The organism is Paenibacillus sp. PK4536, from assembly GCF_028594455.2.
Classification (GTDB): Bacteria; Bacillota; Bacilli; order Paenibacillales; family Paenibacillaceae; genus Saccharibacillus; species Saccharibacillus nuruki.
In genome coordinates this window covers 4,938,574-5,045,338 of record NZ_CP126313.1, presented here as the reverse complement: position 1 = coordinate 5,045,338, position 106,765 = coordinate 4,938,574, and the positions used below count along the sequence as shown (strand labels likewise).

At 40.0% G+C, this 106,765-nt stretch carries 87 protein-coding genes and 2 riboswitches (1 of these 89 cut by a window edge); of the genes, 71 read left to right on the top strand and 16 right to left on the bottom strand.

What is annotated here, in order from left to right; translation table 11 throughout:
• Positions 1 to 348 precede the first annotated feature (348 nt).
• The 13 genes from PO903_RS22275 to PO903_RS22215 all read left to right on the top strand — a co-directional run bounded on the left by PO903_RS22275 (position 349) and on the right by PO903_RS22215 (position 15,527).
• A complete protein-coding gene (locus tag PO903_RS22275; protein ID WP_273594600.1) occupies positions 349 to 2,454 on the top strand; it encodes a SpoIID/LytB domain-containing protein in 2,106 nt (701 codons plus the stop codon).
• Between the two features lie 8 nt (positions 2,455 to 2,462).
• A complete protein-coding gene (queA, locus tag PO903_RS22270; protein ID WP_273594599.1) occupies positions 2,463 to 3,491 on the top strand; it encodes a tRNA preQ1(34) S-adenosylmethionine ribosyltransferase-isomerase QueA in 1,029 nt (342 codons plus the stop codon).
• A gap of 153 nt (positions 3,492 to 3,644) precedes the next feature.
• On the top strand, positions 3,645 to 4,784 hold the full coding sequence (gene tgt, locus PO903_RS22265) for a tRNA guanosine(34) transglycosylase Tgt (protein WP_069329158.1): 1,140 nt from the start codon (positions 3,645 to 3,647) through the stop codon (positions 4,782 to 4,784).
• An 86-nt stretch (positions 4,785 to 4,870) separates the two neighbouring features.
• Positions 4,871 to 5,185, top strand: coding sequence for a preprotein translocase subunit YajC (yajC, locus tag PO903_RS22260; RefSeq protein ID WP_069329159.1), 315 nt, complete (start codon positions 4,871 to 4,873; stop codon positions 5,183 to 5,185).
• A 129-nt stretch (positions 5,186 to 5,314) separates the two neighbouring features.
• A complete protein-coding gene (locus tag PO903_RS22255) occupies positions 5,315 to 6,637 on the top strand; it encodes an ArsB/NhaD family transporter (RefSeq protein WP_273594598.1) in 1,323 nt (440 codons plus the stop codon).
• 103 nt (positions 6,638 to 6,740) lie between these two features.
• Positions 6,741 to 7,025, top strand: coding sequence for a post-transcriptional regulator (locus tag PO903_RS22250; protein WP_069329161.1), 285 nt, complete (start codon positions 6,741 to 6,743; stop codon positions 7,023 to 7,025).
• Between the two features lie 152 nt (positions 7,026 to 7,177).
• Entirely contained in the window at positions 7,178 to 8,650 is a 1,473-nt protein-coding gene (gene secD, locus PO903_RS22245; RefSeq protein WP_069329162.1) for a protein translocase subunit SecD, read from the top strand.
• Positions 8,640 to 9,548: a protein translocase subunit SecF gene (gene secF / locus PO903_RS22240; protein WP_069329163.1), complete on the top strand. Its 909-nt coding sequence runs from the start codon at positions 8,640 to 8,642 to the stop codon at positions 9,546 to 9,548. Before secD ends, secF begins: the two co-directional genes overlap by 11 nt.
• Positions 9,549 to 9,621: 73 nt before the next feature.
• Positions 9,622 to 10,605: a cation diffusion facilitator family transporter gene (locus PO903_RS22235; RefSeq protein ID WP_069329164.1), complete on the top strand. Its 984-nt coding sequence runs from the start codon at positions 9,622 to 9,624 to the stop codon at positions 10,603 to 10,605.
• Between the two features lie 11 nt (positions 10,606 to 10,616).
• A complete protein-coding gene (gene recJ / locus PO903_RS22230; RefSeq protein WP_273594597.1) occupies positions 10,617 to 13,022 on the top strand; it encodes a single-stranded-DNA-specific exonuclease RecJ in 2,406 nt (801 codons plus the stop codon).
• Positions 13,023 to 13,070: 48 nt separating this feature from the next.
• Positions 13,071 to 13,589, top strand: coding sequence for an adenine phosphoribosyltransferase (locus tag PO903_RS22225; RefSeq protein WP_069329166.1), 519 nt, complete (start codon positions 13,071 to 13,073; stop codon positions 13,587 to 13,589).
• 245 nt (positions 13,590 to 13,834) lie between these two features.
• The gene (locus PO903_RS22220) at positions 13,835 to 14,332 is read left to right on the top strand and encodes a cation:proton antiporter regulatory subunit (RefSeq protein WP_069329167.1); all 498 of its coding nucleotides are present in this window, start codon (positions 13,835 to 13,837) and stop codon (positions 14,330 to 14,332) included.
• A gap of 1 nt (position 14,333) precedes the next feature.
• On the top strand, positions 14,334 to 15,527 hold the full coding sequence (locus PO903_RS22215) for a cation:proton antiporter (protein ID WP_069329168.1): 1,194 nt from the start codon (positions 14,334 to 14,336) through the stop codon (positions 15,525 to 15,527).
• Positions 15,528 to 15,823: 296 nt separating this feature from the next.
• Here the strand turns inward: PO903_RS22215 and uraA are convergent, their stop codons facing one another.
• Positions 15,824 to 17,143, bottom strand: a complete 1,320-nt coding sequence (gene uraA, locus PO903_RS22210; protein WP_273594596.1) for a uracil permease — start codon at positions 17,141 to 17,143, stop codon at positions 15,824 to 15,826.
• Between the two features lie 375 nt (positions 17,144 to 17,518).
• Here uraA and PO903_RS22205 point away from each other — a divergent pair, with 375 nt between their 5' ends.
• The 8 genes from PO903_RS22205 to PO903_RS22170 all read left to right on the top strand — a co-directional run bounded on the left by PO903_RS22205 (position 17,519) and on the right by PO903_RS22170 (position 29,013).
• Positions 17,519 to 19,693, top strand: a complete 2,175-nt coding sequence (locus PO903_RS22205; protein WP_069329170.1) for a RelA/SpoT family protein — start codon at positions 17,519 to 17,521, stop codon at positions 19,691 to 19,693.
• Positions 19,694 to 19,787: 94 nt separating this feature from the next.
• Positions 19,788 to 20,240, top strand: a complete 453-nt coding sequence (dtd, locus tag PO903_RS22200; RefSeq protein WP_273594595.1) for a D-aminoacyl-tRNA deacylase — start codon at positions 19,788 to 19,790, stop codon at positions 20,238 to 20,240.
• Between the two features lie 198 nt (positions 20,241 to 20,438).
• Positions 20,439 to 20,945 carry a type 1 glutamine amidotransferase domain-containing protein gene (locus tag PO903_RS22195; RefSeq protein ID WP_069329172.1) on the top strand — a complete coding sequence of 169 codons (507 nt, stop codon included), beginning with the start codon at positions 20,439 to 20,441 and terminating at the stop codon, positions 20,943 to 20,945.
• A gap of 84 nt (positions 20,946 to 21,029) precedes the next feature.
• Positions 21,030 to 21,476: a hypothetical protein gene (locus tag PO903_RS22190; RefSeq protein ID WP_137223278.1), complete on the top strand. Its 447-nt coding sequence runs from the start codon at positions 21,030 to 21,032 to the stop codon at positions 21,474 to 21,476.
• Positions 21,477 to 22,311: 835 nt separating this feature from the next.
• Positions 22,312 to 23,556, top strand: a complete 1,245-nt coding sequence (gene hisS, locus PO903_RS22185) for a histidine--tRNA ligase (RefSeq protein WP_069329174.1) — start codon at positions 22,312 to 22,314, stop codon at positions 23,554 to 23,556.
• A 66-nt stretch (positions 23,557 to 23,622) separates the two neighbouring features.
• Positions 23,623 to 25,413 (top strand): aspartate--tRNA ligase, encoded by a 1,791-nt coding sequence (gene aspS / locus PO903_RS22180; protein WP_273594594.1) that lies wholly within the window; start codon positions 23,623 to 23,625, stop codon positions 25,411 to 25,413.
• A gap of 154 nt (positions 25,414 to 25,567) precedes the next feature.
• On the top strand, positions 25,568 to 26,323 hold the full coding sequence (locus tag PO903_RS22175; RefSeq protein ID WP_069329176.1) for a tRNA threonylcarbamoyladenosine dehydratase: 756 nt from the start codon (positions 25,568 to 25,570) through the stop codon (positions 26,321 to 26,323).
• A gap of 557 nt (positions 26,324 to 26,880) precedes the next feature.
• Positions 26,881 to 29,013, top strand: a complete 2,133-nt coding sequence (locus PO903_RS22170) for a HelD family protein (RefSeq protein ID WP_273594593.1) — start codon at positions 26,881 to 26,883, stop codon at positions 29,011 to 29,013.
• Positions 29,014 to 29,172: 159 nt separating this feature from the next.
• On the opposite strand, the gene PO903_RS22165 is transcribed toward PO903_RS22170, so the two are convergent.
• A complete protein-coding gene (locus tag PO903_RS22165) occupies positions 29,173 to 29,466 on the bottom strand; it encodes a cupin domain-containing protein (RefSeq protein WP_083243621.1) in 294 nt (97 codons plus the stop codon).
• A 153-nt stretch (positions 29,467 to 29,619) separates the two neighbouring features.
• On the opposite strand from PO903_RS22165, the gene PO903_RS22160 reads away from it, so the two are divergent.
• From PO903_RS22160 to crcB (PO903_RS22150), 3 genes are all read left to right on the top strand, one after another.
• Positions 29,620 to 30,939, top strand: coding sequence for a replication-associated recombination protein A (locus tag PO903_RS22160; protein ID WP_069329179.1), 1,320 nt, complete (start codon positions 29,620 to 29,622; stop codon positions 30,937 to 30,939).
• Between the two features lie 45 nt (positions 30,940 to 30,984).
• Positions 30,985 to 31,047, top strand: a riboswitch (Fluoride riboswitch).
• A gap of 68 nt (positions 31,048 to 31,115) precedes the next feature.
• Positions 31,116 to 31,508: a fluoride efflux transporter CrcB gene (gene crcB / locus PO903_RS22155; protein WP_273594592.1), complete on the top strand. Its 393-nt coding sequence runs from the start codon at positions 31,116 to 31,118 to the stop codon at positions 31,506 to 31,508.
• A complete protein-coding gene (gene crcB, locus PO903_RS22150; RefSeq protein ID WP_069329181.1) occupies positions 31,498 to 31,863 on the top strand; it encodes a fluoride efflux transporter CrcB in 366 nt (121 codons plus the stop codon). Before crcB (PO903_RS22155) ends, crcB (PO903_RS22150) begins: the two co-directional genes overlap by 11 nt.
• 100 nt (positions 31,864 to 31,963) lie before the next feature.
• On the opposite strand, the gene mnmA is transcribed toward crcB (PO903_RS22150), so the two are convergent.
• Entirely contained in the window at positions 31,964 to 33,088 is a 1,125-nt protein-coding gene (mnmA, locus tag PO903_RS22145; RefSeq protein ID WP_137223288.1) for a tRNA 2-thiouridine(34) synthase MnmA, read from the bottom strand.
• A gap of 332 nt (positions 33,089 to 33,420) precedes the next feature.
• On the opposite strand from mnmA, the gene cymR reads away from it, so the two are divergent.
• From cymR to PO903_RS22080, 13 genes are all read left to right on the top strand, one after another.
• On the top strand, positions 33,421 to 33,840 hold the full coding sequence (cymR, locus tag PO903_RS22140; protein WP_069329183.1) for a cysteine metabolism transcriptional regulator CymR: 420 nt from the start codon (positions 33,421 to 33,423) through the stop codon (positions 33,838 to 33,840).
• Between the two features lie 114 nt (positions 33,841 to 33,954).
• Entirely contained in the window at positions 33,955 to 35,106 is a 1,152-nt protein-coding gene (locus PO903_RS22135; RefSeq protein WP_273594591.1) for a cysteine desulfurase family protein, read from the top strand.
• Positions 35,107 to 35,225: 119 nt separating this feature from the next.
• Entirely contained in the window at positions 35,226 to 35,732 is a 507-nt protein-coding gene (locus PO903_RS22130; RefSeq protein WP_137223292.1) for a PRC-barrel domain-containing protein, read from the top strand.
• Positions 35,733 to 35,760: 28 nt separating this feature from the next.
• Complete coding sequence (locus PO903_RS22125; protein WP_069329186.1) at positions 35,761 to 35,955, top strand: YrzR-like zinc ribbon domain; 195 nt, start codon at positions 35,761 to 35,763, stop codon at positions 35,953 to 35,955.
• A gap of 554 nt (positions 35,956 to 36,509) precedes the next feature.
• Positions 36,510 to 39,137, top strand: a complete 2,628-nt coding sequence (gene alaS / locus PO903_RS22120; RefSeq protein WP_273594590.1) for an alanine--tRNA ligase — start codon at positions 36,510 to 36,512, stop codon at positions 39,135 to 39,137.
• Between the two features lie 221 nt (positions 39,138 to 39,358).
• The gene (locus PO903_RS22115) at positions 39,359 to 39,619 is read left to right on the top strand and encodes an IreB family regulatory phosphoprotein (RefSeq protein WP_069329188.1); all 261 of its coding nucleotides are present in this window, start codon (positions 39,359 to 39,361) and stop codon (positions 39,617 to 39,619) included.
• A gap of 18 nt (positions 39,620 to 39,637) precedes the next feature.
• The gene (gene ruvX / locus PO903_RS22110) at positions 39,638 to 40,054 is read left to right on the top strand and encodes a Holliday junction resolvase RuvX (RefSeq protein ID WP_069329189.1); all 417 of its coding nucleotides are present in this window, start codon (positions 39,638 to 39,640) and stop codon (positions 40,052 to 40,054) included.
• Positions 40,055 to 40,065: 11 nt separating this feature from the next.
• The gene (locus PO903_RS22105) at positions 40,066 to 40,362 is read left to right on the top strand and encodes a DUF1292 domain-containing protein (protein WP_069329190.1); all 297 of its coding nucleotides are present in this window, start codon (positions 40,066 to 40,068) and stop codon (positions 40,360 to 40,362) included.
• A gap of 4 nt (positions 40,363 to 40,366) precedes the next feature.
• Positions 40,367 to 40,675: a DUF1292 domain-containing protein gene (locus PO903_RS22100; RefSeq protein ID WP_069329191.1), complete on the top strand. Its 309-nt coding sequence runs from the start codon at positions 40,367 to 40,369 to the stop codon at positions 40,673 to 40,675.
• Positions 40,676 to 40,766: 91 nt separating this feature from the next.
• Positions 40,767 to 41,816: an endolytic transglycosylase MltG gene (gene mltG / locus PO903_RS22095; protein WP_273594589.1), complete on the top strand. Its 1,050-nt coding sequence runs from the start codon at positions 40,767 to 40,769 to the stop codon at positions 41,814 to 41,816.
• Positions 41,817 to 41,840: 24 nt separating this feature from the next.
• The gene (locus PO903_RS22090) at positions 41,841 to 42,773 is read left to right on the top strand and encodes a peptidase U32 family protein (RefSeq protein ID WP_273594588.1); all 933 of its coding nucleotides are present in this window, start codon (positions 41,841 to 41,843) and stop codon (positions 42,771 to 42,773) included.
• Positions 42,774 to 42,813: 40 nt separating this feature from the next.
• Positions 42,814 to 44,184 carry a peptidase U32 family protein gene (locus PO903_RS22085; protein WP_273594587.1) on the top strand — a complete coding sequence of 457 codons (1,371 nt, stop codon included), beginning with the start codon at positions 42,814 to 42,816 and terminating at the stop codon, positions 44,182 to 44,184.
• A 252-nt stretch (positions 44,185 to 44,436) separates the two neighbouring features.
• Entirely contained in the window at positions 44,437 to 46,962 is a 2,526-nt protein-coding gene (locus tag PO903_RS22080; protein ID WP_273594586.1) for a methyl-accepting chemotaxis protein, read from the top strand.
• Positions 46,963 to 47,043: 81 nt separating this feature from the next.
• On the opposite strand, the gene PO903_RS22075 is transcribed toward PO903_RS22080, so the two are convergent.
• From PO903_RS22075 to PO903_RS22060, 4 genes are all read right to left on the bottom strand, one after another.
• Positions 47,044 to 48,168 (bottom strand): AI-2E family transporter, encoded by a 1,125-nt coding sequence (locus PO903_RS22075; RefSeq protein WP_273594585.1) that lies wholly within the window; start codon positions 48,166 to 48,168, stop codon positions 47,044 to 47,046.
• A 147-nt stretch (positions 48,169 to 48,315) separates the two neighbouring features.
• Positions 48,316 to 49,986, bottom strand: a complete 1,671-nt coding sequence (ilvD, locus tag PO903_RS22070) for a dihydroxy-acid dehydratase (RefSeq protein WP_204824905.1) — start codon at positions 49,984 to 49,986, stop codon at positions 48,316 to 48,318.
• 288 nt (positions 49,987 to 50,274) lie between these two features.
• On the bottom strand, positions 50,275 to 50,526 hold the full coding sequence (locus PO903_RS22065) for a KGG domain-containing protein (RefSeq protein WP_137223524.1): 252 nt from the start codon (positions 50,524 to 50,526) through the stop codon (positions 50,275 to 50,277).
• A gap of 195 nt (positions 50,527 to 50,721) precedes the next feature.
• Positions 50,722 to 51,792, bottom strand: a complete 1,071-nt coding sequence (locus PO903_RS22060) for an acyltransferase family protein (protein ID WP_273594584.1) — start codon at positions 51,790 to 51,792, stop codon at positions 50,722 to 50,724.
• Between the two features lie 273 nt (positions 51,793 to 52,065).
• Here PO903_RS22060 and PO903_RS22055 point away from each other — a divergent pair, with 273 nt between their 5' ends.
• The 6 genes from PO903_RS22055 (at position 52,066) to mgrA (ending at position 57,546) form a co-directional block, all read left to right on the top strand.
• Positions 52,066 to 53,028 (top strand): sugar kinase, encoded by a 963-nt coding sequence (locus PO903_RS22055; RefSeq protein WP_273594583.1) that lies wholly within the window; start codon positions 52,066 to 52,068, stop codon positions 53,026 to 53,028.
• A gap of 27 nt (positions 53,029 to 53,055) precedes the next feature.
• Positions 53,056 to 53,721: a bifunctional 2-keto-4-hydroxyglutarate aldolase/2-keto-3-deoxy-6-phosphogluconate aldolase gene (locus PO903_RS22050; RefSeq protein WP_069329200.1), complete on the top strand. Its 666-nt coding sequence runs from the start codon at positions 53,056 to 53,058 to the stop codon at positions 53,719 to 53,721.
• 248 nt (positions 53,722 to 53,969) lie between these two features.
• Positions 53,970 to 54,791 (top strand): alpha/beta fold hydrolase, encoded by an 822-nt coding sequence (locus tag PO903_RS22045; RefSeq protein ID WP_273594582.1) that lies wholly within the window; start codon positions 53,970 to 53,972, stop codon positions 54,789 to 54,791.
• 79 nt (positions 54,792 to 54,870) lie between these two features.
• A complete protein-coding gene (locus tag PO903_RS22040) occupies positions 54,871 to 55,641 on the top strand; it encodes an HAD family hydrolase (protein WP_273594581.1) in 771 nt (256 codons plus the stop codon).
• A gap of 60 nt (positions 55,642 to 55,701) precedes the next feature.
• The gene (locus PO903_RS22035) at positions 55,702 to 56,436 is read left to right on the top strand and encodes an NAD-dependent protein deacylase (protein ID WP_137223310.1); all 735 of its coding nucleotides are present in this window, start codon (positions 55,702 to 55,704) and stop codon (positions 56,434 to 56,436) included.
• A 105-nt stretch (positions 56,437 to 56,541) separates the two neighbouring features.
• Entirely contained in the window at positions 56,542 to 57,546 is a 1,005-nt protein-coding gene (gene mgrA / locus PO903_RS22030) for an L-glyceraldehyde 3-phosphate reductase (protein WP_273594580.1), read from the top strand.
• Between the two features lie 65 nt (positions 57,547 to 57,611).
• Here the strand turns inward: mgrA and PO903_RS22025 are convergent, their stop codons facing one another.
• The 3 genes from PO903_RS22025 to PO903_RS22015 form a co-directional block, all read right to left on the bottom strand.
• Positions 57,612 to 58,865: an MFS transporter gene (locus PO903_RS22025; RefSeq protein ID WP_273594579.1), complete on the bottom strand. Its 1,254-nt coding sequence runs from the start codon at positions 58,863 to 58,865 to the stop codon at positions 57,612 to 57,614.
• A 161-nt stretch (positions 58,866 to 59,026) separates the two neighbouring features.
• On the bottom strand, positions 59,027 to 59,500 hold the full coding sequence (locus PO903_RS22020; protein WP_273594578.1) for a MarR family transcriptional regulator: 474 nt from the start codon (positions 59,498 to 59,500) through the stop codon (positions 59,027 to 59,029).
• 50 nt (positions 59,501 to 59,550) lie between these two features.
• Entirely contained in the window at positions 59,551 to 60,417 is an 867-nt protein-coding gene (locus tag PO903_RS22015) for an AraC family transcriptional regulator (protein WP_273594577.1), read from the bottom strand.
• A 386-nt stretch (positions 60,418 to 60,803) separates the two neighbouring features.
• Between PO903_RS22015 and galE the strand changes: the two genes are divergently transcribed.
• From galE to PO903_RS21965, 10 genes are all read left to right on the top strand, one after another.
• The gene (galE, locus tag PO903_RS22010; RefSeq protein WP_273594576.1) at positions 60,804 to 61,796 is read left to right on the top strand and encodes a UDP-glucose 4-epimerase GalE; all 993 of its coding nucleotides are present in this window, start codon (positions 60,804 to 60,806) and stop codon (positions 61,794 to 61,796) included.
• Positions 61,789 to 63,396 (top strand): UDP-glucose--hexose-1-phosphate uridylyltransferase, encoded by a 1,608-nt coding sequence (locus PO903_RS22005; protein WP_273594575.1) that lies wholly within the window; start codon positions 61,789 to 61,791, stop codon positions 63,394 to 63,396. Before galE ends, PO903_RS22005 begins: the two co-directional genes overlap by 8 nt.
• A 290-nt stretch (positions 63,397 to 63,686) precedes the next feature.
• Positions 63,687 to 64,850, top strand: a complete 1,164-nt coding sequence (locus tag PO903_RS22000) for an iron-containing alcohol dehydrogenase (RefSeq protein ID WP_069329210.1) — start codon at positions 63,687 to 63,689, stop codon at positions 64,848 to 64,850.
• Between the two features lie 210 nt (positions 64,851 to 65,060).
• Positions 65,061 to 65,582 carry an NfeD family membrane protein gene (locus PO903_RS21995; RefSeq protein WP_273594574.1) on the top strand — a complete coding sequence of 174 codons (522 nt, stop codon included), beginning with the start codon at positions 65,061 to 65,063 and terminating at the stop codon, positions 65,580 to 65,582.
• A gap of 74 nt (positions 65,583 to 65,656) precedes the next feature.
• Complete coding sequence (gene floT / locus PO903_RS21990) at positions 65,657 to 67,294, top strand: flotillin lipid rafts scaffold protein FloT (RefSeq protein ID WP_273594573.1); 1,638 nt, start codon at positions 65,657 to 65,659, stop codon at positions 67,292 to 67,294.
• A gap of 190 nt (positions 67,295 to 67,484) precedes the next feature.
• Positions 67,485 to 68,351 carry a glucose PTS transporter transcription antiterminator GlcT gene (gene glcT, locus PO903_RS21985; RefSeq protein WP_069329276.1) on the top strand — a complete coding sequence of 289 codons (867 nt, stop codon included), beginning with the start codon at positions 67,485 to 67,487 and terminating at the stop codon, positions 68,349 to 68,351.
• A gap of 304 nt (positions 68,352 to 68,655) precedes the next feature.
• Positions 68,656 to 70,713 (top strand): glucose-specific PTS transporter subunit IIBC, encoded by a 2,058-nt coding sequence (gene ptsG / locus PO903_RS21980; protein ID WP_273594572.1) that lies wholly within the window; start codon positions 68,656 to 68,658, stop codon positions 70,711 to 70,713.
• Between the two features lie 399 nt (positions 70,714 to 71,112).
• On the top strand, positions 71,113 to 71,388 hold the full coding sequence (locus tag PO903_RS21975; protein ID WP_069329214.1) for an HPr family phosphocarrier protein: 276 nt from the start codon (positions 71,113 to 71,115) through the stop codon (positions 71,386 to 71,388).
• Positions 71,381 to 73,093 (top strand): phosphoenolpyruvate--protein phosphotransferase, encoded by a 1,713-nt coding sequence (gene ptsP / locus PO903_RS21970; RefSeq protein ID WP_069329215.1) that lies wholly within the window; start codon positions 71,381 to 71,383, stop codon positions 73,091 to 73,093. The genes PO903_RS21975 and ptsP overlap by 8 nt, the downstream gene beginning before the upstream one ends.
• A 226-nt stretch (positions 73,094 to 73,319) precedes the next feature.
• Positions 73,320 to 74,957 carry a methyl-accepting chemotaxis protein gene (locus tag PO903_RS21965; protein ID WP_273594571.1) on the top strand — a complete coding sequence of 546 codons (1,638 nt, stop codon included), beginning with the start codon at positions 73,320 to 73,322 and terminating at the stop codon, positions 74,955 to 74,957.
• Between the two features lie 160 nt (positions 74,958 to 75,117).
• Here the strand turns inward: PO903_RS21965 and gcvPB are convergent, their stop codons facing one another.
• From gcvPB to gcvT, 3 genes are read right to left on the bottom strand one after another with little or no spacing between them, the layout of a single operon-like run.
• Positions 75,118 to 76,626: an aminomethyl-transferring glycine dehydrogenase subunit GcvPB gene (gene gcvPB / locus PO903_RS21960; protein ID WP_069329217.1), complete on the bottom strand. Its 1,509-nt coding sequence runs from the start codon at positions 76,624 to 76,626 to the stop codon at positions 75,118 to 75,120.
• Entirely contained in the window at positions 76,623 to 77,978 is a 1,356-nt protein-coding gene (gcvPA, locus tag PO903_RS21955; protein ID WP_273594570.1) for an aminomethyl-transferring glycine dehydrogenase subunit GcvPA, read from the bottom strand. Before gcvPA ends, gcvPB begins: the two co-directional genes overlap by 4 nt.
• Positions 77,979 to 78,022: 44 nt before the next feature.
• The gene (gene gcvT / locus PO903_RS21950; RefSeq protein WP_069329219.1) at positions 78,023 to 79,141 is read right to left on the bottom strand and encodes a glycine cleavage system aminomethyltransferase GcvT; all 1,119 of its coding nucleotides are present in this window, start codon (positions 79,139 to 79,141) and stop codon (positions 78,023 to 78,025) included.
• A 280-nt stretch (positions 79,142 to 79,421) separates the two neighbouring features.
• A riboswitch (glycine riboswitch) is annotated at positions 79,422 to 79,519 on the bottom strand.
• A gap of 178 nt (positions 79,520 to 79,697) precedes the next feature.
• Here gcvT and gcvH point away from each other — a divergent pair.
• The 16 genes from gcvH to PO903_RS21870 all read left to right on the top strand — a co-directional run bounded on the left by gcvH (position 79,698) and on the right by PO903_RS21870 (position 101,878).
• Entirely contained in the window at positions 79,698 to 80,090 is a 393-nt protein-coding gene (gene gcvH / locus PO903_RS21945) for a glycine cleavage system protein GcvH (protein ID WP_273594569.1), read from the top strand.
• 307 nt (positions 80,091 to 80,397) lie between these two features.
• Positions 80,398 to 82,830, top strand: a complete 2,433-nt coding sequence (locus PO903_RS21940) for a helix-turn-helix domain-containing protein (RefSeq protein WP_273594568.1) — start codon at positions 80,398 to 80,400, stop codon at positions 82,828 to 82,830.
• A gap of 259 nt (positions 82,831 to 83,089) precedes the next feature.
• Positions 83,090 to 83,989, top strand: coding sequence for an ABC transporter permease (locus tag PO903_RS21935; RefSeq protein ID WP_241669368.1), 900 nt, complete (start codon positions 83,090 to 83,092; stop codon positions 83,987 to 83,989).
• A gap of 30 nt (positions 83,990 to 84,019) precedes the next feature.
• Entirely contained in the window at positions 84,020 to 84,892 is an 873-nt protein-coding gene (locus PO903_RS21930) for a carbohydrate ABC transporter permease (protein WP_069329223.1), read from the top strand.
• A 476-nt stretch (positions 84,893 to 85,368) separates the two neighbouring features.
• A complete protein-coding gene (locus PO903_RS21925) occupies positions 85,369 to 86,862 on the top strand; it encodes an extracellular solute-binding protein (RefSeq protein ID WP_273594567.1) in 1,494 nt (497 codons plus the stop codon).
• A gap of 45 nt (positions 86,863 to 86,907) precedes the next feature.
• Positions 86,908 to 88,407 carry an extracellular solute-binding protein gene (locus tag PO903_RS21920; RefSeq protein WP_273594566.1) on the top strand — a complete coding sequence of 500 codons (1,500 nt, stop codon included), beginning with the start codon at positions 86,908 to 86,910 and terminating at the stop codon, positions 88,405 to 88,407.
• A gap of 245 nt (positions 88,408 to 88,652) precedes the next feature.
• On the top strand, positions 88,653 to 89,504 hold the full coding sequence (locus tag PO903_RS21915) for an SDR family oxidoreductase (protein ID WP_273594565.1): 852 nt from the start codon (positions 88,653 to 88,655) through the stop codon (positions 89,502 to 89,504).
• A gap of 132 nt (positions 89,505 to 89,636) precedes the next feature.
• Positions 89,637 to 90,209: a DUF2569 family protein gene (locus tag PO903_RS21910; RefSeq protein WP_273594564.1), complete on the top strand. Its 573-nt coding sequence runs from the start codon at positions 89,637 to 89,639 to the stop codon at positions 90,207 to 90,209.
• A 59-nt stretch (positions 90,210 to 90,268) separates the two neighbouring features.
• Positions 90,269 to 90,787 carry a GNAT family N-acetyltransferase gene (locus PO903_RS21905; protein ID WP_069329228.1) on the top strand — a complete coding sequence of 173 codons (519 nt, stop codon included), beginning with the start codon at positions 90,269 to 90,271 and terminating at the stop codon, positions 90,785 to 90,787.
• A 238-nt stretch (positions 90,788 to 91,025) separates the two neighbouring features.
• Positions 91,026 to 91,772, top strand: a complete 747-nt coding sequence (map, locus tag PO903_RS21900; RefSeq protein ID WP_069329229.1) for a type I methionyl aminopeptidase — start codon at positions 91,026 to 91,028, stop codon at positions 91,770 to 91,772.
• A gap of 468 nt (positions 91,773 to 92,240) precedes the next feature.
• Positions 92,241 to 95,135, top strand: coding sequence for a type I pullulanase (gene pulA / locus PO903_RS21895; protein WP_273594563.1), 2,895 nt, complete (start codon positions 92,241 to 92,243; stop codon positions 95,133 to 95,135).
• A gap of 258 nt (positions 95,136 to 95,393) precedes the next feature.
• Complete coding sequence (locus PO903_RS21890; RefSeq protein WP_137223344.1) at positions 95,394 to 96,353, top strand: Ppx/GppA phosphatase family protein; 960 nt, start codon at positions 95,394 to 95,396, stop codon at positions 96,351 to 96,353.
• Positions 96,354 to 96,601: 248 nt separating this feature from the next.
• Entirely contained in the window at positions 96,602 to 97,978 is a 1,377-nt protein-coding gene (locus PO903_RS21885) for a GntP family permease (RefSeq protein ID WP_069329232.1), read from the top strand.
• 45 nt (positions 97,979 to 98,023) lie between these two features.
• Complete coding sequence (gntK, locus tag PO903_RS21880; RefSeq protein ID WP_069329233.1) at positions 98,024 to 99,607, top strand: gluconokinase; 1,584 nt, start codon at positions 98,024 to 98,026, stop codon at positions 99,605 to 99,607.
• Positions 99,608 to 99,827: 220 nt separating this feature from the next.
• Positions 99,828 to 101,405, top strand: a complete 1,578-nt coding sequence (locus PO903_RS21875; protein WP_069329234.1) for a PTS sugar transporter — start codon at positions 99,828 to 99,830, stop codon at positions 101,403 to 101,405.
• Positions 101,402 to 101,878, top strand: coding sequence for a GNAT family N-acetyltransferase (locus tag PO903_RS21870; RefSeq protein WP_273594562.1), 477 nt, complete (start codon positions 101,402 to 101,404; stop codon positions 101,876 to 101,878). The genes PO903_RS21875 and PO903_RS21870 overlap by 4 nt, the downstream gene beginning before the upstream one ends.
• Before the next feature lie 160 nt (positions 101,879 to 102,038).
• On the opposite strand, the gene PO903_RS21865 is transcribed toward PO903_RS21870, so the two are convergent.
• Positions 102,039 to 103,763: a glycoside hydrolase family 13 protein gene (locus tag PO903_RS21865; RefSeq protein ID WP_273594561.1), complete on the bottom strand. Its 1,725-nt coding sequence runs from the start codon at positions 103,761 to 103,763 to the stop codon at positions 102,039 to 102,041.
• Positions 103,764 to 103,867: 104 nt separating this feature from the next.
• Positions 103,868 to 104,419 carry a GNAT family N-acetyltransferase gene (locus PO903_RS21860; protein ID WP_273594560.1) on the bottom strand — a complete coding sequence of 184 codons (552 nt, stop codon included), beginning with the start codon at positions 104,417 to 104,419 and terminating at the stop codon, positions 103,868 to 103,870.
• Between the two features lie 256 nt (positions 104,420 to 104,675).
• On the opposite strand from PO903_RS21860, the gene PO903_RS21855 reads away from it, so the two are divergent.
• The gene (locus PO903_RS21855; protein ID WP_273594698.1) at positions 104,676 to 105,875 is read left to right on the top strand and encodes an acyltransferase family protein; all 1,200 of its coding nucleotides are present in this window, start codon (positions 104,676 to 104,678) and stop codon (positions 105,873 to 105,875) included.
• On the opposite strand, the gene PO903_RS21850 is transcribed toward PO903_RS21855, so the two are convergent.
• Positions 105,791 to 106,678, bottom strand: a complete 888-nt coding sequence (locus PO903_RS21850) for a LysR family transcriptional regulator (RefSeq protein ID WP_273594559.1) — start codon at positions 106,676 to 106,678, stop codon at positions 105,791 to 105,793. The two genes, PO903_RS21855 and PO903_RS21850, sit on opposite strands and share 85 nt — an antisense overlap.
• Before the next feature lie 48 nt (positions 106,679 to 106,726).
• Between PO903_RS21850 and mdcA the strand changes: the two genes are divergently transcribed.
• Positions 106,727 to 106,765 carry the 5' portion of a malonate decarboxylase subunit alpha gene (gene mdcA, locus PO903_RS21845; protein WP_273594558.1) on the top strand. It continues 1,629 nt past the right edge of the window, so only the first 39 of its 1,668 coding nucleotides appear in the window; its start codon is at positions 106,727 to 106,729; its stop codon lies beyond the right edge, outside the window.

The window sequence follows — 106,765 nt, the reverse complement described above, 5'->3', positions numbered from 1 at the left end:
CAGGTTTGAGTAGAAATAGTGGCAATGCACAGTGAATACATTCAGCGACGGTAAGACCGCCTGGCTTGGTAATCACACAGTCGCTCATCAATGATGAGTGATGAGTGATGAGTGATAGATTATTATATTTGTAAACTTTATTATTGTAAGTATATAGCTCGCTATCAATGATTAATAAGAAAGTGATTTTAGATTTTAAAATATTTTGGCTAATGAGATTAATGTAATAAGTCTTAATGGTTTTAGGACAATTTCTGTGTAAACCAAGTCATTTGGACCACTTATGCGTATAATGGATAAGAGTGTAGCTGTACAAGTATGGATGAAGAAAGGAATAAGTGAATAAAGATGAGTACAAATGTAAATACAACCTTAAAAAAGTGGAAGAAAAAATTATGGCTTTTGCCTGTAGTGATACTGTTAGCGGGAACACTGCCTCAATCTTCTTATGGAGCAACATCGTCTGTGGATAATGAAAAAGTGCGTGTAGGATTATTTTTGGACGTGGGGAGTACATATTCTTCAACGGTTCCTTTTGTGAATGTGAAATCAGCAGGTAGTCTAAGTATTGGACAATCCAATAATGGTGTTGTTGATTCATGGGTATCTATCGGTAATCAAGCAAGCTTCGGAATTGATGGCTACCGGGTTAAAGTATTGGAGACGACGGATTTTGCTACAGCGGCTACAGGTATTAAATTGTTACAATCGACCAGTGATAAACCGATCGTATTTTCAGCTTCCAAAAATGGAGGTACAGTATACCAATTGTATACAGGCATGTATTCTTCTAAAGCAGCTGCTGCCACTGGAGCTTCTCGCACTGCTTCTGCGGTACGATCTATTTTGAACGGTCAGACTCCTGCTGTAAAAGGAGGCTTCCATCTATCTGCTGGAAGTTATGCAACGGAAGCGCAAGCTAATGCTGGACTTGCTGCTGTAGGTGCAGCCGGATTAGATGGATTTATCGCTATGACCAAAAGTGGTGGAGCTCTTTCTTATAATGTATGGGTGGGCGAAGAAGCAGATGCGTCTTCTTTGGCAAGTATCAAGTCACTCGCAGCAACATCGCTACCTGATGTAGCCTTGACTACGGTAAGCAGTACACAAGCAGCAATGATTAAGCGTACCAATGTGACTTCAAGTATCACAAGTCCTTCACCTGTAGATCATTATATGGTGAGTGGAACCGATGCCAAAATGATGTTACAAGGTAATGATTCTGGAACTCAAGTCACCGAACGGTCAGCTCGAACGTATCGTGGCGATTTCGAAATGAGTAATTATAATGGTCAACTGGCATGGATCAATGTTTTGCCGATGGAAGAGTATTTGTACTCGGTAGTAGGTGGAGAAGTGTCTGCTTCATGGCCAGCTGAAGCGTTGAAAGCTCAAGCAGTAGCTGCACGCAGTTATGCAAGATTTCAAGAACAAGGTTCTAAATTTAAAATAGCAGATGTAGTCGATACTACACTGAGTCAAGCATATAACGGTGTAAGTGCAGAAGACAAACGAATTATTGCGGCTGTCGATGCTACAGCAGGTGAGATCGTCACCAAAAATAATAAAGTGATTGAAGCCATCTTTTCTGCTAATAGTGGTGGAGCTTCGGCAGATCCTTCCGAAGTATGGAATGGCGGTGGAGATGTCTTTGTCAGTGTAGTCTCCAAAGAAGATGCTGCTTCACAAGCTGCACTTAAAAATTGGTATCATGTATTATTGGATAATGGAAAGTCTGGTTATGTGCGTGAAGATAATGTAAAATTATCAGGCAAGAAAACATCGGCTGGATTAGACTATATGACGGTTACTGCTAAAAATACAAATGTACGTCCTTTACCAGTTGTACAAAGCAGTGTAGCGATGGTGGGCCAAATGAATCCAGGCGATCAAGCTACTGTGTTGGAATTATTACCTGAGTCTAATAGTTATGAGTGGATACGTGGTCCGTTTACCTCTGCGCAACTTCTAGCTACTTTAAAAGGTAAAACGACATCAAGCTTACCATCAACGATTACTTCTATTCAGGTATCTCAACGTGGACCTTCAGGTCGTGTTACTGAAATTAAAGTCAATGGTGCTGTTGTGAAAGTTAAATATCCAGATGTATTCCGTTCTGCACTTAATAGTCTACCAAGTACATTATTCGATGTGGTCAATACTGCCAATTATGTAGTAATCGGTTCGAATAATGATCAAAATGAAATGCCAGCTGCTGGAACTGTTATTTTGGGATCGTCCGGACAAGGAACAGGTTCAAGTTCAACTGTTATTTTAAATGGTGATGGTGTAGCTAGAGTGACTGAAGCTGGTGGATTTTTATTTACAGGTAACGGAAATGGTCATGGATTAGGTATGTCTCAATGGGGCGCTAAAGGAATGGCAGATAAAGGCTCCAATTATAAACAAATCTTGCAACATTATTATAACAATGTGCAAATTACGAAGGGGTAAGTAGAACCATGAAAGTAGATGTATATGATTTTGAATTACCAGAGCATTTGATAGCTCAAGTTCCATTACAAGATCGAACCGCTTCACGATTACTCACATTAAACAAAAAAACAGGCGAAGTAAGACATCAACACTTCGGTGAGATTTTAGATTATTTACATGAAGGCGATACACTGATTTTGAACGATACGCGTGTTATTCCTGCTCGTCTATTCGGTATCAAACGAGATACAGGGGCTAAAGCAGAAGTACTGTTATTAACTCAACTTGAAGGTGATCGTTGGGAAGCATTAGTGAAACCCGGCAAAAAGTTGAAAAAAGGCGCTGTTATTGATTTCGGCGGTGAGCTTGAAGCCGTGATCGAAGAAGAATCGGATATGGGGATGCGTGTATTGTCTTTCCGATATGAAGGGATATTCCAAGAGATTCTAGATCGATTGGGTGAAATGCCACTTCCTCCTTATATTAAAGAAAAGTTAGATGATCGTGAGCGTTATCAGACGGTATATGCCAAACACGAAGGTTCCGCAGCTGCACCTACTGCCGGACTTCATTTTACAACAGAATTATTAGAACAAATTGCAGCTAAAGGTGTACAAGTAGGCTTTGTGACTCTGCATGTAGGATTAGGTACATTCCGTCCGATGTCAGTTGAAACTATCGAAGAACATGTGATGCATGAAGAATTTTATTCACTGTCTGCGGAGACGGCTCAATTATTAAATGAAACGAAAGCGCGCGGCGGTCGTATTATTGCTGTAGGCACCACTTCTGCCCGTACACTGGAAACTGTAGCTCGTGAAGCAAAAGGCTCATTGATCGAAGCTTCTAGTGGTTGGACACAAATTTTTATTTATCCAGGACATGAATTTGGTCTGGTTGATGCGATGGTGACAAATTTTCATTTGCCTAAATCTACATTGGTGATGTTGGTCAGTGCATTAGCAGGTCGAGATCATATTATGAATTCTTATCAGCAAGCTGTAGCCGAAGAGTATCGCTTTTTCAGCTTTGGCGATGCGATGTTTATTTATTAGAAAATGATTGTATTTCACAGGGGTGCTCCCGTATAATTAACTGTTGATGAACGTTGTTGTAAGCTATGTCTATAGTGACGTTAACAGGATAAGTTAACTTATTGATAAGTCTGACTATCCTATTTTATAAGCAGAAGGATGAGAACCAATACTATGGCTGGACCTATTACGTACGAACATATCAAAACTTGTAAGCAATCAGGAGCACGTCTTGGACGTGTTCATACTCCGCATGGAGTTATTGAAACACCTGCTTTTATGCCTGTAGGTACACAAGCAACAGTTAAAACAATGAGTCCAGAAGAACTTAAACAAATGGATGCGCATATTATTTTGAGTAACACGTATCATTTGTTTCTTCGTCCAGGTCACGATCTGATTCGTGATGCAGGTGGATTACACAAATTTATGAACTGGGATCGCCCTATTTTGACAGACAGCGGTGGGTTCCAAGTATTTAGTCTGAGTGATATGCGTAAAATTAGTGAAGAAGGCGTACACTTTAAATCGCATCTAAATGGCGATAAGTTATTCCTATCTCCTGAAATTGCGATGGATATTCAAAACTCATTAGGTTCGGATATTATGATGGCATTTGATGAATGTCCTCCTTATCCTGCTGAATATGAGTATGTGAAAAAGTCACTTGAACGTACATCTCGCTGGGCAGAACGTTGCCTTGAAAGTCATGGTCGTCCACAAGATCAAGGACTGTTTGCAATCGTTCAAGGTGGGATGCATGAAGATCTACGTAAACAAAGTGCACTTGATTTGACTTCGATGGATTTCCCGGGGTATGCTATTGGTGGACTGAGTGTAGGTGAGCCTAAGGACTTGATGTATCAAGCTTTGGATTTCACGATACCGTTTCTTCCGCACAATAAGCCACGTTATCTTATGGGTGTAGGTTCGCCTGATGCTCTGATCGAAGGATCGATTCGTGGAGTAGATATGTTCGATTGTGTGTTGCCAACACGGATTGCACGCAATGGTACAACCATGACTAGTGAAGGACGTGTAGTGGTACGTAATGCGAAATATGCGCGTGACTTTGGACCACTTGATCCGAACTGTGATTGTTATACGTGTCGGAATTATTCCCGTGCCTATCTGCGTCATCTCATCAAAGCAGACGAAACATTTGGTCTACGATTGACCACGTATCACAATCTGCATTTCTTATTGAATCTGATGAAAAATGTACGTCAAGCGATTATGGATGATCGTCTTCTCGACTTTAAAGAAGAGTTCTTCACGCAATATGGACTACATGATAATGATAAAGGGTTCTAAACAAACGGTATGTACATGACATCCATCGAAAAACAGTATGATATTGCTTTTTGATTAATGGTTGATAAGAAAAAGGGGGAAATAACATGTTTGAAACAGCAGCAGCTGCAGGTGGAACAGGCGGTATCTGGGGAGCAGTACTTCCATTTGTATTTATGTTCGTTATTTTTTACTTCTTACTGATTCGTCCGCAACAAAAGAAACAAAAGCAACGCAAAATGATGTTAAATACTTTATCTAAAGGTGATAAAGTTGTTACAATCGGTGGATTACACGGTACGATTGCTGAAATCACAGACGATATGGTTGTTTTGCGCGTAAATGATGTAACGAAATTAACATTTGATCGTGCTTCTATCAGTCATGCAACAGGCGAAAAAGCACCTGTTTTGACTAAATAATAAACGTTTATTAATCATTATAATGATGCTTACATCGAAGCGGGCCTGGTTAACAGGTCCGTTTTTTGCTTGAAGATGACCTCTTGTTATCAGTATGATAGATATAAAGGATGAATAAGGAGGTGCAATATGCAACCGACAGCGTTGATGAGTTCATGGCAGCCTGTGGCAGCGATTGTGATCTTTTTGATCATATATGCAGTATGGATGACAGATCGAATAAGCAAAGCACTTGTTGCGTTAACAGGAGCCCTTATTTTTCTAGTCATTGGTATTGTCGATTGGCAAGATGCGTATAGAATGCATATAGAGTGGAATACAGTCTTCTTGTGGATAGGTATGATGTTAATAGCTGCCGTCATGAATCGGAGTGGCTTAATACCTTATGCAGCCATCTATAGTCTTAAATGGACCAAAGGCGGCCCTGTACGAGTAATGCTCTTACTAACAGCATTTACAGCAATAGGGTCGGCATTATTAGATAGTGTCACGATGGTGCTATTGATCGTGCCTGTAACGATTGTGATGACTCGCAAATTAGAGCTCAATCCTGTTCCTTTTTTAATTGCTGAAATTGTGGTGAGTAACTTGGGTGGTGCGGCTACCATGATTGGACATCCGGTCAATATTTGGATTGGGTCAGCTAACCCTCAATTGACGTTCGATTTATTCTTGAAAGTCATGGGCCCTATCGTACTTATCTTATTAGTCGTAAATATTGGTCTGTTGTTGCTATTTTATCGCAAGTCTTTTCGGCGACAGGAACGTACCACTTCATTGCAACATTTGGAGGAAGAAGCACGTTCTTATATTCAGAGCCCACGTCGTTCTATGATTATATTTATCATCTTTATCTTGACGTTGTTGGCTTTTATATGCCAAAAATGGATAGGTCTCGAAGCTCCTGTGATTGCTCTGAGTGGAGCGGTATTGATGTTGTTAGTCAGTTCTCCTTCACAATGGCGTACAGGGGAAATATGGCGTGAGATCGAATGGGGAACCGTTCTATTTTTTATCGGACTCTTTATATTGGTTGGTGGTCTGGTAGATACGGGCTGGATAAGCTTAGGAGCGATGCATCTTATCGAATTAACCAATGGCAATCTTGGATTTGCGGCGATGATTATATTATGGATTACAGGTGTTGTATCTGCAGCCATTGATAATATTCCGTGGGTAGCGACAATGATTCCTTTAATTCAAGAAGCAGGCGTGCAGATGAATGCCAATACTCCTGCTGTGCTGAATCCGCTCTGGTGGGCTTTGTCATTAGGTGCTTGCATTGGTGGAAATGGTACGTTAATTGGTGCTTCTTCCAATATGTTAGTCGCTGCTATGGCTCATCGTGAGAAACATCATTTTAGCTATATGGAATTTTTGAAAGTAGGATTACCTTTAACATTGATTTCTTTGATCATTGCCTCACTTTATCTTTATTTTATTATCTTGTGAATTTAGCAGGAGATTCCAGTTGGATGAAGAATTAGTTAATGTTGAGCATGGACAAATAAAAAAATAGACAGGGTTATCAAGTGCAGGAAGGAAAGGTGCTCCAATGGCGATGGAAGAATTAACCAATGCCGAGCTTACTGAAGTGATTGAGACATTATGCGAAAGCAAAGCAGAAGAATTTCGACTGCTAGGCTATGAAAATGTAACTTCAGATGAGATATGGGATTGTCTTGGTCATAAATATGATCAGCAGGGAATGCCCAAACTTCATGAGTTGGTTAGTGATATTTTGTCAATGAGGGTAAATCAGTTTATGAATTATGTAACTATGTCATCTTATAAAAGCGCACCAGATACTTGGAACCAGGCACCGTTGGATCAATCATAAACTGTTGAATAACAGCATGAACCAATGATAAGCTGGAGTCGGTAGTTTATCGACATCAGCTTGTTTATTTTGCAGACCAGTGGTAAATTGACTGTAATTTGTGCCATCGCTATAATAGGAATATTGAGAATGAAAGGGGAACCACATACGGGATGAAAAGAATCATCAGCTTCGTAGTCGTTATGCTCGTCGTTGCTGGAGTTATTGGCGCAACGACACCGTTATTTAAGGATGTTCGTCTAGGACTTGACCTTAAAGGCGGTTTTGAGATTTTGTATCAGGCTACGCCAACCACGCAGGGGGAACAAGTCACCAGGGAATCACTATTGCAAACAGCAAAAAGTTTGGAACAACGTGCGAATGCTTTGGGAACCAGTGAACCAGAAATTACAACAGAGGGTACAGATCGTATTCGTCTGAAAATTGCTGGAGTTACTGACGAAGCAACGGTTCGCCAAACGATGAAAGAACCAGCGGAATTGACTTTCCGTAGTGCAGATGGCTGTACAACAGATTCTTCTGCCAAAAAAGACGAAGCTACAAGTAAAACAGCAACTGAATCTAAAAAATCAGATGCTACTAGCAAGTCTACTTCCAAAGACAGCAATGAAGTATCGGCTCAATCGGCAGGAGCAACACAAGAAATTAATGTTGATCCTACAACCGGAGAAGCTACAACTGCCCCTGGAGATACATACAATGGCGCAGCAGAGCAGGATCCAGCAGCACAAGATCCGCTTAAAGTATATTGTAAAGTAGAATTGACAGGTAATGATTTCACAGAAAATGGAGCATCGATTTCATACACTCAACTGAATGAGCCACAAATTGCTATTAAGTTGAAAGATGCAAGTAAATTTGCTGAGATCACCAAACGTTTGACAGGTAAAAACTTAGCTATTTTCCTAAATGATCAATTGCTGTCTGCTCCTACAGTACAAGGTGAGCTTTCAGATGGAACAGCGGTTATTACAGGTACGTATACGCAAGAAGAAGCACAACAACTGAAAGACCAAATCAACTTGGGTGCATTGCCACTTAAATTGACAGAAGTGTATTCTCAAAGTGTTGGCGCAACATTGGGTCAACAATCATTGAAAGATACATTACTAGCAGGTGTGATTGGTTCGATCTTGATCCTGTTATTCATGGCTCTTATTTATCGTGTTCCTGGTCTTATTGCAGGATTCTGTATTATTGTTCATACCTGGTTATTGGTTATGATCTTTATTGCAGGCGACTTTACATTAACCTTGCCAGGTATTGCAGCCTTTATTCTCGGGGTTGGTATGGGTGTCGATGCGAATATTATTACCTACGAACGGATCAAAGATGAACTTCGTAGCGGTAAGAGCTTATTGTCTGCATTTAAAGCAGGTGGACGCAATTCATTCGGAACGATTATGGATGCAAATATAACCACTATTATTGCCGGTGCTGTAATGTTCGCATTGGGTACAGGCGCAGTAAAAGGTTTTGCATTAGTATTGATTCTTAATATTGTAGTGAGTATTTTGACGAATGTGTTCTTCTCTCGCTTCTTGCTATCTTTGCTTCTTAAAGGAAAGATTATTACCAAAGCGAAGTCGTTCGGTGTAAAGGAGAGTGAACGCAGTGCGCTTTAAGTGGAATTATGATTTTATCAAAATCAGTAAATACTTCTATACGTTCTCGATCATTTTGATCGTACTTGGTATTTTGAGTCTAGCAATCTTCAAATTGAATTATGGTGTTGATTTCCGTTCAGGTTCTAATGTGGATGTGACATTGACCAAACCTATTACAGAAGCGCAAGCTCAACCTGTGGTTGAAGCATTAAAACTGAGTGATGATCCTAGTATTACGATCGGTGACGGACGGATGAATGTTCGTTTTGAAAAAGTACTAACCGATACGCAGGAAAATCAATTCAAACAAGCATTTAACAAACAGTTGGATAGTGGAGCTTCTTTTGAAGTCAACACCGTTGATCCAGCGATTGCAAAAGAATTAGAACGTAACGCTTTGTGGGCAGTATTAGCAGCAAGTTTGGGTATTATTATCTACATTACGATTCGTTTTGAATGGCGCTTTGCGGTTGCAGCAGTTGTAGCCATGCTCCATGATGCGTTTATCGTTATTGCGATCTTCTCTATCTTCCGCCTAGAGGTGGATCTTACCTTTATTACAGCGATCTTAACGATTATTGGTTACTCGCTGAATGATACCGTCGTTATCTTTGACCGTATCAGGGAAAATCTACGTTTCTCTAAACAGAAGAAAAGTGGAGATATTAAAACCATCGTTAACAACAGTATTTCTCAGACGATGACTCGTTCACTAAATACAGTATTAACTGTATTTATCGCCTGCGTATGTTTGTTCATATTCGGTAGTGAATCGATTCGTATGTTCTCATTAGCAATGATTCTTGGTCTTGTCTTTGGTGCTTATTCTTCTGTATTTATTGCAAGCCCATTGTGGTTGTTGCTTAAAAACAGACAAAAACCAAAAGCGAAAACACCGTCTAAAACGACGGCGTAACATTGCAAGTCCAACATGTTGAAGCCGCGTCCTGTTACAGACGCGGCTTTATGTTGTTTTAGGAGGGAAACTCGTGAAGAACCAAGATATCCATCAAGGGGAAAAGGTGTTTTGGACATCGGTTATTACCGGACTTGGCTTAGCTATTGTCAAAGGGGTTACCGGCTATATTGCAAACAATAAAGCATTAATGGGAGATGCATTATATACAGCTTCTACAGCGGCAAGTAGTCTTGTCGATCGTTTATCGAATAATGGTACAACCGCAAAAAGTCATACACGTCAAAATGGGCGTACAGGTACCACTGCTCCACCTGCTAAAACAGGGGCTCCTTTTGCAAATTTAATGATTACTGTGCTGTTATTGTTAGGTGGATTAGAAATTGGTATTTCAGCTGTGCGTGATCTGATGTCTTCAGCGACTCCTGATCCGAAGCCATATGCGATTATTCCTGTATTTCTATCTATTGCTATCAATGAAGCCGTATTCCGTTATCGCTATCGTTATGCGAAAAAACAAAAAAATGCTCGGTTAGCTGATGATGTTGATAATCATCGTTACTCGTTATACTCTTCAATTCTGGTACTTGCAGGGATGTTAAGTACGATTGCTGCTTTGGAACTGAATATTGATCAACTGTATTATATCGAACCGATTTCTGCGATTCTGGTGGCTGGAATTGTATGGCGACAAGGATATCGTATTGCCAAGCACTCTATTTATGGATCACTTGTACAAGAATTAGATCAACAGGATGCTGTCGATTTTATGGATACTGTACAACGTGTACAGGGTGTTATTACAGTTGAAGAATTGAAAGCACAAGAAGTAGGAGATAGTGTCAAAATCGATCTCAAAATCAGTGTGAATCCACAAATTACTGTTCGAGAAGCAGCAGAAATTTCAGAGTATGCCAAAAATTTATTACTGAGTCGGTTTGCACATGTCAGTAGTGTACAAGTACAGGTGGTTCCTTATAACGGGGGATATCCTTACAAATCAAATTATGAACTGACACAAAGTAGAGATACATCTGGAAATGGTATGCTTCAATAAGGAGGAACCCCATGATTCATTCACAATATCATTGGAATATTCGTCGTCCTGATCAGACGATTTCACAGTCTCTTGCTAATCAGTTAGGCATATCTTCATTGATGTCTACCCTTTTGGCGAGTAGAGGCTATACAGAGGAACAAAAAGCTCTAGATTTTCTTCATGGAAGTCGGGAAGATATTCATGACCCGTACTTGCTCGCAGGTATGACAGAAGCTGTAGCACGTATTCGTCAAGCTCTGGATCAACATGAGAAAATATGGATCTATGGAGATTACGATGCAGATGGTGTATCCAGTACAACGTTAATGATCTATCTGTTACGTCATTTGAAGGCTGATTTCGATACGTATATTCCTCATCGCTCCAAAGAAGGATACGGGCTACATCAACATGCAATTGATCAAGCTCATGCTCAAGGTGTGACATTGATTATTACAGTAGATACGGGTATTAGTGCAGTAGAACAAATAGCACATGCTTCACAATATGGCATAGATGTGATTGTAACCGATCATCATGAACCGCCTGCTGTATTGCCACAAGCCTATGCTCTGGTGAATCCCAAGTTACCTTACTGTCCTTATCCGTTCAAAGGGTTAGCAGGAGTTGGAGTTGCTTTTAAGCTTGCGCATGCGCTAATAGGTTCTATGCCTGAACAATGGTTAGAAATCGTCGCTATCGGTACGGTAGCTGATCTGATGCCACTTGAAGGCGAGAACCGTATGATGGTACGTGCAGGTGTAGAAAAAATGAAAAACAGTTCTTTTGTAGGCATCAAAGCTTTAATGGATGTAGCAGGGATTGAACATGAGCAAGTATCGGCTACTCATATTGCTTTTGCCATGGCTCCTCGTATTAATGCGAGTGGACGAATGGAACATGCAATGCGAGCAGTTGAGTTGTTAACAGCTACAGATACAGAACAAGCAAATTATATTTCTCATGAATTGGATCAATTGAATAAATCTCGTCAGGAGCTAGTCAACACGATTACTCAAGAAGCTCATCTAATGGTTGAACAAGGATATGAAGGACAGACCAAAGCTATTCCAGATGTGATTGTCGTAGCTGGAGAAGGTTGGAATCCGGGTGTAGTCGGTATTGTAGCTTCTAAATTATTAGATCGTTATTACCGTCCGACTATTGTTCTTGGAATCGATCCCGTCACAGGGATGTGTAAAGGATCTGCTCGTTCTATTGATGGGTATGATATTTATCAAGCATTATTGAACTGTTCAGACTTAATGGATCATTTTGGAGGACATCCAGCAGCGGCAGGAATGAGCCTACATCGAGATCAATTGGCTGCTTTTCGCCAAGCTTTGAATGAGCGAGCAGCAACGATTTTGACTGAAACTGAGTTGGTTCCACAAACGCAGGCTGATTGTGAATGTGAATTAAAAGAATTGTCTTTATCAGCGATTGAGGAATTAGATCAATTGGCTCCCTTTGGAATGTCTAATCCATTACCTCGGATTGTGTTACGTGGAGTTACAGTCATTCAAGCCAAAACGATCGGTAAAACAGGTACTCATCTTCGCTTGGTGGTCGAGCAAGGAGATACGATGATCGAAGGTGTGGCTTTTGGCAAAGGAGAACTTGCGAGTCTACTAAAAGAAGGAGATCATATTGATCTGCTTGCCGAAACGAGTATTAATGAATGGCGTGGTAATCGTAAGCCCCAATTGATGGTGCAAGATATTGCTGTTCCGGGTCTACAGATCTGGGATCGACGGGATTGCCAAGCGATGGATAGCGAATTAACTCAGGTTCGGCAACAATTTGGGCGTTATATGGCGACTGAACAAGGACAATGGGCGATCTTAAGTGAAGAAGATGAACATTTATCAAAAAGCCAATTGTGTGATGTATCCCTTTGGGGTTATGATAGAAAGGCTGGCATTGTCGCTAGTAATACTATTTCTATGCAATATGGTGCAGAGGCTGTACGCACATTATGTGTATTGTCTTTACCAGCGCATACAGGGCAGTTGGATATGATTTTTGCCCAGTTCACTTCTCTTGAAAATATCATTCTTCTCCATGATAAGCGGCAACAGCAGGAACTTCTGCAAATACCTGATCGAGATCAATTTAAATTGATCTATGGATGGCTTGTCAAAAGCAATCAGCAATTTGTTCGTGAAGATGAGCTTATTCCTTACCTGAGTCAGAAAACATCCAGTTCGATAAGAATGGTACAGCTTATGCTGGAAGTATTCGAGGAACTGGAATTTATTATTCGGGAACAAGGGAAGGTTACAGTCAATACTTCTCCTTCCAAACGTCCTCTGGATAGTTCGAAGCGGTATCAGGAACTTAGCGAGCTGGCTGAAATGGAATATATGTTATGTGAAAGTGATCTGCCGCAGTTAACATCATGGATGATTTCCCGCATGCAAGGCGCGTCATAAAAAGAAGTATAAGGTTGCAGAGGTTTTTATTTTGAGGAGGAGATTTTTTTGGATTTTAAAGATTATATTCGTGTGATTCCTGATTTCCCGCAAGAAGGAATCAGTTTTAAAGATATCACCACTTTGATGCAAAATGGACCTGTTTATCAACAGTCTATCAATGAACTAAAAAAAATGGTAGAGCATTTGCAAATTGATGTGATTGCTGGGCCAGAAGCACGTGGTTTTGTTGTAGGTGCTCCACTTGCTTATGCATTAGGTGTTGCTTTTGTACCTATTCGTAAAGCAGGTAAACTTCCTTACAAAACGATTCAAGCAGATTATGCTCTTGAGTATGGTCAAGATAGCCTAGCTATGCATGCAGATGCAATCACCGAAGGACAAAATGTTCTGATTGCTGATGATCTGCTAGCAACAGGTGGTACTATTGCTACATCGATCCACTTGATTCGTCAATTGGGCGGCAATGTAGTAGGTACAGCATTTATGATCGAGTTACAAGACTTGAATGGTCGTGCTAAATTACCGGACGTTGATGTGTTCACATTGACACAATATCCGTTCTAAAACGGAGCATTTCCCGGGAAATAAAAAGTTGCATATATAAAAAGTGTTGTAATAACACCCGATTGCCAATAACTATTATTGGTAAATCGGGTTTTTTGGCGTTTTTTGAGCTAAATTGGTCTAAAATGAGATTTTTATGAAACCTAAGGGATAGAAGCACGTATAACATTGTAGAAGCATACGGTATGTACAGTTATTTCTGTATAGATTAGTCATGCTATTTTACAGATAAAGGAGGGGGAAGTATGGCTAACATTCGTGAGACGGACTTACCCGGTATTGGCAGGAAATTTTCAGTAGAAACTGATGAGAGTGAGAAAATATCGATCATTGTGCATGAAGATGGGAAGCGCGAGATTTTTCACAATCCACCGGACAGCCCGGAAGACTATGAGTTGGTGGTTACACTTGGAGATGTAGAAGCTCGCCAGATTGCAAGCATTATTGGTGGGATGAGCTATCGACCTAGTGGACTAGAACAAGCAGAATTATCATTGTCTCAATTAAGTATCGAATGGTACAAATTGAAAAGAAATATGGATTGCTTGGGTAAAACGATAGGCGATCTGGCTGTTCGTGAAAGTACAGGTACTGTGATCATAGCGAGTATCGAATCAAGTCGTAAGCAGAAGATCAGTCCAGGACCCGAATATGTACTACAAGAAGGATATACTCTTGTCGTTGCTGGTGAGCGTAGCGGTATTCAGATTCTTAAGCAATTGCTTGAGAGGGGGTCTGGATAATATGGACTATATTGTTTTTGAGATTGGGATTGCTGTTCTGTTAGTCGCTCTAGCAGGATTACTAGCATCCAAACTGAAGTTCTCGGTAGTTCCGTTTTATATTTTAGCGGGAATGGCTGTAGGACCTCATGCACCAGTATTCGGCATTTTGGATTTTCGATTTATTCAAAGTGCTGAATTGATTGAATTTATGGGAAAGATCGGCGTCATTTTCTTACTGTTCTATCTGGGACTCGAATTCTCGGTAGGTCGGTTGGTCAAAGCTGGTAAATCGATAGCGATTGGCGGAACGATCTATATTGGAATTAACTTTACACTGGGATTGCTGTTCGGTTTTGCTACCGGATTTGGCATCAAAGAAACATTGGTGATTGCAGGGATTACAACAATCTCTTCCAGCGCTATTGTAGCTAAAGTGTTAGTTGATCTGAAGCGTACTGCTAATCCAGAAACAGAAATGATCCTCGGGATTATTATGTTTGAAGATGTATTTTTAGCTGTATATCTGTCGGTGCTCTCCGGTCTCTTGTTAAGTGGAGCAACTTCAATTGGTGGTATTCTCCTTTCTGCTGCTCTGGCACTTGGATATATGTTATTGATCCTGGTTGTTGGACGCAAAGCTGTACCACTATTAAATAAAGTACTCAATATTCCTTCGAATGAAATTTTTATGTGTACTGTATTTGCTGCTTTATTTTTAATTGCTGGATTTTCCGAAACGATTCATGTCGCAGAAGCAATCGGCGCTTTATTAGTAGGTCTTGTTCTTGCTGAAACTTCGCATATGCATCGGATCGAAAAAATTATTTTACCTTTCCGCGATTTCTTTGGCGCACTGTTCTTCTTTAGCTTTGGACTGACGATTGATCCATTGTCCTTAGGTGGAAATGCAGTATGGTTGGCGATAGGTGCTGTGATCTTGACGATGATTGGTAACTACTCAGCAGGGATGTTAGCAGGAAAAACGGCTAATTTATCACCTAAATCTTCATCGAATGTAGGACTAACGATTATGTCACGTGGTGAGTTTTCAATTATTGTAGCCAATCTAGGCGCAGCAGGTGGACTTGCTGCTATCTTACAACCTTTTGCTGCTATCTATGTTTTGATCTTGGCGATTTTAGGCCCATTGATGACGAAAGAATCGAAATGGATTCATAACGGAATCGCACGTATTTTCAGACTCAAAAAATAAGCAAATTATTTTCCTATAACACGTCGAGCGAACAGATGTGAGCGTTAATCAGATACCATATATTCAGTATGGTAAATGACTCGTATTATAAGAAAATGACTTGCTTGGGATGGTCATAACGACCGTATATCTCGAACAGAAAATACAAAGTAGGCTGTATCTACAAAGAAAAAAGTAATACTATTCAATAAAAAAGACTACCTTTGTACAAGTATTCTGTACGTTAAAGGTAGTCTTTTTATTAATAATTTTTATTTGATTTAGGGGAATAGGAATCAGACAAATAGATCAATAGATCAATCTGGATTTTTGGCAGGCATAGATGGATCATCTTTATCGTTGGATAATCCTGTCACATGTAGTATACGGAAAAATAGACTGAGTAGAATACCGACAATCGTCGCAAGCGCCATCCCTTTTAACTCAACAGAACCGAATTTTAAAGTCGCTCCGCTTAGACCTGTGATCAGTACCATTGTGGTAAGTAGCATATTCTGTGCTTTAGAGTAATCGACTTTTTGTTCGACCAGAATCCGAAGACCTGACGCGGCAATTACTCCGAATAAAAGAAGAGATACACCGCCCATAACAGGTTGAGGAATCGCAGAGATCGCTCCTGTAAATGTACCTGAGAACGAAAGGACGATAGCAAATAAAGCAGCTCCTGCAATCACATAGATAGAATACACTTTCGTTAATGCCATAACACCGATATTTTCACCGTATGTTGTATTCGGTGTGGAACCGACAAAGCCAGACAATATCGTTGAAATACCGTTTCCTAATAGAGAGCGATGAAGCCCAGGATCTTTGGATAAGTTTTTGCCTACAATATTACTTGTTACAAGCAAGTGACCTACGTGTTCAACAATAACGACCAAAGCGACAGGAATAATCGTCAAAATGACAGACCAGTTAAAAGAAGGCGTAACGACCTGTGGCAGTTGAATAAAGCTTGCTTCCTGAATTTTGGTTGTATCGACTAGACCCATTGGAAAAGCAAGTCCATAGCCGACTGCAATACCAATCAGAATATGTATGATTTTGGGGAATCCACGAAAAGTCACAGCACCGAGTAGCGTGACACCAAGCGTGATTAACGATAGCGTAATGACTTTCATATCAGGAGCCCATGTACTTGCATCTGCACCTGAAGGAGCGATAAATCCAGCCATCTGTGCAGCGACAGGAATCAGTTCAAGTCCGATCAGAGCGACAATAGCACCCATCGCTGCTGGAGGGAAGACGATATCTAACCAACCTGTACCTGCATATTTTACAATAAGAGCCACGAGAGCGAAGATAACACCTGTTACAATAAAAGCACCTAACGCAAGTGAGTAACCATTCTCATCAAAACCGTATTTGGTTAATACAAGCGTTACCGGTGCGATAAATGCAAAGCTAGAACCAAGGTACGCAGGAATTTTGCCCCGACAAATCAAGATATAAAGCAGGGTACCTATACCATTCATCAACAAAATCATACCTGGATCGACATGGAACAGATTAGGAACAAGTACTGTACTTCCGAACATAGCAAAAAGATGCTGTAAGCTTAACAGCAATCCTTGAAATAAAGGCAGTTTCTCATTCACTTGAATTTCACGCTGCACGTTATTCACTCCTTCTGATCAAATAGTATTCTCTACATTAACAACAATTGTCTTCTGCAACGATCAAACGCATATCTTTAATAGCTTAATGAGTTTGCATGTTTTTTTCAATAACGTTTTTCAGAAAAGCATGATAATCTTCATAAACCATTCATCCAGAATGGTTGACGCGGATACGTGCAAGAGGCATAATTATAGGAAATCCCCTTTTCGGAACCTGATGCCACACAGATATGGGCAGGTTCCATTTTGATATGTATTTTTGGTAAATACTGAAAACTTAAAAAAAGATGTGAAAACAGGTGATATTCTTTCGTTTCTCAAAAAGGATTCACAATGTTTATTTATAAATAGAAAGGATACGACAACGATTCTATGGGCATAGAGCGATTACTTGAAAAGGCGTCCGCCTACATTAAAGAAAAGGATCTTCACCGCATACGGGAAGCCTATGAGTTTGCTGATCAAGCCCATCACGGCCAGGTGCGGAAGTCAGGAGAACCTTATATTTTGCATCCTTTGGCGGTTGCAGATATTGTTGTTGGTATGGAAATGGATACCATTTCCATTATTGCTGCACTTCTGCATGATGTTGTTGAAGATACCACCGTATCCCTTGATGAAATTCGCACCCGGTTTGGCGATAATTGTGCCATGCTGGTTGATGGTCTAACCAAGTTAGAACGAATTAAATTCCGTTCCAAAGAAGAACAACAAAATGAGAATTATCGCAAAATGTTTATTGCGATGGCGCAAGATATTCGCGTCATTGTGATCAAGCTAGCTGATCGTCTGCATAATATGCGGACACTGAAATACCAGTCTGAAGAAAGTCAGCGCCGTATTGCTTATGAAACACTTGAAATTTTCTGTCCTGTAGCTCATCGTCTCGGTATATCGGCGATTAAATGGGAAATGGAAGATATTGCTCTTCGTTATTTGAATCCGCAACAGTATTATCGTATTGCGAATTTGATGCACAAAAAGCGTGCAGAACGTGAACAATATATTGATAATGTGATTGGACGTATCAATGAAAAGCTATCTGAAATGGGCGTAGAAGCTGATCTTTCAGGTAGACCTAAGCATATCTATAGTGTGTATCAAAAAATGACGATGAAAAACAAGCAATTTAATGAAATTTACGATCTATTAGCGATTCGTATTATTGTAGATAATATCAAAGATTGTTATGCCACTTTGGGTATTATTCATACGTTATGGAAACCGATGCCAGGTCGATTCAAAGATTATATTGCAATGCCTAAAACGAATATGTATCAGTCTTTGCATACGACAGTGGTAGGTCCAAATGGCGAACCAACAGAAGTACAGATTCGTACATGGGATATGCACCGCACTGCTGAATTTGGTATCGCGGCTCACTGGGCGTATAAAGAAGGTACAACCGGAACGATCGAAAATAAAGTTCCTTTTTTCAAAGAGATTCTGGAATTGCAGCATGAAGCTAAAGATGCTTCTGAATTTGTAGAATCACTCAAAATGGACTTTTTCTCTGATTTGGTATTTGTTTTCACACCAAAAGGAGAAGTTATTGAATTACCTATCGGATCTGTACCGCTTGATTTTGCTTATCGTATTCATACAGAAGTGGGTAACCGGACGATTGGTGCTAAAGTAAATGGTCGTATTGTACCACTGGATCATCGTTTGAAAACAGGCGATATTATTGAGATTTTGACTTCTAAACATTCCTATGGTCCAAGTCAAGATTGGCTCAAAATTGCTCAATCTTCGCATGCACGTAGTAAAATTAAGCAGTGGTTCAAAAAAGAAAAACGTGAAGAGAATGTGGAAAAAGGTCGTGAAGCTTTAGAACGTGAAATCAAACGTCTAAATCTGGAACCTTCAGTCTGGTTAACAGATGATAAATTAGTCGAAGTCGGTAAAAAGTTTGCTTTTCACGACAGCGAAGATATGTTATCTGCTATTGGATTTGGAGGCATTACAGCGGCTCAAGTCTGTACACGTTTAACCGAAAAATTGCGTAAAGAACAAGAAGAATCGGCGATTATTGAACTGAGTGAACAGGTAAAAGAAGTCAAAACAGCGCCAGAAGAAAAACGCCCACGTCCAACTAATGGCGTAAGCGTCAAAGGAATCGATAATCTATTAGTACGGTTTGCTCGTTGTTGTAATCCTGTACCGGGTGATGATATTGTCGGTTATGTGACACGCGGACGCGGTGTATCGATTCATCGTAGCGATTGTACCAATGTGCCTGATGTGAGTGACAACAGTGAAGCCGCTCGTATTATTGAAGTGGGCTGGGAAAATGCTGTTGAATCTAACTATAGTGTGGATATTGAGATTACAGGACATGATCGTCGTGGACTGCTCAATGAAGTATTGCAGACTGTCGCAGAAAGCAAAACGAATATTTCAGCGGTATCTGGACGTTCCGATAAAAACAAAATGGCTATGATTCATATGACAATTTTGATTCGGAATACAGATCATTTGCAATCGGTAGTCGATAAGATCAAACGTATTCAAGATGTATATACCGTTCATCGGATTATGCAATAATATAAATTAATCGTAATACCAATTGAAAAGAAGCTAATCTCCTTCACCGGAATCGTTAGCTTCTTTTCTTTATAGAAAGGCAGGATTTAGACTTATGAGAGTGATTGTTCAGCGTTGTAAACAAGCTTCAGTTACCGTAAATGAAGAAATTGTCGGGCAAATTGGCAAAGGATTAATGGTATTAGTGGGAGTTACTCATCAGGATACGGTTGAAGATGCCAAGTATCTTGCAGGTAAAGTAGCAGGAATTCGTATTTTCGAAGATGAGAATGGAAAGATGAATCTAGGTTTACAGGAGATCGGTGGTCAGGTACTGTCAGTATCCCAGTTTACCTTGTATGGAGATTGTCGCAAAGGTAAGCGTCCGGGATTCAGCGATGCTGCTCGTCCTGAAGTGGCTACACCTGTATATGAAGCATTTAATCATGCTTTGCGGGAGTTAGGGCTTGTGGTTGAAACAGGAATCTTCGGCGCAGATATGGATGTGTCTCTGACGAACTGGGGACCTGTCACACTGATTATTGATAGCCCCACTAAAAACAATTAATGGATACACAAACCGTATAGGTGATGAATAAAAGGGCATTCTTTTGTAAAGAAGAATGCTCTTTTTGTTATTTATTTATCAATTAGATGATGGATTGTGGTAGAAGAGCAAAAGAAAAGGGTAATAAGAAAGCGAGAACAATTACAGTATTCTACTGTATAGACAACTAGATAGCATCACGAAAGGAGAACTATTCCCATGAGTAAAGTAGCATTCTTATTAGCAGACCAATTTGAAGATTCCGAAATGCAGGTGCCTTATGACGAGCTGAAAAAAGCGGGTCATGATGTTGATATCATCGGTCTCCAAAAAGGAGAAACGGTGAAAGGTAAAAACGGCAAAGAAGAATACACGATCGAAAAAGCAATCAGTGAAGTTAACGCTGCTGATTATGATGGAGTCGTGATCCCTGGTGGTTCTTCACCGGAAGGTTTACGTTTGGATCAAGATATTCTGAAATTTGTAACGGAAGTGAATACAGCGAAAAAACCAATTGCTGCGATTTGCCATGGTCCACAAATTTTAGCAAGTGCTAATTTGCTTCAAGGACGTACCATTACTTCATTCCCTCCTCTCAAAGACGATATGGTCAATGCAGGAGCAACTTTTGAAGATGGCGAAGCGATTGTAGATGGTAATTTTATTACTTCTCGTACACCTAAAGATGAGCCCGCCTTTGTACGTGAAATTTTAAAAGCATTGTAAGTAGAACGTACCACGAAAAGATTTCTTTTCTTAAAATAGTATGTCCGTACCATGTATTTAAAATACAGCAAGGAGGTAATGATAATGACTAAACATATTCAAGCTTATTTTCAAACAGAAGATCAAGCAGAGGGTGCTAGAACAAGTCTGCAAACGTTCAATGTAAAACAACTTGAGGTGGGACGTTTACCTCACCAAATTAGTCAAAGTGGTAAAGTATTAGTACCGCTCGTTCCGATTGCTACAAATACAGGCGGCGCTGTAGGTACAGCAGGGGCTCCATCTGGAGCAGGTCCAGGAGGCATTGTCGCTCCAACAGCTATTATTGAGAATCGTGAAGATCGTGAAGATGTTGATCGCGAAGATTCACCTCGTAGTGATGACGATGCAGCTTACAGTGCAAGCAATGCTACAGACAAAGATTATGATGATCTGAAATATGTATTGTCTGCTTCTGTCATGGAAGCTGATGTAGAACAAGTTGTTCAAGCATTGCGTACAAACAATGCGTTTGTAGAAATTTTAGATTAATATTTATTTTTAAAGTAGATATATAGTTTAAAAGGTGTTACAGGTGAAGAATGTTCATCTGTAGCACTTTTTTTATGGAATATAATGATCAAAGTTTACCTATTGTAATGAAACTGTAATATAGGAAACATCTTCTCTTAACAATCACCATCTATAATGTACCTATGACCCCCTTTTTAACATACTATGTTGGCCTACAGCCCGTTGCTGTAGGTTATTTTTTTGTCTATAACGATAGAGTCTTTTTGCAAAGGATATTTTTATTAAGTTAAAGTGTTGACTTTAGTGCAGTGGTTCATTACAATCGTTAAATATAACATGATTCTGACTATAAGCTTTGTAGATGACAGTTGGAACGATAGAATATAAGATTATGAGATCAACGTAATCTTTAAATATACGAATTTGTAGACGGGAAAAGTAACTTAGATCGATACAGTATCGATGATCGATAAAGAGAGGAATTCCATGGCTGGAAGAATTCCCTGTATTCCTTTGTGAAAAGACCTCCCCGAGAACATGATGTGAAAGATAGAAAAGTGAGAACGTGTAGCTGTAAATTGATATTTACAGTATAACTAATCCTTTTGGAATCCAAGTAACTTCATGCGTAGTCAGCGGGCGTTAACCGCTAATGAAGCGAGTGCAATGGTTGTATTCTAAATAAAGCGGTTATCGTTTGATTTAGAACGTTGTATTCGAAATGTGGGTGGTACCACGGGTGAATGGAATAATCCAATCCCTCGTCCCTGTTTTTAATAAACAGAGGCGTGGGATTTTTTTGTGTCATTTAGCAAGAGAATAGAGAATGATTCGAATCAAGGAGGAATACGAAATGGCTTTTCAAAAACCGACAGGTACACAAGATTTTTTACCTGGTAAAGTAGAAAAATGGCAATATGTTGAACAACAAGCACGCGATCTATGTAGACGTTACAACTATCGCGAGATACGTACACCATTATTTGAATCGACAGAATTGTTCCAACGTGGTGTAGGAGAAACAACGGATGTTGTACAAAAGGAAATGTACACGTTTGAAGATAAAGGTGGCAGAAGTATGACGCTACGTCCTGAAGGGACAGCTGGTGTTGTACGTGCATATGCTGAAAATAAATTGTATGGCGAGCCTGATGTCAGCAAATTATATTATATGGGTCCTATGTTCCGTTATGAACGTCCGCAAGCAGGACGTTATCGTCAATTTCATCAGTTCGGTATCGAAGCTTTCGGTTCGATTGATCCAGCAATTGATGCAGAAGTGATTGCACTCGGCTTAGAATTTTTTAGAGAATTAGGATTAAAAGGGGTTACTGTTGAAGTGAACTCTGTTGGTACCGCAGAGACAAGAGCGAACTACAATGAGACTTTGCTTGGATTCTTACGTCCTATGCGAGATACGTTGTGCAAAGATTGTCAAAATCGAATGGAACGTAATCCGATGCGTGTCTTGGATTGCAAAATCGATCATGACAAATTCGTCGATGCACCTTCAATTCTAGATAGCTTGGATGAAGAAAGTACCGCTTATTTTGCCAAAGTAAAAGAGTATTTGGAAATTATGGATGTAGCCTATACGATCAATCCTCGTCTTGTACGTGGTCTGGATTATTACGCACATACTGCTTTTGAATACAAAGCTCAAGGTATTGGAGCGATTGATACTGTTGGTGGCGGAGGACGTTATACCAAGTTAGTCTCTGAAGTCGGTGGACCGGATCAACCAGGAATCGGCTTTGGTATTGGGATGGAACGTCTGCAATTGTTATTGGAAGATCAAGAAGTCGATATTCCAGCGATTCAGCCACTCGATGTATATTTGCTAGCACTCGGTGAAGCGGCAGAAGTAGAAGTCGTGAAGCAATTATTCAAATTACGTAAATTAGGTTTCTCCGCAGAACGAGATTATCTAGGACGTAAAATGAAAGCTCAGATGAAATCAGCTGATCGCTTTAAAGCACGGTATACAGCGATTCTCGGTGAAGATGAATTGCTACGTGGTGAAATTGCTCTAAAACGTATGGATACTGGTGAACAGCAAACTGTCAAAATGGACGAGTTAGCAGATCACTTGAAATAAATATAGTTTTACTTGTGCAATACAAGGTTAGACCATCAACTCAATTTGAAGGAGAATGAATAATTTATGTTAAGGACTCATAACTGTGGACAACTAACAACTGCCAATATTGGCGAAACGATCACTTTGAATGGCTGGGTACAGACTCGTCGTGACTTGGGTGGCGTACTATTTATCGATCTACGTGACCGTACAGGGATTGTACAAGTTGTATTCAACCCTGCATACTCTGGCGATGCTCTACAAATCGCAGATCGTGTTCGTAGTGAATATGTATTAGCTGTTAAAGGCGAAGTGGTATTACGTGAAGATGAGACGATCAACAAAAACTTGCCAACAGGTGAGATTGAAGTACGCATTACTGAAATTGAAGTATTGAATGCAGCCAAAACGCCTCCATTCTTTATCGAAGATGGGATCGAAGTCGACGAATCCGTTCGTTTGAAATATCGTTACTTGGACTTGCGTCGTCCTGAAATGCAAAAAACATTGATGTTGCGTTCTAAAGCAGCTAAAATTTTCCGTGATTTCTTAGATGGTGAAGGCTTTATTGATGTAGAAACACCAATTTTGACAAAGAGTTCACCAGAAGGTGCACGTGATTATCTTGTACCTAGCCGTGTCCATGCAGGCGAATTTTTCGCATTGCCACAATCACCACAGATTTACAAACAATTATTGATGGTGAGTGGATTGGAACGTTATTACCAGATCGCTCGTTGTTTCCGTGATGAAGATTTGCGTTCAGACCGTCAACCGGAATTTACACAGGTCGATATTGAGACTTCTTTCTTAACACAGGACAACTTGCTTGATATGATGGAACAATTAATGGTGAAATTATTTAAAGAAACGGTCAATGTAGATATCCCTACTCCATTCCAACGCATTACACATGCTGATGCCATGGATAAATACGGTTCAGATAAACCAGATCTTCGCTTTGGATTAGAATTGGTTAATGTGAGTGATATTGTAGCTGCAAGTGGTGTTAAAGTATTTGCTTCTGTGATTGAAAAAGGCGGAGAAGTGAAGTGCTTAAACGCTAAAGGTTGTGGCACATGGACTCGTAAAGAAATCGATAGCTTAGAGCCATATGCAGCACGTTATGGCGCTAAAGGTCTAGCTTGGATTCAAGTGAAAGAAGGCGAGCTTAAAGGACCTATCGTTAAATTCTTCAATGAGCAAGAATTAGAGCAAATTAAAGCAGCTGTAGGCGCAGAAGAGGGCGACTTGTTGTTATTCTCTGCGGATACTAAAAAAGTCGTTGCTGATGTATTGGGTGCATTGCGTCTGAAAATCGGAAGCGATCTAGGTCTGATTGATGAGAAAGCATTCAAATTTGTATGGGTAGTAGACTTCCCATTACTTGGTTACGATGAAGATGCGAAACGTTATGTTGCAGAACATCATCCGTTCACACGTCCTCGTGAAGAAGATGTACATTTGTTCGATACAGATCCAGGTCAAATTCGTGCTCAAGCCTACGATATCGTATTGAATGGTTATGAAGTCGGTGGCGGTTCAATGCGTATTTACAAACGTGATGTACAGGAAAAAATGTTCGCAGCATTGGGTCTTCCAGAAGAAGAATCTCGTGATAAATTTGGTTACTTGATGGATGCATTCGAATACGGAACACCTCCACACGGCGGTATTGCATTTGGATTTGACCGTCTAGTGATGTTGCTAGCAGGACGTACAAACTTGCGTGAAACGATCGCATTCCCGAAAACAGCCAATGCTACAGATCTATTGATGAATGCACCATCTGAAGTCGATACTTCTCAACTTCAACAATTGCATATCAAATTGGCTAAAAAACCGGGCGATGACAAAAAACAAGAAAATAAATAAAATCATTTAAAATATTCTGGGCAATGTGATATAAGGGTATTTTAAATATGCTTGCTCAGAATACTTTTGTTATATAGCTCTTAGAACGTACAATACATTAGAGCTATTTATATGAAGTTCAGTCTTCCACTCATGAAGAAAGGAGTGAATATTGATGTTAAACCAATTTTCACGTACAGAACTTGCTTTTGGCTCAGAAGGTATGGAAGTAATGAAAAATAGTACTGTTGCTGTGTTAGGTATTGGTGGAGTCGGCGGAATTGCTGTTGAAGCCCTCGCACGTACAGGTATCGGACGTATTATTTTGATCGACAAAGATACGGTTGATATTACTAACATCAATCGCCAAATTCATGCGCTAACAACTACGGTTGGACAAAAGAAAGCGGATCTAATGGTGGATCGTGTCAAATTGATCAATCCTGAATGTGACGCAATCGCACTAAACATGTTCTATACCGAAGAAACGTATGAAGAATTGTTTAAATATGATCTCGATTATGTAATCGATGCTTCAGACACGATCATTTATAAAATCCATTTGATCAAACAATGCCTAGAACGCAAAATCCCTGTCATTTCGAGTATGGGTGCAGCTAACAAAATGGACCCGAGTCAATTTCAGGTAGCCGATATTTCGCAGACCAAAATGGACCCGATTGCACGTATCGTTCGTACCAAATTACGTCAAGAAGGCATCAAAAAAGGCGTGAAAGTCGTATTTTCTACCGAAAAACCGATGAAACCACGTCAGGATATTACGGACAAAATCGTGCCTGAAAATGCACCGGAAATCCGTAAAGCCAAACAACCACCAGCAAGTAACGCTTTCGTACCCCCTGTAGCAGGACTCATCATGGTCAGCGTCACTGTCCGCGATCTGCTTGAAAAGAATGGTATCGAACTCTAAAATACAATGCTAAGTAAGTTTTCATAAGAAAGAGCATGCTATCTTCCAAAGATACATGCTCTTTTCTTATCATTCTTTTCAAAGATAATCGGTATAAGCTCATAATCATTTACGATGTTGCTATTGCTAACGTAAAATAATCTTCATTCCAACGTAGCGTAAGAAATGGATATGTTCTGAAAGTCGCCTTTGAAGTGGAATCCCGACTGCTATGCAGTCTAATCAAAGGATTCCATTTCACCAGCGACGGCAAGAACAAAGCCTTTTCTGAAGCGAATGATGCCCACAGCGAGCATTTAAAAACAAATCAATCCATAGATTTCCGCCAAAAAGAACTAGTTTTTTCAAAATGCTTGTGGTATATTAAAAATCCTTTGTTAATGGCAAAACTATAAACATAAGCGCAGACTGACCTGAAAATAGTACACATGCTACCGTATTCGCTTTGCAAAAAGTGATCATGAGAAGTGTACCTTTTTACTGTTACGTCTGCGTTTTGTTTTTTTTGCGTGCTTAACAAAGAGATCATAAGTAGATTTCTTAGGAGGTAACTGAAATTGGAGGACAACTTTCAAAGTGCCTATCAAGAAGAGCAAGACAAGTTGCAACAAACGGTTGTTGAGATCGATGAACAACTCGAGCGTTTAAGCCAGATTCCTGTCTATACCGGTCATGATTTTACCGAGCAGATTTTGGAATCAGGTCGTGAACAGCAACGTCAATCTCTTTCGAAAAGCGCACAAGCACCGTATTTTGGTCGACTCGATTTTGCAGAAGGAGAAGAAGGAGCGCGTCAACCGCTGTATATTGGCAAGATTGGCGTAGGTAAGTCTGAAGTGGATGATCAGCCATTAGTGATTGATTGGCGAGCACCGGTTGCCAGTTTGTTTTACTCATTTACAGGCGGAGATGAAGCAGCAGTCTATGAAGCTCCAGAAGGATTCATTCAAGGATTAGTCTATTTGAAACGCAATATTGTGATTCATCAACGGATGTTAGAACGTCTAGCAGATACGTATGATCGTGAAAGTACAGAACCTGCGGTCACTGATGAATTTCTGGTGTATCGTCTGGGCGAAAATAAAGATAATAAATTGCGTGATATTGTATCTACGATTCAAGCCGAGCAAGATCGGATTATCCGTGCCGCTAAAAATACAGCACTGGTGATTCAAGGAGTAGCCGGTAGTGGGAAAACAACCGTTGCTCTGCATCGCTTAGCTTTTTTACTGTATCAATATCAAGAGCAAGTATCTGCCGATAAAATGATTATTTTTGCACCTAACCATATGTTTTTAGACTACATTTCAGAAGTGTTACCTGAACTGGGTGTAGGTGATATTCAGCAAAGTACATTCAGTGACTGGGCGCAACAGATTCTTAAAAGTGATATCCGTCTCGTTCCTCAATCAGAGACGTATGATTACTGGTTTGAAAATACCGATCGTCCAGCTGTAACCGATCATACCCCTTCTCGTTATAAAGGATCGCTTGTATTTATGCAGTTGATTCGTCAGTATATCGAAGTGCTTGAGCAGACAGCAGTTCCTGATATGGACTTTAATCCATGGGACGGAGCAATTTTGCCACAAGATGAGATATTGGAATGGTTCAATAATGAATACAAACACTATCCACTAGCGAAGCGTAAAGAGCGAGTGATGGCACGTGTTCACCGCTGGGTAGAAATGCAGTTAAAAATAGCGCCTTCCGAAGCTATCCGTAAAGAGCGTAAGAAAAAAGCAGCTCAACGGGAAAAAGCATACTTAAATAAATGGCCGAAATACGAGCCGTTAACATTATATAAACAACTATTTAAAGCAATTAAAAGTAATAGTCTCACTGAAAATCTGCAACCGATCTGGGAACAGATTCCGACTGATGTTATCAAAATTGTTTCTAGTGAATTGAAAAAAGATCGTATTCGTGAAGATGATCTGCCAGCGCTGGTATATATCCATACGTTACTTCATGAGATGGAAGCCGAACATCGCTTTGACCATGTGGTGATGGATGAAGCGCAAGACTTTTCGCCTTTCCATGTGTCTTTATTAGATCATTATGTACGAGGTAGTTCATTTACGATACTGGGCGATTTGTCGCAGGGGATTCATGCGTATCGAGGTGTACACCAATGGGAAGAAATAAGCAGTCTATTTGCTTCGGAGCAGACCGATTACTTCCCTCTAACTCGAAGTTATCGTTCAACGATGGAAATTATCGAATTTGCAAATATTATTTTGAATAAAGGTGTACAAAATGGTATCACCGCTGTACCTGTATTCCGTAGTGGTGATCCGGTACAGATGATTCCTTGTCTTCCGGATTCACGTGTAGAGACGATTAAGTCACACTGGCAACAATTGCAAGCTAAAGAGTACCGCACAACTGCTATTCTGACACGTACTCTGCATGAAGCGATAGCGCTACATCAACAACTGACTGAACAAGGGATAGACATCCATTTAATTGATGGAGGCAAAGCTGCTTATCAAGGTGGACATTCGATTCTACCTGTGTATTTGTCTAAAGGGTTAGAATTTGATGCAGTGATCGTCACTGATGTAGATACGGATCATTATCGTAATGATGATTGGGATGCCAAATTATTGTATGTTGGATGTACGCGTGCATTGCACGAATTGTGGATTATGCATGGTCAACAAGTACCTGATTATATTAGTAGATAACAATAATTAAAATGTAGAGTGGAGTAAGGATACTCATTCTATACAATCAAGTCAAAATGCTAAAAAGAGAGTACCGTATACAGTGAATCTGTATATGGACTCTCTTTCTGCTTTTTGTGCAAAATAATGTTAAAATAAAGAGACGTTCTTTCGCCCAATTTAGGATTTGATAACTAAAATAGAGGTATCTTCAAGGGCTTTGAGAGAATGAAATTCATCAGGTTCCATAATCAAAACTTCATGAGGAGAAAGTATAATTTCTTGATCTGATACGGTAAAAGCTACTTTTCCACTTTTGACCACAATGAACACATGCTTAGGGCTTTTGTGAGTAGGAATTTCTTGATTCGCACTTAATTGTAAATGAACAATCTGACGTGCTTCGGTATTGTAGATCGAAGTTAGTTTTTTATCCTGTTGTGGTATTACTGTATCTAATAAAATGGTTTGCATACTATCGTCTCCTTCAAGTGTTTAGCATAAGGCAATTATTAGGGTTGTTGTTAACCTGCTTTTACTATAGATCGAAATCAGAATCATCTAGGTGATTACAGTCACTACAAATGTGACAGTATAAATGAGTCAGTATAGATAGGATGTGAACGTATGGATTTATTTTCTTATGAAGACAGTGGCAATGGTTCTGGATCAGAGAGTATGGGTGTACTGGCAGATCGGATGCGTCCACAGTCGCTCGATGAATATATAGGGCAAGAACAGATTGTCGGTCAAGGTAAATTACTACGACGTGCGATTGAAGCAGATCAAGTATCATCGATCTTATTATACGGCCCACCAGGGTGTGGCAAAACGACATTAGCACACATTATTTCAAAGCATACACAAGCTGAATTTGTACGACTAAATGCTGTAGAAGCCACAGTTAAAGAAGTGCGTGAAGTGATCGAACGGGCACAGACGAATAAGTCGTTATACGGTACCAAAACGATTCTTTTTCTAGATGAAGTCCATCGGTTTAACAGCTCTCGTCAAGATGCACTATTACCTGCTGTAGAAAAAGGAACGATTATTTTTATAGGCGCTACCACTGAAAATCCTTTTCATTATGTGAATGGCGCTTTGATGAGTCGCTCGACTCTTTTTCAATTAGAGTCATTGAATCAAGAACATTCGATGATTGCAATGAAGCGTGCATTGAGCGATTCACAGCGTGGACTTGGATTTATGCAATTACAAGTGGATGAAGAAGCATTACAACATATCGCTTCTATGGCTAATGGAGATATTCGGCGAGCACTTAATGCGCTGGAACTGGCTGCTGTGACTACACCACCAGACAGTGAAGGCAATATTCATGTCACTCTAGAAGTAGCAGAAGAATCGATTCGTCGTCCGATTGTAAGGGCAGATGAGTCGACTCAATATGATGTATTGTCTGCTTTTCACAAAAGTATACGGGGCTCTAGTGATGCCGCTCTATTCTGGTTCTTATATGCAGTTGAAAAGTTAGGGATGGACCCGATGACTTTCCTAAGACGCTTAATCGCTGCCAGTAGTGAAGATATCGGACTGGCTAACCCACAAGCGATGATTCAATCACTAGGCGCATTAGATGCGTATCGTACAAATGGATGGCCTGAGGCGAAGCTCAATATTGCGCAAGCGATTCTATTTGCTGTCGAAAGTCCGAAGTCTAATGCTGTCTATACTGCCATCTCTAGTGCAATGTCGGCTATTGATGAGATCAAGTCTGCTGAAGTTCCTTTGCATTTACGAGATACTCATTACAAAGGATCAGCACAGTTAGGGCATGAAGGATATAAGTATCCGCATAACTTCCCGAATCATTTTGTCAAACAAGAGTATTTGCCGAAAGGGATTTCTCGTAAAGTGTTTTATCAAGCGACAGAACAGGGCAATGAATCGAAGATTAAGCTCAATCAAGAACGCAGACGAGGATTATAATATGCCATTCTTTACAAACTAATAGGCATACGTTATATTAAAATCAATAAAATCGGCGATGGAGTTCGCCATTGACTGCTGATTTCAGCTAATGACTCCTACTTGTTTAAGCACAGGATTGCTGTGTCTTGATCGAGTAGGAGTTATTTTTATGTACAGGAAAGGGGATCATAAATATGTATTATGTCTGGGTAGCTCTATTTGGCGTATTGGGAGCACTATGTCGTTATCTAATAGGAGTATGGATTGTAAGCCCGGGATTTCCGCTGGCAACATTAATCATTAATATTGCTGGCTGTTTTCTGTTAGCGATAGTGATGAAATACTTAGCTGAACTTCCTTATATCTCAAAAGTAATGATTACCGCGCTGGGCACAGGCTTTGTAGGTTCATTTACTACCTTTTCAACATTTAGTGTGGAAAGTATAGAGCTGATCGAAAAACACTGGTACGGTACAGCAATACTTTATATCGGAGCCAGTCTTATCGGTGGATTGTTATCTTCGCGCTTCGGATTCTATGTGAGCGAACAATGGTTGAATAGAAGGAGGAATCGTCATGCTCATTAATATGCTGTTGGTATCAGTAGGAGCGGTATTTGGCGTGTTGACTCGCTTATTATTATCCAACTGGATGAAAACCAAGTGGCCGATGCAATTTCCTTTAGCGACGCTATGTATTAATATCAGCGGTTCTTTTTTGTTAGGATTATTATTCGCTTCAGGGTTAAATAGTCATTTTCAATTGTTGATTGGTACTGGTTTTATGGGCAGTTATACTACGTTCTCAACATTTAAGTTAGAAAATATTGAATTACATTTGAAAAAAAAGTATCGTATCTTCTGGAGCTATATCGGTGCTTCCTATGTACTGGGCATAGGATTTGCTGCATTGGGGCTATGGATAGGAAATACGTATTTATAAGTTTGTGATTAAGAAGTATGAGAAACAGCAAAGAGTTACTGATAACGATCATCAGTAACTCTTTGCTGTTATTACATATTTAACTTAGTTTCTATAACAATTACACAACGGCTTCGTAAGCTACTTTTTCAACGACATCAATCGTACCGCCACCTAGACAAAGTTCTCCATCATAGAAAACAACTGCTTGTCCTGGGGTGATTGCTTTTTGTGGCTCATCAAATTGCACATGGACATTGCCATCAGCTTGCCATGTCAACGTCACACCTTGATCCGGTTGACGGTAACGGAACTTCGCTACGCAATGAAGAGTTGAACCCACTGCATGTTCAGAACCATCAATCCAGTTCATTACAGATGCTACAAGACCCGTCGAATACAGACTTGGATGTTGATCACCTTGTACAACATACAAAATGTTTTGATCCAAATCTTTGTCAGCGACAAACCACGGATTACCATTTCCTGAACCGCCAATTCCCAATCCTTGACGTTGCCCAAGAGTGTAATACATCAATCCATCATGATCGCCTTTGACTTCACCTGTTGCAATATCAATCATTTTGCCCGATTTGGCAGGTAAGTATCCACTTAGAAATTCACGGAAATTACGTTCACCGATAAAGCATACGCCAGTGCTATCTTTTTTCTTCGCTGTATATAGACCTGCTTCTTCTGCAATACGGCGAACTTCTGGTTTAGGTAAATGACCGATCGGGAACATCGTTTTAGATAATTGTTTTTGATTCAACGCATTCAGGAAATACGTTTGATCTTTGCCATTATCAATACCACGTAGCAACTGGAATACACCATCTTTTTCAATAACACGTGCATAATGACCTGTAGCGACATAATCAGCACCTAGATCCATCGCTTTGTTCAAAAACTCACCGAACTTGATTTCACGGTTACACATCACGTCTGGATTCGGTGTGCGTCCACGTTTGTATTCGTCTAAGAAATACGTAAATACTTTATCAAAGTATTCTTTTTCAAAATTCACTGTATAGTAAGGAATACCGATCTGTTCACAGACCCGGCGCACATCCTCTGAATCTTCTTCTGCTGTACAATGACCGAATTCATCGGTATCATCCCAGTTTTTCATAAAAATTCCGATCACATCATAACCTTGTTGTTTGAGTAGCAACGCGGTCACTGAGGAATCGACTCCGCCGGACATACCGACAACGACACGAGTGTCTGCTTTTGCTTTTTCCATTTGTACTCACCACTTTATATAAGATGAGATGATTCTGTATTATTTGCTAAATGGATCATATTCTGTACCCAATAATAAGAATTCATCTGTAAAAGGTATATCTAACCGACAGCAATAATTCATTGTACCATTTTCTTGCAAGATCGCGTGGAGAAAAGCACGAATAATTTCCCATAAAGCCTGTATATATGTTACGATAGGTCACAAGAATGATCGGAATACAGTGAATTATCGAAATTTTACGATACGTGCAACTATTAATAATAATTGAGGTTGTTCAATAAATCAACGATTTATCATTGTTTTTGCCAAATTTAAGTGAGGTGCCCTATATGAAGATATCAACTAAAGGACGTTACGGTCTAACAATCATGATGGAATTGTCTTCCCGCTTTGGTGAAGGCCCTACATCACTCAAAAGTATTGCTGAAAAAAATCAACTATCTGAACACTATTTGGAGCAGTTAATCGCTCCACTTCGTAATGCCGGATTAGTAAAAAGTATCCGCGGGGCTTATGGCGGTTATATTTTATCACGTGAACCGGAGACGATTACAGCAGGCGAAGTTATTCGTGTACTCGAAGGTCCCATTTCCGTTGTTGATTTTACCGATGAAGATGTAGCTGCTAAGCGTCATCTATGGATGCAGATTCGTGATGCCATCGCTCAAGTCATTGATTCAACGACACTTAAAGATCTGATCACGTACCGTGAGCAAGGTCAAGAAGACAATTATATGTTTTATATCTAAATTCGATATAGACAACAAGACGGAGGGGAATCCGCAGGTATATGGCTGCTCCCTTCCGTTTTTTGCTGTCTTTGTACGTATATTTTATTTTCCGATACAGAAAGGTGAATTGATATGAACGCTATTTATTTAGACCATGCAGCTTCTACTCCGATCCATCCACAAGTGGCTGAACGTATGTTACAGGTAATGACCCATACCCACGGTAATGCTTCAAGTGTGCATGCTTTCGGACGCTCTGCCAAAAAAGTAGTCAGTGGAGCTAGAGACCAAATCGCTAAAGATCTAGGTTGTCGTCCGGATGAATTGGTATTTACCGCAGGAGGAACCGAAAGTGATAATCTCGCTTTATTTGGGATTGCTGAATCCTTAAGTCATAAAGGCAAACATATCATCACATCACAGATTGAACACCATGCGGTACTTCATGCTTGTGAAGCGTTAGAACAGCGTGGTTATGAAGTAACTTATTTGCCTGTTAATGCTCATGGATTAGTTTCTATAGAAGAAGTAGAAGCGGCTATTCGCCCGGATACGATATTGATCAGTATTATGTTTGGTAACAATGAAGTAGGAACCATTCAGCCGATTACAGAGATTGGACAATTAGCACGTGCCAAAAATATTATTTTTCATACCGATGCTGTTCAAGCACTAGGTGCTATTCCTTTGAACTGTCATGAGTTACCTGTAGATTTAATTAGCTTTTCTTCTCACAAAATCAATGGTCCACAAGGGATCGGTGCACTATATATACGTCATGGAGTCAAAGTAGAACCTGTATTGTACGGCGGTCTACAAGAACGCAAGCGTCGTGCAGGAACGGAGAATTTAGCGGGTATTGCAGGCTTTGCACAAGCGGTAGAACTTGCTGTACAAGGACTATCTGAGCGCATCAACCATCTGGAATCATTACGTGCATACATGTTAGAAGAATTAGAACAACAAGTCGGTACCGAAGGGTATGTTGTCAATACACCTATCGATCAATCGCTACCTCATATTCTGAATATTAGCTTTCCCGGCGTGAAAAGTGAAACGATGTTAATGAATCTCGATATGGAAAATATTGCAGCTGCCAGTGGATCAGCATGTACTTCAGGTTCACTCGAATTGTCACATGTTCTTCAAGCAATGAAAATTCCTGAAAATCTCTTGAATTCGGCGATTCGCTTTAGCTTTGGGATGGGTAATACTAGGGAAGAAATAGCATATGCTACACAAAAGATTGCAACTATTTTAAAGCGTATACGTAGTAGAAATTAGGGCTCCCCTGTGTGGTGAATAATAAGGGAGGGAAGATGATCATATGACGCCAACAGCCGGGCAAGAAAGAAATGATTTTCTTCCTGCGCAATCTATGCGATGAGGAGGTCCTGAGCGTTATGAAGATGCAGGGAATGATTGGACTTGCTGTATTTGATATTGAAGATGGCAAGCAACTTGGTAAAATTCATGACTTTATATTAAGCGAAGACTGGTCGGTTCAGGGTTTTGAACTGGAAGGTAAAAGCTTTTTCTCATTACAAGTGCGTACCATACTATGGGAAGATATTGTGTCTTATGGAGAAGACGCTATTATGATTCGCAATCAACAGGCAGTCCGCCAGATCGCGGCTGACGATATTAAACATACATTTTTGATCGGTCAAAACAAAATTAAAGATATGCCTCTGCTTACCAGTGATGGAGCAATGTTAGGCTATGTGTCTGATGTTTATTTTGATCATGAGTTGGGTAAAAGCATTACCGGGATTGAAATCAGTGATGGCTTTATCTCGGATATGATAGGCGGAAGAAAGTGGCTTCCAGTAAGTGGACAAGTTGCTTTTGGTGAAAGCGCGATTATGGTGCCGATTGAAAGTAATGAACGCCTACAGGAATGTCATTAAACTTGGAGACGGATAGGGTGAGCGCTGAATGAAATGTCCAAATTGTAGTTCAAAAGATATTGGTAAAATTGGTTCCCATCAATTTTATTGCTGGGGTTGCTTTATTGAGTTAACTGTTAATGGCGGTAAAATGTCTGTGTATCAAGTCGAAGAAGACGGCACACTGAGTTCATTAGACGATTTGTTTGTCGAAGAACCTGTAGCTATGTATACACAAGCTTGAGCCTTTTTAGAAACGTGAACGATGTATAGAGTGGCGAATATCGGCTGTTCCGACAGCGCGATACAATTCTTATCTTATACATACTACGTGTATCAGCGCTATTTTAAAAACCCCGTCTTGTATTGCACATCTGTAGAGGTGGCGATAGAAGTCGGGGCTTTTAAGCATGATGGATGCGATTGACAGACGTATGGGCGCTAGATATACTGATATAGTTGTTAAAGAACCGTGAAATTTCGGAACATGAACGTTAGGTGAGCCGAAATAAAGGAGATCCAGGCATACATCTTTTGTTACACAGGTAATTGAAGTGATGACCGAACCCTACATAGTGTTAATCGGATGTATTCAGCGGTTAAGAGTCACTTATTCAAGAGACCTATATACAATAAAAGAGCGGTTGCAGGGAATATTGTTAGATATACACCAGAACACCGCCCCTGATTTTGCGCAGGGCGCTTTTTTTTTACCGACTTGTCAAGCGATACAGGTTGGATAGATTACTGGATCACCAAGAAATTGATGTTTAACTATTCTGAGGAGGCTCATTACTTATGAAAGCAAGTGAAATTCGTTCCAAATGGCTCGCTTTTTTCGAAAGCAAAGGACACAATGTTGAGCCAAGCGCTCCGTTAGTTCCTCATAATGATCCATCTCTATTGTGGATTAATGCAGGGATGGCTCCACTCAAAGCTTATTTTGATGGACGCGAAAAACCTGAAAATCCACGTATTACGAATTCGCAGAAATGTATTCGTACCAATGATATTGAAAATGTAGGAAAAACACGTCGTCACCATACGTTTTTTGAAATGCTAGGAAACTTCTCGATCGGTGACTATTTCAAAGAAGAAGCGATCACATGGGCTTGGGAATTTTTGACGGGCAAAGAGTGGATTGGATTTGATCCAGAACGTTTATCTGTAACGGTATATCCAGAAGACGAAGAAGCTTTCAAATTGTGGAACGAGAAAATCGGCCTACCTGCTGAACGTATTATTCGTTTGGAAGAAAATTTCTGGGATATCGGTGAAGGCCCTTGTGGACCTTGTAGTGAGATCTTCTATGATCGTGGAGATGCTTATGGCGCTCTTGATCCGAATGATCCTGAGATGTATCCAGGTGGAGAAAATGAACGTTTCCTGGAAGTATGGAACCTTGTATTCTCTCAATTTAATCATAACAAAGATGGTAGCTACACACCGCTACCGAACAAAAACATAGATACAGGTGCAGGGTTAGAGCGTTTTGCTTCGATTTTGCAAGAAGTGGATTCTAATTTTGATACCGACTTGTTCCAACCGATTATTCAACAAGCCGCTCAAATTGCGGGTGTAACGTATAAACAAAATGAAGAAACCGATGTAGCGTTGAAAGTCATTGCTGACCATATTCGTACGGTTGCTTTTGCAGCAGCAGATGGCGTATTGCCTTCGAACGAAGGACGCGGTTATGTTATCCGTCGATTGTTACGTCGTGCAGTGCGTTATGGTAAAGTGATCGGTCTGGATAAACCGTTCTTGTTCAGCTTAACCGGTATTGTAGGCGAGATTATGGGCGTCTATTATCCAGAAGTAGTATCCAAGCGTGAATTTATCGAGAAAATTATTCGTACAGAAGAAGAGCGTTTCCATGAGACGTTATCCGATGGTTTGAATATTTTGGCTGATCTGAGTACACAAGCGAAGCAAAATGGACAAACAGCGATCAGTGGCGCAGAAGCGTTTAAATTGTATGATACGTATGGTTTCCCATTTGATTTGACAGAAGACTATGCAGCTGAAAATGGATTGACTGTAGATCGTGCAGGCTTCGATACAGCAATGCAAGAGCAACGTGATCGTGCTCGTGCAGCTCGTCAAGATAGTGGTAGTATGAAAGTACAAGGTGGCGTATTGTCTGATTTTGAAGGCAAAAGTGAATTTATCGGTTATGAGCAGTTAACCGTACAAGCTACTGTAGTCGCATTGATTCAAGAAGAAGCTTCGGTCGACCGTGTCGGTGAAGGTCAACAGTGTCAGGTGATTCTAGATGTGACTCCTTTCTATGCTGAAAGTGGTGGTCAGATCAGTGACGTAGGACGTTTGAGCAACGATACTGTAGAAGCTTCTGTTGAAGGATTGTTCAAAGCTCCACGCGGACAATTTGTGCATATCGTAACGGTAAGTTCGGGTGAACTTCATATCGGTGATGTGGTTACAGCAGAAGTAGATGCACCAAATCGTAACGATATTATCAAAAACCATACCGCGACTCATTTACTTCATCAAGCACTTAAAGATGTATTGGGTACACATGTTAATCAGGCAGGTTCACTGGTTGAAGCAGAGCGTTTACGTTTTGACTTTTCTCACTTCGGTAGTATCACACCGGAAGAACTGGCAGATATCGAACGTCGTGTGAATCAGGAAATCTGGAAAGGTCTTGATGTCGAGATCGAGTACAAAGGTATTGACGAAGCGAAAGCGATGGGTGCTATGGCACTATTCGGCGAGAAATATGGCGATATCGTACGTGTTGTACAGATTGGCGATTACAGTATTGAGCTATGTGGTGGTTGTCATGTCGATAACACAGCACGTATTGGATTGTTCAAATTAGTATCTGAAAGTGGTATTGGTTCGGGTGTACGCCGTATCGAAGCTGTTACAGGACGCCTAGCTTACATGTTCTTGGATAGCCAATTGGATATTCTAAAGCAAGCTGCGGTACAATTGAAATCAAATGTACATGATGTGCCTAAACGCATCGAGTCATTGAACCAACAACTTCGCGATCTAGGTCGTGACAATGAATCTCTACAAAGTAAATTAAGCTTGATCGAAGCAGGTCAATTAACAGACAAAGTAGAAATGATTGGTTCTACACCATTGTTGGCTGTATCTGTCCATGTTCCAAGTATGGATGCTTTACGTGGTCTAGCAGACGAATTGAAAGGCAAATTGCCTGAAGCAGTGCTTGTATTAGGAGCTGCTCAAGACGATAAAGTAAACTTTGTAGTCGTTGTTCCGAAATCAGGTATTGAGCGTGGACTTCATGCTGGTAAATTGGTTAAAGAAGTCGCTGCTATCTGTGGTGGTGGCGGTGGTGGTCGTCCAGATATGGCACAAGCCGGTGGTAAAGATGCTTCCAAATTAGCTGAAGCTCTTGAAGCAGCCAAACAACATGTAGCATCCATCTAAGTGATATTAGTATCAGATAATGGGTACAAAATAGAAGGAATAGCGTGTTAGATTCAAAAAGTTGAAACAATTTTGTAACTTTTTGAATAGTTTTAACGTAAATATTCCTTGTATATCCCTTGTTGTGTTATGATGAAAAAGAATCAGCATGAACAGCAAGGGATTCCATTTTGAGGAAGTGTACAAGTATACACTTTTTCCAAAAAGCGAGGTGTCAGCGAGTGGACTCCATGGATAAAACAGTTAAATTTAATGTGAAGGGTGACGAGCACGAAACCTCTTCTCAGGAAATACTTCTCACTGTATACGATGCACTGGTTGAGAAGGAATACAACCCGATCAATCAAATGGTCGGATATTTGATCTCAGGGGACCCCGCTTACATTCCCCGGCATAAGAATGCTCGAAGTTTGATCGGCAAAAAAGAGCGGGATGAATTAATAGAAGAACTGGTCCGATCCTACCTGGCCAGTCATCGGTAGAGACGGAGCGTACAAGAAATGAGAATATTAGGTTTGGATTATGGGGATCGAAAAATTGGCGTTGCGATAAGCGATGCTTTTGGCTGGACCGCTCAAGGGGTAGAAGTTATTGATCGTAAACGTACCAAAGATGTCGGTGCACGGATCGTAGAGCTTGTACAGGAACTTGAAGTGACCGAGATTGTTGTTGGACTACCCAAGAATATGAACGGAAGCGTCGGTCCCCGTGGTCAACTAAGTATGGAATTCGCTGAAAGTCTCAAAGAATCTGTGCAGCTACCTGTTCACCTATGGGATGAAAGGCTTACAACCGTGTCAGCTGAGCGTACGCTTATCGAGGCAGATGTAAGTCGCAAGAAACGCAAGCTAGTGGTTGATAAAATGGCTGCAAGCTTGATTTTACAAAATTACTTGGATGCCAAAAGTAAAAGGTGAGGGTGGTAAATATGGCTAAAGATCAAAATTTGCTTGAGGAAGAACCAGAAATTATTTATATTCCTGATGATGAAGGTAATGAAGAAGAGTTTGAAGTCATCATGAAATTCGAGGTTGATGGTTCGGACGCCAAATATATGATGGTCGTGCCTATGGAATCCACAGAGGACGATACCGACGAAGTATATGCGTTTCGCTATGAAGAAGATAACGATGATCTCAAACTTTTCATTATCGAAAATGAAGAGGAATGGCAGATCGTTGAAGAAACATTCAATACTTTAGTTGCTGAATTGGATGGTGAATAAGCCCATGACGGATCTTTCTGCGAGTAACGTCAAGTTTACGTCAAGATTGCTAGAAGCTTATGGTCTGTTGATTGAACTAACGGATGAACAGAACGAAGTCACTGTTTATCGTATTGTCAGTGAGTTTCAGATAGACACAGGAACTTATGCAGTCTTGCAAAAAGATACGGTTATTCCTGAAGACAACGTCGAGATTTTAAAAATCATTGATGATGCAGATGGACAACCTGAACTTGTGACTATTGATGATGATGATGAATGGGAAGATGTAGCCGAGCTATATGACGAACTGACATTACCGTTTGAAGATTAATCACGGATGCAGTACAATATGCACAATTATCTTCCAAAAAGAGCGGGATCTATTCCGCTCTTTTTGGCTGTAAAAGGAGCTGTTATATTCATTGCGCAGACGAGGTAGGGCAGGGATATGGATAATATTGATTGTTCTTATTGTGATTGCAGCAGGTATTGGCTACGGTTGGAATGCCATGCAACCTACAGCAACATCAGATCAAGTCGTTCCATATACATTAAAATCAGGAACAAGCAAATCAACCGTAGCTGAAGAATTAGCTCAAAATGGATTGATCAAAAATGCGTTGGCTTTTAAAGTCTATTTGAAATTAAATAGTGAAGGTAGCGAATTCAAAGCAGGTGATTATGAGTTCACGCCAGGTCTAACATATGCTCAAATCATTACGAAGCTGAATAACGCAGATGTTGTGGTGCCCAAAACGATGAAATTTACGATTCCTGAAGGTTATACCGTGACACAGATTGCGGATAAGTTAAGTGAAGCGGGATTTGTAGATCGTGATGCTTTTATGAAATTGGTTGATGATCCTTCATCCATGAAGCTTGCTCAAGAATTGAAAGTTCCTACTGGAGACGGCATTCTTCATCCACTGGAAGGGTATTTGTTCCCGGCAACCTATGATTTACCGATAGAAAGTACAGAATCCGATATTATCGCTAATATGTTGTTAGCCACACGCACCAAGCTGCGTTCAATTGATAATCTAGATGCTCAGCTCAAAGAACGCAATTTGACGGTGCATCAGCTGTTAACAGAGGCCTCTCTTGTTGAACGTGAAGTTGTCGTTCCAGAAGAAAGAGCTCAGGTTGCAGGGGTAATCGATAATCGTCTGAAGCAAAATATGAAGCTCCAAATTGATGCAACTGTGCAATATGCCCTAGGCAAGCAAAAAGTCCGACTGTTATACTCAGATCTTAAAATAGATAGTCCTTACAACACTTACTTACATGAAGGGTTACCACCAGGTCCGATCGCGAATCCGGGTCTAGATGCGATCAAAGCAACACTGGCACCTGAAGCTTCAAAATATTTATATTATGTGACCAAAAAAGACGGTACAGGCGGGCATTTATTCGCTCAAACGTATCAAGAACATCTCAAAAATATCGAAACAAGCAAGAGTACAGCCAAGTAAGGCTGTGTGGGAGGCGGCTTCAAGATGAATACAAAACCTGAATTGTTGGTTACAGCATCTTCGCTGGAAGAATTATATCGTTTGGCAGAAGCAGGAGCAGATGCTTTTCTGATCGGTGAAGAACGTTATGGAATGCGATTGTCTGGGGAGTTCAAAGTAGAAGATATTGCACAAGCAGTAAATTATGCGCATGAACATGGCAAACGTATTTATGTAGCCGTCAATAATTTAATGACCAATGAGCTTTTAGAAGATTTACCAGAATACATCAAACAGCTGACAACGTTACAAGTAGATGGGATTGAATTTGGCGATCCCGCTATCGTAGCATTGGCTCGTGAGCATGCGCCTGGAATAGCGTTACACTGGAATGCTGAGATGACTTCGACCAATGCAGTGACAGCGAACTACTGGGGCCGTAAAGGCGCTACAAGAGCTGTACTGGCACGTGAACTCAATATGGATGAGATCACAGGTATGATCGGCAAACTAGAAGTGGAAGCGCAAGTGCAGGTACACGGGATGACGAATATTTATCATTCTAAAAGACGCCTAGTCGGTAGCTATATGCAACATCAGGGTAGACCTGTGGATGGTAATGATCTAGGTCTGCAACGTGGATTGTTCCTGATTGAAGCCGAACGTCGGGATGAGACATTCCCTATCTATGAAGATACCAATGGAACGCATATTATGAGCTCAGAAGATGTATGTATTCTGGAAGATTTACACTTGCTGATGGAAGCAGGCGTTCAAAGCTTCAAAATCGAAGGCATTTTAAAATCAATCACTTATAACGAAACAGCGGTCCGTATGTTCCGTCAAGCGATTGATCGGTATGCTCAAGATCCAGAACAATATGAATTTGATGAGTCATGGATGGATGAGATTCGTCGTATACAAGATCCTGAACGTGAATTGTCATTTGGTTTCTTTTATAAAGAACAAGTATTTTGATTGCAGTGTAGATGGAATGATTGAAAAAGGGGGGCTTTCCATGTCAACAACGGAAAAACCAAAGTATTATGGTAAACGTCATCGTCTAGCCAAACCTGAATTGTTAGCACCTGCTGGTAATTTGGAAAAACTGAAATTTGCGATTCACTATGGTGCAGATGCAGTCTATATTGGTGGACAAAAATACGGTCTTCGTTCGAATGCAGATAACTTCAGCTTTGAAGAAATGCGTGAAGGGGTCGAATTTGCAAATCGTTACGGTGCTAAAGTATTTGTAGCTACCAATATTTATGCTCATGATGAAGATATTGCAGGTCTTGAAGAGTATTTGTGCAAATTAGAAGAAGTAGGCATCTCTGCGGTCATCGTAGCAGATCCTGCGATTATTGAAACAGCACTACGCTGTGCACCCGGTCTTGAAGTCCATTTGAGTACACAGCAATCCACATTGAACTGGCAAGCGGTGAAATTCTGGAAAGAAGAAGGATTACCACGGGTTGTATTAGGACGGGAAACAAGCTTTGCTGAAATTGCTGAGATCAAAAAACATGTAGATGTTGAAATCGAAGCCTTTATTCATGGAGCGATGTGTTCTTCTTTTTCAGGACGCTGTGTGTTATCGAACCACTTTACAGATCGTGACTCTAATCGTGGTGGATGTTGTCAGTCTTGTCGTTGGAAATATGATCTATTCGAAGATGCACGTTCAGAACAAGAATGGGTATCAGAAGAAGATACGGCTGATCAACAAATGTTGCAATCCTTTAGTCTGGGCGTGAATCAGAAACCACTTTATGAAGAACAAGATTCTGCGTTCTCTATGGGTTCCAAAGATTTGTGTATGTTAGAGCATATTCCTGATCTGATTGAAGTCGGTGTAGATAGCTTCAAAATTGAAGGGCGTATGAAATCGATCCATTATGTAGCGACTGTGGTGAATGCGTACCGTCAAGCAATCGATTCATATATGGCTGATCCTGAGAATTATGTGTTGAAGCCAGAATGGTTGGAAGATATTAATAAAGCAGCGAATCGTCCACTAAATACAGGATTTTTCTATGATACACCTGATCATGAAGATCATATCTATGAAGCAGAAGAAAAAGCAGTTCCTTATGATTTTGCAGGCTTAGTACTGGATTATGATGAAACAACAGGAATCGCAACGGTGCAACAGCGTAACCATTTCAAACCAGGACAAGAGATCGAATTTTTTGGACCGAATCAAATGTTTTTCAAACAAACAGTCGGTCAATTGTGGGATGAAAATGGCAACGAGTTAGATGCTGCACGCCATCCATTACAAAAAGTGAAAATGAAAGTCGATCATCCTGTTCGTTACTTTGATATGATGCGTAAAAACAACACCAAACAAAGCAAATCAGCTGTTAAAACAGCAGTCACAGTATAATTTAAGTTATAAGAAAATAATGGAATCATTTACAATCTTATAAGGTAATAAGGTCTATTATACCGCATAGTATAATAGACCTTATTTTTTTGCGAAAAAGGGTTCAAATTTCCTGGTTTATAACCGATAATGGAATCAAGAGCATTCGAAATGCTTATTTTTTGTTTCGTTTATAAGGTGAAGCAGGGATAAAACAAGTAGGATTACATAAAAACCTGTATGCACACGAAATCTAAAACGGCGGTGAAGATTATGGGGTTATTGCAGAAAAAAGGTAAGTCAAACAGCAAAACAACACTTCCAGACACCAAGAAGCTTGAAAAAGAACAAAAAAAGAAATTGAAAAGTGAGCGTACAGGTCTAGCGAAAAAGGCTAATGAAGTTGCTCAGAAGAAATGGTTTAAACCAGAAAAGAAAGCGAATACACAACAACCTTCTATTCTCCCCACGACAGCAAAACATTCTCGTACACTACCCAAATGGGCGAAAATTCCCAAAATTCCTAAGTTCTCAAGTAACTATTCAAACTCATCAAATGATCCATCTGTACCCACTAATCGCTGGGGTAGATTAAATCCAGCAAAATCGGTAGGCATCAAATTATTTCTTATCTTTTTTATTGCTATTATGTTGCTAGTGGTATCGTTAGGAACGTTCTCGTATCTGATAGCAAAAAGTATTATCAAAGAAAATGCAGCTATCGGTAATGAACAGACGATTATTCAAACAGGTGAAAAACTTGATGTGATTTTGGGACAACTGGTGAATTCATCTACTCAAATCTTTTTCGATCCTAATATGCAAGATCAGTTAGTGAAGTTATCTACAGCAGGTATAGACGATTTTGAGAAATTCCAAGCGGTCAATGCAATTACAAGTAATCTACAAAATCAACTCAACTCATTAGATGCTATCGATTCAATTTATATTATTCCAATGAATAAAGCAGTGAATATTGTAGGAGCAGGGGTACAGATTCCGGCAGAGGATGAAGTACGTAATACAGCCTGGTATAAAGAATTAGAAAGTGGCAACGGTGTGATGCAGTGGGTACCTACCATGGAAATGCAAGGCACTGTCAAAAACTTCTTATTCGCACGTGCTGTCCGTACGACCAATACTTCTGATTCGTTTATTTTTGTAATCAGTGCCAACAGTAAATTGATCGAAGATCAGATTGCTAATGTAAATATGGGTACTGGAGGTCGTGTTGATCTTATTGGTGGTGCGACAAATACGGTCGTTGCTTCCACAAATAATGCAGATATTGCAACACCATCGAATTACAGCTTTTTACCTCAATTGACAGAGAAAAGCGGTAGAGTAGAAAATAGTGATGGTCAATCGCCTATTTTGATCGCATATAGTACACTTCAAAATTCAGATTGGAAATTAGTAGGGACAGTACCGATTAATGAACTGGTATCTAGTGCCAAACCGATCTTAAATATGACTTTGATTTTCGCTGTGATTGATGCTGTATTTGCTGTATTAATCGGTATCTTTATTATTCGTATTATTGCGAAGCCGTTACAGAATTTACAACAACTTATGCGTCAGGGTGCACAAGGTAAATTGAATGTTCGGACGACCCATAAGTCTGAAGATGAGATTGGACAGTTAGGTTCGGCTTTTAATGAAATGATGGAAAACATTACGAATCTGGTTAAGCAAACGAATCAATCGGCGCAAGAAGTATTAGGTACAGCCACAATTCTTAGTAATGCTTCCAAACAGACAGCTACATCAGCTAAAGAAATCGCTGTTGCTACTGAAGAAATCGCAAATGGTGCAGGCAGTCTTGCTCTTGAAGCAGAACGTGGTACAGAACTTGCTGATGGTATTATGGGTCAAATGAATAAAGTAATCAGTGCTAACAACGAAATGGGTGCTTCTGCTCATGATGTGGAACAAGCTAGTGAAACAGGTGTTCAGCATATGGAGAAATTACTTACTCGCACGCAGACTACAGAAGATATGATTCGTTCGCTTGGCGCTCGGATCGACTCATTACAACAAAGTACGTCTTCTGTTCAACAAGTGCTTGAGGTAATGCAGAATATTACCAAACAAACGAACATCTTATCTCTTAATGCTACGATTGAAGCCGCTCGTGCTGGAGCAGCCGGTAAAGGATTTATGGTAGTTGCTGATGAAGTACGTAAGTTAGCAGAGCAATCACGCGAATCTATTCTCATGGTTGGTAAAATTACCACCAATATTCAGCAGGAAATGGAAGAGACGATTAAAGTTCTGAATGATGCCTATCCGTTATTCAAACAACAGACAGAAGCGGTTAAAGATACAACGACTATTTTCGAATCGGTTCAAGGACAAATGTCTGCTTTTGTTACCAAGCTAAATTCAGTTACAGATTCGATTAATGAGCTTAGTCAGGTGCAAAATACGATGTCTGAAGCGATGAGTAATGTAAGTGCGGTTGCAGAACAATCTTCTGCTACATCACAAGAAGTGGCTTCTCTAAGTAATGAGCAACACAATGTAAGTAGTCAACTGGTATCATTGTCAGGTCAATTGGAAAATGTATCGCTTGATTTGAAAGAAACGATCTCACGGTTTACGGTGGAAGAAGACGCAGGAGATGCAGATGCGTTGCAATCGTCTATAGATCCATTTACAGAAGTGAATGAAGCACAAGAATCACAGCAAGAAGAACAACCAGAAGCACAAGTTGAAATAGAGCACGAGCAACCAGAAGCAACACATACTGAAGCAGATGCAGAGCAAGATACAACTTCAGACAAAAAAGAACAATAGATTTTAAAAAAGCCAAAAAGCCGAAGCCCTGTATTCAATACGGGACTTCGGCTTTTTTTGGCTAGCATACCTATTTATCATTTATTGTACAGGTGGAGCTGGATCATCTTCTTGTATCGGTTCAAATTCTTCTTGTGGAAGTCGGATCCACCGTTGTAGATATCCTTGTAACCATAATTCTTTTAACAAGATAATCAAGATCGGCGACAATACTAAGCCCACCACACCAAAAATAGATAAAGAAATAATCATTGCCGATAACATCAAATATGCTGAAGAAATGCCAATCGAATTTCCTGTGATTTTGGGTTCTAATAATTGACGGGTTAACATCACAACCACTAATAAAACGATCAATCCGATCGCAAGCCCTGTCTCACCAACCACAAATAGATACACAATCCAGGGAATAAAAATAACAGGAATACCGAGTAATGGCAAAATATCAAATGCTGCACTGAGTAACGAAATTGAGAAAGCATTATTCACGCCCAAAATAAGCAATCCTATGTACACCAATACAAAAGTAATCATCACCATGATGAATTGTGCTTTAAGATAAGCACCGATAGCATAGAAAACATGTTCTTTTAAAAAGAAATAAGCTTTTTTGAGTGTGTTCGGTGTTCTTTCGGTAGCTACACGTCGCCAGAGATTGATTTCAGCACTCAAAAAGAACGCTAAAATAATACCTACAGCAAAGTTAGCAATAAACGTAGAAAATGAGCTAAGCCAGCCTAACACATAGTTGAATGCCGCTTTACCCCAAATGGCTAAGTTTCCTGTAAAGATCGCAAAATATTCATTAATCCGCTGTGTCACATTGTCTGGTAAGGTATTCATTTCTTGATGCATCAATGTAGTTAGTCGTGTGAAATGACTTTGAATAATCTTAGCATATTCAGGCAAATTATCTGCAATCTGAGCAGACTGTGATATAAAGATAAGTCCTGCACCAAACAATGCGCCAAGTAAAAATAATACAAAAGTAAGAACAGCTATCGCTGAGCAGACCATTTTGGGTAATCCACGACGATGAAGAAACATGGCAAAAGGTTCGATTAAAGCAAAAATAATAAAAGATAAAAAGATAGGCGCAGCAATATGATATAGCTTGCTTGCGAGTAATAGCACTAGATATACCGTCAAAATCACAATGCCAATATCAAAAGCAGTTCGCCAGTATTTTTTGTACAAAGGAAGCATAAGCGTACTAAATCTCCTTTTCTAACATAGTATACAAGCATTTTATAAGCGGGCTTGGATCACGTCAACAAAAAAAGGAACTGCCCCTGAGGACAGTTCCTTTTGAGTTATAACGAATATTCAACAATCTATTGAATATGCAGATGACTATATTTTCATAACTCCGCCCATACTTGCATTGGTTACAAGTTTGGAATAACGAGCTAGATATCCTGTTTTTACTTTAGGTTCAAATTCAACCCAGCCTTTACGGCGTTCAGCAAATTCTTCTTCACTGATATGAAGTTCAATTTTGCGTTCGTTCAGATCCAGTTCAATAATATCTCCATCATTTACGAAAGCGATAGGTCCACCTTCAGCAGCTTCTGGAGAGATATGACCAATACTGATACCACGAGAAGCTCCTGAGAAGCGTCCATCTGTGATTAGACCGACTTTGGCACCAAGACCCATACCTACAATTTGAGAAGTAGGAGCAAGCATCTCTGGCATACCAGGGCCGCCTTTAGGACCTTCATAACGGATAACAACGACATGTCCTTCTTTCACATGACCGTTAGCAATTCCGTACAACGCATCATCTTGTGAATCGAAGCAGATTGCAGGGCCTTTATGATATCCGCCTACAGAAGCATCAACAGCACCGACTTTGATAATAGCACCTTGTGGAGCCAAATTACCAAACAATACGGCTAGACCGCCACGCTCAGAGTGAGGATTATCAATTTTGTGGATAACTTCAGTATTTTGAATTTCTTGTCCTTCTACATTCTCACGAATCGTTTTACCTGTAACGGTAATACAATCTGGATGTAGAGCACCTGGTTTTTTGAGCAATTCATTCAACACAGCACTTACGCCACCTGCCAAATGAACATCTTCGATATGCCAGTCAGAAGCTGGAGCCAATTTCGCCAAATGAGGTACACGGTTAGCGACTTCATTGATGCGTTCGATTGGATAGTCGATACCTGCTTCTTGAGCAAGAGCCAATGTATGAAGAACTGTATTTGTAGAACCACCCATCGCCATATCCAAAGCAAATGCATTATCCAATGCTTCTTTAGTTACGATATCACGAGGTTTAAGGTCTAATTTGATCAATTCCATTAATTGTGTAGCTGATTTACGAACAAAATCACGACGATCTTCAGACACTGCAAGAATTGTTCCGTTACCTGGCAAAGCAATACCCATTGCTTCTGCTAGACAGTTCATCGAGTTCGCTGTAAACATACCTGAACATGATCCACAAGTTGGACAACCAAATTGTTCTAGTTCAAGCAGACTTGCATCATCAATCTTACCAGCTTGGTAAGCACCTACACCTTCAAATACAGATGTCAGGGAAATCGAACGACCATTTTTGTCTTTACCGGCTTTCATCGGTCCACCACTAACAAACATTGTAGGGATGTTAACACGAAGAGCACCCATCATCATACCCGGTGTGATTTTGTCACAGTTTGGAATACAGACCATGCCATCGAACCAGTGAGCGGCAACAACAGTTTCAAGAGAATCAGCAATGATTTCACGACTCGGTAACGAATAACGCATACCGATATGTCCCATTGCGATACCATCATCTACGCCAATCGTATTAAATTCAAACGGAACGCCGCCTGCTTCACGGATCGCTTCTTTTACGATTTTACCAAACTCTTGTAGATGTACATGACCCGGTACGATATCAATATAAGAGTTACATACCGCGATAAACGGTTTACCAAAATCTTCTTCTTTAACGCCTGCGGCACGAAGTAAGCTACGGTGTGGTGCACGGTCGAAACCTTTTTTGATCATATCGGAACGCATTTTTTTGCCCTTGTTGACTACCATGGTGTCGATTTCCCCCCAAATATATAATAGTAAGCTTTGAAGCTTTAGCGCGTTGTAACGCCAAAGGTAAAAGCTAAAAAAGTCTTGCATAACGTAGTATAAATATACAAATTACGCGGAAGTTTTCTATAGAGTCTATCATATATGTTAGCTTTTTTCTAGCGAATATACATTAAATCTGTAGCAAAACAAAACGAAATAAAAAAGATGGCACAAAAAAAGCAGACATTCCACCATTAATGGAAATGTCTGCTTTTTATGGTATTAACGGCTGCCGCCCTTTTTGCCAATTTCTCTATAAAAATCTTTGTCGTGAGATTCGGAAGTGGCTTCTCCGCCTTTTTTACCGATTTCTTGATAAAATTCTTTATCATGAGACTCAGAAGTGGCTTCTCCACCTTTTTTGCCGATCTGTTGGTAGAATTGTTTATTATGTTTTTTGGAGGTTGCCTGGCCACCCATACGACCTGCTTCTTCACGACTCATTTTGCCGTTGTTGTTATTATTCTGTGCCATCACCAAATCACTCCTTATTTATATAAGTGTAAGCATGGAATGCCATGTATACTTAAACCTTACTTACCCGTCTTGTTTAGAGTGAAACGAATAATTAGGAATGAGTTGGAAAAAATTATACGATAATAGCAGAAAAAGAGTATGAATCGATCTATATTTTCGTTGTTATGTGTATATATTCCTTATAATTGGTCATTAGGATTGCTTTTGAAATAAAGTATGTCTTTGAACATAATGGATCATGGAGTAAAGCGGTTGAGGAATAGAAGGCTCGACTAATCGTGAAGTCCAATGTTTAACCTGCGGTTGAGCAAGTAATACCGCTATAAGAATGGCGAAGACCAATAGGATCACTATTTCCAAAGGTGTATTGAACTGATGTAAAATGCCCGTCGTTTCTATCGCTCTCACCAAAAGTCCATGCAATAAAAAGACATATAATGTACGTCTACCAAGTTCAGTTATATAGTGAGCACCGATAGGAACCAGAGCAAGAAAACCTATAGAAGCGACACATTGCAACATATACATACACAATCGATACAACATACCTGTCCATGAATTTACGCCCAATTGCACAAATGTCTGATTACCATAAAACCATCCTATAACGAGCGGTAGGTTCAAATCAAAAAATAAAATCATGAATGCGATAGAGCCTATAGCAATTGAGCGCCGATAATGTTGAAAAAACGATATTATTTTATCCACATGTAGATGGTATCCAACAATAAAGAAAGGGAAATAAATCAATGTTCGGGACAAAGCAAGCCATACTCCATCTACAGGAAGTAACCCTACACTTAATCCAAGTGCTAAAGATACAATCAATTGTTGCTTGAATGTAAACATACGTAATGAAATCAATAACAAACGCCAGACGATATGCCCTGCTAAAAACCAGAGTAACAAATAAGGAGCAAAAAACGAATGCGTAATATGAGGAACACGGAAAATCGTATAATCAAGCACAGAATAGATACTTTGAAATAATATATATTGTAGAGCAATATGACGTAACATTTGGCTACCTGCGGGTCCATGTAGATTAAAGCGAGCAAAATAACCAGTCACCAACACAAATAAAGGCATATGGAATGAAAAAATCCATACAAATAAATGATGCGCTGCTATCGATTGTTGAATAAGCGGTTCTAGTAAGTTACCTGCTACCACACAGACTATGAGCAAAAAACGTATATTTAAAAAGTAGGTTTCTCCGATCGTATTCAATGGATATTTATTGATTTTAAGCGGAATATTCATACATTGTTCCTCCTGTTAGTGATGATGAAATGCTTCGTCCTATCCCTCTGAAATGTATTATTTTAAGCGTGATATAAAGGTTACTTTAAAAGTAAAACAAAAAACTTTTTAATATTGTGATTTAATTCACAATTGAAAATGGTATCTATCGTTAAAATTGTGTATATATGATGAAGCTATGTCATTGACAACAAAGAAAGCGGTTGCGACAATGGTAAATATGACCAGCTACATATTAAGCATGATTTTGTATGCGACTCAGGAGGCTGAACAATGAACAATCAACACACTTACCCGGAAGTGGTCACTTTTGGGGAGTCTATGGGATTGATGACTGCGGATGATTCACGTGGTCTGGAGTATGCTGCCCATCTTAATAAGTCATTTGGCGGTGCTGAAAGTAATCTAGCGATAGGAATTGCTCGCTTAGGGCATTCGGTAGGTTGGTTTGGTCGTCTTGGGGCTGATCCTTTAGGACGCATGATCCAGAAAGCGATTCGTGGTGAAGGCGTAGATGTGTCTCGCTCAATATTAGCAGAAGGAGAACAGACGGGACTGATGTTACGAGAAAATGTATCCGGTCATGCTTCGGTACATTATTACCGCAAACATTCAGCAGCCAGTCGAATGATGCCAGAAGATCTGGATGCTACGTATATCAGTCACGCTAAAATATTGCATGTTACAGGCATTACAGCAGCGATCAGTGAATCTGGACTGGCGACTGTACAAAAAGCAATCGAGATCGCTAGAAATGCAGGCGTTAAAGTCTGTTTTGATCCTAATTTGCGTCTGAAATTATGGAGTATCGAACAAGCTCGCCCAGTATTACTACGGCTTGCCGAACAATGTGATTACTTTTTACCGGGCTTGGACGAACTAAGCTTGTTATATGAAACAGAAGATGAAACACAGATTTTTGATCGTCTCAATCAACTATCTGCTGTCTGTATTGTCAAAGGTGGTCCTAATCTAACCTATGTGCTGAATCAAGGTCAGAAGTTAGAAGTGCCTTATTTCAAAGCAGAACGTGTACTCGATACTGTAGGAGCAGGAGATGGCTTCTGTGCTGGTTTTATCGTTGGATTGTTACGTGGCTATGAAGTGACTGAAGCTGTACGTCTGGGCAACCTCAACGGTTCTATGGTTATACAGGCTGTAGGCGATTGGGAAGCATTACCGACGCATGAGCAAGTGGAAGCGAAGTTAAATAATAAAGTTCATATCGAACGCTAAACTAACCTACTAAAGGAGCACTTAACGATGAAAAAATTACAATTATTACAAAAGATATTAGATAACGGTGTAGTTGCTGTGTTACGCGGAGACTCGGCAGATCAAGTCTTTACGATGGCAGAACAAGCGATTGCAGGTGGGATCAAAGTTATCGAGATCACTATGACTGTTCCTGGCGCTCTCAAAGCGATTGAGAAATTAAGCCGTATGTATAGCTGGAAAGCAGATGTAGCTGATAACTTTGCGATTATTGGAGCAGGAACTGTATTGGAACCACAGACAGCACGCGCTGCAATAATGGCTGGAGCAGAATTTGTAGTCGGGCCTTCTTTGAATCCAGAAACGGTTAAAATATGCAACTTGTATCGTGTACCTGTATTGCCCGGCGTAACGACACTAGAAGGCATACAACATGCACTTGAGCTAGGTGTTGATATCGTTAAATTATTCCCTGGGAATCTATACGATCCTTCCATTATCAAAACATTAAAAGGACCTATGCCTCAAGCGAATATTATGCCTACAGGCGGTGTATCTTTGGATAATCTAGGAGAATGGATCAAAGCTGGAGCAGTAGCAGTAGGGATCGGTTCGGATCTCACGACAGAAGCACTCAAAACAGGGGATTATGGTCTGGTACGTCAAAAAGCAGAACAATACATGGAAGCTTTCTATCAGGCTAAGCAGCAGTAAGGCTTTAGTCTTCACGAAAAATGCAGACGTGTGCATAAAATAAAAGTACTTTAAAAATAAATAAGTCTAAATCAAAAAGTAACAATGAATCCTTATTCTAAGTATATGTAGAAAAGCCAGTGTTTATACTGTGCTCCAAAAAATGATATAATCACATAAGAAGCAGCCTGTTGTCCTGCGAAGGAAACGGGCTGTTGCTTTATACTTATACAGTGCTAGGATGCAGGTGGAAGGGGACTCATAGATTTATGTTTAGAAAGAATCGTAATCAATTTGCAAGTTATGGTCGTACACGGAAGAGAAGTCGTGCAGGGACGATCGGTAAAGTATTACTCGTGATTCTGATTGTACTTGTGATTGCGGCAGGTGCAGCAGCATGGTATGTATTTACACCTTATACACCTAGCAGTCAGGCTCAACAAGCTCTGGTCTCAGGAACAGATAAGATATCCGTTCAAGACACAGAAGATTGGATTGCTTTTAGCAATGCCAAACCTAAAGGAAATAGCGTTATTTTTTATCCGGGGGCACGGGTAAAGCCAGAAGCATATAGCTTACTTGCTCATGATCTAGCGAAAAATGGACACACCGTATATATTATGAAATTACCGTTCAATTTTGCATTTTTCAAAACGGATGCAGCGCAAGCAGTGATTGATCGTCATCCAGATGAGAAATTTGTTATTGGAGGTCATTCATTAGGTGGAGTTTTTGCTGCTCGTTATGCAGCTAGTCATTTAGATCATATTGCAGGTGTATTCTTCTTAGCTTCTTATCCAGAGCAAAAAGGAAGTCTGCAACAAACCGATATTCCTGTATTGTCGATCACCGCTTCTAATGATGGTTTGCTCAAAAAAGATACGTATGAAGCAGCACGAGCTTTTTTACCAAAACAAACGGTTTATTATAGTATCGAAGGCGGTAATCATGGTCAATTTGGTAGCTATGGTGAACAAAAGAATGATCTTCCTGCTCAAATCGACGCCGATGAACAACGTAAACAGACGGTGAATACGATTCTAGGATGGATGAAAGAAATTCCGGCTACAAAGGCTTCTACTAAAAAATAAATGATTTGCTAGCTACGCATATCGTATGTATACATTATAAATATAGGTTAGATCACGGTCACTAAAGGAGTACATGTCAATGGTGCTTTTACAAATAGGTACACAGCAAATACGCTGTAATGCTGTTTTATTTGATAAAGATGGGACATTGTTTGATTTTATGCAGTTATGGGGATCATGGGCGGAGCATATGCTTCAACAGATCGAACAGTATTTGCAATCAAGTGGTCATACCTTTACCGGAGATCATGAACATGTATTTGGAACTCGTTACGATGCTCAAGGTGTATTGAATGATTATGATCGTCAAGGTCCATTGGCAATGGCTTCTGTAGAAGAATCGACAGCGATACTGGCATGGCAATTGTATGCTGCGGGAACACCGTGGGATCAAGCTATTGCTCGTATTCGTCAGTTCAGTGAGCTTGCTATGCAATCTATCGAAAAGGAACGTCCGGTGCAACCATTGCCCGGACTGCTTCCATTTCTAGAACAATGTGTATCTGCGCAGCTTCCACTGGCAGTCGTAACAGCCGATTGGACATCTGAAGCGGTAAAGCATCTACGTTGGAGTGAATTGGATTCTTACTTTGATTATGTGATCGGTAGTGATCAAGTACAGCAGAGTAAGCCAGCACCGGATCTAGTGTACTTAGCCTGTGAACAACTAGGCATATCGCCTGCTCATATTGTGTTAATCGGAGACAGCAATGCAGATATGCAAATGGGCAAACATGCCAATGTCGCCTGTTGTGTCGGTATCAGTTCTTCTGTAACATCTGCACAGACCGAATTACCGGATGCAGATCTAGTGATTACTCATTACGATCAGCTTCGTATCATCAAATGATAGATTGTAAACTTGCGCTTTTACTTTATAGATAAAGATTCAATAGAGAGGAGCATCATTATGGATAAAATCGAACAATTAACCACATGGTTACAACAATCGCAACGTATTGTGTTTTTCGGTGGAGCAGGCACATCAACCGAAAGTGGTATTCCTGATTTTCGCTCGGCACAAGGATTGTATAGTGAAAATGGTAAAAGAGGATATTCGCCTGAAGAAATGTTAAGTCGTTCTTTTTTTGAAAAAGAAACGGAATTGTTTTTTGAATTTTATCGCAGTAAGTTGATCCATCCACAAGCTAAGCCTAATCCAGTGCACAATGTATTAGCCCTTTTGGAAAAGCAAGGTAAATTATTGTCTATCATTACGCAAAATATAGATGGTCTGCATCAGATGGCAGGTAATCAGAAAGTGTTAGAATTGCATGGTTCGATTCATCGGAATTACTGTACGACATGCAGACATTCTTATACATTAGACGATGTACTGGCTCAATCAGGAGTCCCGCGTTGTCCGATTGATCAAGGTGTCATTCGACCGGATGTGGTGTTGTATGGAGAATCCTTAGATCAAGATGTACTTGAGCAAACGGTAGAAGTATTATCACAAGCAGACCTATTATTAATTGGAGGTACATCGCTTACAGTCTATCCAGCAGCCGGATTGGTTTCTTATTTCCGTGGTCAACATACGGTACTGCTCAATGCTTCACCGACAGGTCATGATCGTCATGCTGATTTATTGATTACAGATCCGATGGGTAGTGTGATGGAGCAAGTACAACAACGTCTTTAATCAAATAAAAGTAACATGAATTTATTTGCATAATGGTAACGCTTACGATATGATTTGTGAGATGTGAATATATCTATTTTGCTTGAAGAAGGGTAGGGATTTATTGTGGTCTATGTAGCTTCAGAAAAGCGTTATGAAGAGATGAAGTATAATCGTAGTGGTCGTTCAGGTTTGAAACTGCCAGCGATTTCACTAGGATTATGGCATAATTTTGGTGGAATTAATGTGTATGAGAACAGTCGTGAGATGATCACACGTTCTTTTGATATAGGTATTACGCATTTTGACTTGGCTAACAATTATGGCCCACCCGCAGGTTCAGCAGAAGAAACATTCGGACAAGTGTTGAAGCAAGATCTTGCTGCTTATCGGGATGAGATGATTATCTCGACCAAAGCAGGTTATTATATGTGGCCAGGTCCTTATGGCGAATGGGGTTCTCGCAAAAACTTGTTATCCAGTCTTGATCAGAGTCTGAAACGGATGAATGTCGATTATGTTGATATTTTCTACTCTCACCGCTTTGATCCAGAGACTCCGCTTGAAGAAACGATGATGGCATTAGACTATGCTGTACGTTCAGGTAAAGCTTTATATGCAGGAATTTCTAGTTATTCCGCAGAACAGACAAGGGAAGCGGCATCCATTTTGAAACAATTGGGCACACCACTTACGATTCACCAGCCTAATTATTCTATGGTCAATCGCTGGATTGAAGATGGATTGCAAGATGTGCTTGAAGAAACAGGAACAGGTAGTATTGCGTTCTGTCCACTTGCACAAGGACTACTGACTAGCAAATATTTGAACGGTGTACCAGAAGATTCACGTGCAGCTGGTTCTTCTGTCTTTTTAAGTGAAGATTCGATTACACCGGAAAGTATTCGTAAAGTACAAGCTCTGAATGAAGTTGCTTCAGAGCGCGGACAAAGTCTAGCTCAATTAGCATTAGCATGGGTATTACGTGGTGGTAAATTAACGTCTGCGCTTATCGGTGCTAGTCGTGTTTCTCAGATTGAAGAGAATGTAGCTGCGCTGAACAATCTTGATTTTACGCAAGCTGAATTGGATCGTATCGAGTCGATTTTGCAAACAGACGAATCTAAGTAAGCTGTAATAATAGCAGAATACAATCAGTATTCTTCATTTTTAAGTCAAAAGGTTTTAGAGCGTGGTTACGTTCTAAAGCCTTTTTGCTGTATATTCTTAACCCCTCTGTGCAAAACAAAGATAGCCAATACAATCAGTATCATTCCCATCCAAGCAGGAGCTGTATGACCGAGTAAAATATAAATTTGCCCTCCAATAAGTGGCCCGATCATTCTAGCCAAAGCTTGGATCGATTGGCTTCCTCCTTGAACTCTGCCTTGTTCGCTTGCATCTACAGATTTGGAAAGCATACCGTTAAATGCAGGTCCGAAGAGCGAATCACCACAACCAAATACAAACATTCCTGCGATAAAAAGAGGATAATAAGTGAATCCAATCGACACAGCAATAAGTCCATAACCGATAATTTCAGCCATCATTCCCAGTGTAGCGATTTGTTGATCACTGTATTTTTTCAGAAGTTGAGGCATGATTAGACCCTGAGCAATAATATCTTGAACACCCAGAATCGAAAACATTAGCCCAATCAATACCGGTTTCCACTGAAATGTATCTATCGTCAATTGAGAAAAAATGGCTTGTAAAGATCCATTCGGAATCCAGAGTAAAAAAGCAGCTATTAATAATCGACTCAAGTATTTCGTAGACAAGAGACTAGCCAGTTGAGCAAAAGGATTTAACTTTTGAAAGGTCATCTGTGATTGTCTATGTTGCGCTGCAAGACTTTCTGGCATAAAAAAGTATCCATACAACATATTCAATAACGTGATAACAGCTCCAAAATATAAAGGAAATGTGTAATCAAATTTGGCAAGTATTCCGCCTAATGTGGGACCAATTACTGTAGCTACACCTACAATAGCGCCTAACCAGCCAAAATATTTGGTGCGTTGTTGAGGGGGAATAATATCTGCAAAGTAAGCAAAGATCGTACTGATACTTCCACCTGTTATCCCTTCAATGATACGCCCAACGAACAATACCCATAATGCTCCTCCAATGCCGAAAATCAAATACCCGACAGCTGAACCGAATAGACATAATAATAGTATAGGACGACGACCATATTTATCACTTAATGCTCCAAGTACAGGGGCGGCTAGAAATACACAAAGAGCATATACAGACATTAATAGCGTAACCATAATCGCTTGATCTGCTGAAGAATGAACATAAGGTTGAACTAAAAAAGGAACAACAGGCGCTATAATACTGAACCCAATGCCGCAAAGAAAGACAGAGATTAATCCAAAGCGTAAAGCGTGTTTATTTACCTGTGGTTCGGGATGTTGTGAATCATGGGGTGTTGATGTAGACAAAAGTCATCTCTCCTTATTTTCATATTGATTCCTAGGAAACAAATTTATCATATTATCATTTTGTTTCCTTGTCAACAAAAATAAAAATACAAAAAAGACAACTCACTTATGATCAAGAGTAGTTGTCTGAGCTCTATCTTATTGTTTGATCATCGATCGGTTTATTCAGACTTTGGATCATGATCTAACTTTTTAATTTCATCATCCAAATGATTACTGTATTTTTCTATAAAACGAAGCATATTTTCAAATTGTTCATCAGTTACTTGTTCAAATACAACTTGATCTCGTTCTTCAAATTCTTGGTGCAATTGCTCATGCATATGTTGGATTTGGATTCCTTGTTCTGTAAGTTTGAAATAAATTTCTTTTTTATTATCAGGTTTCTGATAGCTTTCGATCAGTTGTTTGTCGATCAGTTTTTTAGTGATTTTGCTTATCGCACCTCTGGTCATATAAAGTGATTCTGCCATCTTGGTTACATTTGCATCGGTATGGTTCCCAATATATTCGATACAGTGTACTTCAGAAGGTTTATAATCAGTAAGGCTACTTTCCATTTTGAGCTTATTCAACCAGACTAGTTTACTAAATAAATCTCGGAAATGGGTAAGTACCTGTTCTTTTTTATTCATCTTTCAGTTCCTCCTCCGATTATGATAGTGATCCAGACTACATTTCAACATTAGTGATGTTTGTATTGATGAACAGAAGCACGATATCCGGTAGGCGATACTTGATAAAACCGTTTGAACTGTTTAGAAAAATAAAGAGCATCAGTTAAGCCAACAGAAGCTGCAATCTGCTGGGTAGACAACTCGGGACGCTCTCGCAACAATTGACGTGCTTTATCTATACGTAATTTGAGCAGATACGTGATGGGTGTCATACCTGTTTCTTTTTTGAAAATGCGGGACATATATGCTCGATTATACCCGAGACTGTTACACATATCTTCGATCGATACAGGATGCGCATACTGACTGGACATGTAATGAATCATTTGTTTAACGATACGGCGGGTCATTGATTGAGTTCCAGGCAATACAGCTTGTTGTATCATCAAGTCACTGGTCTCCGCTAGAATCAGATGCAGATAACCGAGTGCAGCTAGATCAGAACTTTCTTTTTGACTGGCAAATGACACAAGTAATTGTTCTAAATACGTACCGATACGTTCTTGCTCACCTGTCCGAGCAATAGGAGAATGAAGCGTAAAACCAACCTTTTCAATCATTGTCGCTGCTTCCTGTCCAGCAAAAGCAATCCAGCGATAATGCCAGGGTTGTTGTTGATCGGAAATATAGCTGACCAATTGCCCAGGATGAATCAGAAATAAATCACCTTGAGATAAACGGTAGGCTCGCTCCTCGGTGATAAATTGACCGTGTCCGCTTTCAATATAATGGAGCAGATAATAATCATATATTTTGGGACCAATACGGTGATCAGGTGATGTCTGACTTTCACCAGCAAACAATACATACAAAGCTCCTTGGTCATGAAAAATAGGATTAGGTGAAACTTGATACGTTTTGGCATTTGTCATCACTATGCACTCCTTAAGGTGAAGTTTATTGCCGAAGTCACATTTGTCCATATAGATCACACATCTATTCATTACATCTTATGATATTCATATAGTATACTTAGTTCAAGCCAAACATTACATCATATCTAAATATGATAGTAAATAAAGGCGAAAATCATATGTATTTTCACATATACTAGCATGTAAATAGTACTGATCTAGTATATAAACAACTAACAATATTTAACATCAGGTCACATCGATACTGCTTAAGATTATGGTTTTATGTTGAAGTAGCGACTTTTTTAGACATGGATTGATTTGGCACATGTTCTGTTTATATACTCTTCACAAAAGAGAGTTACACTAGATAACATCATATATACTACTATTAGGAGGCGAATAAAATGGCAATATTAGTCACAGGTGGAGCAGGTTATATCGGATCACATACAGTAGCTGATTTATTAGAACGTGGAGAAGAAGTAGTGGTGATTGATAACTTATTAACAGGTCATCAAGAAGCACTTCTAGGTGGCAAATTCTATGAAGGTGATCTACGAGATAAAGAATTACTAACTCGCATTTTTGCTGAAAATGATATTACAGCAGTAATCCATTTTGCAGCAAGTTCACTGGTTGGTGAAAGTATGCAGAATCCTTTCAAATATTATGATAACAATGTCTATGGTGCAATGTGTCTACTGGATGCGATGCAACAAGCAGGCGTGAAAAAAATCGTATTTTCTTCAACAGCAGCAACTTATGGTGAACCGGAAAAAGTACCGATTGAAGAAAGTGATCGTACAGAACCTGCTAACGTGTATGGCGAGACCAAGTTAATGATGGAACGCATGATGAACTGGTTCGATAAAGTACATGGTATTCGTTATGTAGCTTTACGTTACTTTAATGCAGCAGGTGCACATACAAGTGGCAAAATTGGAGAAGATCACCGTCCAGAATCACATTTGATCCCGTTGGTATTACAGACAGCATTAGGTCAACGTGAATTTATCTCGGTCTTTGGTGAAGATTATCCGACAGAAGATGGTACATGTGTACGTGATTATATTCATGTCAGCGATCTAGCAGATGCGCATATCAAATCTGTAGAGTATCTGAACAATGAAGGTGCAAGTAATGTGTTCAATCTAGGTAACGGTCAAGGATTCTCTGTAAAACAAGTGATTGAGACCGCAGTCAAAGTCACAGGACGCGATATTCCGGTCAAATTCGAAGCACGTCGTAGTGGTGATCCAGCAGTCTTGGTGGCTTCTTCGGATAAAGCACGCTCTGTACTTGGGTGGAAGCCTTCTTACAATCAATTAGAAGATATTATTAGTGGTGCATGGCAATGGCACGAATCTCATCCACAAGGATATGGTAACCATGAGTAATCCAGTAGAACGTACAGCTGAACAAAATAGCGCATTACTTGCAATCGATGAACTGATTAAGTTCGCTTTTGATAAAGGGTTAATTAAAGGAGCCGATATCGATTACGGACGAAATCTATTGTTAAAACAATTCCATTTCGATGAACCTTATAATCCAGATGTACCGGCAATTCATATGGTCGCTCAGGGACAAGCAGCGGCTGAACCACAAGTGATGTTGGATACATTGATTGATTATGCACATAGCATCGGATTATTGGTTGAAAATACAGATACGTACCGGGACTTAATGGATGCAGAGATTATGGGATTATTGATGGCACGTCCATCTGAAGTCACTGGAGATTTCTTTGATACGTTAGATCGGGAAGGTATTGAATCTGCGACAAGTGAATTTTATCAGTTATCGATCAATTCCAATTATATTCGGATGGATCGTGTCTCCAAAAATGTATACTGGAAGCAACCAAGTGCATACGGAGAAATGGAAATAACGATTAATCTGTCCAAACCTGAGAAGTCGTCAGCTGAAATTGCTTTGGCTAAATTAATGCCACCACCATCGTATCCTAAATGTCAGTTGTGTCGTGAAAATGTAGGTTATGCAGGACGTATTAATCATCCAGCCCGCCAAAATCTACGTGTTATTCCGCTTCAACTGAACGGAGAATCGTGGTTGTTCCAGTATTCACCTTATGTGTATTACAATGAGCACTGTATCGTATTCCATCATGATCATGTACCGATGAAATTAACAAAAGATACATTCCGTCGTTTGCTTGATTTTGTCGATGAATTCCCGCATTATTTCTTGGGATCGAATGCAGATTTGCCTATCGTAGGCGGTTCAATTTTGACACATGATCATTTTCAGGGTGGACGACATACGTTCCCGATTGAACGAGCTACTGTGGAAGAAGTATATGGTCATAATGTTCATGATGATATTACATTAGAACTGGTAAATTGGCCGATGTCTGTGGTGCGATTGCGTGCGAATAATTCATCTTTATTATTGAACTCCGCGAACGAGATCTATGAAGCATGGAAATCCTATAGTGATGCCGAAGTTGATATTTTAGCGTCAACGATTCAAAATGGAGAATCGGTTCGTCACAATACAGTGACACCGATTGTTCGTCGTCGTGATGGTCAATATGAGATCGATCTTGTATTGCGTAACAATCGTACGAATGAACAGTATCCAGATGGGATTTTCCATCCTCATCCGGAGATGCACCATTTGAAGCGCGAAAATATCGGTCTGATCGAAGTCATGGGATTAGCTATTTTACCAGGTCGTCTTAAAGAAGAATTGGATCAGATTGCTTCGATTTTAACAGGAGATATCGCTTTGCTGGATATGATTAGACAACAATCGAATCATCCATTAGCGATTCACTTGCTTTGGATTGAGCATCTGGTTGAAGCATACGGTAATGATCTAGATCATGATCAAGCCACGTTAACGATTCAAAATGAAGTCGGTACCAAATTTGCTGAAATTCTTGAACATGCAGGCGTATATAAACGCAATGATCAAGGTCGTAAAGCATTCCGCCGCTTTGTTACACGAATGAATTATCATCTGAAAAGTTAAATATGATGCTAGTCAATCTACTATCTCTGGGTAATGATAAGAGGTAGTAGATTTTTTTATACAAATTTGGGTAAATATAATTGTACGAAACCAATGTTAAAAGCATTTTGATCGGGAAACTTTGTTTTTAGCTGTATAAGGTATATAATTGTAAAGGGCTGAGGAACAGTAACTTACTTATAACTTATTACAGCAGATATCCTACAGTTTATATTTGGATATACACTTATATCGAATAGAGAAGTATCACTTCATCTATGAATCGTTTTATTCCAAGGAGGAATTTTCCAATGAAATCATTTGAATTTTATAATCCAACCCGTCTTATTTTCGGTAAAGGTCAACTTGAAAAGTTGAAAAGAGAAGTAGGTAACTACGGTAAAAACGTATTGCTTGTCTATGGTGGAGGTAGTATCAAACGTGCAGGTCTATACGACAAAGTGATCGGTTATTTGAATGAAGCAGGAGCTAACGTTACAGAACTTGCTGGTGTAGAACCAAATCCACGTTTGTCTACTGTACACAAAGGTGTAGATTTATGTAAAACGAATAACATCGACTTGATTCTTGCAGTTGGTGGCGGTAGTGTACTTGACTGCGCCAAAGCGATTGCTGTTGGTGCAAAATATGATGGCGACATGTGGGACTTTGCACAACGCAAAGCAGCTCCTACCGATGCATTGCCATTAGGTACAGTATTAACTATGGCAGCAACAGGTTCAGAAATGAACAGTGGTTCTGTGATCACTAATACCGAAACACAAGAAAAATTAGGTTGGGGTAGTGCATATTCATTCCCTGCATTCTCTATTCTTGATCCTGAAAACACCTATTCATTGCCTAAAGATCAAACGGTATATGGTGTTGTAGATATGATGTCTCACGTATTGGAACATTATTTCCATGCTGAGGAAAATACAGATATTCAAGACGGATTCTGTGAATCTATTCTACGTGGTGTTATTGATGCAGGACCTAAATTAATCAATGATTTGCAAAACTTTGAATTACGTTCAACAGTGATGTATGCAGGTACAATGGCATTAAACGGTGTTGTTAATATGGGTTACAACGGAGACTGGGCAACTCATAATATTGAGCATGCGGTATCTGCTGTATACGATATTCCTCACGGTGGTGGACTTGCGATCTTGTTCCCGAACTGGATGCAACATAATTTACATGTGAATCCTGCTCGTTTTGCTAAATTAGCCGTTAATGTATTCAATGTAGATCCAACAGGTAAGAGCGATGAAGAAGTGGCTAATGAAGGTATTCAAGCATTACGTGACTTCTGGACTTCAATTGATGCACCTAGCCGCCTAGCAGACTACGAAATTGACGATAGTCAAATCGATGTTATGGTAGACAAAGCGATGAAATTCGGCGCATTCGGTAACTTTAACAAATTAGAAGCAGAAGATGTGCGTAAAATTTACAGCATGTCTCTATAAGTTCTCTATTTTTGAATACAATCAGTAAATATATAAGCTGCTTATTCCTATCAGTAATGATAAGGAATAAGCAGCTTTTTTTGTCTATATCGTAAAAAATTGAAACTTTACTTACCATCAATACGTAAATATAGGTATAACGCCAAAAAATGGTGGATTAAAGCAGAATATCGCTTTTTTTCGCTAAATAGAAGAAAGGAGCGAACAGAAATGGAAACGCTATTTTGGATTTGCTTAATCACCGGTGCACTTTATGCATTGTTCAGTCTGTTATTTGGTGACTTGCTTGGTGATGCGCTAGGTGGGATAGACTTACCAGGGTTTGATCTGTTTAAGCCTGTTATTTTAGCAGCAGCCGTTACATTGTTCGGTGGAGCAGGGATCATGTTAGTACGTTACAGTTCGTTCGCTCCTGTAGCTGTTGTACTGCTTGCATTATTGATTGCTGTTGTCGGAGGAATGTTTGTATTTTTTGTATATGTCAAACCGATGGAAAATAGTGAGGTTTCAAACAGTTACTCCATTCAAGAAATGATTGGTCGTATTGGAGAAGTCACAATACCTGTTCCACAAGTAGGATACGGTGAAGTGATGATTAAGCTTACAGGTGGCAACACGTTACATATTGCATACAGTTTTGATCGTTGTGCACTCGCCGCCGGTATGCGGGTAGTGATCGTAGAAGAACAAGAAGGAACATTAGGTGTGTCTTTATTAGAAGATTCCATATGATTGGCGTTAGAACAGAAGCAGTATAACAGCTTTTTGAAAAGGTAGCCTAAATCAGACCAAAAGGGGCGAGACGTATGGCATTTTTGAATGAGATGATTATTGTACCTGCGATTGTGATTTTAGTCTTGATCGTACTCGGAATTACATTCTGGGCAAGGTACAAAACAGTGAGTACAGACGAAGCAATGGTTGTCACAGGTTCTTTTCTGGGCAGTCGTAATATTTCAGATGATGGAGCAGGGCGCAAGATTAAGATTGTACGTGGTGGCGGCGCATTTATTTTACCTATTTTTCAGAAATCAGAATTTCTGTCGTTATTATCACACAAACTGGATGTAACAACGCCCGAAGTGTATACAGAGCAAGGCGTACCGGTACTTGCAGATGGTGTAGCTATTATTAAAATTGGTAGTTCGGTTGAAGATGTAGCAACAGCGGCTGAACAATTTATGGGCAAGCCTATTCAAGCATTACAAGCAGAAGCTCAAGAAGTGTTAGAAGGTCATCTACGTTCGATTATGGGTTCGATGACTGTAGAAGAAGTCTATCGTAATCGCGATCGATTTGCGCAAGAAGTACAAAGTGTAGCTGCGCGTGATCTGAAAAAGATGGGTCTACAAATTGTTTCTTTTACAATCAAAGATATACGCGATAAGCATGGATATCTTGAATCACTGGGTAAACCTCGAATCGCTGCTGTCAAAAGAGATGCAGAAATTGCTGAAGCTGAAGCGGTTAGAGATTCTCGGGTGCAGAAAGCATTGGCAGAAGAAGCCGGACAAAAAGCAGAATTACTTCGTGATACCAATATCGCTGAAGCTTCCAAAGAAAAAGAATTAAAAGTAGCTTCGTTTAAAAAAGATCAAGATACAGCAAGAGCAGAAGCCGATCAGGCGTATCATATTCAAGAAGCCAAAGCCAAGCAGATTATGATGGAAGAACAGATGAAGATTGAACTGGTTCGTAAAGAACGTGAGATTGATTTACAAGAACGAGAAATTACAGTACGTGAGAAATACTATGATGCAGAAGTGAAAAAGAAAGCCGAAGCCGATCGTTTCTCTGTAGAACAAGCAGCCGAAGCTGAAAAAGCTCGTAAAATGCGTCAAGCCGAGGCGCATCAATATTCAATCGAGACCGAAGCCAAAGCATCTGCGGAGCAACAACGTCTAGCCGGACAAGCAGAAGCCGATGCTGAACGTGCTAAAGGTACAGCGGAAGCTGAAGTGATTCGTCTACGAGGTCTTGCTGAAGCCGAGGCGAAGCAGAAATTAGCAGAAGCATTCCAAAATTATGGACAAGCCGCAATCCTTGATCTAGTTGCCAAAATGCTACCTGAATTAGCAGGTAAAATTGCAGAACCAATAAGTGCGATTGATAAATTGACCGTCGTAGACACAGGTAAAGGCGAAGGTGGTGGAGCAACACGAGTGAGTAACTATGTAACTGAACTGATGGCTACAGCTCCAGAAATGCTAAAAAGTGTCTCGGGACTGGACATTGAAGAATTAATCAAAGGGTTTGCAGGTGGCAGATCACAGCAAGTTGGTAATAGCGTTTCTGACACTAGATCTGATATAGCTACAAATAAATATTCACAGACAGCAGACTCTTCTGAATCGGTATTATCTCTTCCAACTCAAGATGCAAATGATCAAGATCATACAACAACATCTACAGGAATAGGAATTTCCAGCGAACAAGAACGATAATGGAAAATTTATATGTAACAATCATGCTATAAAGCAAATCTGTTTACAATGACATCAAGACGACAAGTCCTTGCTCAATAAGGATTTGTCGTCTTCTTTATCTAGTTAGCTAGCAGTTCAATTGTATTGACTAGAAGGTGAATTTTTGGTAACTTTACGGGATGAAGGTGATCGTAAAAGGGGTGCAAATGTGAGCAGCCTACTTGTGGCTAAAGTGCTGAATAATAACGTTATTATCGCTGATCATCCTCAGTATGAAGAAGTTGTGGTGATTGGCAAAGGAATCGGCTTTAATCGTAAAGCGCGTGACGTGATTCCTTTAGATGTTGTCGAGAAGATGTTTATTTTAACCAATCAGCAAGAACAAGAACAATATAAGCAGCTCGCTGTTCAGATTGACGAGCGGATTATCGAAGTCATTAACGAAATCATTTATTATATTAATTCGGAAAGTAAGACTCCACTGAATGAACATATTCATATTGCCTTAACCGATCATATTGCATTTGCGATTAAGCGTGCCGAGCAAGGGATGACGATTCAGAATCCTTTTTTGTATGAGACACGAGAAATGTATCCATTAGAATATAAATTAGCTGCTCATGCATTAGAAATCATTCATGATAAGCTAGGTGTAGCTTTGGAAGAAGATGAGATTGGTTTTGTTGCACTCCATATATATAGTGCATTGACCGATCAGCATATCACAGCGATCAAGGCGGATTCTCGTCTAATTGCCGATATGGTCAAAGTTATCGAAGATAGCCTCAAAATATCAATTACTGGTGATACTTTAGATTATTCTCGTTTGCTTACTCATTTGCGATTTGCGATTGAACGTATACGTAGAGGCGAAAAAGTAGCCGCTACTCATCGCTTAGAAGAAATGCTTAAAATGGAATATCCTGAAGTGTATTCGCTATCTTGGAAATTAACAAAGATGATGGAGAAACGATTACGCCGACCCGTCTACAAAGCCGAAGTGAGCTACCTAACCATGCATTTACAACGGTTTGTCGAGAAGCGTGAAGAGGAAGAAGAAAGTACGCAACAATAGATTCAAAATCGATTAAATCTTTTTTATTGAAAAGGCTTGCAGATTTAAAAAGTGGGTGCTATAATTCAGAACGTAATCAACAAATGAATAGCGGATTTTTTAACGTGTTACTGATTCGATCAGGCATGAGTTAACAAAGTATTTGATGTAAGGCTGTAAGCACACAGGGGTAGTCTATCCTTATGTACCGAGATCCTTATCCTATCAGATACGTTGTTCACTCGTGCCTTTTTTTGTGGCTTTCCGCCTTAATTTGTTGAAGCAACAATATATTATTTATACTATTCGAGGGGAAGTGGCGGTATTGTTTAGACGTCTGTTTGGCGTTTTGCAAAAAGTAGGTAGAGCATTGATGCTTCCAGTGGCAATCTTGCCAGCAGCAGGTTTATTGCTTGGTTTTGGTAACATGCTCGTTAACCCTGACTTTTTGCAGTATATTCCTGCATTAAATGCACACTGGGTTCAAATTACAGCGACTGTAATGATGAACTCCGGACAAATTGTTTTTGATAACTTATCCTTGCTCTTTGCCGTCGGGGTAGCCGTCGGTCTTGCTGGAGGAGAAGGGGTAGCCGGGCTCGCAGCCATTATCGGTTATCTAATCATGAACGTAACGATGGGTACAGTTATGGGTGTTACATCTGATATGGTTGGTAAAGACGACTATTCAGTAGCTTCTGTACTTGGTATTCCTACATTACAAACAGGCGTATTCGGCGGTATTATTGTCGGTATTCTAGCCGCATCGATGTATAAACGTTTCTTCCGTATTGAATTACCTTCTTATCTTGGTTTCTTTGCAGGTAAACGTTTTGTACCGATTATGACAGCTATTACTTCTTTGCTTTTGGGTCTAGTGATGGTTCTGATCTGGCCTCCAATTCAAACATTCTTAAACACGGTTTCTCACAGTATGGTTGAATCTAACCCTACATTAACAGCATTTATTTTTGGTGTAATTGAACGTTCATTGATTCCTTTCGGTCTACATCATATCTTCTACTCACCATTCTGGTATGAATTCGGTGAATATGTAAACAAAGCAGGACAATATGTACGTGGTGACCAAAAAATCTTTATGGCGCAACTTCGTGATGGTGTTCCATTTACAGCAGGTACATTTATGACTGGTAAATTCCCGTTCATGATGTTCGGTCTTCCAGCTGCTGCACTTGCGATCTACCATGAATCCAAACCACAACATAAAAAATATGTTGCAGGTATCATGGGTTCTGCCGCATTGACTTCGTTCTTAACAGGTATTACTGAACCGCTTGAGTTCTCATTCTTGTTCGTAGCACCAGTATTGTTCGGTATTCATGCAATCTTCGCTGGTCTTTCTTTCATGACGATGCAAATTCTAGGCGTTAAAATTGGTATGACTTTCTCAGGTGGTCTGATTGACTTTGTATTGTTCGGCGTTATTCCTAACCGTACTGCATGGTGGGATGTTATCATCGTCGGTCTAGTCTTAGCAGTCATCTACTACTTCGGATTCCGATTTGCGATTCGCAAATTTAACTTGAAAACACCAGGTCGTGAAGATACGCCAGCAGGTGATGATAGTGCAGTAAGCAGTGGTGGTAATAGCAAAGATGAATTGCCACATAACATTCTTGAAGCCTTTGGTGGACAAGAGAATATTTCAAGTCTAGATGCTTGTATTACTCGTCTACGTATTCAAGTTAAAGAACCTAAAAACGTAAATAAAGATCGTTTGAAATCTTTAGGCGCTTCCGGTGTCCTAGAAGTGGGTAATAATGTCCAAGCGATTTTCGGAACACGTTCCGATACGATCAAATCGCAAATGCAAGATATTATTGCAGGACGTACACCAAGACCTACACCAGTCACTGTAGATTCGGTTCCAGCAGAAGGAACAGCAGAGAATCAAGTGAACATTTTGGCAGAAGAAGTAATCGTTGCTCCTGCTGATGGTGAGTTGATGAATATCAGTGAAGTACCAGATCCTGTATTTTCACAAAAAATGACAGGTGATGGATTCGCAGTATTACCAACCAACGGAACGATTTGTTCACCGGTGAATGGTAAAGTATTTAACGTATTCCCTAGTAAACATGCGATCGGTATTATGTCTGAAGCCGGTAAAGAAATTCTTGTGCATGTAGGCGTAAACACGGTTAAATTGAAAGGTCAAGGCTTCACTGTATTGGTTGCAGAAGGCGATGATGTTATGGCTGGACAACCGATCCTTGAAGTGGATCTGGAGTATGTAAAAGCAAATGCACCATCGATCATTACTCCGATCATTTTCTCCAACTTACCAGAAGGTGCTACCGTAACATTGCACAAAACAGGTAATGTAAAAACAGGAGAAGGCAATATCGTTACCATCAAGTAATAGCGTTCATTTCGACTTTTGCAATGAATCTCAAAAAAATATAAAATAACAGACTATACGTACTTGTAAATAAACAGTGCGATAAGGAGTTAATAATAGATCGTTATTACAGTCATGATCTATCCTTATCGCATTGAATTTACAAATTGCTTATAGTTTTGTTATTAAGCTGCATTGTAAGCAACACTTAGAAAATACTTTATTTTTTCTAAAAACATCATGAATTTGCAGGATATTGCTGAATAATGTTAGCGATTGCTGAAAAAAGTCGAAAATAATTGTTTTGAAACGTGCATCACGCCTTATAATGCTGTACAATATAAGGGATGATCTAGTTATTAGTTAGTTATGATTGATCTTTACTATCCTATTATGATGAGAAAGCGAGTGAATTTTATAATGGAAAAAACATTCAAAATCGTTGACGAAGATGGTATCCACGCACGCCCAGCAACAGCATTGGTAACAGCTGCTAACAAATTTGCTTCTACAGAATCTTTTGCAGAAGCTAAAGGTAAAAAAGTAACTTTGAAATCAATCCTTGGAGTATTGTCTTTAGGTCTTGAGCAAGGTGACGTTATCGTTCTTTCTACACAAGGTGCAGAAGAAGATGCAGCATTGAAAGCTTTGACTGACGTTATGGTGAACGAAGGGCTAGGCGAAATCAATGGCTAATATTTTGGGAATCGCGGCGTCTTCGGGCATCGCCATTGCCAAAGCATTCCGTCTAGAACATCCTGAATACGAGATTACCAAACGCTCGATTAGTGATACAGATGCGGAATTGGCTAAACTTGATGCAGCTTTGGAAATTTCCAAAACTGAACTCGAGGCGATCAAAGAACGTACGTTACAAGAAATGGGCGCTAAAAAAGCAGAGATTTTCGAATCACATTTGTTGATTCTAAATGATCCTGAATTGATTAGCCCTGTAAAAGATAAAATCGCTACAGAAATGGTGAATGCTGAGTTCGCATTGAATGAAGTTGCAGCTCAATTTGTAACCATGTTTGAAAATATGAAGAGCACTTATCTTCAGGAACGTGCTGCTGATATGAGAGATGTTAGCAAGCGTGTCTTGAATCACTTAATGGGTGTTAACTTCCAAAGTCCAGCTGAGATCCGTGAAGAAGTCGTTATTATTGCAGAAGATTTGACGCCTTCGGATACCGCTCAATTGGATCGTAATTTTGTTAAAGGCTTCACTACAAATATTGGCGGACGTACTTCTCACTCCGCAATTATGGCTCGCTCGTTGGAAATTCCAGCAGTAGTCGGTACAAAAGAAGTCATGGAAGTTATTCAAAATGGGGATATCGTTATCGTTGATGGTCTTGAAGGTAATGTTATTGTTAATCCTGATGAAGCAACTCTTGCTGAGTACCGTGCTAAAGGCGCAGCTTATGAAGCTCAAGTTACTGAATGGCGCAAATTGCGTGATGAAGTAACGGTATCTAAAGACGGAGTACATGTTGAATTGGCTGCTAATATCGGTACGCCAAACGATGTGGCTGGTGTATTGGATAATGGCGGCGAAGGCGTAGGTCTATACCGTACAGAATTCTTATACATGGGTCGCGATGAATTGCCTTCTGAAGATGTGCAATTTAACGCGTACAAAACGGTTTTGGAAAAAATGGCAGGTAAACCGGTTGTTGTTCGTACACTAGATATTGGTGGCGACAAAGAACTACCTTACCTTGTTCTTCCAAAAGAAATGAATCCATTCCTTGGATTCCGTGCAATTCGTCTTTGTCTAGATCGTCAAGACATTTTCCGTACACAACTACGTGCATTGCTTAGAGCAAGTGTATATGGTGACCTACGTATTATGTTCCCGATGATCGCTACATTGATGGAATTCCGCGAAGCAAAAGCAGTATTGGTAGAAGAAAAAGAAAAACTGGTTGCTGAAGGTGTTGCTGTTTCTGACAACATTCAACTTGGCATCATGGTGGAAATTCCTTCTACAGCAGTACTGGCTGACCAATTTGCTAAAGAAGTGGACTTCTTCAGTATCGGTACTAACGATTTGATCCAATACACAATGGCAGCGGATCGTATGAATGAACGGGTATCTTACCTGTATCAACCATACAACCCATCTATCTTGCGTTTGGTTAAAATGGTTATCGATGCAGCTCATAAAGAAGGTAAATGGACAGGCATGTGTGGTGAGATGGCTGGCGATGCTACAGCAATTCCATTGCTACTCGGTCTAGGTCTGGATGAGTTCAGTATGAGTGCAAGCTCTATTCTTCCAGCACGTAGCCAACTAGCTAAATTGTCTAAAGCAGACATGCAAGAATTAGCTGCTAAAGCTTTGGATATGCAAACAGCTGAGCAAGTGGTTGAACTGGTACAAGCGATCCACGCTTAATTTTTCTTCCGTTACACGCTTGATATGATGAGCGTTAATAAGTTTTCCCAACATTTACTTTTAGCTGATTTCTCTGTACAGAGAAATCAGCTTTTTTTGTTGTTATTATTTCTAATATTGTAGAATACTTATAAATAAAATAAAAAAAGTTAATTGGATTTCCTCTAACTTCCGAAGTAACTGTTATATCTATATTTATAACTGATTACGATAGGGGAAAAAGAAAATGATAATGAACCGGAAAAAGAAATTTAAAACGCTCTCTGTTCAATTTAAAATTATTTTACCTATCATGTTAGTTGTAGGTACTATTATTTGTTCTATGGTCTATTATATTTTTCTACAAGTTCACGATGAAACAGATGCCCAAGGTATTGCTATGGCAAAGATTATCCGAATTGGAGCAGAATTAGCAAGTAACAATCCTAATTCGGGAATAGAAGCATATCTAAAAGAACTTCATCAACAATTAGGCAATGAACTTCTGTTTTCAGCAATTTTAAATAAAGACACATCACCTGTATATACGACTGATAATGATTATATGGGTACAACGACATTGCAAACATTTGTAAAAGCAAATCAAGATAGTAAAGAATGGGTACTCCAAGATACAACCTATAAGAGCGAAGCCACCAATCTTTTGGCAACTACATTATCTAATGGGCAAATTCTAGTTTTAATTACTTCCGAAAATGTATTGCATACCATCCGTAACGTTACACTTGTTGTAGTAACCATAAGTATGGTATTGCTTTTAGTATGTATTTACTGGATTGTATATCGACAATTTGAGACATTACGTACATTAGAAAAAATGATGTCTACTATTAGCGAAGGACAGGGCGATCTTACTCAACGTTTAGTCGTTAAAAGTGAAGATGAGATTGGACGAGTAGCGAATTCATTTAACCAATTTATCGAAAAAATACAGTCTATTATAGCGCAAGTTCAACAGACAGCAACAGCAACTTCTGTCCATACCAAAAATGTGTATGATACGTCTATTCATAATATGACAGTTTCTAAAGAAATTGATTATGCTATACAATCGATTACCAAAGCTACAGCAAGTCAGTACGATGAAATCGAACAGGGAACTATTTCTATTCGTAAGATAGCTACTGTAATTGAGAATACAGATCAACATGCACAGCATCTGGAAAAACTAAGTACATTGATTGGTCAACGTCAACAATCTGGTGAACAAGCAGTTATTTATTTGCAAAATCATATGCAATCATTTGCAAGCTTGTCTGATCAAGTCTCTGTCAATTTAAATCATTTGATTACAGAAGTGAATGGTATTGTTAACATGTCTGTTCTTATTCAAGAGATTTCTAAACAGACAGGATTATTAGCACTTAATGCTTCTATAGAGGCTGCTCGCGCAGGAGAACATGGTAAAGGATTTGCTGTAGTAGCTTCTGAAGTTGGCAAATTGTCAGATCAGTCCAAAGAAGCAACTACTCAAATACAAGATATTTTGAATCGTATTATTTCTTCTACTACGCTGACCAAAGAAGTGATGAATGCTTCGCAGATTGCTTTAAATGATCAATCACAAAGTGTTGATAATACAAGCGGTGCTTTTATAGAAATTGGTCAATCCATTCAAGAAATGAACAGTCTTATTGTAAGCATGAAGGATATGACGACTCAATTGAATATTAGCAAAGAACATATTATCGACTTTATTCAATCTGCTTCAACGACCACAGAAGAAACAGCTGCTGGCTCACAGGAAGTACTTGCCAGTGTAGAAAATCAAATCAAAATGTCACAACAAGTAACAGACAATATAGGATTACTAACTGAAAATATTAAAGAGTTAAACGTTATGGTTGATCGCTTTAAAGTATAAATAATTAGTTAATGGACTCAAAATAGTAGATGGATAGAGACTTATATGGATAATTAAGTTAGAAAAATGAGTATATCAATGATTATTCATCTTATAAAAAAATCATCCCATCGACTTGATCAGAATAGAAAAGTCGGTGGGATGATTGGTATGTTGCTATTTAATTACAAGCACAGTTTAATACTGGCTTACGAGCAGCTGTTGTTTCGTCCAAGCGTCTTACTGCTGTTCCATAAGGAGCATTTAGTAGCAATTCTGGATTGTCTTTCGCTTCACCAGCGATCTGAATCATGGTATCAATAAAAGCATCCAGTGTTTCTTTGCTTTCTGTTTCTGTAGGTTCGATCATAATACATTCTTCTACATTTAGCGGGAAGTAAACTGTAGGCGGATGGTACCCGAAATCAAGTAATCGTTTGGCAACATCCAGTGTACGAATACCGTACTGTTTGAGCCCTTTACCGGACATCACAAATTCATGCTTACATACGCTTGTATATGGCATTTCATAATGATCTTTAAGACGGTGCATCATATAGTTCGCATTCAGAACGGCACATTCAGACACTCGGCGCAGACCTTCAGGTCCATAACTACGAATATACGTATACGCACGTACAAGAATACCAAAGTTACCATAGTATGCTTTGACACGACCGATCGAGTCAGGAGAACCACTACGTAAAGTAAAGGTACCATCTTCTAATTTTTCAACAACCGGTTCAGGTAAGAAAGGAAGCAATCTGCTTTTCACACCGACAGGACCTGCACCCGGGCCGCCACCACCATGAGGTGTACTCATTGTTTTGTGTAAATTCAAATGAACCACATCAAAGCCCATATCACCCGGACGTGTAATCCCCATAATCGCATTGGAGTTAGCACCATCATAGTACAACAATCCACCAGCTTCATGAACGATCTGAGCCACTTCACTGATTTGCTTTTCAAAAAGACCCAGTGTATTCGGGTTTGTTAACATGAGAGCAGCCGTATCTGATCCAACTGCCGCACGAAGGGCATCCAGATCGACTAGACCTTCTGGAGTTGAAGGAATCGTGATCGTTTGGAATCCAGCTACTGTTGCACTTGCAGGATTCGTACCGTGAGAAGAATCGGGTACGATAACTTTGGTACGGTGTTCACCACGTTTTTCATGATACGCACGAATCATCATTAGACCTGTCCATTCTCCATGAGCACCGGCAGCAGGTTGAAGAGTGACGGCATCCATGCCTGTTAGAGCAGCAAGGTCATTTTGCAAAGTATGCATCAGTTCCAGTGCCCCTTGAATACTTTGTTGTGGTTGATAAGGATGAATCTTCGCAAACCCTGCATAACGAGCTACATCTTCATTGACTTTAGGATTGTATTTCATCGTACAAGAACCCAGCGGATAGAAGCCATTATCTACGCCAAAGTTACGACGGGACAATTCTGTATAATGACGAATTACATCAACTTCATATACTTCAGGTAAAGCAGGTTCTTCTTTACGAAGCATTTCTTGCGGAATCAATTGAGAGACTTCGACACGAGGAACATCGCAATCCGGTAAAGAATAACCGATTCGACCCGGTTGACTCAATTCAAAAATCAAAGCTTTTTCAGTAACAACAGCGCCTTGTACAGAAGTAACGGTCTCATGGACTACAGTTTCGTTTGTCATAGGATTGCCTCCAGTTCAGTTGCCAATAGATCTATCTCTGCTTTGGTACGTTTCTCTGTGACTGCGAACAAGATATGACCGGACAATTCAGGATAAGATAGGCTTAGATCATAACCACCAATCATGCCTTTAGCTAACAGTTGAGTATTAACATCAGCGACTGAAGTGCCTTCTGGTAAAGCCAGTACAAATTCATTGAAAAAAGGAGATCGGAACGCTAATTTGACATTAGGGATAGAAGATAAAGTTTGAGCAGCATAATGAGCTTTTTGCACATTCAGATCAGCTACATCCACCATACCTTGTCTACCCATGACAGATAGATATACCGATGCACACAGCGCAAGCAATGCCTGATTGGAACAAATATTTGATGTCGCTTTGTCACGACGGATATGTTGCTCACGAGTCTGCAACGTCAATACAAAACCACGTTTACCATCAATATCTTTGGTCTGACCTACGATTCGTCCAGGCATACGACGCATAAGCGGTTGAGCCACAGCGAAGAATCCACAAGTTGGCCCACCAAGCGACATCGAAATGCCAAGCGGCTGTGCATCACCAACAACGATATCAGCTCCAAGTTTACCAGGAGATTCGAGTAGTCCCAGTGAAATAGGATTCGTACTCACTACCAATAAAGCACCTTTGGCATGAGCAAGATCGGCAACTGCTTGAATCGCTTCAATACCACCGAAAAAGTTAGGGGATTGGACAAGCACAACAGCGGTCTGCTCATCAATCGCTTCAGTGAGCACCCCAATATCTGTGACTCCATCGCCATAAGGCACTTCAACTACATCCAGATTAAGACCACGAGCATAACTGCGAACGACTCCGCGTGATTCAGGATGGATCGTAGAAAGAGCAATAATCTTTTTGCGTCCTGTAGCTGATGCTGCAAGAGAAGCTGCTTCGGCAAGTGCTGTTGCGCCATCATACATACTTGCATTGGCTACAGCCATTCCTGTCAGTTCACAGATATAGGACTGAAATTCAAAGATCGCTTGTAATTCACCTTGACTGATCTCTGGTTGATATGGAGTATACGCTGTATAAAATTCAGAACGAGAAATTACATGATTAATCACAGATGGCAAATGGTGATCATACAATCCTGCACCCAGAAAGCTAGTGTACCGATCTGTATCTGCATTTTGCCCTGCAAGACTAGACATATGACGAGTCAGTGTATATTCATCCAGCATTTCAGACATAGGCATGGTGCCTTGATAACGAAGAGATGCCGGAATATCTGTAAATAAATCCTCTATCGAAGAAGCACCAACAACCTCTAACATCTCTGCTTCATTCTGTGGGGTCATTGGAATATAACGATGCGATTTCATAAAGGTAGACTCCTTTGGGGCAACATATCAGTCGCCTTGTAATTTTATTTAGTGACAGAAGATGCTCGTTTGTAGAAAGGTGCTTTCACCACTTCAGCTTTGAGCATTTTACCGCGAATCTCAAGTTCTATCGGTGTTCCTAGAGCAGCACTGTCAGCTTCAATTAAAGCAAGTCCAAGATTACGCTTAAGTGTAGGAGATTGAGTTCCTGTCGTCACTTCGCCGATTTGTCGACCGTTCTGGTAGACAGGATAGTGCGGGCGAGGAATACCACGGTCGATCATTTCTACACCCACTAATTTACGAGACAATCCTTTTTCTTTTTGCGCGACTAGAGCTTCTTTGCCTGTGAAATGTTCTTTGTCCAACTTTACAAAATAGCCAAGTCCCGCTTCGAGTGGAGAAATATCTGCCGACAGCTCTTGACCATACAGAGGAAGACGAGCTTCAAAGCGAAGCGTATCCCGTGCACCCAGTCCACAAGGAATCAAGCCAAGCGGTTCACCTGCTTGCAATAGCTTTTCCCAGATGAGAGGAGCATCTGTTGCAGATACATATAGTTCATAACCATCTTCACCGGTGTAACCTGTACGAGAGATGAGCGCATGAACACCAAAAATCTCAGCTTTTTCGATAAAAGAAAATCCTGCCAGTTCAGCATAACGATCGCTTTGTGTAGCCGCTTGTAAAATAGCAACCGCTTGAGGACCTTGTAAAGCAATCAAAGCGGTTTGTTCTGAAATGTTCTCAAGAGTGACATTGGCAGGCAAAGACTGCTTCATCCAATCGATATCCTTATCAATATTCGAGGCATTGATCACGAGCATATAATGTTCTTCGCCCAGACGATATACCAATAGATCATCGACTACACCACCTGTTGGATAGCACATTAATGTATATTGGGCTTGTCCATCTTGCAAGCGAGAAGCATCGTTAGTTAATAATTGTTGCAAATAGGCAAGGGAACCTTCACCTGAAATGATCACTTCACCCATATGAGAAACATCAAATAATCCAGCTTGTTCACGAACCGCTTCATGTTCTTTTTGAATTCCTGTAAATTGAACAGGCAATTCCCAACCGCCAAAATCGATACAGCGTGGGGAACCGGATTGAGCATAAAGAGGAAAAATCGGCGTACGCTTCAGTTCTGTTGTCATGATCGTCACCTCATCGAATTAGTTTGTAGCGAAAAATCGCATATATCATTTTTTGTGAAAAAAGAATAAAATCATCCGAAAAAGCTCAACAAAAAAGACAGAGAGAAAAGGAAATAAGCAGGTACTATACCTGAAATATTTCTTTTTCTCCCTGTCCTTGATACCTGAGAGTTACCTTGTGCTCAATAGCTTATAAGCAACAAGTTTCCCCTTGGGTGATTGGTTGTTATCATTCGGATATTCGTCGGTGACCGAATGATGCCAATTCTCTCCAGAGCTGCGTCCGGTACAGGTCCCTTTTACCTGAGAGATTCACCATTACTGGCTTACTCCTTCGGCGCTGTCATGGTTCTGAACAGTCTCTCCCTGTACTTTCATTCGCTACATATGATGTTATGTATTTCCGAACATTAAGTATTGAAACAGTGATGAATGTATGTATATTATATTAATACTTGATTCAAAAAGCAATGTCAAGAGTATTGACAGTATAATCTGCCTTGCTATACGCTTGTGTGCATGAAGACATTACAACCATGAACCGGAGGAATGAACAATGAGTGAGATTAAAGATCAATTGCTGTATAGTGCAGAACATGAATGGGTAGAGCGTATTAGTGATGATACGGTTCGTATCGGTATTACTGATTTTGCTCAACATCAGCTAGGAGATATCGTATTTGTTGAATTGCCACAAGCAGGTGCAGAAGTTGCTTCTGAAGCTGTAATCGGCACGATTGAATCGGTCAAAACAGTATCTGATCTTTTTAGCCCGGTGACAGGTACGATCACTAATTTTAATCCTGAATTGGAAACAGAACCTGAACTGGTGAACTCTGATCCTTACGGACGTGGCTGGATGGTTGAAGTTAAAGTCAGTGGTGACCTAGATAGTGCATTATCAAACCTTTTGAGTGCAGAAGCTTATGCTGAACACGCCCAAGACTAACTCATAATACTGTCAATCTATACAAAAGAAGGATATAAAATCTATTTATATGTATTGTAACAAGAACAAGACTGAAAACCTAGATGGGGATCAGTCTTTTTTTGTTATGTATATTTTTGATACAGGTAATTAAAGTGCACAATAACGACATTCTTTTTTATTTTAGGTTGGAGGAATCTTCATAATACGATAGAATGATTAAATAAAGCAAAAATAGAATTTTTTTACATAGATCTAATAATGAATGTACACTGCGACATGTACAACATACCTATTTTATTGATGATTACCTCTGGAGGGGAGATTGTTGTCTAAATATCTATATCGTTTATTTCTGATTATGGTGATATTGGGATCGTTACCTGTACTGGTAATCGGGATATTTTCTTATACGTTGGCGGCAGGTGATGTCGAGCAGAAAGTGCAAGACGGTAATGCACAATTATTAAATGAAACTCAATTACGTGTAGATCAAGTACTCAAAACATTGCAGTTGTCTGCTGTACAATATGTCAATTCGCCGTTTGTTACGGAAACGATGAAGCAACCTTTGCAATCGGGAGACTTTGAAAAAATACGTAATTTGACGACCGGATTTAATAATTTGCAAACGATTACATCGCTAGATCAGATACGTTTAATTAACTTTGAGCATAACTGGGTAGTCTCAGGAACATCATTCAGTCAAGTATCTGATGCAGAAGATCAAAGTGTGCTTCGATCATACCGACACAATCGAAATAGCATGTTCTGGGTAACCGATACTTCAATAGCGAATAACGGATATACGTCAAATATAGATATGATCTCAGAAGAGGAATTGGACTCAGGATCGCCTAAAAAGGAAACAAAAGTAACCAGTATGGTGTTCAAAATTCCACTATTACCTTCGACCGGTGAACCACGCGGATTGTTAGTCTTGGATATTGCCAATGATGAAATTGATAATTGGGTCACCAGCAGTACACGTCTGGGACAAATATATGTGTTTGATCAATACCAACAAGAATTTCTAGATAACGGTCAGAGTACACAATATCCTGGATTACAAAATGAAGTGTTTGCTCATGTTCATCAAGGGGAACGTCAAGGATTTTTTAATTGGAAAAGTGAAGGTGAAGAAGTGGGAGTGACTTATTCTTCATCGACACTGAACGGATGGGTATATGTGTCTGTCGTATCTATAGGACAGATTACGTCCCAGACAAGAAAAATAGCAGTATTAACGATTAGTGTCTGTGTAGCGATGTTATTGTTAACTGCACTGTTGGCTTTTCTCAGCAGTCGTCGTATGTATTCTCCTGTGTCTAAATTAATGCAGTTATTAGGTGCCAGTGACTCTGTAGATTATACCGGACGGCTCAAGGCAGAAGAGCCATCCACAGATACAGGGTATAGACGATTATGGTTAGGTCACCGAAAAGGATTAGCCGGAGATCAACATAAGTCAGTGAAAAGACGAGATGAATTTGCTTATATTGGAGAACAAGTGGAGCGGATGCGCTTAACAGGGCGTGAGTTGGAAGAGCAGATTCGGGAACAGGTTCCGCAATTGCGAGAATTATCAGTGATTAAGTTGATCAGCGGGCAGATTCCTGCTAATGAATTTGAACGTCGCCGTCTAATCTATGGATTTCCTGAATCGGTTCGTTCTATGGCGGTATTGGTATTACAGATCGATACGGTACAAGGAACACGCTATGAAGAAACCGATCGAGAACTGTTACTGTTTGCTATTAATAATATGGTGTCTGAATTGATTTCGGTGGAGCATCGCTTTAGTCCGGTATTGATCGAACAATCTCAAGTTAGTATTCTGGTCGAACCGGCAGATAATGAAGATGCTACTTCGTGGTATCACAGTCAAGCAGAGCGAGTACGTACTCAGATTCAAGACTATTTATCGTTGTCAGTCAGTATCGGGATCAGCCGTCCATTTGAACATTATCAAGGAGCACCTGATGCCTATGGAGAAGGACTAGAAGCACTCAAGCAACGAATGAGTCTGGGCAACAAATTGATTATTCATTTTGAAGATATTGATCATAGTACGCCTATGGAAGTAGCAGTCTATACTCAGCTCAAACAGTTAGAAGATCGTATTATCCAATCGCTGCAAAATGGAGATTATGAGCAGACTCCACTGTATTTCGATGAATATATTCGTCATGTGATGGACAAAGAAATACATTTCCGCGATTATCCAGTATTACTAACCCAATTGGCTGCTCGTGTATATGAGATGGTACAGCAAAAAGGCGGAACTGTTAATAGAGTCTTAGGTAAAAAAGCATCGCTGCATCGCTTGCTTGAACTACAGACGGTAGAAGAAATCAGACACTGGTTCACTCATGCACTATTTGAGCCGTTACAGCAATTTTTACAAAGCCAATCGGAGTCACAGTATATCAATATTGCCGATCAGATGATCCAGATTATCCAACAGCGATATGAACAAGATTTGTCCTTAGAAATGTGTGCAGAACAGCTTAACTTTCATCCAGTGTATTTAAGTCGTGTTTTCAAAAAAGAAACAGGTATTAAGTTTAGTGATTATGTAGCTGAATATCGAATGAATCAAGCGAAGAAATGGTTAGAAACAACCGATTGGCGAATTGCAGATATCGCAGAAAAATTAAGCTACAGTAACACGACAGCCTTTATCCGTATTTTTCGTAAAATAGTAGGAACGACTCCTGGTAAATATCGTGAAGAACATCGCAGTCGGAAGTTGATTTGAGTAAATACGAGTTGAATCCAGCATATATAGAGGTTGAAAAAAGGTTATTGTGTTCCCAAAAAAAGAAGCTAAAACCCTGATACAGTAAGGATTAGCTTCTTTTTTTACATATAAAGCTAAAATTGGATGATAGCCTGTTATTCTTCTGGAAGCGACAATGAGTCTATACAAATGTTAACGCTTTCAAGGAGGGTGAAGGATGGAAGCCAAATCGGTCAAATCATCTACACGGATACGTACAAAGGAACGTCAGGCGAACATGTCATGGAAAGAATTTTACAAAAATCGTTGGTTGTACATTATGTTATTGCCGGGAATTATTTATTTTGTCGTCTTTAAATATGTACCGATGTATGGAATTGTGATGGCGTTTCAAGATTATGTTCCTTACCGAGGAATCTGGGAAAGCAATTGGGTAGGATTCAAGCATTTTGAACGCTTTTTCAGTGAACCGCAATTTTGGATGTTATTTCGCAATACGCTGATCTTAGCACTGTACAATATTATCTTCTTTTTTCCTTTACCTATTATTGTATCGTTGATGCTTAATGAAGTGGTGACGGAACGATTTAAGCGGTTCGTCCAGACGTTAATCTATGTACCGCATTTTGTCTCATGGGTTGTCGTTGTTGGTGTATTTTATATGATTTTTACCACAGAAGGTGGTATTTTAAACGAATTGATCTTTGCGATTACCGGACAAAAAATAGCATTTTTATTAGAACCCGGTTGGTTCCGTACGATGATTATTTCGCAATCGATATGGAAAGAAGTCGGTTGGGGAACGATTATTTTTCTAGCGGCTTTGTCCGGTGTAGATACTCAGTTATATGAAGCTGCCCGGATGGATGGAGCAAGTCGTTGGAGACAGTTATGGCATATCACATTACCAGCGATTCGCAGTACGATTATCATTTTACTTATTTTGCGTCTGGGTACGTTTTTGGATACCGGATTCGAACAAATTTTCTTAATGCTGACTTCTACAAACCGTGATGTAGGGGAAGTGTTCGATACTTATGTGTACGTCAAAGGGATGACTCAAGCCCAATACAGTTACAGTGCCGCTGTGGGACTATTCAAATCTGTGATCGGCTTGCTACTGGTTGTCGGTGCTAATCAATTAGCCAAAAAATGCGGAGAAGAAGGCATTTATTAATGTATCTATCGTCCGAAAGGAGACCACATGATGAAACAAGATCGTACATTAGGAAATCGGTTATTTGATTATACCAATCATACCTTGTTGTTATTGTTAGGGATTGTAACGGTATTACCTTTTATCTATATCACTGCTGTATCGTTTACCAGCCCAGCCGAAGTTGCTAAAGGAGGATTTATTCTTTTTCCCAAAGAATTCTCTCTTGCCGCTTATCGCTATATCTTCTCAACGTCTACACTGCTGAACAGTCTATGGGTATCAATCTATATTACCGTACTCGGTACACTGATTAACTTGCTACTGACGACATTGATGGCATACCCGTTATCTCGTCCTTATTTGCGAGGCAGAAAATACATCATGCTCGGTGTACTGTTCACCATGTTATTCAGTGGCGGAATGATTCCTACGTACTTTGTAGTCAATTCACTACATTTAACAGATACATTATGGTCGCTGATGATTCCCGGAGCGATTAGCGCTTTCAACTTAATTGTACTCAAAAACTTTTTCCAACAGATTCCGGACGGACTGGAAGATGCCGCCAAAATTGATGGATGTAACGACGTATCGATCCTTTTCCGTATCGTCTTACCACTATCTTTACCAGCAATGGCAACCTTTGCACTGTTCTACTCTGTAGCTCATTGGAATAGCTTCTTCAGCGCTATTCTATATATCAACGACAGCGACAAATGGCCTGTCCAAGTGTGGCTACGCGAAATCGTTATTCTCGCCCAAAGTCGAATCGGAGACACCAGTATCGAAGAAGCCGATATCCAACCACTCACGATCCGAATGGCAGTAATCGTCTTCTCCACACTACCAATATTAATGGTCTACCCATTCCTACAAAAACACTTTGCCAAAGGTGCACTCCTAGGCTCAGTCAAAGGCTAATATATTAATGATCCAATACATCTTAATTGCGTATTTAAAAATAACTTAAATAAGTTTGTGAATAGAAATCCCAAGTTACAACTATCCCAACACATCCATAATCAAACACCACATTCAATCCATTTCGATTCACTATTATTTGTATAAACCATTACAATCAATACTTTATCTAGAAAATGATTAACTCCAATAATATCTGAACTCCAAATGCTCAAAACAAACAATCTCACTCACATCCAAAACCAATATCCAAATCCTTAAATCTCTAAATCTCTAAATCTCTAAATCTTTCCTGCTACCCCCACCCAATGGTGCTGGGCGAAGGGGGAGATGGATTCTGAAAGTCGCCTTTAAGACTCGGATATCGACCGTTTAGCGGTCAATCAAGATATCCGATCTTACCAGCGACGGCAAGAACCATCTCCCCCGAAGCCCTTCACCCCACCCACCCCATCAATGAAAGGAGTTATCAACACATGAAAAAGCAAACAGCAACATTAATGTGCCTCATCCTAGCCACATCAACCGTACTCAGTGCATGTGGAAGCAAAGGTTCTCAAGGAGCTTCTGTCGATGATACAATCACTATGGCGATTTCTCAAGTCGGGGATATTCCTTCCGCAGGCAATCAAGTGCAACAAGAAATCGAAAAGTACACCGGCAAAAAAATAGATGTACAGTGGATACCGAACTCCGCCTATGATGACAAAATCAATGTCATGATCGCTTCGGGAGATATGCCTGATATTTTGAAAGTAAACTACACACCTGCGGTCACCAATGCGATGCGTAATGATGTGTTCTGGGAAGTTGGCCCTTATCTCAAAGACTATCCCAACTTAGCTGCACAAGCCGATGTGTTTTACGATAACGTCAAAGTAGATGGCAAAATTTACGGGGTACCTCGCTTTTCCGATATTGCCCGTGCGACATTGATCTATCGCTCGGATTGGTTCAAAAAGCTGAAGCTAGATGTACCGAAAAGCACAGAAGACTGGTACAACAACGTGAAAGCGTTAACATTAGATGATCCAGATGATAATAGCAAAAAAGATACGTATGGCATGATGTTGTTCAAAAAATATAATGAAGGCGAATATTCATTTACCACGCGTCTTGCTGTTAGTCTGGGTGCACCGAATAAGTGGAAAGTCGAAGAAGATGGTTCATTTACGCCAGAATTTATGACAACAGAATATAAAGGTGTAATGGATCTACTGAAGCGTCTGTATGATGAGCAATTGATCAATCAAGATTTTGCTGTATTTGATTCAACTGAAGCAGACAAGAAATTCGATTCCGGTCTAACCGGTATGAAGATCGCTGTAGCACAAACGGCTAAAAGTCAGCTTGAACGATTACAAGAAAATGTACCTGATGCAGAGATTGATCTTGCCAAGTTAGAAGGGCCAGACGGTTATCGTGTACCTGCACAGTCGGGTAATGCAGGCATTCTTGTATTCCCTAAAGTGTCTGTACCTACAGAAGAAGACCTCAAAGCACTGCTTTCTTTTTTGGATAAATTAATGGACCCTGAAATGTCTACATTGTTATTACGTGGAGTCGATGGCAAGCATTATAAAAAGTTAGACGATGGACGTGTGGAAATGACAGACTTTGCTGCTTTTCAGCGTGAAGTGAAGCCTTATCGTGATAATCTGCCATTGGTAGAAGGCTATAACGTACCCGCGCAAAAAGATACCAAGATTGGTGAAAAAGGAGTAGCGATGGCAAAAGAAATTACGCAGTATGCTGTTCCTAATCCAGCATTGACATTATATTCACCGACGTATGAAGAACGTGGTGGTGATCTAGATCAACTGATCAATGATGCACAGACCAAATATATTATGGGCAAAATCGACGAGAACGGGTGGCAACAACAAGTGGAACTATGGAAAACATCAGGTGGCGATAAAGTGATGCAAGAATACGCAAGCTCTTACACAGAACAGCAACAACAAAAGTAAAGCCAATCATGATTTTTATCCCACTATATTCAGGAGGATACCAAAATGAAATTTGTGGTCAAACAAAGTGCATGCTGGACACTGACAGCAATCTTGGCTTTCGGATTAACAGGTTGTGGCAATAGCGATCAAGGCGCTGCCACAGCAGACTCTTCAACAGTACGTATTTCGCTTATGCAAGTTGGTGATATTCCCAAAACTGGAAATGATATCGAGACAGGATTGGAAAAACATATCGGCAAAGATTTGGATATTCAATGGATTCCAAGCTCTGCTTTTAACGATAAAGTCAACGTGATGATCGCTTCAGGCAATTTACCTCATATTATGAGATTGAATTATATTCCGACAACAGTGGGTGCGATTCGTTCAGACCAATTTTGGGAGATAGGGCCGTATCTTAAAGATTATCCGAATCTAAGCGCTCAAGATCCTGAGTATTATAGCAACATCACAGTAGATGGCAAATTGTATGGAATCCCTAATTTCCGCGATATCGGACGGGCTGCAATCGTGTATCGAAAAGACTGGTTTGATACATTGAAATTAGGTGTCCCGAAAAGTGTAGATGATTGGTACAATGCCGCCAAAGCGATAGCCACTCAAGATCCTGATGGCAATGGTAAAAACGATACGTATGCTTTTCCATTATTCAAAACATATACCGAAGGTTCCCAAGCTCCATTGACCCGTATTGCAGTCAGTCTAGGTGGAGTCAATCGCTGGGGAGTAGATAACAGTGGTAAATTTACGCCTGAATTTATCACACCGCAATATACCGAGGTATTACAAATGATGCATCGTCTATATGCAGAAAAATTAATCAATGCCGATTTCCCATCACTGGATTCAACAGAAGCTGATAAAATGATGGCATCCGGTAGAATCGGGATGAAATTGAATGGCGTAGCTACTAACGGCAAAAGTACACAACAGTTGCTGACAGCTGCTGTACCGGATGGCGTAGTGGATATTTCTCCATTCGTAGGACCCGAAGGTATTCGGATAGCCGGTGAACCTGGTAACTTTGGATTTCTGGCTTTCCCCAAAGCGACTGTACAAGATGAAGCTCAATTGAAAGATCTGTTAAGTACACTCGATAAATTAATGGACGAACCGACAAGTACATTACAATTACGTGGAATCGAAAATAAACATTATAAAAAAACAGCAGATGGTAAAACCGAATTTATCGATTTTGACGGATACCAACGGGATGTGAAGCCATACCGTGATAATTTACTGAATATCGAAGGGTATAATGTGCCTGAATTAATCGACACTGAACTGGGAACTAAAGGTGTGAAATTATCGAAAGATGATCGCAAATATGCAGTCTCCAACCCGGCGTATAATCTGGTATCTGATATCTATACCGAACGTGGGCAAGAATTAGATCAGATGATCAGTGATGCACAGACCAAGTACATTATGGGTGAATTAGATGATGCTGGCTGGCAACAAGCGATTACAAGTTGGCGTACAGCAGGTGGAGATCAACTGATCAAAGAGTATGAAGAAGCATATGCCAAGTTGAACAAGTAAATGATTAAATTAATGAATAGTTAGCGATAACGAAATATTTATCGAAACTATGCAATAGGATAGATACCAAAAAACTGTAATTACTTCTTGTTCTATTCTGATACTACAGAGTAGGCAATGAGGGGTGATTACAGTTTTTTTGATATGTCATCTCCATGCTTCGACGCTTTTACCGATCAATACATGCGTAGAAATAGATGGACTGGTTTATTAACAAGAAAAGAATGACTTACAGGAGGAACATCATGAGTACAAAACGTGTATTGATTACAGGCGCCAATTCCGGTATGGGACTTGCTTCTACTATCGAATTAGCGAAGCGTGGTTATGAAGTGATTATGGGCTGTCGTAACGAAGAACGCGGACAACAAGCATTACAAGAAGCACGTGAACAGAGTGGTTCTGATCGAATTAGTCTTATGAAATGTGATCTAGGTTCTCTTAAACATATTCGAGAGTTTGCCGAAGAATTCAACCAAAAATATGATCGTTTGGATGTACTGCTTAACAATGCAGGGGTGGTGAATTTAAAGCGTCAGGAGACTGAAGATGGATTTGAAATGAGTATTGGTGTGAATCATCTAGGGCACTTTTTGCTGACTCATTTACTGTTGGATGCACTTCAAGCTTCTCCGCAAGGACGAATTGTTGTGGTTAGTTCAGGCGCTTACAAAATCGGTAAAATTCATTGGGATGATCCACATTTACATCATGGATATACTGTTATCAAATCGTATGCTCAATCCAAGCTTGCGAATATCTTTTTTACACGTGTTATGGCTGACAAGTTAAAAGGCACAAATGTAACGATCAATTGCCTGCATCCTGGTGCAGTGGCTACGAATATTGGAGTCGATCGAGATACTGGATTCGGCAAGCGTATTTTGGCAGGAGTAGCGCATCTTCCTTTTTTCCAGACGCCAGAGCAAGGTGCCGAGACTGCTATTTTTCTAGTGGATGATGAGACTGTCGCTCAACATTCGGGTGCTTATTATTATCGTAAACAGAATCATAAGCTGAAGTCCAAAGCCCTTGATGAAGCAGAAGCGCTTCGTTTTTGGGAATGGAGTAAAGAGCAGATAGGCTGGCAAGATTAATAAGAATGATCATTTTAAAATGATGTCATTTGTTGTGCAATCTATCTTACATCATGATGGATCTACTGTTACAATAGAAGCATCTGGTATCCAGTAGGATCAGAATAAACATAGAAAGGATGATGATATAGAATGAGTAATGAATATCCACCAAATCCGAATGGAGTTCAGCAGAATCCGTATCAAGCTTCGCCTCAAGAGCAACAGGGAGGAATGCCACCCTATCCACCTTATATGCAACCGCCTTTACAAGGGTTAGGTGGCTGGTTAGCTTGTTTTCAGGTGTATATGTATTATGTACTTATCGCTTTCTTTTTCACGATTCCTAGTTACATATTTTTAATGTGGATGCACAATAATCCAGAAGAGTTTGAATCAGCAATGCCCGGAATGACTAATCAGTTGTTTGCGATTTATGGTGAACGTTTTACATTGGTGATGATCATAGGAATTATACTTGCTTCGATTTCTTTGGTCTGGATGCTTGTTAATTTAATTTTCTTTTACCAACGTAAAAAATTCTTGCCACGTTTGATGATTGCTTATTTCATTTTTGAGTTAGCAGGTACAGTCGTTACTATGCTTATCATACCTGATGTAGGGGTATTTACTACATTTAGTACGATTTTGGGAGTCGCTCTTGCTGTAGCTTGGATTTTCTATTTTATGCGTTCTGTACGTGTTAAAAACACATTTGTGCGTTAATCTTCTTTAATTAATACATCTAATCTTAATTTTTGCGTTTTTACAAGGAGGCAGACTTTATGAGTGATCCACATTTACCGTACACTATAGAAATAGCCAGACAAGAAGATTTACCTGCTATTGTCGATATCTATAATGCTTCGATCCCTGCAAGGCTAGCTACCGCAGACACAGAACCTGTGACTGTAGAAAGCCGTCAAGCATGGTTCGATGAGCATGTTCCAGATCGTCGTCCCCTGTGGGTCTTGTGGCAAGAAGGTCAGATTGCAGGCTGGGCAAGTTTACAGACCTTTTATGGACGACCTGCTTATAATGGAACAGTGGAGCTAAGTGTATATGTGCATAATGATTATCAAGGCAAAGGGATAGGGAGCAAATTAGTATCTTATGCGATTGAGCAAGCCCCATCATTGCATATCCATACATTGCTTGGATTTGTTTTTGCTCATAATGATCCAAGTCTAAAATTATTGCGTAAATTTGGATTTGAAGATTGGGGACATTTGCCACGTGTAGCTATTTTGGATGATGTAGAACGTCATTTAGCGATTGTGGGCAAACGCATAGAATCCAAGTAAAATAAGCTACATATTTAACTTCATACTTGCAACCTCACACCTGATAATCCGTCTAAAGATTATCAGGTGTTTTTTCATTATGGCGTCGATTACACTGGGATAGAGTATGCATCTGACAAGATCGGTAGGTTGCTCAAAGATAAAGTTGACGTTAATATGTATGAGGAACCATAACTATAGAGAAATGGCTATTCCAACATATGCCAACAGGAAATAGATTGTGAAAGGAAGCCGATCAATGATTATATTAAAATCGCCTCAAGAAATAGAAGCAATGAGAACAGCTAGTCAGATCGTAGCTGATTGTCATCGTGAGCTTGCCAAGCTTATTCAACCCGGCATTACCACGATGGAAATTAATGAATTTGTCAAAAAACATATCACCAAACTAGGTGGTAAGCAGTTTACCAATGGATATAATGGTTTTGAATATGAGACCTGTGCATCTGTAAATGACGTTATTGCTCATGGATTTCCGAGTCGTACTCCTTTAAAAGAAGGCGATATTGCCAAAATCGATATCGTTGCTGAATATGATGGTTGGCTTGGTGATTCCGCATGGTGTTATGCCGTAGGTAACATCTCACCAGAAGCTGAAAAATTAATGCGAGTCACTAAAGAATGTCTGTATATCGGGATAGAACATGCTATCGTAGGCAATCGTCTAGGAGATGCAATGGCACCTCTTCAACATCATGCAGAGAGCAATGGCTTCCATGTGGTACGTGATCTGTTAGGGCACGGAATAGGGCGTGAACTTCACGAGGAACCAAACTTTACGCATACAGGTAAGCCCGGAAAAGGCACACGTCTTAAAGAAGGTATGGTCTTTACGATCGAACCGATGATTAATGAAAGTACATACCGGATGACGATTGATGCAGATGGTTGGACAGCACGTACCGCAGATGGTGGATGGTCTGCTCAGTATGAACACACAATAGCGATCACAGCGGATGGACCGATTATTTTGACTGCTCAGTAATCGTTTTAGATTCGTCTGAGTTTCTTTTGAATAAGGATCAGGTAGCAGTGCTTAGCAAGTGAATCATCAACAGCTGTTACCTGATCATTAATCCTAATTAATAATTTAATTTTGATATATGGTTATGATTTTTATTCAAAAGCAAGCATTTGAGGTAAATAATAGGCAATATTATATCCAAATCAACCTTCGCTTTCCCAAAGATACAATCGCTATCGGATAAATAATAATAGTCGGTATGATATTCATTAACTATTTGTGCTAACGATTGCACTCTTGAATATTACAAAAACCTCCATCAAATAGGACTAAAGTTCCATTAAACCTTCAAGAATTCGACAAAATATCCGATACTATTATTATAAGCAATTGTAAATAAATACTAGACTTGTTAGTAACCCTTGACGGTATGGAAATGAATATGAACATTCGTGCTCATAGTTAACCTAAAATATGGTGGTGAATATAATGTTAGATAAAATGAATCATTCCTTAATACGAAATTTAGATGTAGCTGCTGACTACTTTTACGATATAGATGATCTTGGACTACAATATACGCCTCAGTACAGTATATTCAAACTTTGGGCACCAGATGCTGTCCAGATGGATCTTATGTTATATCAAGATATGGGTGTGTACGATGACGAAGGTCTAGTGCATGATCATACGTATGGTAAAGCGTATCCAATGAAATCCGAAGAAGGCGGCGTATGGCAATGTGAGCAACACGGTGATCTTGCAGGTCAGTATTATATGTACCGTGCTACATTTGCTGACGGTTCTGTCCAATATGCAGTAGATCCTTATGCTCGGGCTGTTTCTCCGAATGGACAACGGACAGCTATTATTGATCTTCAGACGACCAATCCAGAAGGTTGGGAAAATGATGTAAAGCCACGTATGTCCAGTGTGACTGATGCTGTGATCTACGAACTGCATGTGCGTGACTTCTCCATTGATGAATCTTCGCAAATGAAATATAAAGGTCAATATCTAGCTTTTACTGAAAAAGGTCTACAAGACGAGCATGGCAATCAGATCGGTATCGATCATCTTAAAGAACTAGGTATAACCCATGTTCATTTATTACCGATTGCTGATTTCCATACCGTCAATGAATTAAAAGTAAATGATCCTGATTCTACTCAGATGAAATACAACTGGGGATACGATCCTCAGCATTACAATGTACCTGAAGGCGCATATGCGACTGATCCTGCGGATCCGACTTCACGTATTCGTGAATTTAAACGTTTGGTACAAGCTTTACATGCAGAAGGTCTACGTGTAGTCATGGATGTCGTGTATAACCATACGTATTCTGTAGATGATGGACCTTTTGATCGTTTGGTTCCGGGCTACTTTTACCGTACAGATGAAAAAGGTCAATTGACTAACGGTTCTGGTGTAGGTAACGAGATTGCAACAGAACGTCCAATGGTACGCAAATATATCAAAGATTCTTTGCGCTACTGGGCTAATGAATATCATTTGGATGGATTCCGATTTGACTTGATGGGCTTAATTGATACCGATACCGTGACTCAATTGACTCAAGAATTACGTCGTGATGTCGATCCTTGTATATTGATCTATGGTGAGCCATGGACAGGTGGATGGTCTCTTCTTCCACAACAGACGCTGAAAGGCGCACAACGTGGTAAAGGATTTGCTGTATTTAACGATAATTTCCGTGAAGCGATTAAAGGCGATAGCGATGGGGATACACAGGGCTTTGCAACAGGAGCATTTGATGTTGAAGGCGATGTTGTCAAAGGAATCTATGGCGCAATTGGTGATTTTACAGATCATCCTAGTGAAACGGTCAATTATGTAACTGCTCATGATAACTTAAATCTGTGGGATAAGCTTGTACGTACCTACGGACAAGATGATGCTCTTTCTTTCTTACACATGGATAATGGACAGTTAGCAGATGGACGTAGCGTAGAACAAGCGGTAGAAGCCGCAGAACCTTATAAATACATTGATCCTGAATATGTGTTGTCTAATGATTGGGTTCGTCGTTCAATCTTGGCAAACGGGATTGTGTTAACCAGTCAAGGCATTCCATTTATCCATGCTGGTGATGAAATGTTACGTACCAAATTTGGCGATCATAACAGTTATCGTAGCCCGGATGTGATCAATGGATTACGATGGGAAAATAAACATCATTTCCGTCCTGTATTTGATTATTATCAAGGTCTGATTCAATTAAGACGTTCTCATCCCGCATTCCGTATGGATCAACGAGAAGATGTTGAAAAACATCTAAAAGTATTGCGTAGTGACAAGCAGATTGTTGCTTTCCAACTTGGTGAATATGCTCATGGTGATAAATGGAATCGAATCGTTGTAATCTATAATGCGAGCACTCATGATCAGAATGTGGCTTTGCCATTATCAGCAAGCCCATGGCAAGTGGTTGTTAACGAGAATCAAGCAGGTATACATCCATTAGCCAGTGTGGTTGGTCAAGAAGTGATCGTTCCACCATTATCAATGATGGTGCTGTACGATGAAGAAGATCAATATATCCCTGTAGCAGCTAGTCTAGAATGGGATTATACTCCAAGTATTATGGAACCCGGCGAAAAGTTACAGATTAAAGTCACTCCACGAGATCAACGGGGTCGTATTTTTGAAGCAGAACCTGTACAGTTCCACTCTTCGAATGAGCAAAACGTTATTGTTCGTGAAAATGGACAAATTATTGCTTTAAACGAAGGAGATAGTACAATCTGTGCTTCTTGTGGTAGCGTGAAAAGTACACTGTTATTACATGTAGAAACGCTAGTACCGCATATGATTCATTTGCAAGGGGAACATCAAGTCTATGGCGGAAAACGTATTCCGTTGAAAGCTGAAGTTCTGGATCAATACAGTCGCCCCATTGCTCGTCCAAAAGTGCAATGGGATTCAAGCGACAAACGGATTATCCGTGTGAATAAAGATGGATTGGTACGTGGGATTCGCCCGGGTACAGCCAAAATTACCGCTTCTTGTGGTAAAGCAACAGCCCAATGGTTAGTAGAAGTACTGCCTTATGTTCCTCGTAGTATTGAAGTGGAATATGAGCGTCCTAATCAAGATTATAAAGGTTGGAATCTATGGGTATGGGGACCAATCTTAGGTCACAGACAAGTCGATTTTGAACGGATTGAAGACGGTAGAGCCGTTGCAAAAATTGTGGTTGCTCCTGAAGAAACCAGTGTTGGATTTATTATCCGTCTCAAAGACTGGCAAGCCAAAGATGTAGATACAGATCGCTATATTTTCGTTAATACTCATCAAGATGCGATTAAAGTATTAATCAAAAGTGGCGATCCACAATTTGAAGTAGAACCTGTGATGTAATCATTCAAAATAGCTACTTCTTTAGAAATAAAGAGTAGCTATTTTTGTTATTTTTGATAATAAATTAGGTTTATAACGAGTAATTATGGAAATGAGAGACCGTTCCTGATAAAATCATAACCAACAAACGTTTGGCATAGCGAAAAATATGGCGATGGAAGTAAAGGATAAGGAATAACGAACACCTAAAATAGATAGAAGGAGGAACTCGTTGATGGCGATTTATGGAATAGCGGACGCGTTCACAGCAAGTATACGATGAGCGAAAACCGGAACCGACTCGGAGTCATTGATATTGGTTCAAACTCAATCCGTCTGATTATTTATGAAGCAGGTGCAGATGGAACCTGTCGTATGATACACAAAGCGAAAGAAACTGTTCGGCTAGGTGTGCGCAGGGATGAGAATGGCAACATGATTGAGGAAGATATCCGAACGGTTATTCCTATCCTCCAGAAGTTTAAGCATATTTGCGCAACGAATCATACCCATCAGATTCGTGCTGTAGCTACAGCAGCAGTTAGACAATCAGCCAATACGGAAGAGATTATGAAGTGTTGGGAAAGTAATACCGATATCAAAGTGCAGATCTTATCCGGTGAAGAAGAAGCGTATTTTGGATTTCTAGGGGTAATGCGCTCTATGCCAGCTCATGTCACAGAAGGCTTTATTGTTGATATTGGTGGTGGCAGTACCGAAATATCTTATTTTAAAAATAACCAATTAATTCAAAGTACATCATTGCCTTGCGGGGCAGTCAATATGACGATGCAAAATGGTGGTACCGATCATTGGAGCGAGCAATCGACAGCACAGTTGGAACAGAATATTCAGCAACAATTAGCAGAATATCCGTGGACAGCGATGCATCCTGATTTGCCTTTGATTGGTCTAGGTGGGGGTATTCGTGCTCTAGCAAGAATGGAGCGAGAACGTAAGCGCCAATCGAAGCCCGCTAGTGATCCTTACCGTATCGATCCCGATACTATTTTCTTTTATGCTGAAGCGTTAGCAACGCTAAGTTTAGAAGAACGGGTGAATCGATTTGATCTAGGAAAAGATCGTGCCGATATTATTGTTGCAGGTACGCTTATCTTACGCACATTGTTAAAACATATGAAATGTTCAGCATTGTTAGCCAGTTGGCGTGGTCTGAGTGATGGTTTTTCACATCACTTTTTCACCGCAGAGTCAGCTTCTTCACGTCCCACTTCATAAATATCAAAAAGCTGTTAATGCGCATCTTAGGATGTGACGTTAACAGCTTTTTTGTTATGTAGTTGTTGTTACAAGCAAATTGTTGCGCATATAACAATCCGGAAAATTCTCAAAAAATGTAAACGGTCACAAATGAGCATGAAATAATTAAAATGACATTATCGTTTGAAAAATCTTTAATTTGGGGTAATAATAGAAGGGGTTTATTTGGGAAAAGATGTACATAAGCAGAAAAAGGAGGAAAATGAATGTATTCCATTTTTGGTTTGAGCCATGAAACCACACTATTGGTATGGGCTCTTGTTGCTATTGTTATTTTGATTGTCATGATTGCGAAGTACAAATGGAATCCATTTGTCGTTCTGCTCATGGCATCATTGTTTTTGGGATTAGTTATCGGTATGGCACCACTCGATGTGGTCAAATCCGTACAAAGTGGTCTAGGTGGTACACTGGGTTCGATCGCTATTGTTATCGGTCTGGGTACAATGCTCGGGAAGATGATGGCTGAATCGGGCGGTGCAGAGCAGATTGCCACCACGATGGTTAATCGATTCGGGGAGAAGAATATTCCCTGGGCGATGCTAATCGTAGGGATTATTGTAGGGATGCCGGTATTTTTTGAAGTCGGCATTATTTTGTTGATTCCTATTTTATTTACTGTTATTCGCAAAACGAATATTTCATTATTACGTGTAGGAATTCCGATGCTGGCAGGTTTATCCACCGTTCACGGACTGTTGCCACCGCATCCTGCACCTATGATAGCGATTGATGCTTTTGGTGCAAGTATTGGTAAAACGATCATCTATGCGCTGATTGTAGGTATACCGACAGCGATAGTAGCAGGGCCTTTATTCGGAGCTTATATTGGCAAACGCATTATTGTGCATCCGCCTGAAGGGTTATCTGAACAATTTACAACCAATAACAAATTAGATCGTCCAGACAAGCCATTGCCAGGTTTTGGGATTACAATGTTGACGATTCTTATGCCTGTAATTCTGATGCTAGCAGGTTCTATTGCTGAGATTGCAGATCCGCAAAGTACGCACGGAATTAGTGTATTTTTACGCTTTGTTGGTAATGAAATCGTAGCTATGTTTATTGCAACTGTGTTTGCCTTTTTCACATTGGGATTCGGACAAGGATTTACCAAAGAACAAGTATCCAAATTTGCAGGGGATTGTCTTGCACCAACCGCTTCGATTATTTTGATTATCGGTGGTGGTGGAGCATTCAAACAAGTATTGATCGACAGTGGTGTAGGTGATGCAATCGCCGCAGTAGCTACTTCTGCTCATGTCAATGTGATTGTATTTGCTTATCTGGTGGCTGCTCTGATTCGTGTATCTACAGGATCGGCTACAGTTGCAATGACTACTGCCGCAGGGATTGTTGCACCGGTACTAGCATTAACGCCGGGAGCCAATATTGAATTGGTCGTACTGGCGACAGGTGCAGGTTCATTGATTCTTTCTCATGTGAATGATGCAGGGTTCTGGATGGTCAAAGAATTCTTTAATATGACCGTTCCACAGACGTTGAAGTCTTGGACAGTTATGGAGACTTTATTGTCTCTTGTGGCGTTTGGTTTAATTTTGCTACTGAATGTAGTAGTCTAAATAAGAAAAGAAGTGCAGGAAATTAGAGCGAAAGTAGGTTAAATCATGAGCACGGCGAAATATATGATCGGTGTAGATATTGGAACAACAAGTACCAAAGCTGTATTGTTCGAAGAAAACGGCAAAATTGTAGCACAAGGTGGAGCAGAATATCCTTTGCATACGCCTGTACCTTCGATTGCTGAACAAGATCCAGATCAATTGTTCCGTGCAGTGGTTGATTCCGTAAGACAAACGATGGACAAGAGCAGTGTTGCACCGGAGGATGTTTTATTTGTGTCTTTCAGTTCAGCGATGCATAGTATGTTGGTTGTGGATAAAGAAGGCAAGCCGCTTACGCAGTGTATGACTTGGGCAGACAATCGTAGTGCAGCCTATTCTCGTCAATTGCAAAAAGAGAAAAAAGGGCATGAGATTTATATGCGTACAGGAACACCGATTCATCCAATGTCTCCATTAACCAAAATAATGTGGATTACCCATGATCAGAAAGAGATTGCGAATGCAGCGCACAAATACATTTCGATCAAAGAATATATTTTCCTGAAATTGTTCGGTGAGTATGTTGCCGATCATTCGATGGCTTCTGCTACTGGACTGATGAACTTGAAAGAATTAGATTGGGATCAAGAAGCTCTAGAAACAGCAGGCATTACACGTGATCATCTATCCAAGTTAGTACCGACTACACATATTATGCACGGTCTACATGCGACATATGCGACAGAAATGGGTCTGATTGAAAGTACGCCATTTGTACTTGGAGCCAGTGATGGAGTGCTATCGAATCTAGGTGTGAATGCTATTGAACCGGGCGTAGTCGCTGTAACTATCGGAACCAGTGGAGCGATTCGTACAGTCACCGATAAGCCAGTCACCGATCCAAAAGGTCGCTTTTTCTGTTACGCGTTGACTGAAGATAAGTGGGTAGTAGGCGGACCAGTGAATAACGGTGGTATTATTTTCCGCTGGATTCGTGATGAATTCGCTGCTTCAGAAGTAGAAACAGCGAAGCGTCTTGGACTGAGTGCGTATGATGTACTGACTCGTATTGCTGAAAAAGTACATCCAGGCGCAGATGGATTATTGTTCCATCCTTACCTATCGGGTGAGCGTGCACCGTTATGGAACCCAGATGCAAGAGGTTCATTCTTCGGACTGGCTTTGCATCACAAAAAAGAACATATGATTCGTGCAGCCTTAGAAGGCGTACTGTTCAATCTGTATACCGTGATGTTAGCAGTAGAAGAGCAAATTGGTGTACCTAAGAAAATCCATGCAACAGGTGGGTTTGCTCGTTCGGAGCTATGGCGTCAGATGATGGCTGATATTTTTGACCAGACGGTTGTGGTTCCTGAAAGTATCGAAAGTTCTTGTCTGGGTGCAGCTGTGCTCGGGTTGTATGCTCTCAAACGGATCGATTCATTGGATGAAGTATCCAAAATGATCGGTACCACGTATGAACATAAGCCTTACAAAGAACATGTGGCGATCTATCGCGAACTATTGCCAATCTATATTCGAATTTCACGTAAATTTGAAGAAGATTATGAAGATATCGCAGACTTCCAACAGAAAATGCTAGATAAGTATACACCTATTGATAAAAAAGATAGTGATGATCTTTAATCAATATGTTGAATGAAATTTCATACAATAAATAACTAATCTAGAAGATCATATAAGGTTGATTTAAAAAAAGATTACTGCTACTATTCGCAGTAATCTTTTTTTAGTTTATAACGTATTATTTCAGGTTAAATATATCGAGTTACTTAGTTATTGCTTTACCGTGATAGAGTTAAAAAGGTATAGTAAATAGAATTCATAAAGGCTGAGGGAGGATTGTATGAAAAATATTATTATCTTAGGCAGTAGTGGAGGCAATCTCTATAGTCTTGGTGGGAAAAATCCAGATGGACTACTAAAAGAATTACTGGTACAAATGGAGGCGGCTGAATTTCATTGTGCAGGTATTCAATTTATTGCTGCTCAAACATCTATGGATCATATCAAAGAATCTACCCCTGCTTCTTTATACATATGGAGTGAAGAAGAACAACGTCCGGTGATTGCGAGTAAAGGAACATTAGAAGAAATAAACCAAGCAGCTATCGCTCAAGATGAACGATTAGCAGCTATGATAGCCAATGGTGAAGTAGATGGTGTTATTCTGATGAGCGCCAGTCCTGGAGGAGCGAATCGCTTAGCAATTGAAGCCGCAGCAACTGCTCAATTACCAGTGACAGGTACAGGTGGAACGTCGATGGCAGCAGCAGCTACCAAAGGATTGAAAGTGATCTCCACTTCCGGTACAACAGGCACAACCAATCGTACCCGCGCCGTTTCATTTATCACTTCACTGAGTAAGCATTGGGGCAAATCGTATCGTCCGGTGATTGGTCAAGTTTCCCACGGACAAGGAATGCCACAGGGAACAGGCTTTTCACGCATCAATATTCGTGGGATTATGCTGGCATCGTTACCGGGTTTTATTGCGATGGCTTTGATTCTGGCAGCCAGTCAGATCCCCGGATTAACGGCTTTAAGTCAAGTATTTGATATTATGATTGCGGCATTACCTGTGATTATTGCAGTTGTTGCAGCGAAGCAAGTGGCTGAATTAGATGAAGTATCGATTGTAGCAGGGATTGTAGCCGGTGTATTGTCTGTCAATGGAGGAATTATTGGTGGATTGATTGGCGGTATCGGTGCTGGATTGTTAGCCAATTATCTATTTCGTAAATGTGTAGAATGGCGATTTCCTGCAACAACCGTTAATATTGTAGCAGGCGGAGTCGCAGGTCTGGTAGCAGGATTAGTAGTCTATTTCTTTATCGCACCGATTGCCGCTCAAGCTGGCGAAGGGATACGTACTCTTTTAGAAAATCTGGTACAAGCCAATAGTGCCCTTGCTGGCTTAATAGCAGGGTTGTTGATCTGGCCGGCTATTCTTGGTGGTGTATATCATGCGGCTATTTTACCGATTGTATTATTGGAAATGGAACGAAGTGGTAACAGTTTTCTCGGTGCAGTGGATATGACAGGGCTGGTTATGGTATCAGCAGGGATTACTCTAGCTAATATTATTGCTCCACAAGATAAAGGTGCTGCCGCAGTAGCCGCGCCAGGGTTTCTTATTAATATCGGATTTGGTACATTTGTAGAAGCAGCATATCCATTTATGTTTGCAAGCAAATGGGTGTTTGGCGGAGCCATTTTCTCAGCCGGGTTAGGTGGATTATTGGTAGGTGTATTGGATGTGCGTGGGATCGCTTATGTTCCTGCTTTTGCAGCTCCTTTTTCTTCTAATCATATTGCTGGCTTTGCGATCGCTATGTTAGGCAGTCTGACTTGTTCATTTGTAATCACATTGATTATTAATCTCATGTTCAAAAACCGTAAAAAGAAAGAGGCTATTCTATGATCGAATTAGTACTGATGAATCATGAACAATATGAAGCTTTTCGTGATCAATCGGCAGCCGATTATGCCGCTGAAAAAGTAGCAGCAGGCACATGGGATGCTGTAGATGCAGAGCGATTAGCAACCGAAAGTTTTGCTAAATATTTACCACAGGGCAAAGATACACCGGGCGCTTATATTTATAATATTGTAGATACAGCTAAGCAACAGATTATCGGTTATATCTGGTTTCAGATCAGTGATGCGCCAGCAGGTAAGCAAGCTTTTCTGTATGATATTTTGATCTATGAACCGTATCAGGGTAAAGGATATGGTCAAGCGACCATGAAAGCACTGGATCAAGTTGCGATACAAGAAGGTGCCGTTAAGATTGGACTGCATGTATTCGGTCATAATCTCAAGGCGCTACATGTCTATGAAAAAGCAGGCTATCAGATTACCGACTATCAAATGTCCAAAACATTAACTCTATAAAAAAATAGAACATAGTTAGTAAATCTAAAAAAAGGCTATAAACAATATGATCTTCATCAAAAAAACCTCTTTCTCATCTGCCTTACTGCGCAGAAGAAAGAGGTTTTTTTCTATAATGATATATGCCCATTACATTAGAAATGTTGATTCGATAGAAAGATTACATCCGATAGATCAATACTTCGTAAGGACGCAAATATTGTAAATCTTCGATATATTGTTCTTCCTCAAGATGAGGAGGATGTGCAGTATGAGGATAGTTTCCTAGAATTTTGACCATCGAAGTTGGAAAGACTCGATATTCTTGAGTCCAATCAATCTCTGCTTCGATATCAGCAAAATTGAGTAGAATTAACCAGCGTTGGCTTTGCCATTCTCGGATAAAAGCAAACACTTCAGAATGATCTTTCAGTAGCATCGTAAATGAACCATGAGACATGATCGGGAACTGCTTGCGCATGGCAATGAGATGTCGGTAATACGATAGAACAGAACCTCGTTGTTCTTCTTGTTCACTAACACTATAACCTTTCAATTCACGTTTCTCTGGAAATGGAATCCATGGTTCCACCTGTTCATCGGGACTAAAGCCAAAATTGTGATGCTGATGATCCCATAGCATCGGCGAACGTGAACCATCCCGACTTCGCTTATGAATACCGGATAACACTTCTTCAGCAGATTGCCCATTGGCTACCGCTTCTTCATAATAATGGACTGTACCTTGATCTCGATAATCTTCGATTCGATCATACGTGGTATTTGGTAATCCTAATTCTTCTCCTTGGTATACCAGTGGGACACCAGGGATTAAATGGAGAAACGTAGCTATTAATTTAGCAGCAGTCATATTGTGTTCATGATGACCGACAACGTCTGGAATCATACGTGGATGATCATGCGTACTCAAGTAGACTCCATATTCTCCGCGCGCAAAAACATGTTCATACCACTTCGCTACCGATTCTTTTAACTGAGACACCGACCAATCAGCAGAGCGCCACGGATCATGAGGATCTTTTCCCAGACGCATCATATCCATAGCCAGTACCATATTTAATTCTTTGCGATCAGGTAGCGTATATTCCAATACCTGTTCCATCGTTAAAGAAGGAGCTTCACCAATTGTCAAAATATGCGGATAATGAGCAAATGTTTCTCGATTCAACTCTTGTAAAAATTCATGAATTCGTGGCCCATTTTTATAATATTTTTGCCCGATCGGATGAGGATCATCTTCTGATGCATCAGGTAGATCAGGGTGCTTAGAGATCATATTAATTGCATCTAAGCGAAAGCCGTCAATTCCTTTGTCTAACCACCAGCGAATCATTTTATAGATTTCTTGACGTAAAGGGGGATGCTCCCAGTTCAGATCAGGTTGCTTGCGATCAAATAAATGAAGATAATACTCATCGGTCTGCTCATCGTATGTCCAAGCGGATTCATTTTGGAACGAACGCCAGTTATTCGGTTCTGTACCATCGCTTTTAGCTGGTCTCCATATATAATAATCCCGATATGGATTGTCTTTCGAACTTCTCGATTGTTCGAACCAAGGATGCTCATCTGAAGTATGGTTGATCACTAGATCCATAATAAGCTTCATATCTATATGGTGTAACTGTTCAAGTAGCGATTCAAATTGTTCCATAGTTCCATACTTGGGATCGATTTTGTAATAATCTCTGATATCATAGCCATTATCAATCATCGGTGAATCGTAGACAGGGCCAAGCCAGATCGTATCAATTCCCAGTTGGTGAAGATAAGGAATTCGTGTAGCAATCCCATTCAGATCGCCCCAGCCATCGTTATTGCTATCCATAAAACTAGGCGGATAAATCTGATAAATCACAGATTCTCTAGCTGTTTTATTTTCCATGATGATCCTCCTATTAGATGTTTAACCCCATATAAATTTCAATTATTTAACATAATTAGCCTTTAATACATGGTTAAACCTCGGAGTACATGTTCAAACAATCACTACACCGTCTTTATCATTCGATAAAAATCATGTCCACTGACCTTAATATTTCCATCTTCTGTGTACCCTAATCGTTCATATAACTGTTTAGCTTTAGGATTAGCGGTATCGACAATCAACATCACTCTAGAATGTCCTAATTGTTGAGCACGCTTTTCAAAGGCTTTAATTAAAATAGTTCCAATCCCTTGTCCTTGATAACGAGCATCTACAGCTAGTGAATCCAGATAGTATTCATCATCCTGTGCTTCAGGCACAATAGCTGTTGGATCTTGTCCCAGTTCTTGCACACGTTGTATGAGAGGAGCATCTAGCGAAGCAATCTGACTTCCATGATAAGACAGTACAAAGCCAATCACTTGGTGATCACGTTCTTCGACAAATACATTTTCATAACTGATCCGATTACCTGTTTGTTCAAAAAAAGAACGTAGCGCAAGTAACGATTGTTCTTTGTCAGTTGTTCCTGTTAAGGTGTGGGCGATATCTCCAATTGCGGTATACATCAGTTCTAAGACAACAGGTGCATCTGTAGGTTGAGCGGGTCTCATCATAAGTCCTCCATTTGAATCATTATTTGTGAATATCGTTCTATACCAAATCTGTTATAAGCTGATAACTCGTTCTGTATTATACATACTCCTGTATCTGTTTTACTATTATAGGTGTAAGGCATTGTATGATTGAATATGAGATTTCAAGCGCTTGATGTTACATATTCATGGTTAAAGAATCTGTTCCATAAGAACGATTATGCCGTGTGTACACACTGTGCATGGTTAGGTAACTGGAGGTGTCATTTTGAGTATGTCATCCACATCTCCTGCTATGCGTGTAAGTGAAACGACTGAGCCGGAGATCATGAAGACGTTAGCTGTAAGTGCTGTAATCTGGCAATTGATGTTGAATGTAATGTTACTTCATTATCAGACGACAGCACAAAAGATAGAAATTGGCATATTATACGATCTGGTTAAATTTTCAGCACCTATGTTTATTTTTGCAATAGCGTTTGATTTGGCGAAGTTAAGAGATACTCACTATTCTCATTATGTATGGCACAAAACAAAAGAGATTATAGGCCCTTATCTTGCCTGGACAGTGGTATATATGATTGTGTTCAATATAGGCAACTACTCGACGATCTGGAATATATTCAAAGGTGTTGTACTGGGCGGTGCTGCACCGCAACTCTGGTACACGATTATGATGTTTCAGATTCACTTATTGTTGCCACTACTCACAGGCTTGGTTCTATTCTTATTAAAAAATAAAAAGAATATCATACCGGTAATGATTATTACGGTGGTCGTCTATGCTGCATTAATCGCATGGTATTCAATCTATGCTTTTCACAATACCCAGCATCCCGGACTTATACAGTGGGATCGTTTATTGTTTATGTTTGGTATCTATGCTGTGCTTGGCGTGATTGCATCCACTTACAATCAGCAATGGCGGGCACTGGTAGAACGTATTCGCTGGTGGGCGTTACCTGTAGCTGGACTATTATTCATACTGGTAAACCATGAATTGTTCTCTTTTGGATTGGATACACTGAATCTAGCCGATGCCAGTTATTTGAAATGGTCGATGGTACTGTTCAATATCGCATTGATCATTATCGTTTATGGATGTACCGTATCGCTGATCAAAAGTGGTTCCAAATCATTACCGTACTTTAAGTTTATCGCTAAATATGCTTTTCGTGCGTATCTAGCCAGTTATTTTGCTCTCCGATTAACCGTGGCATTAATCGGTGATTATTTTAGTGATATTCCGTTAGGGTTGAATTTGATCATGACTTTTGGAATAACAGCTTTCCTCTCGTTTGCCATTGTGTATATCGTAGAGTGGATCTGCAAAAAGATAATGGCTTTATTTCGCCGATCCGCAAGCACATCATCTCATCAGATGACTACTCAAGGAGAAGACGCTTCATCCGAAGCATTAGCAAAAAATTCAATCGTAAATTCACGGAATACCAGTGCAGCTCGTGATAAATAATGATCTCCACGCCAAGAAATACCGATCGTACGCTGGCAAATCGGTGAATGGATAGGTAAAAGCGAAATATCCGGCCCTGTTGATCCTTCCCAGGATACAGCTGGAATAAAAGCAACACCTTGTCCCGCCCGAATCAATCCGCGTACGGTAGCTGGATCATCACTTTCAAAAATATGCTGAGGCTTAAAGCCAGCCATATGACAATAATCATCGGTCATTTCACGCAAGCTATGTCCGTGACGAAGACCGATAAAATGTTCATGTGCCGCTTCAGATAGGGCAATACTGCTTCGATGAGCTAGAGCATGACCTTTGGGCACCGCTAGAAAGATCTGTTCCGTCACAAGCGGAGTGCTTTGTATATGTTCATAATTGAGCGGTAAGGAAGAGATACACAGATCGAATTCAGGTTTGACATTTTCTTCGTAATGCTGAAGCAGTTGAAAATGAATATCAGGATATTGTTCACGAAAAGCAGTAATTAAATTCGGTACGATATGAGAACCAACAGGAAAAGCAAGCTTGATATAGCCCACTGTCCCGGTGGCAAGATCATGAACTTCACGGGTAGCATCTTCAAGCGATTGAAGCGCCTTTTCAACATGTTTGAGAAAAGTTCTTCCGTATTCGTTGAGTGTAATATAACGCCCGGTACGGTCAAATAAAGAAACACCAAGTTCGGTTTCGAGCATTTTGATTGATTTACTCAGTGCAGGTTGAGCGATATGAAGTTCTTCAGCAGCATGAGTCATATGTTGAAGCCGTGCTACTTTACAAAAGTATTTTAAGTGAAGTAATTCCATTCAGAACACCATCCAATCTCAATTAATCAAACATCAAGGAGGAGTATCATGTCAACCCACATCAGCAAGTTGAAAGCCGGAACTCCG

What these genes read in the sequence shown, in the direction of transcription:
- cymR (WP_069329183.1), top strand. Translation starts at nt 33,421, where the DNA reads ATGAAGATATCAACTAAAGGACGTTACGGTCTAACAATCATGATGGAA.
- PO903_RS21910 (WP_273594564.1), top strand. Translation starts at nt 89,637, where the DNA reads ATGAGTAATGAATATCCACCAAATCCGAATGGAGTTCAGCAGAATCCG.
- PO903_RS22065 (WP_137223524.1), bottom strand. Translation starts at nt 50,526, where the DNA reads ATGGCACAGAATAATAACAACAACGGCAAAATGAGTCGTGAAGAAGCA.
- dtd (WP_273594595.1), top strand. Translation starts at nt 19,788, where the DNA reads ATGAGAGTGATTGTTCAGCGTTGTAAACAAGCTTCAGTTACCGTAAAT.
- PO903_RS22100 (WP_069329191.1), top strand. Translation starts at nt 40,367, where the DNA reads ATGACGGATCTTTCTGCGAGTAACGTCAAGTTTACGTCAAGATTGCTA.
- map (WP_069329229.1), top strand. Translation starts at nt 91,026, where the DNA reads ATGATTATATTAAAATCGCCTCAAGAAATAGAAGCAATGAGAACAGCT.
- PO903_RS22000 (WP_069329210.1), top strand. Translation starts at nt 63,687, where the DNA reads ATGAAATCATTTGAATTTTATAATCCAACCCGTCTTATTTTCGGTAAA.
- alaS (WP_273594590.1), top strand. Translation starts at nt 36,510, where the DNA reads ATGAAAGCAAGTGAAATTCGTTCCAAATGGCTCGCTTTTTTCGAAAGC.
- PO903_RS22255 (WP_273594598.1), top strand. Translation starts at nt 5,315, where the DNA reads ATGCAACCGACAGCGTTGATGAGTTCATGGCAGCCTGTGGCAGCGATT.
- PO903_RS22090 (WP_273594588.1), top strand. Translation starts at nt 41,841, where the DNA reads ATGAATACAAAACCTGAATTGTTGGTTACAGCATCTTCGCTGGAAGAA.
- PO903_RS22130 (WP_137223292.1), top strand. Translation starts at nt 35,226, where the DNA reads ATGAAGATGCAGGGAATGATTGGACTTGCTGTATTTGATATTGAAGAT.
- PO903_RS22175 (WP_069329176.1), top strand. Translation starts at nt 25,568, where the DNA reads ATGTTAAACCAATTTTCACGTACAGAACTTGCTTTTGGCTCAGAAGGT.
- PO903_RS22165 (WP_083243621.1), bottom strand. Translation starts at nt 29,466, where the DNA reads ATGCAAACCATTTTATTAGATACAGTAATACCACAACAGGATAAAAAA.
- tgt (WP_069329158.1), top strand. Translation starts at nt 3,645, where the DNA reads ATGGCTGGACCTATTACGTACGAACATATCAAAACTTGTAAGCAATCA.
- PO903_RS22075 (WP_273594585.1), bottom strand. Translation starts at nt 48,168, where the DNA reads ATGCTTCCTTTGTACAAAAAATACTGGCGAACTGCTTTTGATATTGGC.
- PO903_RS21870 (WP_273594562.1), top strand. Translation starts at nt 101,402, where the DNA reads ATGATCGAATTAGTACTGATGAATCATGAACAATATGAAGCTTTTCGT.
- PO903_RS22195 (WP_069329172.1), top strand. Translation starts at nt 20,439, where the DNA reads ATGAGTAAAGTAGCATTCTTATTAGCAGACCAATTTGAAGATTCCGAA.
- ptsP (WP_069329215.1), top strand. Translation starts at nt 71,381, where the DNA reads ATGGCTAATATTTTGGGAATCGCGGCGTCTTCGGGCATCGCCATTGCC.
- gntK (WP_069329233.1), top strand. Translation starts at nt 98,024, where the DNA reads ATGAGCACGGCGAAATATATGATCGGTGTAGATATTGGAACAACAAGT.
- secD (WP_069329162.1), top strand. Translation starts at nt 7,178, where the DNA reads ATGAAAAGAATCATCAGCTTCGTAGTCGTTATGCTCGTCGTTGCTGGA.
- PO903_RS22055 (WP_273594583.1), top strand. Translation starts at nt 52,066, where the DNA reads ATGAACAATCAACACACTTACCCGGAAGTGGTCACTTTTGGGGAGTCT.
- crcB (WP_273594592.1), top strand. Translation starts at nt 31,116, where the DNA reads ATGTATTATGTCTGGGTAGCTCTATTTGGCGTATTGGGAGCACTATGT.
- PO903_RS22050 (WP_069329200.1), top strand. Translation starts at nt 53,056, where the DNA reads ATGAAAAAATTACAATTATTACAAAAGATATTAGATAACGGTGTAGTT.
- PO903_RS22220 (WP_069329167.1), top strand. Translation starts at nt 13,835, where the DNA reads ATGGCTAACATTCGTGAGACGGACTTACCCGGTATTGGCAGGAAATTT.
- PO903_RS21935 (WP_241669368.1), top strand. Translation starts at nt 83,090, where the DNA reads ATGTCATGGAAAGAATTTTACAAAAATCGTTGGTTGTACATTATGTTA.
- PO903_RS21930 (WP_069329223.1), top strand. Translation starts at nt 84,020, where the DNA reads ATGAAACAAGATCGTACATTAGGAAATCGGTTATTTGATTATACCAAT.
- PO903_RS21975 (WP_069329214.1), top strand. Translation starts at nt 71,113, where the DNA reads ATGGAAAAAACATTCAAAATCGTTGACGAAGATGGTATCCACGCACGC.
- PO903_RS22060 (WP_273594584.1), bottom strand. Translation starts at nt 51,792, where the DNA reads ATGAATATTCCGCTTAAAATCAATAAATATCCATTGAATACGATCGGA.
- gcvPB (WP_069329217.1), bottom strand. Translation starts at nt 76,626, where the DNA reads ATGACAAACGAAACTGTAGTCCATGAGACCGTTACTTCTGTACAAGGC.
- crcB (WP_069329181.1), top strand. Translation starts at nt 31,498, where the DNA reads ATGCTCATTAATATGCTGTTGGTATCAGTAGGAGCGGTATTTGGCGTG.
- galE (WP_273594576.1), top strand. Translation starts at nt 60,804, where the DNA reads ATGGCAATATTAGTCACAGGTGGAGCAGGTTATATCGGATCACATACA.
- PO903_RS22275 (WP_273594600.1), top strand. Translation starts at nt 349, where the DNA reads ATGAGTACAAATGTAAATACAACCTTAAAAAAGTGGAAGAAAAAATTA.
- pulA (WP_273594563.1), top strand. Translation starts at nt 92,241, where the DNA reads ATGTTAGATAAAATGAATCATTCCTTAATACGAAATTTAGATGTAGCT.
- gcvPA (WP_273594570.1), bottom strand. Translation starts at nt 77,978, where the DNA reads ATGAAATCGCATCGTTATATTCCAATGACCCCACAGAATGAAGCAGAG.
- PO903_RS22215 (WP_069329168.1), top strand. Translation starts at nt 14,334, where the DNA reads ATGGACTATATTGTTTTTGAGATTGGGATTGCTGTTCTGTTAGTCGCT.
- PO903_RS21965 (WP_273594571.1), top strand. Translation starts at nt 73,320, where the DNA reads ATGATAATGAACCGGAAAAAGAAATTTAAAACGCTCTCTGTTCAATTT.
- PO903_RS22005 (WP_273594575.1), top strand. Translation starts at nt 61,789, where the DNA reads ATGAGTAATCCAGTAGAACGTACAGCTGAACAAAATAGCGCATTACTT.
- yajC (WP_069329159.1), top strand. Translation starts at nt 4,871, where the DNA reads ATGTTTGAAACAGCAGCAGCTGCAGGTGGAACAGGCGGTATCTGGGGA.
- queA (WP_273594599.1), top strand. Translation starts at nt 2,463, where the DNA reads ATGAAAGTAGATGTATATGATTTTGAATTACCAGAGCATTTGATAGCT.
- recJ (WP_273594597.1), top strand. Translation starts at nt 10,617, where the DNA reads ATGATTCATTCACAATATCATTGGAATATTCGTCGTCCTGATCAGACG.
- PO903_RS22135 (WP_273594591.1), top strand. Translation starts at nt 33,955, where the DNA reads ATGAACGCTATTTATTTAGACCATGCAGCTTCTACTCCGATCCATCCA.
- PO903_RS21875 (WP_069329234.1), top strand. Translation starts at nt 99,828, where the DNA reads ATGAAAAATATTATTATCTTAGGCAGTAGTGGAGGCAATCTCTATAGT.
- PO903_RS22040 (WP_273594581.1), top strand. Translation starts at nt 54,871, where the DNA reads ATGGTGCTTTTACAAATAGGTACACAGCAAATACGCTGTAATGCTGTT.
- PO903_RS22080 (WP_273594586.1), top strand. Translation starts at nt 44,437, where the DNA reads ATGGGGTTATTGCAGAAAAAAGGTAAGTCAAACAGCAAAACAACACTT.
- PO903_RS21915 (WP_273594565.1), top strand. Translation starts at nt 88,653, where the DNA reads ATGAGTACAAAACGTGTATTGATTACAGGCGCCAATTCCGGTATGGGA.
- PO903_RS22125 (WP_069329186.1), top strand. Translation starts at nt 35,761, where the DNA reads ATGAAATGTCCAAATTGTAGTTCAAAAGATATTGGTAAAATTGGTTCC.
- PO903_RS21995 (WP_273594574.1), top strand. Translation starts at nt 65,061, where the DNA reads ATGGAAACGCTATTTTGGATTTGCTTAATCACCGGTGCACTTTATGCA.
- ruvX (WP_069329189.1), top strand. Translation starts at nt 39,638, where the DNA reads ATGAGAATATTAGGTTTGGATTATGGGGATCGAAAAATTGGCGTTGCG.
- PO903_RS22105 (WP_069329190.1), top strand. Translation starts at nt 40,066, where the DNA reads ATGGCTAAAGATCAAAATTTGCTTGAGGAAGAACCAGAAATTATTTAT.
- PO903_RS21925 (WP_273594567.1), top strand. Translation starts at nt 85,369, where the DNA reads ATGAAAAAGCAAACAGCAACATTAATGTGCCTCATCCTAGCCACATCA.
- floT (WP_273594573.1), top strand. Translation starts at nt 65,657, where the DNA reads ATGGCATTTTTGAATGAGATGATTATTGTACCTGCGATTGTGATTTTA.
- PO903_RS21890 (WP_137223344.1), top strand. Translation starts at nt 95,394, where the DNA reads ATGAGCGAAAACCGGAACCGACTCGGAGTCATTGATATTGGTTCAAAC.
- hisS (WP_069329174.1), top strand. Translation starts at nt 22,312, where the DNA reads ATGGCTTTTCAAAAACCGACAGGTACACAAGATTTTTTACCTGGTAAA.
- gcvT (WP_069329219.1), bottom strand. Translation starts at nt 79,141, where the DNA reads ATGACAACAGAACTGAAGCGTACGCCGATTTTTCCTCTTTATGCTCAA.
- PO903_RS21920 (WP_273594566.1), top strand. Translation starts at nt 86,908, where the DNA reads ATGAAATTTGTGGTCAAACAAAGTGCATGCTGGACACTGACAGCAATC.
- PO903_RS21855 (WP_273594698.1), top strand. Translation starts at nt 104,676, where the DNA reads ATGTCATCCACATCTCCTGCTATGCGTGTAAGTGAAACGACTGAGCCG.
- PO903_RS21885 (WP_069329232.1), top strand. Translation starts at nt 96,602, where the DNA reads ATGTATTCCATTTTTGGTTTGAGCCATGAAACCACACTATTGGTATGG.
- PO903_RS22045 (WP_273594582.1), top strand. Translation starts at nt 53,970, where the DNA reads ATGTTTAGAAAGAATCGTAATCAATTTGCAAGTTATGGTCGTACACGG.
- PO903_RS22205 (WP_069329170.1), top strand. Translation starts at nt 17,519, where the DNA reads ATGGGCATAGAGCGATTACTTGAAAAGGCGTCCGCCTACATTAAAGAA.
- PO903_RS22190 (WP_137223278.1), top strand. Translation starts at nt 21,030, where the DNA reads ATGACTAAACATATTCAAGCTTATTTTCAAACAGAAGATCAAGCAGAG.
- PO903_RS22160 (WP_069329179.1), top strand. Translation starts at nt 29,620, where the DNA reads ATGGATTTATTTTCTTATGAAGACAGTGGCAATGGTTCTGGATCAGAG.
- PO903_RS21860 (WP_273594560.1), bottom strand. Translation starts at nt 104,419, where the DNA reads ATGAGACCCGCTCAACCTACAGATGCACCTGTTGTCTTAGAACTGATG.
- gcvH (WP_273594569.1), top strand. Translation starts at nt 79,698, where the DNA reads ATGAGTGAGATTAAAGATCAATTGCTGTATAGTGCAGAACATGAATGG.
- mnmA (WP_137223288.1), bottom strand. Translation starts at nt 33,088, where the DNA reads ATGGAAAAAGCAAAAGCAGACACTCGTGTCGTTGTCGGTATGTCCGGC.
- PO903_RS22085 (WP_273594587.1), top strand. Translation starts at nt 42,814, where the DNA reads ATGTCAACAACGGAAAAACCAAAGTATTATGGTAAACGTCATCGTCTA.
- PO903_RS22035 (WP_137223310.1), top strand. Translation starts at nt 55,702, where the DNA reads ATGGATAAAATCGAACAATTAACCACATGGTTACAACAATCGCAACGT.
- PO903_RS21850 (WP_273594559.1), bottom strand. Translation starts at nt 106,678, where the DNA reads ATGGAATTACTTCACTTAAAATACTTTTGTAAAGTAGCACGGCTTCAA.
- PO903_RS21905 (WP_069329228.1), top strand. Translation starts at nt 90,269, where the DNA reads ATGAGTGATCCACATTTACCGTACACTATAGAAATAGCCAGACAAGAA.
- PO903_RS22020 (WP_273594578.1), bottom strand. Translation starts at nt 59,500, where the DNA reads ATGAATAAAAAAGAACAGGTACTTACCCATTTCCGAGATTTATTTAGT.
- PO903_RS21865 (WP_273594561.1), bottom strand. Translation starts at nt 103,763, where the DNA reads ATGGAAAATAAAACAGCTAGAGAATCTGTGATTTATCAGATTTATCCG.
- ilvD (WP_204824905.1), bottom strand. Translation starts at nt 49,986, where the DNA reads ATGCGTTCCGATATGATCAAAAAAGGTTTCGACCGTGCACCACACCGT.
- PO903_RS22250 (WP_069329161.1), top strand. Translation starts at nt 6,741, where the DNA reads ATGGCGATGGAAGAATTAACCAATGCCGAGCTTACTGAAGTGATTGAG.
- aspS (WP_273594594.1), top strand. Translation starts at nt 23,623, where the DNA reads ATGTTAAGGACTCATAACTGTGGACAACTAACAACTGCCAATATTGGC.